The sequence below is a fragment of the Klenkia brasiliensis genome, from assembly GCF_900100695.1.
GTDB classification, from domain to species: domain Bacteria; phylum Actinomycetota; class Actinomycetes; order Mycobacteriales; family Geodermatophilaceae; genus Klenkia; species Klenkia brasiliensis.
Genome location: NZ_FNCF01000001.1, coordinates 280,050 through 392,639 on the forward strand (window position 1 = coordinate 280,050; position 112,590 = coordinate 392,639).

General features: G+C 75.4%; 112 protein-coding genes, 1 tRNA gene and 1 riboswitch (1 of these 114 cut by a window edge). Of the genes, 35 read left to right on the forward strand and 78 right to left on the reverse strand.

Translation table 11 applies throughout. The features are described from left to right. Positions 1-37, forward strand: partial view of a septation protein SepH gene (gene sepH / locus BLT39_RS01455; RefSeq protein ID WP_091057472.1) — the 3' portion only. Its footprint begins 854 nt before the window's first position; 37 of the gene's 891 nt are visible here — the last part of the coding sequence; its start codon lies off the left edge, out of view; it ends in the stop codon at positions 35-37. 89 nt (positions 38-126) lie between these two features. Further along, positions 127-603 (forward strand): YflT domain-containing protein, encoded by a 477-nt coding sequence (locus tag BLT39_RS01460; RefSeq protein WP_165640091.1) that lies wholly within the window; start codon positions 127-129, stop codon positions 601-603. Between the two features lie 81 nt (positions 604-684). Here the strand turns inward: BLT39_RS01460 and BLT39_RS01465 are convergent, their stop codons facing one another. Next, a complete protein-coding gene (locus BLT39_RS01465; protein WP_242658074.1) occupies positions 685-1,467 on the reverse strand; it encodes a TrmH family RNA methyltransferase in 783 nt (260 codons plus the stop codon). Between the two features lie 55 nt (positions 1,468-1,522). Between BLT39_RS01465 and BLT39_RS01470 the strand changes: the two genes are divergently transcribed. After that, positions 1,523-2,473, forward strand: coding sequence for an NAD(P)/FAD-dependent oxidoreductase (locus tag BLT39_RS01470; protein WP_091057480.1), 951 nt, complete (start codon positions 1,523-1,525; stop codon positions 2,471-2,473). Next, positions 2,473-3,507 carry a hypothetical protein gene (locus BLT39_RS01475; RefSeq protein ID WP_091057482.1) on the forward strand — a complete coding sequence of 345 codons (1,035 nt, stop codon included), beginning with the start codon at positions 2,473-2,475 and terminating at the stop codon, positions 3,505-3,507. Before BLT39_RS01470 ends, BLT39_RS01475 begins: the two co-directional genes overlap by 1 nt. Here the strand turns inward: BLT39_RS01475 and BLT39_RS01480 are convergent. Then, entirely contained in the window at positions 3,504-4,136 is a 633-nt protein-coding gene (locus BLT39_RS01480; RefSeq protein WP_091057485.1) for a nucleoside/nucleotide kinase family protein, read from the reverse strand. The genes BLT39_RS01475 and BLT39_RS01480 overlap by 4 nt on opposite strands. Positions 4,137-4,221: 85 nt before the next feature. On the opposite strand from BLT39_RS01480, the gene BLT39_RS01485 reads away from it, so the two are divergent. The 4 genes from BLT39_RS01485 to BLT39_RS01500 are packed head-to-tail and all read left to right on the forward strand — an operon-like array spanning position 4,222 to position 9,642. Then, the gene (locus BLT39_RS01485) at positions 4,222-5,661 is read left to right on the forward strand and encodes an MFS transporter (protein ID WP_091057489.1); all 1,440 of its coding nucleotides are present in this window, start codon (positions 4,222-4,224) and stop codon (positions 5,659-5,661) included. Positions 5,662-5,672: 11 nt separating this feature from the next. Continuing rightward, on the forward strand, positions 5,673-6,353 hold the full coding sequence (locus tag BLT39_RS01490) for an ABC transporter ATP-binding protein (protein ID WP_091057493.1): 681 nt from the start codon (positions 5,673-5,675) through the stop codon (positions 6,351-6,353). Further along, on the forward strand, positions 6,350-7,018 hold the full coding sequence (locus tag BLT39_RS01495) for an ATP-binding cassette domain-containing protein (protein WP_091057496.1): 669 nt from the start codon (positions 6,350-6,352) through the stop codon (positions 7,016-7,018). The genes BLT39_RS01490 and BLT39_RS01495 overlap by 4 nt, the downstream gene beginning before the upstream one ends. Continuing rightward, a complete protein-coding gene (locus BLT39_RS01500) occupies positions 7,015-9,642 on the forward strand; it encodes an FtsX-like permease family protein (protein WP_091057499.1) in 2,628 nt (875 codons plus the stop codon). The genes BLT39_RS01495 and BLT39_RS01500 overlap by 4 nt, the downstream gene beginning before the upstream one ends. Before the next feature lie 7 nt (positions 9,643-9,649). Here the strand turns inward: BLT39_RS01500 and BLT39_RS01505 are convergent, their stop codons facing one another. From BLT39_RS01505 to BLT39_RS01530, 6 genes are all read right to left on the reverse strand, one after another. Next, on the reverse strand, positions 9,650-10,453 hold the full coding sequence (locus BLT39_RS01505; protein WP_091057502.1) for a thioesterase family protein: 804 nt from the start codon (positions 10,451-10,453) through the stop codon (positions 9,650-9,652). Positions 10,454-10,457: 4 nt separating this feature from the next. Continuing rightward, complete coding sequence (thpR, locus tag BLT39_RS01510) at positions 10,458-11,024, reverse strand: RNA 2',3'-cyclic phosphodiesterase (RefSeq protein WP_091057505.1); 567 nt, start codon at positions 11,022-11,024, stop codon at positions 10,458-10,460. After that, entirely contained in the window at positions 11,021-11,512 is a 492-nt protein-coding gene (locus tag BLT39_RS01515; RefSeq protein WP_131801378.1) for a hypothetical protein, read from the reverse strand. The genes thpR and BLT39_RS01515 overlap by 4 nt, the downstream gene beginning before the upstream one ends. 44 nt (positions 11,513-11,556) lie before the next feature. Continuing rightward, the gene (locus BLT39_RS01520) at positions 11,557-12,909 is read right to left on the reverse strand and encodes an MFS transporter (protein WP_091057513.1); all 1,353 of its coding nucleotides are present in this window, start codon (positions 12,907-12,909) and stop codon (positions 11,557-11,559) included. Between the two features lie 69 nt (positions 12,910-12,978). Further along, positions 12,979-13,413 carry a MarR family winged helix-turn-helix transcriptional regulator gene (locus tag BLT39_RS01525; RefSeq protein ID WP_242658076.1) on the reverse strand — a complete coding sequence of 145 codons (435 nt, stop codon included), beginning with the start codon at positions 13,411-13,413 and terminating at the stop codon, positions 12,979-12,981. A gap of 56 nt (positions 13,414-13,469) precedes the next feature. Further along, entirely contained in the window at positions 13,470-14,966 is a 1,497-nt protein-coding gene (locus BLT39_RS01530) for an NCS2 family permease (RefSeq protein WP_207507510.1), read from the reverse strand. A 58-nt stretch (positions 14,967-15,024) separates the two neighbouring features. Between BLT39_RS01530 and BLT39_RS01535 the strand changes: the two genes are divergently transcribed. Next, positions 15,025-15,234, forward strand: coding sequence for a DUF2530 domain-containing protein (locus BLT39_RS01535; RefSeq protein WP_207507511.1), 210 nt, complete (start codon positions 15,025-15,027; stop codon positions 15,232-15,234). Between the two features lie 210 nt (positions 15,235-15,444). Here the strand turns inward: BLT39_RS01535 and BLT39_RS01540 are convergent, their stop codons facing one another. Next, positions 15,445-16,245, reverse strand: a complete 801-nt coding sequence (locus BLT39_RS01540) for a DUF3027 domain-containing protein (protein ID WP_242658077.1) — start codon at positions 16,243-16,245, stop codon at positions 15,445-15,447. Positions 16,246-16,387: 142 nt separating this feature from the next. On the opposite strand from BLT39_RS01540, the gene BLT39_RS22175 reads away from it, so the two are divergent. After that, the gene (locus BLT39_RS22175) at positions 16,388-17,938 is read left to right on the forward strand and encodes an MFS transporter (protein ID WP_165640092.1); all 1,551 of its coding nucleotides are present in this window, start codon (positions 16,388-16,390) and stop codon (positions 17,936-17,938) included. Continuing rightward, positions 17,935-18,447: a DUF2771 family protein gene (locus tag BLT39_RS01550; RefSeq protein ID WP_091057523.1), complete on the forward strand. Its 513-nt coding sequence runs from the start codon at positions 17,935-17,937 to the stop codon at positions 18,445-18,447. Before BLT39_RS22175 ends, BLT39_RS01550 begins: the two co-directional genes overlap by 4 nt. Here the strand turns inward: BLT39_RS01550 and BLT39_RS23555 are convergent. Further along, on the reverse strand, positions 18,444-18,827 hold the full coding sequence (locus BLT39_RS23555; protein WP_091057527.1) for a cold-shock protein: 384 nt from the start codon (positions 18,825-18,827) through the stop codon (positions 18,444-18,446). The two genes, BLT39_RS01550 and BLT39_RS23555, sit on opposite strands and share 4 nt — an antisense overlap. A 133-nt stretch (positions 18,828-18,960) precedes the next feature. Here BLT39_RS23555 and BLT39_RS01560 point away from each other — a divergent pair, with 133 nt between their 5' ends. After that, a complete protein-coding gene (locus BLT39_RS01560; RefSeq protein ID WP_091057530.1) occupies positions 18,961-19,281 on the forward strand; it encodes a hypothetical protein in 321 nt (106 codons plus the stop codon). Between the two features lie 2 nt (positions 19,282-19,283). Here BLT39_RS01560 and BLT39_RS01565 read toward each other — a convergent pair whose 3' ends face one another. Further along, on the reverse strand, positions 19,284-20,930 hold the full coding sequence (locus tag BLT39_RS01565; protein ID WP_091057534.1) for an AMP-binding protein: 1,647 nt from the start codon (positions 20,928-20,930) through the stop codon (positions 19,284-19,286). Further along, positions 20,927-21,154 carry a hypothetical protein gene (locus BLT39_RS01570; protein WP_091057539.1) on the reverse strand — a complete coding sequence of 76 codons (228 nt, stop codon included), beginning with the start codon at positions 21,152-21,154 and terminating at the stop codon, positions 20,927-20,929. The genes BLT39_RS01565 and BLT39_RS01570 overlap by 4 nt, the downstream gene beginning before the upstream one ends. 142 nt (positions 21,155-21,296) lie before the next feature. Between BLT39_RS01570 and BLT39_RS01575 the strand changes: the two genes are divergently transcribed. Next, positions 21,297-22,520 carry an MFS transporter gene (locus tag BLT39_RS01575; RefSeq protein WP_091057542.1) on the forward strand — a complete coding sequence of 408 codons (1,224 nt, stop codon included), beginning with the start codon at positions 21,297-21,299 and terminating at the stop codon, positions 22,518-22,520. Here BLT39_RS01575 and BLT39_RS01580 read toward each other — a convergent pair. After that, positions 22,517-23,011 (reverse strand): hypothetical protein, encoded by a 495-nt coding sequence (locus BLT39_RS01580; RefSeq protein WP_091057545.1) that lies wholly within the window; start codon positions 23,009-23,011, stop codon positions 22,517-22,519. The two genes, BLT39_RS01575 and BLT39_RS01580, sit on opposite strands and share 4 nt — an antisense overlap. 43 nt (positions 23,012-23,054) lie before the next feature. Here BLT39_RS01580 and BLT39_RS01585 point away from each other — a divergent pair, with 43 nt between their 5' ends. Then, positions 23,055-25,289 (forward strand): helicase C-terminal domain-containing protein, encoded by a 2,235-nt coding sequence (locus BLT39_RS01585; protein ID WP_091057549.1) that lies wholly within the window; start codon positions 23,055-23,057, stop codon positions 25,287-25,289. 18 nt (positions 25,290-25,307) lie between these two features. Here the strand turns inward: BLT39_RS01585 and BLT39_RS01590 are convergent, their stop codons facing one another. Further along, complete coding sequence (locus BLT39_RS01590) at positions 25,308-25,613, reverse strand: hypothetical protein (protein WP_091057553.1); 306 nt, start codon at positions 25,611-25,613, stop codon at positions 25,308-25,310. 106 nt (positions 25,614-25,719) lie between these two features. Here BLT39_RS01590 and BLT39_RS01595 point away from each other — a divergent pair, with 106 nt between their 5' ends. From BLT39_RS01595 to BLT39_RS01605, 3 genes are all read left to right on the forward strand, one after another. After that, complete coding sequence (locus BLT39_RS01595) at positions 25,720-27,003, forward strand: SAM-dependent methyltransferase (RefSeq protein WP_091059187.1); 1,284 nt, start codon at positions 25,720-25,722, stop codon at positions 27,001-27,003. A gap of 67 nt (positions 27,004-27,070) precedes the next feature. Further along, positions 27,071-28,756 (forward strand): DNA repair helicase XPB, encoded by a 1,686-nt coding sequence (locus tag BLT39_RS01600; protein WP_091057556.1) that lies wholly within the window; start codon positions 27,071-27,073, stop codon positions 28,754-28,756. 253 nt (positions 28,757-29,009) lie between these two features. After that, the gene (locus tag BLT39_RS01605; protein ID WP_242658078.1) at positions 29,010-30,779 is read left to right on the forward strand and encodes a DEAD/DEAH box helicase; all 1,770 of its coding nucleotides are present in this window, start codon (positions 29,010-29,012) and stop codon (positions 30,777-30,779) included. Here the strand turns inward: BLT39_RS01605 and BLT39_RS01610 are convergent. The 5 genes from BLT39_RS01610 to BLT39_RS01630 form a co-directional block, all read right to left on the reverse strand. Next, positions 30,776-31,267, reverse strand: a complete 492-nt coding sequence (locus BLT39_RS01610; protein WP_242658079.1) for a cupin domain-containing protein — start codon at positions 31,265-31,267, stop codon at positions 30,776-30,778. The genes BLT39_RS01605 and BLT39_RS01610 overlap by 4 nt on opposite strands. 4 nt (positions 31,268-31,271) lie before the next feature. Beyond that, the gene (locus tag BLT39_RS01615; protein ID WP_091057564.1) at positions 31,272-31,850 is read right to left on the reverse strand and encodes a DapH/DapD/GlmU-related protein; all 579 of its coding nucleotides are present in this window, start codon (positions 31,848-31,850) and stop codon (positions 31,272-31,274) included. Continuing rightward, positions 31,847-34,738, reverse strand: coding sequence for a helix-turn-helix transcriptional regulator (locus tag BLT39_RS01620; RefSeq protein ID WP_091057568.1), 2,892 nt, complete (start codon positions 34,736-34,738; stop codon positions 31,847-31,849). The genes BLT39_RS01615 and BLT39_RS01620 overlap by 4 nt, the downstream gene beginning before the upstream one ends. Positions 34,739-35,001: 263 nt before the next feature. Then, on the reverse strand, positions 35,002-36,291 hold the full coding sequence (locus BLT39_RS01625) for an MFS transporter (protein WP_091057571.1): 1,290 nt from the start codon (positions 36,289-36,291) through the stop codon (positions 35,002-35,004). 45 nt (positions 36,292-36,336) lie between these two features. Then, a complete protein-coding gene (locus BLT39_RS01630; RefSeq protein WP_091057574.1) occupies positions 36,337-36,864 on the reverse strand; it encodes a DUF7282 domain-containing protein in 528 nt (175 codons plus the stop codon). A 132-nt stretch (positions 36,865-36,996) separates the two neighbouring features. On the opposite strand from BLT39_RS01630, the gene BLT39_RS01635 reads away from it, so the two are divergent. Then, positions 36,997-38,436: a glucose-6-phosphate dehydrogenase gene (locus BLT39_RS01635; RefSeq protein WP_242658080.1), complete on the forward strand. Its 1,440-nt coding sequence runs from the start codon at positions 36,997-36,999 to the stop codon at positions 38,434-38,436. Positions 38,437-38,633: 197 nt separating this feature from the next. Here the strand turns inward: BLT39_RS01635 and BLT39_RS01640 are convergent, their stop codons facing one another. Continuing rightward, complete coding sequence (locus BLT39_RS01640) at positions 38,634-39,404, reverse strand: LURP-one-related family protein (protein ID WP_091057577.1); 771 nt, start codon at positions 39,402-39,404, stop codon at positions 38,634-38,636. Positions 39,405-39,436: 32 nt separating this feature from the next. On the opposite strand from BLT39_RS01640, the gene BLT39_RS01645 reads away from it, so the two are divergent. Beyond that, positions 39,437-40,702 carry an ArgE/DapE family deacylase gene (locus BLT39_RS01645; protein ID WP_091059199.1) on the forward strand — a complete coding sequence of 422 codons (1,266 nt, stop codon included), beginning with the start codon at positions 39,437-39,439 and terminating at the stop codon, positions 40,700-40,702. After that, positions 40,699-41,322 carry an HD domain-containing protein gene (locus tag BLT39_RS01650; RefSeq protein WP_091057579.1) on the forward strand — a complete coding sequence of 208 codons (624 nt, stop codon included), beginning with the start codon at positions 40,699-40,701 and terminating at the stop codon, positions 41,320-41,322. The genes BLT39_RS01645 and BLT39_RS01650 overlap by 4 nt, the downstream gene beginning before the upstream one ends. Here BLT39_RS01650 and BLT39_RS01655 read toward each other — a convergent pair. Beyond that, positions 41,279-41,563, reverse strand: coding sequence for a DUF4031 domain-containing protein (locus BLT39_RS01655; RefSeq protein WP_091057582.1), 285 nt, complete (start codon positions 41,561-41,563; stop codon positions 41,279-41,281). The genes BLT39_RS01650 and BLT39_RS01655 overlap by 44 nt on opposite strands. A gap of 32 nt (positions 41,564-41,595) precedes the next feature. Between BLT39_RS01655 and BLT39_RS01660 the strand changes: the two genes are divergently transcribed. Continuing rightward, the gene (locus BLT39_RS01660; RefSeq protein WP_091057584.1) at positions 41,596-42,591 is read left to right on the forward strand and encodes a Gfo/Idh/MocA family protein; all 996 of its coding nucleotides are present in this window, start codon (positions 41,596-41,598) and stop codon (positions 42,589-42,591) included. Between the two features lie 72 nt (positions 42,592-42,663). On the opposite strand, the gene BLT39_RS01665 is transcribed toward BLT39_RS01660, so the two are convergent. The 9 genes from BLT39_RS01665 to thrC all read right to left on the reverse strand — a co-directional run bounded on the left by BLT39_RS01665 (position 42,664) and on the right by thrC (position 53,520). Further along, positions 42,664-43,671: an ABC transporter substrate-binding protein gene (locus BLT39_RS01665; RefSeq protein WP_091057588.1), complete on the reverse strand. Its 1,008-nt coding sequence runs from the start codon at positions 43,669-43,671 to the stop codon at positions 42,664-42,666. Between the two features lie 148 nt (positions 43,672-43,819). Continuing rightward, positions 43,820-45,445 carry a chaperonin GroEL gene (gene groL / locus BLT39_RS01670; RefSeq protein WP_091057591.1) on the reverse strand — a complete coding sequence of 542 codons (1,626 nt, stop codon included), beginning with the start codon at positions 45,443-45,445 and terminating at the stop codon, positions 43,820-43,822. A 219-nt stretch (positions 45,446-45,664) separates the two neighbouring features. Next, on the reverse strand, positions 45,665-46,786 hold the full coding sequence (gene wecB / locus BLT39_RS01675) for a non-hydrolyzing UDP-N-acetylglucosamine 2-epimerase (RefSeq protein WP_207507512.1): 1,122 nt from the start codon (positions 46,784-46,786) through the stop codon (positions 45,665-45,667). Next, entirely contained in the window at positions 46,783-47,625 is an 843-nt protein-coding gene (locus tag BLT39_RS21970; RefSeq protein ID WP_131801379.1) for a choice-of-anchor P family protein, read from the reverse strand. The genes wecB and BLT39_RS21970 overlap by 4 nt, the downstream gene beginning before the upstream one ends. After that, positions 47,622-49,430: a glycosyltransferase family 2 protein gene (locus BLT39_RS01685; protein ID WP_091057595.1), complete on the reverse strand. Its 1,809-nt coding sequence runs from the start codon at positions 49,428-49,430 to the stop codon at positions 47,622-47,624. The genes BLT39_RS21970 and BLT39_RS01685 overlap by 4 nt, the downstream gene beginning before the upstream one ends. Further along, entirely contained in the window at positions 49,427-50,026 is a 600-nt protein-coding gene (locus BLT39_RS01690) for an archaeosortase/exosortase family protein (RefSeq protein ID WP_091057597.1), read from the reverse strand. The genes BLT39_RS01685 and BLT39_RS01690 overlap by 4 nt, the downstream gene beginning before the upstream one ends. Then, positions 50,023-51,096, reverse strand: coding sequence for a GAF domain-containing protein (locus tag BLT39_RS01695; protein WP_091057600.1), 1,074 nt, complete (start codon positions 51,094-51,096; stop codon positions 50,023-50,025). The genes BLT39_RS01690 and BLT39_RS01695 overlap by 4 nt, the downstream gene beginning before the upstream one ends. Before the next feature lie 88 nt (positions 51,097-51,184). Then, positions 51,185-52,129, reverse strand: coding sequence for an aminoglycoside phosphotransferase/kinase family protein (locus BLT39_RS01700; protein WP_091057604.1), 945 nt, complete (start codon positions 52,127-52,129; stop codon positions 51,185-51,187). Positions 52,130-52,242: 113 nt separating this feature from the next. After that, positions 52,243-53,520 (reverse strand): threonine synthase, encoded by a 1,278-nt coding sequence (gene thrC, locus BLT39_RS01705; protein ID WP_091057607.1) that lies wholly within the window; start codon positions 53,518-53,520, stop codon positions 52,243-52,245. A 12-nt stretch (positions 53,521-53,532) separates the two neighbouring features. Continuing rightward, positions 53,533-53,649: riboswitch (SAM riboswitch) on the reverse strand. A 31-nt stretch (positions 53,650-53,680) separates the two neighbouring features. Between thrC and BLT39_RS01710 the strand changes: the two genes are divergently transcribed. Then, the gene (locus tag BLT39_RS01710) at positions 53,681-54,505 is read left to right on the forward strand and encodes an HAD family hydrolase (protein ID WP_091057611.1); all 825 of its coding nucleotides are present in this window, start codon (positions 53,681-53,683) and stop codon (positions 54,503-54,505) included. Here the strand turns inward: BLT39_RS01710 and BLT39_RS01715 are convergent. The 5 genes from BLT39_RS01715 to rarD form a co-directional block, all read right to left on the reverse strand. Continuing rightward, the gene (locus tag BLT39_RS01715) at positions 54,495-55,361 is read right to left on the reverse strand and encodes an ABC transporter permease (protein ID WP_091057614.1); all 867 of its coding nucleotides are present in this window, start codon (positions 55,359-55,361) and stop codon (positions 54,495-54,497) included. The two genes, BLT39_RS01710 and BLT39_RS01715, sit on opposite strands and share 11 nt — an antisense overlap. Then, the gene (locus BLT39_RS01720; protein ID WP_091057618.1) at positions 55,358-58,225 is read right to left on the reverse strand and encodes an alpha/beta fold hydrolase; all 2,868 of its coding nucleotides are present in this window, start codon (positions 58,223-58,225) and stop codon (positions 55,358-55,360) included. Before BLT39_RS01720 ends, BLT39_RS01715 begins: the two co-directional genes overlap by 4 nt. A gap of 80 nt (positions 58,226-58,305) precedes the next feature. Continuing rightward, the gene (locus tag BLT39_RS22665) at positions 58,306-60,060 is read right to left on the reverse strand and encodes a LytR C-terminal domain-containing protein (protein WP_091057622.1); all 1,755 of its coding nucleotides are present in this window, start codon (positions 60,058-60,060) and stop codon (positions 58,306-58,308) included. Between the two features lie 21 nt (positions 60,061-60,081). Further along, positions 60,082-60,420, reverse strand: coding sequence for a DUF3263 domain-containing protein (locus tag BLT39_RS01730; RefSeq protein WP_091057625.1), 339 nt, complete (start codon positions 60,418-60,420; stop codon positions 60,082-60,084). Positions 60,421-60,502: 82 nt separating this feature from the next. Beyond that, positions 60,503-61,417, reverse strand: a complete 915-nt coding sequence (gene rarD / locus BLT39_RS01735; RefSeq protein ID WP_165640093.1) for an EamA family transporter RarD — start codon at positions 61,415-61,417, stop codon at positions 60,503-60,505. Between the two features lie 83 nt (positions 61,418-61,500). Between rarD and BLT39_RS01740 the strand changes: the two genes are divergently transcribed. Beyond that, positions 61,501-63,138, forward strand: a complete 1,638-nt coding sequence (locus BLT39_RS01740) for a Na+/H+ antiporter (RefSeq protein ID WP_091057628.1) — start codon at positions 61,501-61,503, stop codon at positions 63,136-63,138. Between the two features lie 3 nt (positions 63,139-63,141). Here the strand turns inward: BLT39_RS01740 and BLT39_RS01745 are convergent, their stop codons facing one another. The 3 genes from BLT39_RS01745 to BLT39_RS01755 all read right to left on the reverse strand — a co-directional run bounded on the left by BLT39_RS01745 (position 63,142) and on the right by BLT39_RS01755 (position 64,718). Beyond that, positions 63,142-63,588: a PTS mannitol transporter subunit IIA gene (locus BLT39_RS01745; RefSeq protein ID WP_091057631.1), complete on the reverse strand. Its 447-nt coding sequence runs from the start codon at positions 63,586-63,588 to the stop codon at positions 63,142-63,144. After that, on the reverse strand, positions 63,581-63,889 hold the full coding sequence (locus tag BLT39_RS01750) for a PTS lactose transporter subunit IIB (RefSeq protein WP_091057634.1): 309 nt from the start codon (positions 63,887-63,889) through the stop codon (positions 63,581-63,583). The genes BLT39_RS01745 and BLT39_RS01750 overlap by 8 nt, the downstream gene beginning before the upstream one ends. 67 nt (positions 63,890-63,956) lie before the next feature. Further along, positions 63,957-64,718, reverse strand: a complete 762-nt coding sequence (locus tag BLT39_RS01755; RefSeq protein WP_091057636.1) for a DeoR/GlpR family DNA-binding transcription regulator — start codon at positions 64,716-64,718, stop codon at positions 63,957-63,959. A gap of 122 nt (positions 64,719-64,840) precedes the next feature. On the opposite strand from BLT39_RS01755, the gene BLT39_RS01760 reads away from it, so the two are divergent. Further along, entirely contained in the window at positions 64,841-65,242 is a 402-nt protein-coding gene (locus BLT39_RS01760) for a DUF5313 family protein (protein ID WP_091057639.1), read from the forward strand. Between the two features lie 17 nt (positions 65,243-65,259). Here BLT39_RS01760 and BLT39_RS01765 read toward each other — a convergent pair whose 3' ends face one another. After that, a complete protein-coding gene (locus BLT39_RS01765; protein ID WP_091057643.1) occupies positions 65,260-65,466 on the reverse strand; it encodes a dodecin in 207 nt (68 codons plus the stop codon). Positions 65,467-65,554: 88 nt separating this feature from the next. Continuing rightward, positions 65,555-65,629: transfer RNA gene (locus tag BLT39_RS01770), tRNA-Thr, on the reverse strand. A gap of 135 nt (positions 65,630-65,764) precedes the next feature. On the opposite strand from BLT39_RS01770, the gene BLT39_RS01775 reads away from it, so the two are divergent. After that, on the forward strand, positions 65,765-67,129 hold the full coding sequence (locus tag BLT39_RS01775; RefSeq protein ID WP_242658081.1) for a trypsin-like peptidase domain-containing protein: 1,365 nt from the start codon (positions 65,765-65,767) through the stop codon (positions 67,127-67,129). A 65-nt stretch (positions 67,130-67,194) separates the two neighbouring features. Further along, complete coding sequence (locus tag BLT39_RS01780) at positions 67,195-68,463, forward strand: DUF445 domain-containing protein (protein ID WP_242658082.1); 1,269 nt, start codon at positions 67,195-67,197, stop codon at positions 68,461-68,463. Positions 68,464-68,466: 3 nt separating this feature from the next. Here the strand turns inward: BLT39_RS01780 and BLT39_RS01785 are convergent, their stop codons facing one another. From BLT39_RS01785 to cysS, 3 genes are read right to left on the reverse strand one after another with little or no spacing between them, the layout of a single operon-like run. After that, on the reverse strand, positions 68,467-68,838 hold the full coding sequence (locus tag BLT39_RS01785) for a cupin domain-containing protein (protein WP_091057647.1): 372 nt from the start codon (positions 68,836-68,838) through the stop codon (positions 68,467-68,469). Then, positions 68,835-69,797: a 23S rRNA (guanosine(2251)-2'-O)-methyltransferase RlmB gene (gene rlmB / locus BLT39_RS01790; protein WP_091057651.1), complete on the reverse strand. Its 963-nt coding sequence runs from the start codon at positions 69,795-69,797 to the stop codon at positions 68,835-68,837. Before rlmB ends, BLT39_RS01785 begins: the two co-directional genes overlap by 4 nt. Before the next feature lie 25 nt (positions 69,798-69,822). Continuing rightward, positions 69,823-71,223 (reverse strand): cysteine--tRNA ligase, encoded by a 1,401-nt coding sequence (gene cysS / locus BLT39_RS01795; RefSeq protein WP_091057655.1) that lies wholly within the window; start codon positions 71,221-71,223, stop codon positions 69,823-69,825. Between the two features lie 73 nt (positions 71,224-71,296). On the opposite strand from cysS, the gene BLT39_RS01800 reads away from it, so the two are divergent. Continuing rightward, a complete protein-coding gene (locus BLT39_RS01800; RefSeq protein WP_091057659.1) occupies positions 71,297-71,953 on the forward strand; it encodes a 2-C-methyl-D-erythritol 4-phosphate cytidylyltransferase in 657 nt (218 codons plus the stop codon). Between the two features lie 3 nt (positions 71,954-71,956). On the opposite strand, the gene BLT39_RS01805 is transcribed toward BLT39_RS01800, so the two are convergent. The 14 genes from BLT39_RS01805 to BLT39_RS01870 form a co-directional block, all read right to left on the reverse strand. Further along, the gene (locus BLT39_RS01805) at positions 71,957-72,271 is read right to left on the reverse strand and encodes a hypothetical protein (RefSeq protein ID WP_091057662.1); all 315 of its coding nucleotides are present in this window, start codon (positions 72,269-72,271) and stop codon (positions 71,957-71,959) included. 1 nt (position 72,272) lies between these two features. Next, the gene (locus tag BLT39_RS01810) at positions 72,273-73,025 is read right to left on the reverse strand and encodes an IspD/TarI family cytidylyltransferase (RefSeq protein WP_091057665.1); all 753 of its coding nucleotides are present in this window, start codon (positions 73,023-73,025) and stop codon (positions 72,273-72,275) included. A gap of 22 nt (positions 73,026-73,047) precedes the next feature. Then, positions 73,048-74,379 carry an NAD(P)H-dependent oxidoreductase gene (locus tag BLT39_RS01815; protein WP_091057669.1) on the reverse strand — a complete coding sequence of 444 codons (1,332 nt, stop codon included), beginning with the start codon at positions 74,377-74,379 and terminating at the stop codon, positions 73,048-73,050. Next, a complete protein-coding gene (locus BLT39_RS01820; protein WP_091057672.1) occupies positions 74,376-74,804 on the reverse strand; it encodes a PTS glucitol/sorbitol transporter subunit IIA in 429 nt (142 codons plus the stop codon). Before BLT39_RS01820 ends, BLT39_RS01815 begins: the two co-directional genes overlap by 4 nt. Next, complete coding sequence (locus BLT39_RS01825) at positions 74,801-75,172, reverse strand: PTS glucitol/sorbitol transporter subunit IIB (protein WP_091057675.1); 372 nt, start codon at positions 75,170-75,172, stop codon at positions 74,801-74,803. Before BLT39_RS01825 ends, BLT39_RS01820 begins: the two co-directional genes overlap by 4 nt. Before the next feature lie 37 nt (positions 75,173-75,209). After that, a complete protein-coding gene (locus BLT39_RS01830) occupies positions 75,210-75,803 on the reverse strand; it encodes a PTS glucitol/sorbitol transporter subunit IIB (RefSeq protein WP_091057678.1) in 594 nt (197 codons plus the stop codon). Then, positions 75,800-76,405 carry a PTS glucitol/sorbitol transporter subunit IIC gene (gene srlA, locus BLT39_RS01835; protein WP_091057681.1) on the reverse strand — a complete coding sequence of 202 codons (606 nt, stop codon included), beginning with the start codon at positions 76,403-76,405 and terminating at the stop codon, positions 75,800-75,802. Before srlA ends, BLT39_RS01830 begins: the two co-directional genes overlap by 4 nt. A 140-nt stretch (positions 76,406-76,545) precedes the next feature. Continuing rightward, on the reverse strand, positions 76,546-76,989 hold the full coding sequence (locus BLT39_RS01840; RefSeq protein WP_091057685.1) for a transcriptional regulator GutM: 444 nt from the start codon (positions 76,987-76,989) through the stop codon (positions 76,546-76,548). Next, positions 76,986-77,981 (reverse strand): sugar-binding transcriptional regulator, encoded by a 996-nt coding sequence (locus BLT39_RS01845; protein WP_091057689.1) that lies wholly within the window; start codon positions 77,979-77,981, stop codon positions 76,986-76,988. The genes BLT39_RS01840 and BLT39_RS01845 overlap by 4 nt, the downstream gene beginning before the upstream one ends. 297 nt (positions 77,982-78,278) lie before the next feature. Further along, on the reverse strand, positions 78,279-79,619 hold the full coding sequence (locus tag BLT39_RS01850; protein ID WP_131801380.1) for a 2-oxo acid dehydrogenase subunit E2: 1,341 nt from the start codon (positions 79,617-79,619) through the stop codon (positions 78,279-78,281). A 3-nt stretch (positions 79,620-79,622) separates the two neighbouring features. Beyond that, positions 79,623-80,654 carry an alpha-ketoacid dehydrogenase subunit beta gene (locus BLT39_RS01855; RefSeq protein ID WP_165640096.1) on the reverse strand — a complete coding sequence of 344 codons (1,032 nt, stop codon included), beginning with the start codon at positions 80,652-80,654 and terminating at the stop codon, positions 79,623-79,625. Further along, positions 80,651-81,709, reverse strand: a complete 1,059-nt coding sequence (locus BLT39_RS01860) for a thiamine pyrophosphate-dependent dehydrogenase E1 component subunit alpha (RefSeq protein WP_207507514.1) — start codon at positions 81,707-81,709, stop codon at positions 80,651-80,653. The genes BLT39_RS01855 and BLT39_RS01860 overlap by 4 nt, the downstream gene beginning before the upstream one ends. A gap of 141 nt (positions 81,710-81,850) precedes the next feature. Beyond that, positions 81,851-82,330 carry a 2-C-methyl-D-erythritol 2,4-cyclodiphosphate synthase gene (gene ispF, locus BLT39_RS01865; RefSeq protein WP_091057695.1) on the reverse strand — a complete coding sequence of 160 codons (480 nt, stop codon included), beginning with the start codon at positions 82,328-82,330 and terminating at the stop codon, positions 81,851-81,853. Between the two features lie 75 nt (positions 82,331-82,405). After that, the gene (locus BLT39_RS01870) at positions 82,406-82,888 is read right to left on the reverse strand and encodes a CarD family transcriptional regulator (RefSeq protein ID WP_091057700.1); all 483 of its coding nucleotides are present in this window, start codon (positions 82,886-82,888) and stop codon (positions 82,406-82,408) included. 185 nt (positions 82,889-83,073) lie between these two features. Here BLT39_RS01870 and BLT39_RS01875 point away from each other — a divergent pair, with 185 nt between their 5' ends. Next, positions 83,074-83,880 carry a UbiA family prenyltransferase gene (locus BLT39_RS01875; protein WP_091059219.1) on the forward strand — a complete coding sequence of 269 codons (807 nt, stop codon included), beginning with the start codon at positions 83,074-83,076 and terminating at the stop codon, positions 83,878-83,880. On the opposite strand, the gene BLT39_RS01880 is transcribed toward BLT39_RS01875, so the two are convergent. Beyond that, on the reverse strand, positions 83,874-85,406 hold the full coding sequence (locus BLT39_RS01880) for a cryptochrome/photolyase family protein (RefSeq protein WP_242658083.1): 1,533 nt from the start codon (positions 85,404-85,406) through the stop codon (positions 83,874-83,876). The genes BLT39_RS01875 and BLT39_RS01880 overlap by 7 nt on opposite strands. A 102-nt stretch (positions 85,407-85,508) precedes the next feature. Here BLT39_RS01880 and BLT39_RS01885 point away from each other — a divergent pair, with 102 nt between their 5' ends. The 3 genes from BLT39_RS01885 (at position 85,509) to disA (ending at position 88,697) form a co-directional block, all read left to right on the forward strand. After that, the gene (locus BLT39_RS01885) at positions 85,509-86,072 is read left to right on the forward strand and encodes a copper chaperone PCu(A)C (protein ID WP_165640097.1); all 564 of its coding nucleotides are present in this window, start codon (positions 85,509-85,511) and stop codon (positions 86,070-86,072) included. A gap of 40 nt (positions 86,073-86,112) precedes the next feature. Beyond that, positions 86,113-87,480 carry a DNA repair protein RadA gene (gene radA, locus BLT39_RS01890; protein ID WP_207507517.1) on the forward strand — a complete coding sequence of 456 codons (1,368 nt, stop codon included), beginning with the start codon at positions 86,113-86,115 and terminating at the stop codon, positions 87,478-87,480. Between the two features lie 134 nt (positions 87,481-87,614). Next, positions 87,615-88,697 (forward strand): DNA integrity scanning diadenylate cyclase DisA, encoded by a 1,083-nt coding sequence (disA, locus tag BLT39_RS01895; protein ID WP_091057708.1) that lies wholly within the window; start codon positions 87,615-87,617, stop codon positions 88,695-88,697. On the opposite strand, the gene BLT39_RS01900 is transcribed toward disA, so the two are convergent. Then, entirely contained in the window at positions 88,694-89,398 is a 705-nt protein-coding gene (locus BLT39_RS01900) for a MucR family transcriptional regulator (protein WP_091057711.1), read from the reverse strand. The two genes, disA and BLT39_RS01900, sit on opposite strands and share 4 nt — an antisense overlap. A gap of 88 nt (positions 89,399-89,486) precedes the next feature. On the opposite strand from BLT39_RS01900, the gene BLT39_RS01905 reads away from it, so the two are divergent. Next, on the forward strand, positions 89,487-90,371 hold the full coding sequence (locus BLT39_RS01905; RefSeq protein WP_091057714.1) for an HhH-GPD family protein: 885 nt from the start codon (positions 89,487-89,489) through the stop codon (positions 90,369-90,371). A gap of 60 nt (positions 90,372-90,431) precedes the next feature. Here BLT39_RS01905 and BLT39_RS01910 read toward each other — a convergent pair whose 3' ends face one another. The 9 genes from BLT39_RS01910 to BLT39_RS01950 all read right to left on the reverse strand — a co-directional run bounded on the left by BLT39_RS01910 (position 90,432) and on the right by BLT39_RS01950 (position 100,885). Next, the gene (locus tag BLT39_RS01910) at positions 90,432-92,969 is read right to left on the reverse strand and encodes an ATP-dependent Clp protease ATP-binding subunit (protein WP_091057716.1); all 2,538 of its coding nucleotides are present in this window, start codon (positions 92,967-92,969) and stop codon (positions 90,432-90,434) included. Between the two features lie 278 nt (positions 92,970-93,247). Further along, a complete protein-coding gene (locus tag BLT39_RS01915; protein ID WP_091057719.1) occupies positions 93,248-93,610 on the reverse strand; it encodes a histone-like nucleoid-structuring protein Lsr2 in 363 nt (120 codons plus the stop codon). Positions 93,611-93,759: 149 nt separating this feature from the next. Continuing rightward, positions 93,760-95,265 (reverse strand): lysine--tRNA ligase, encoded by a 1,506-nt coding sequence (lysS, locus tag BLT39_RS01920; protein WP_091057722.1) that lies wholly within the window; start codon positions 95,263-95,265, stop codon positions 93,760-93,762. Between the two features lie 37 nt (positions 95,266-95,302). Further along, positions 95,303-96,079, reverse strand: a complete 777-nt coding sequence (locus BLT39_RS01925) for a type III pantothenate kinase (protein ID WP_242658084.1) — start codon at positions 96,077-96,079, stop codon at positions 95,303-95,305. Between the two features lie 13 nt (positions 96,080-96,092). After that, on the reverse strand, positions 96,093-97,013 hold the full coding sequence (nadC, locus tag BLT39_RS01930; RefSeq protein WP_242658085.1) for a carboxylating nicotinate-nucleotide diphosphorylase: 921 nt from the start codon (positions 97,011-97,013) through the stop codon (positions 96,093-96,095). Beyond that, entirely contained in the window at positions 97,010-98,695 is a 1,686-nt protein-coding gene (locus BLT39_RS01935; protein WP_242658086.1) for an L-aspartate oxidase, read from the reverse strand. Before BLT39_RS01935 ends, nadC begins: the two co-directional genes overlap by 4 nt. Then, positions 98,692-99,117 carry an aspartate 1-decarboxylase gene (gene panD / locus BLT39_RS01940; RefSeq protein WP_091057730.1) on the reverse strand — a complete coding sequence of 142 codons (426 nt, stop codon included), beginning with the start codon at positions 99,115-99,117 and terminating at the stop codon, positions 98,692-98,694. Before panD ends, BLT39_RS01935 begins: the two co-directional genes overlap by 4 nt. Continuing rightward, on the reverse strand, positions 99,114-99,968 hold the full coding sequence (gene panC / locus BLT39_RS01945) for a pantoate--beta-alanine ligase (RefSeq protein ID WP_091057735.1): 855 nt from the start codon (positions 99,966-99,968) through the stop codon (positions 99,114-99,116). Before panC ends, panD begins: the two co-directional genes overlap by 4 nt. Then, positions 99,965-100,885, reverse strand: coding sequence for a Rossmann-like and DUF2520 domain-containing protein (locus tag BLT39_RS01950; protein WP_091057738.1), 921 nt, complete (start codon positions 100,883-100,885; stop codon positions 99,965-99,967). The genes panC and BLT39_RS01950 overlap by 4 nt, the downstream gene beginning before the upstream one ends. Positions 100,886-101,129: 244 nt before the next feature. On the opposite strand from BLT39_RS01950, the gene BLT39_RS01955 reads away from it, so the two are divergent. After that, complete coding sequence (locus BLT39_RS01955) at positions 101,130-101,909, forward strand: SDR family oxidoreductase (protein WP_242658087.1); 780 nt, start codon at positions 101,130-101,132, stop codon at positions 101,907-101,909. Here the strand turns inward: BLT39_RS01955 and BLT39_RS01960 are convergent. Then, positions 101,906-103,135, reverse strand: coding sequence for a DUF6779 domain-containing protein (locus BLT39_RS01960; RefSeq protein WP_131801381.1), 1,230 nt, complete (start codon positions 103,133-103,135; stop codon positions 101,906-101,908). The two genes, BLT39_RS01955 and BLT39_RS01960, sit on opposite strands and share 4 nt — an antisense overlap. 80 nt (positions 103,136-103,215) lie before the next feature. Between BLT39_RS01960 and BLT39_RS01965 the strand changes: the two genes are divergently transcribed. Beyond that, a complete protein-coding gene (locus BLT39_RS01965) occupies positions 103,216-103,821 on the forward strand; it encodes a DUF1684 domain-containing protein (RefSeq protein WP_091057743.1) in 606 nt (201 codons plus the stop codon). Positions 103,822-103,873: 52 nt separating this feature from the next. On the opposite strand, the gene BLT39_RS01970 is transcribed toward BLT39_RS01965, so the two are convergent. The 3 genes from BLT39_RS01970 to BLT39_RS01980 all read right to left on the reverse strand — a co-directional run bounded on the left by BLT39_RS01970 (position 103,874) and on the right by BLT39_RS01980 (position 106,392). After that, positions 103,874-104,884, reverse strand: coding sequence for a glycine betaine ABC transporter substrate-binding protein (locus BLT39_RS01970; RefSeq protein ID WP_091057746.1), 1,011 nt, complete (start codon positions 104,882-104,884; stop codon positions 103,874-103,876). Between the two features lie 120 nt (positions 104,885-105,004). Further along, on the reverse strand, positions 105,005-105,703 hold the full coding sequence (locus BLT39_RS01975) for an ABC transporter permease (protein ID WP_165640098.1): 699 nt from the start codon (positions 105,701-105,703) through the stop codon (positions 105,005-105,007). Then, a complete protein-coding gene (locus BLT39_RS01980; RefSeq protein WP_091057749.1) occupies positions 105,700-106,392 on the reverse strand; it encodes an ABC transporter permease in 693 nt (230 codons plus the stop codon). Before BLT39_RS01980 ends, BLT39_RS01975 begins: the two co-directional genes overlap by 4 nt. A 3-nt stretch (positions 106,393-106,395) precedes the next feature. On the opposite strand from BLT39_RS01980, the gene BLT39_RS01985 reads away from it, so the two are divergent. Further along, on the forward strand, positions 106,396-107,604 hold the full coding sequence (locus BLT39_RS01985) for an ABC transporter ATP-binding protein (protein WP_207507519.1): 1,209 nt from the start codon (positions 106,396-106,398) through the stop codon (positions 107,602-107,604). Positions 107,605-107,607: 3 nt separating this feature from the next. Here BLT39_RS01985 and BLT39_RS01990 read toward each other — a convergent pair whose 3' ends face one another. Genes BLT39_RS01990 through ftsH form a run of 6 tightly spaced genes read right to left on the reverse strand, consistent with a single transcriptional unit; the run spans position 107,608 to position 112,433 of the window. Continuing rightward, positions 107,608-108,105: a DUF3180 domain-containing protein gene (locus BLT39_RS01990; protein ID WP_091057752.1), complete on the reverse strand. Its 498-nt coding sequence runs from the start codon at positions 108,103-108,105 to the stop codon at positions 107,608-107,610. 10 nt (positions 108,106-108,115) lie between these two features. Beyond that, on the reverse strand, positions 108,116-108,619 hold the full coding sequence (gene folK, locus BLT39_RS01995; RefSeq protein WP_091057756.1) for a 2-amino-4-hydroxy-6-hydroxymethyldihydropteridine diphosphokinase: 504 nt from the start codon (positions 108,617-108,619) through the stop codon (positions 108,116-108,118). Continuing rightward, entirely contained in the window at positions 108,616-108,978 is a 363-nt protein-coding gene (folB, locus tag BLT39_RS02000) for a dihydroneopterin aldolase (protein ID WP_091057760.1), read from the reverse strand. The genes folK and folB overlap by 4 nt, the downstream gene beginning before the upstream one ends. Next, entirely contained in the window at positions 108,971-109,813 is an 843-nt protein-coding gene (folP, locus tag BLT39_RS02005; protein ID WP_242658088.1) for a dihydropteroate synthase, read from the reverse strand. The genes folB and folP overlap by 8 nt, the downstream gene beginning before the upstream one ends. Further along, on the reverse strand, positions 109,810-110,424 hold the full coding sequence (folE, locus tag BLT39_RS02010) for a GTP cyclohydrolase I FolE (protein WP_479723788.1): 615 nt from the start codon (positions 110,422-110,424) through the stop codon (positions 109,810-109,812). The genes folP and folE overlap by 4 nt, the downstream gene beginning before the upstream one ends. Beyond that, positions 110,421-112,433 (reverse strand): ATP-dependent zinc metalloprotease FtsH, encoded by a 2,013-nt coding sequence (gene ftsH / locus BLT39_RS02015; RefSeq protein WP_091057764.1) that lies wholly within the window; start codon positions 112,431-112,433, stop codon positions 110,421-110,423. The genes folE and ftsH overlap by 4 nt, the downstream gene beginning before the upstream one ends. Between the last annotated feature and the right edge of the window lie 157 nt (positions 112,434-112,590).

Consider the following 112,590-nt stretch of genomic DNA (forward strand, 5'->3'; position numbering starts at 1 on the left):
GGAGGACATCGTCTTCGGGGTCCGCCGCCACCGCTGAGCTGCTGTGACCGGGCACCCCGTGTCCGGCCTGCGCGTCCTGGGTAGCGCAGCGTGCGGCAACATCGCCGCAGCAGTGAGGAGTGCGTCATGAGCGCATCGGTGTCCATGCCCGCCGGAGGCGTCCAGGTCGGGACCTACCCCGACTACGCCCAGGCTCAGCGCGCCGTCGACTACCTGTCCGACGAGCACTTCCCGGTCGAGAACGTGCAGATCGTCGGCACTGACCTGCGCTCCGTCGAGCAGGTCGTGGGCCGGCTGACCTACGGCCGGGCCGCCGGCGCGGGTGCCGCCTCGGGCGCCTGGTTCGGCCTGTTCGTCGGCCTGCTGCTGGGCATCTTCGCCCCGGACGGCTCCAGCTGGTTCAGCTCCGTCCTCACCGGCCTGGTCATCGGTGTGGTGTTCGGTGCGCTGTTCGGCCTGGCCGGCTACGCCGCCACCCGCGGTCGCCGCGACTTCGCCTCCACCGGCCAGAAGATCGTCGCCGGCCGCTACGACGTGCTGTGCAACCCGCAGTTCGCCGAGGACGCCCGGGCCCACCTGGCCCGCCTCAGCCTGCGGAACTAGGGAAGGACCTCGTCCCTCCCCACGACGTGCTCCGCCCGCCGTGGGCCCCTGGGACGACGCCGGAAGCACGGGCCGGAACGGCTACCTCAACTGGGCGAAGGCGACCGCGGCGGCGGCCGCCACGCCGAGGGAGTCCACACCCGGGCGCATCGGGATCCGTGCCCGGACATCGACCGCGGCCAGCGCGGCGTCGGACAGCCCCGGGCCCTCCGCGCCCAGCAGCAGCGCCGTCCGGGGGTGCTCGGCCGGGTCCAGCGACCGCAGGTCGACGTCGGCCCCGGGGGTCAGGGCAACCGTGGTGAACCCCGCGGCCCGCACCTGGTCCAGCTCCCCCGGCCAGTCGGTGAGCACCCGCAGCGGGGTGGTGAGCAGGTGGCCCATCGAGACCCGCACCGAGCGCCGGTAGTACGGGTCGGCGCAGGTGGGGTCCAGCAGCAGCGCGTCGATGCCCAGCGCCCAGGCCGACCGGCCGATCGAGCCGATGTTCTCGTGGTCGTTGAGCCCCTCCAGCACCGCGATCCGGTTGGCGCCGACCAGCACGTGGGCCAGCGGCGGCGGCACCGGCCGCTCGCAGGAGGCCAGCACGCCGCGGGTCAGCCGGAAGCCGATGGTCTCCGACAGCACCCACTTGTCGGCCTCGTACACCGGCACGCCCGCGGGGACGTCGAGCGCGCCGACCCGGCCGGGGATGCCGTAGACGCAGCGCACCCGCAGGCCCGAGCCCAGCAGCCGCTCCACGGCGGTCACGCCCTCGACCACCACCGGCCCGGTCCCCCGCTCCGTGCCCGGCCGGCGGTCGCCGGCGTGCAGGTCGTGGAAGTCGGCGACGCGGGGGTCGCGCGGGTCGGTGATCGTCTCCGGCACGCGCCCATCCTCGCCTGACGAGCGGGACGGCCGCGCAGCCCGCAGGGTGGGACGGGTGAGCACCACCGTGATCGGCGCCGGCATCTCCGGGATCGCTGCCGCCCGCGCCCTGCACGACGCCGGCGCCCCGGTGACGGTCCTGGACCGCGGCCGCCGGCCGGGTGGGCGGATGTCGGGCCGCGAGCTGCACGGCCGGGTGGTCGACCTCGGGGCGTCCTACCTGACGGCGGCGCCGGACGGCCCGTTCGCCGGCGTGGTCGCCGACTGGGTCGACCGTGGGCTCGCCTTCCCCTGGACCGACACCTTCGCCGTCGCCGGACCCGACGGGATCACCGACTCGAAGACCGGCCCCGTGCGCTACGGCGCGGCCGGCGGCCTGCGCTCGCTCGTCGCGGACCTCGCGCAGGGCCTGGACCTGGTGACCGGCCACATCGTCGGGGAGGTCGGCCCGGGCCCGACGGTGGACGGCCGGCCCGCCGACGCCGTCGTGGTCGCGCTGCCCGACCCGCAGGCCCGCCGGGTGCTCCCGCCCGGGTCGCCGGCGGAGCAGGCCCTCGACCCGCGCGGCTGGCAGGCCACCCTCGCCGTCGCGATGGGCTGGGCCGACCGGCACTGGGACGCCGACCTGCACGGCGTCTTCGTCAACGACCACCCGGTCGTGGAGTGGCTGGCCGACGACGGCACCCGGCGCGGGGACGGCGCGCCGGTGCTCGTCGCGCACACCACCGGGCCCTTCGCCGCCGGCCACCTGGGCGCCCCGCCGGCGGCCGGCCCCGACGTGGTGGCCGCGGTCCGCCGGCTGCTGGACCTGCCCGAGCCCGAGTGGGTGCACGTGCACAGGTGGACCTTCGCCAAGCCCGCCGACCCGCGCAGCGAGCCGTTCCACCTGGCCGAGGGGGTCGGGCTCTGCGGCGACGGGTGGTCCGCGCCGTCGAAGGTCGAGTCGGCGTGGACCTCGGGCACGCTGCTCGCGCAGGCGCTGCTGGCCGGTCAGCGGGACGGGTAGTGGGCGGGCTGTCCGGGCCTCCGCCCCCGGCCGAGCCCGGTGCCGAGACCGCCCGCTCCGACGGGCACACCGGCCGCGCCCTGGCCCGCGGGATCCTGCTGCCCGCGCTGATCGCCACCCTCAACGGGGTCGTGTTCGTCGCGGTGTACCTGGGGGCGCTGCACGACCCGGTCCCCCACGACCTGGCCGTCGGCGTGGTCGGGTCCGCGCAGCAGGTCACCGCCGTCCAGCAGGCCCTGGACTCGGCGCAGCCCGGTGGCTTCGCCGTCCGCGGTCTCCCCGACGCCGGAGCCGCGGACGCGGCGGTGCGCTCCGACGACGTCTACGGCGCCCTCGTGCTCGGCGGTGGCGCCCCGCAGCTGCTCACCGCCGGGGCGCACGGCCAGGGCGTCACCCAGACGCTCACCGAGGCGCTGACCCCGGTCGCCCAGCAGCTGACGGGGACGGCCCCGGCCACCCAGGACCTGGTGCCGCTGGTCGCCGGTGACACCCGCGGCCTGTCGGTCTTCTACGCCGCCTTCGGCGTGGTGCTGGGCGGGTTCCTGTTCGGCATCGCCACCTTCCAGGCCGCCCCGCAGCTCCTGCTGCGCTGGCGGGTGGTCAGCATCGCGCTGTTCGCGGTCGTCGCCGGCGCCCTGGTGGCCCTGCTGGCCGACGTGGTCTACGCGGCCGTGCCCGCCGGGCCCCTGGTGGTCGGCGGGGTGGTCGCGCTGCTGGCCGCGGCCTGCGGCGCCACGGCCGCCCTGGCGTTCCGGCTGTTCGGGTCCGCCGGCCAGGTGGTCACCTCGATCGGGCTGGTGATCCTGGGGAACGCGACCAGCACCGGCAACGCCCCCGCCGAGTTCCTGCCCGGCTGGATGCGCCCGCTGGCCGACGTGCTGCCCTCCGGCGTCGCGGTGCAGGCGCTGCGCGGGGCGGCCTACTTCTCCGACGCCGACCTGGTGCGGGGCCTGGTGGTGCTCGGGCTGTGGGCGGTGCTGCCGCTGCTGGCCATCGCCGGTGCCGACCTGGTCGCGCGGCGCCGGGCGGACTAGAGCTCGACGACGAGGTCCGCGCGGTCCTGCGCGGCCACCACCCGGCGGGCGTTGGGCTCGTCCACGGCGGTCACCCAGGCCTGCGCGGCGGCCGGGTCCTTGCCGAACTGCACGTGCCGGGCGACCAGCCGCGCGGTGCGCACCTGCTCGTCCAGCCGCAGCGACCACACCTCGTCCAGGGCCGCCCGCACCTCGGGCCACGGGTCGTCGGGCAGCAACAGGTAGTTCCCCTCGGTGACCACCACGCGGGTGCCGGGGGGCACCGGCACCGCACCGGCCAGCGGCTGCTCGAGCACCCGCTCGAAGGCCGGCGCCCACACCGTGCGGTCGGTCTCGGAGCGGAGCCGGTGCAGCAGGGCGCGGTAGCCGTCGGCGTCGAAGGTGTCGGGGGCGCCCTTGCGGTCGCGGCGGCCCAGGGCGTCCAGGGCGACGTCGGCGAGGTGGTAGCCGTCCATCGGCACGCCCGTCGCCGGCAGCCCGGCCGCGGTGAGCGCCGGCACGAGCGCGGCGGCCAGCGTCGACTTGCCCACCCCGGGCGGGCCGGCGAGCCCGACCAGCACCCGCGGCCGGTCGGCGGCCAGCGCCCGGACCCGCTCGACGAGGAATTCGGGTGCGCCCGGGAGGTCCATCCCGGGATTGTCGTACCCCGCACCGATGAGCCCGCGCACCGGCGACCGTCCTACCCGTGACCGCCCGAACCCGGAGGAGCACGCCATGACCGCCAGCCCCGCCCTGGACCTGCGCTCGGGCACCCAGCGGGTCCTCGCCCACCTGCTGGCCAACAACCTGCTCGTCGGGGTCGTCAACTACACCGTCTGGTTCGCGCTCACCTTCTGGGTGTTCCTGGAGACCGGGTCGGTGTTCGGCACCGGCCTGGTCGCCGGCATCTTCCTGGTCGCCACGGCCGCCACCGGCATCTGGTTCGGCAGCCTGGTCGACCACCACCGCAAGCAGGCCGTCATGCAGGCCTCGGCGGTCGCGTCGGGCGTGCTGTACGCGGTGGCCTTCGCCGTCCTGCTGCTCGCACCGGCGTCGTCGTTCACCACGGTGGCCAGCGTCCCGCTGTGGGTCTTCGTCGTGCTGCTCATGCTGGGCGTCATCGCCGGCAACCCGCGGTCGATCGCGCTGCCCACCTGCGTGACGCTGCTGGTGCCCGCCGACCGGCGGGACCGGGCCAACGGCCTGGTCGGCACGGTGACCGGGGTGTCCATGCTGGTCACCTCGGTGATCAGCGGGCTGCTGGTCGCCTACGGCGGCATGACGGCGGTGCTGGTGGTCGCCCTGGCCGTGCTCGCCCTGGCGGTGGCGCACCTGGCCCGGGTGCACGTCCCCGAGCCCGAGCCGGTCGCCACCGGGTCCGACGACGACGGCGGCGCCGGGCGCGGCGTCGACCTGCGCGGCACCGTCACGCTGGTCCGCGGGGTGCCGGGCCTGCTGCCGCTGATCCTGTTCTCCTGCTTCAACAACTTCCTCGGCGGCGGCTTCATGGCGCTGATGGACCCCTACGGCCTGTCGCTGATGAGCGTGCAGGCGTGGGGCCTGCTGTGGGGCGGGCTCTCGGCGCTGCTGGTCGTGGGCGGGCTGCTGGTCGCCCGGGTCGGGCTGGGCAGCCGGCCGATCCGGTTGCTGCTGCTGGCCAACGTGGTGATGTGGGCGGGCACCGTGCTCTTCCCGCTGGTCTCCTCGATCCTCACCCTCACCGTGGCGATGGCCGCGTTCATGCTGGTCATGCCGTTCGCCGAGGCGGCCGAGCAGACCGTGCTGCAGCGCGTGGTGCCCTACGAGCGGCAGGGCCGGGTGTTCGGCTTCGCGCAGAGCGTCGAGCAGGCCGCCTCCCCGCTCACCGCCTTCCTGGTCGCACCGGTCGCCCAGTTCCTGGTCATCCCGTGGATGACCGACGGCGCCGGCGCGGCCGCGATCGGCAGCTGGTTCGGCACCGGCACCGCCCGCGGGATCGCGCTGGTCTTCGTGGTCACCGGCGCGATCGGGCTGCTGGTCGTCGGGCTGGCGTTCCTCAGCCCGGCCTACCGGCGGCTCTCGGCGGCGTACGCGACGTCGCAGGCACCCGCCCCGGTGGTCGGCGACCCGGCCCCCGTCGCGCCCCCGGCACCCGGGGTCGAGGAGGTCGTCGGCGGAACCGGGCGGGGTCGCTAGGGTCGCGTGCGATGACCGACGTCCCGGGGCCTGCTGCCTCCTGCCGGGAGGTGGTCAAGACCTACCGGACGTCGACCGAGTCGGTGACCGCGCTGGTCGACGTCACCGTGGACATCCCCCGGGCCCGGGTGACCTGTGTGGTGGGCCCCTCCGGCTCGGGCAAGAGCTCGCTGCTGCGACTGCTGGCCTGCGTGGACTCCCCCGACGCCGGCACGGTGCACGTCGGCGGCCACCGGGTGGACGACCTCGGCGCGCGGGGCCGGCGGCGGCTGCGCCGCCGACACGTCTCCTACCTCTTCCAGCGCCCCGGCCACAACCTGCTGCCCTACCTGACCGCCACCGAGCAGGTGCGGCTGGCCGCCGACCTGCGCGGGGCGCACGTGGCCGACGACGAGGTGGCGGCGCTGCTCGGGCGCCTGGGTCTCGGCGACCGCGGTGGCCACCGGCCCGCGCAGCTGTCCGGCGGGGAGCAGCAGCGGCTCGCGGTGGCCTGCGGGGTGGTCGGCGGCCCGGCGCTGGTGGTCGCCGACGAGCCCACCGCCGAGCTCGACACGGCCGCCGCCGTCCGGGTGCTGGAGGCCATGGAGGCCCTCGCCGCCGACGGCGTGGCGTTCGTGGTGTCCAGCCACGACCCGCGGGTGATGGCGGTCGCCGACGGCTTCGTCCGGCTCGAGCAGGGCCGGCTGGCGTGAGCGGGTTCGCCGCGCGCGGGGTGGTCAAGCGGTTCTCCCGCGGTGCGGAGACGGTGACCGCGCTGGCCGGGGTCGACCTCGCGGTCGGGGCCGGGGAGTTCGTGGCGCTCGTCGGCCCGTCGGGGTCGGGGAAGTCGACGCTGCTGGCGGTGCTGTGCGGCTGGGAGACCCCCGACGAGGGCACCCTGGAGCCGGCCGGGGCGCTGGACCGGGGCTGGTCGGACCTCGCGCTGGTGCCGCAGGCCCTCGGCCTGCTCGCCGACCTCTCCCTGCTGGACAACGTGCTGCTGCCCGCGCGGCTGCGCAGCCGGCGCCCCACCCCCACCGACGCCGCCGGCGACCCGGTGCCGCTGGCGCACGGCCTGATGGCCGACTTCGGGCTGGCGCACCTGGCCGACCGCTACCCGCACCAGGCCTCCCTCGGCGAGCAGCAGCGGGTGGCCGTCGCCCGGGCCCTGGTGCTGCGGCCGGCCCTGCTGCTGGCCGACGAGCCCACCGCGCACCAGGACCGGGAGCACGCCGACGCCCTCCTCGACGCGCTGCGCGACGCCACCCTCGACGGCAGCGCCGTGCTGCTGGCCACCCACGACGAGGTCGCCTGGTCCCGGGCCGACCGGGTGGTGTCGATGCGCGACGGCCGGCTCACCGCGGGCGCGCCGTCGTGAGGCTGCTGCCGCCGTGGTCGCGGGCGCCGCTGCTCGGCCTGCGCCAGCCCGCCGCCGTCCTCGCCGTCCTGGTGACGACGGCGATCCTGGCGTGCGCGGTGGCCAGCGCGCCGCTGTTCCTGTCCTCCGCCCGCTCGGCCGCCCTCCAGCAGCAGCTGGCCCCGCAGTGCGCCGAGGCGTCCTGGCCGGAGGTGGGCGTCGGGGTCGGCGCTCCGGTCGGCGACCGGGCGGCCGCGCTGGCCGCCGCCCCGCAGGACGCCTGGGCCGCCGAGGGCAGGGAGTCCGTCCCCGCCCTGCTCGTCGGGTCGGCCCTGGGCGCGGGGGGCAACCGGCAGCAGGGCGTCCCGGTGGCCGGGGCCGACGGTGCGGCGCTGAGCCAGCCGGCGACGCTGTTCTGGCGTCCGGGGGCGCTGGACCACGTCGAGGCGCTCGGCGCCGCCGGCGGCGACGGCGTCTGGGTGCCGGCCAGCTACGCACAGGCGGCCGGGGTCGTCGCGGGCGGCACCCTCGACGTCGGTGGCGTCCCGACCCCGGTGGCCGGCACCTACACCGACCTCTTCGACACCGTCCCCGACGACTACTGGTGCGACCTCGAGGACCTGTTCACCAACGCCACCAGCGCCGACACCCCGCCGCCGGCGCTCCTGCTGGCCACCGACGAGCAGACCCTGGTCGACCTGGCCGTCGCGGCGCGCGGCTCGCTGCAGTCGTCGGCCCAGGTCGAGGTGGACGGCGGCACGCTGACCAGCAGCCGGGCCGCGGCCCTCGGCGCCGAGACCGACCGGGCGGTCGCCCGGCTGCCGGACATCCCGCCCGACGACGGCGGCAAGGGCGCCGACCCGCGGCTGGCCGACGCCGCGGGCCGGGCCGAGGTCCTGGAGAGCGGGCTGCGCGGGCCCGTCGTCCCGGTCGCGGTGGCCGGCGGGCTGCTGGCGCTGGTGCTCGTCGCCGCCGCGGGCAGCTTCTGGGCCGACCGCCGGGCCACCGAGGTGCGCCTGCTGGCCGCCCGCGGGGTGGGTCCGGTGCCGCTGGCCGGCAAGGCCGCCCTGGAGCTGGGCCTGCCCGCGCTGGCCGGCGCCGCCGTCGGCTGGGCGGCGTCCCGGCTGCTGGTCGGCGGGTTGGGCCCCGCGCCCGAGCTGGACCCGTCGGCGACCACCGCCGCGGTGTGGGCCGGGGTGGCCGCGTTCGCGGTGGGGCTCGTCTCGGCCGCCGCGGTCGCCGGGCTGCGTGCCCGCGGCACCGCCGAGCGCCCCCTGGGCGCGGCACCCCGGTGGCCGGCCCGGGTCCCGTGGGAGCTGGCGCTGCTGGTCGCGGCGGGCTGGTGCTGGGTGCTGCTGGAGGGCCGCGACGCGGTGGTCTCCCAGGCCGGTGTCGCGCAGGTCAACGGGCTCCTGGTGGCGTTCCCGCTGCTGGCCGTCGCCGGTGCGGCGGTGCTGCTGGCCCGGCTGCTCACCGCGGCGCTCCCCCGGCTGCGCCGCTGGGCCGACCGGCGCCGGCCACCGGTGTTCCTCGCCGTCAACCGGCTGGCCGCCGCCCGCGCCGCCACCGCCACGCTGCTGGTCGCGATCGCGCTGCCGGTCGCGGTGCTGGGTTACACCGCCACGCTGACCGCCAGCTCGCGGGCCACCCTCGACGCCAAGGTCGGCGTCCAGCTGGGCGCCGGGGCCTTCGCCGCCACGGCCACCCGGGTCGACCCCGCCGCCGTCACCGGGGGCGAGGGCACCACCGTGCTCCGCTTCGGCGACTCCACGCTGACCCCCGCCGGCGGGGAGCGCACCGACGTGCAGACCCTCGCGGTCGACCCCGCGACGTTCGCCGGCACGGCGTTCTGGGCCGGCTCCTTCGCCGACCGGTCGCTGACGGACCTGGTCGCCGACCTGACCCGGGAGACCGCGACCGTGCCGGTGGTGGCCGCCGGGCTGCCGACCGGGCCCTACGAGCTGCGGCTGGGCAACGTCCCGGTCGACGTCGAGGTGGTGGCCACCGCCGACGTGCTGCCCGGCCGGCGCACCGCCGACCCCGTCGTCCTCGTCGACCGCAGCCGGCTGCCCGACGTGCCGCCGTCGGCCGGCTCGGACCAGGCCGTGGAGCGGTGGACGAACGGCGACGTCGGTGCCGCGGTCGCCGCGCTGCAGGACGCCGGCGCCGTGCGCGTCGTCGAGACGGTGCCCGCCGACGTGCAGCGGACGGCCAACTTCCTGGGGATCACCTGGACGTTCGGCTACCTCTCCGCGCTGGCGGTGTTCGCCGGCGTGATCGGCGCCGCCGGGCTGCTGCTCTACCTGGAGGCGCGGTCCCGGTCCCGGGTGAGCGGCTACGTGATGGCCCGCCGGCTGGGGTTGAGCCGGGCGGCCCACCTGCGGTCGCTGCTGGTGGAGCTCGGCGGGGTGGCGGCCACCGGGGTGCTGGTCGGCGGTGTGCTGGCCGTCGGCGCGGTGGCCGCGGTGTACCGGCGGCTGGACGTCGACCTGCTCCGCCCGCCCACCCCCCTGCTGCACGTCCCGTGGCCCGCCGTCGCGCTCACCGTCGTCGTCGCCCTGGCGGTGGCCGGCGGGGCGGCGCTGTACGCCCAGCGGTCGGCCGACCGCGCCGACCCGTCGTCGGTGCTGCGGGAGGACGCCTGACCGGGGGTCAGCGCGGGGTGCGGGCGAGCTGGCGGGACTGCGCGACCAGCCGGCCGGCGGAGTCCCACACCCGGTAGTCCTCGTCGACCCAACCGTCGGAGACCTCGTTGCCGCGGGCCTCGACCAGGCACCAGCCCGGCGCCGGCAGCGCGCGCACGAGCGTCTGCAGCTGGACCGTCGGCGCCCAGCCCGTGCGACCGGTGGCCCACGAGGTGGGCGGCAGCACGTCGGTGAAGGCGATCAGGCCCAGCGGGTCGGGCTCGCGGTCGTCGGCGAAGCGCACCCAGGCACGCACCACCGGCTCGGTCGAGGGCTGGCCGAGCACCCAGCCCGCGGTCAGCGGGTCCAGCCGGGTCTCCACCTGACGCGAGATGCCGGGCACGGTCATCCCGGACGGGGCGAGGTGGGCGTTCTCGGCGATGGAGAAGCAGTCCTCGACCGGGGTCGCCGCCGGCGGCGGGACGGCGTGCTCGGCGGCCACGTCGTGCAGCGTCGCGGTCGTCCACTGCACCGGGACGGCGGGGCCGCCGGCGTCGCCGAGCACCGCCGACCCGTGCTGCAGCGTCCGCCCGGCCGGGCCCGCGGTGACCGACACCGTGGCCGGCCCCGGCGCCGGGGAGCGCAGGTAGGACGCCGACAGCGCCACCGGGTGGGCGTGCGGGGACACCTCCACCGCGGCCCGGGCCACCACCGCGAGCAGGTAGCCGCCGTTGAGCACGCCGCCCCCGACGTCCCAGCCGGCGTCGAGGTCGGCGGTGAACCCGCCCTCGGCGGCGGTCAGCGCGGTGGCGGCGTCGAAGCTCTGCGGCACGGCCTCAGCGTGCCACCGGGCCCGTCGCGCCCAGCGGCCACCCGGCCAGGCGCTCGTACCGGCTGCCGGGGCGGCTGCGCCACAGCACCAGCTCGGTGGGCCGCCAGGGCGGGCCGTGCGCGCCCTGCAGCCGGTCCGGCAGCGCCGTGGCCGCCGTCCCTGCCCCGGGCCAGCGGCCGAGCGTGAGGTGGGGGACGAAGGGCCGGTCCTCGACCGGGACGCCGGCGTGCCGGGCCGCGGCGGCGACCCGCGCGGCCAGCTCCCCGAGCGCGTCGACGTCGCCGTCCACCCCGGCCCACAGCACCCGCGGACGGCGGCCGAAGGTGCCCGCGCCGGTCAGCTGCACGGTGGCGGGCGGGGCACCGGCGGCCACCGGTCCGAGCGCGCCGAGCAGGCCGGCCACCCGGGCCCCGGGCACCTCGCCGAGGAAGGCCAGCGTGATGTGCAGGTCCGCGGGGTCGGACCAGCGGGGTGCGCCCGGGTCCTCGCGGACGCCGTCCACCGCCGCGGTCAGTGCCCGCACGGCCGCCGGGGGCGGCGCGATGCCGGTGAACAGCCGCCCTGCGCTCAGCCGCGGTCCCGGGGGTCGCTGACCACGAGGCCGGCGTCGGACAGCGCGGCCGCCAGCCGCAGCCGCTCGACCTCGCGGTCCTCACCGGGCACCGCCTCCCGCAGCCGGTGCGGCACCTCGAGCGCACCGGCCGCCTCGACCAGCACGTCGTCGTAGGCGGCGAGCACGCCCGCCCGGTGGGCGGCCGAGCCGGTGGCGACCAGGGACAGCTCGCGGCGCAGCCGGCGCAGGTCGGCGGCGATGGCCTGCACCGCGCGCCGCTGGGGCACTCCGGCCGTCCGCACCGGTGCCCGGCCCGGGGCCGGGCGCCGGGCCGTCAGCCGGGCCGCCGGGCGGGGGCGCCGGCGGTCGGTGCGGCGGCGGCGCGGGAGCCGGGCCTGGCCGGTGAACAGCCGCATCGAGAGGTCCATCAGCCAGACCGACCCGATGACCATGGCGAGGACGAACGCCAGCTGCAGCGGCCAGGGGACCGCGGGATCCGGCGACATGACCGCACGGTAGGTCACCGGTGACCGCGCCCACAATCGCGGTCTCAGCGGCGCGGCCCCACCGCCGTCCCCGGGGCCTCGGCGCCGGCCTCCTCGACGGCCCCGGCCGCCTGGGGCGCGGCGGGGACGGCGGGGACGGCGACCGGCGGGTCGACGTGCAGCCGCACGCTCGGCGGGGCGACGTGGGCCTCCAGCCGCACGTGCCGGCCGCGGGAGAGCACCGCGCCGACCACGACGGCGACCACCAGCACCACCAGGCCGCTGGCGACCAGGCCCCACCGCGCGCCCAGGTGGGCCGACACCCAGCCGACCAGCGGCGCCCCCACGGGCGTGCCGCCCATGAAGCACATGAAGTACAGCGCCAGGACCCGGCCGCGCAGCTGCGGCTCGACGCCCAGCTGCACGAAGCTGTTGCAGGCGACGCTGAACACCAGCCCGGCCGCCCCGCAGGGCACCAGCAGCAGCCCGTAGGCCCACACGGTCGGCATCAGCCCGCTGACCGCGGTGATCGCGCCGAAGACGCCGGCGGCCACGATGAGGAAGCGCTGCAGCGGGCGGGAGTCCCGGCGGGTCGACACCAGCGCCCCGGTCAGCGAGCCGACCGCGAAGGCGGTGGACAGGAGGCCGAAGGACCCCGCGCCCAGCCCGAAGACCTCGGTGGCCATCAGCGCGACGGTGATCTGGGAGTTGAACCCGAAGGTCCCCACGACGAAGGCCAGCAGCATCGCCAACTGCAGGTCGGGGTGGGCCCGGGTGTAGGTCAGCGCGGCCCGCAGCTGCCCCCGGGCGCGGGCGACGGGGGCGCTGCGCTGCAGCTCGTCGTCGCGCATCAGGGCCAGGGCGGCGATGGTCGCGGCGAAGCTGGCCGCGTTGACGAAGAAGGCCGGGGCCGTGTTGCCGCCGGAGACCGCGATCAGCCCGCCGGCCACGGCCGGGCCGACCAGCCGGGCGCCGTTGAACACGGTGGAGTTCAGGCTGACCGCGTTGCCCAGGTAGGTGGGGCCGACCATCTCCGACACGAAGGACTGCCGGGCCGGGGTGTCCAGCGAGCTGACCGCGCCGAGGGCCAGGGCGAGGGCGAACACCTGCCACAGCGCGATGGCCCCGGTGGCGACCAGGACGGCGAGCGCGAGGGCCAGCACCCCGAGGACGGTCTGGGTGACCATGAGCATGCGGCGCTTGTCGTACCGGTCGGCCAGCAGGCCGCCGTAGAAGCTGAGCACCAGGGTCGGGGCGAACTGCAGGGCGGTCACCACGCCGAGCGCGGTGCCGGAGCCCCCGGACAGCTGGAGCACCAGCCAGTCCTGGCCGATGCGCTGCATCCAGGTGCCGGTCAGCGAGACCAGGTTGGCGCTGACGTAGATCCGGAAGTTGTGCACCGCGAGGGCACGGAACATGCCCGCGCGTCGTGGGGCGTGGGTCCCGCTGGTGCTCGTGCGCTCAGGCGTGTGCGGTCGCCTCCTGGCTCACCCTCCGGCGAGCTCATCCATGATGCGGGCAGCCTCCCGCAGGGTCGCCCGGTCCTCGGGCGTGAGGGCGTGCAGCTTGCCCGACAGCCACGCCTCGCGGGCGCGGGCCTCCTCGGTCAGCAGGGCCTCCGCGGCCGGGGTGAGCTCGATGATCACCTGGCGGCGGTCGGTGGGGTGCGGCGTGCGGGTGACCAGGCCCTTGCCCTCCAGCGCCACCACGACCCGGGTCATGGACGGCGGCTGCACCCGCTCGTGGCCGGCCAGCTCGCCCGGGCTCATCGCGCCGTGCCGCTTGAGCGTGGACAGCGCTGCGAGGTGGGTCAGCGTCACCGAGGTGTCGACCCGCTGGTTGCGCAGCCGACGCGAGAACCGCATGACCGCGAGCCGCAGGTCGTGCGCGAGGGCGGCGGTGTCCAGCGTCGTCCGCGCCACGTGTCACCTCACCGAGATAGTTAGCCGGGCTCAATGTACCAGCCCGGCCGACCAGCTCAGAGCAGCTGCTGCACGGGCTCGATCGCGAAGTAGACCACGAACAGCACGGCGACGACCCACATGAGCGGGTGCACCCGGCGCGCCCGGCCGGTGGCGGCCATCAGCACGACGTAGCTGATCGTGCCGGCACCGATGCCGTTGGTGATGGAGTAGGTGAACGGCATCAGCGCGATGGTGAGGAACGCGGGGATCGCGAGGGTGAGGTCGTCCCACTGCAGGTTGCGCACCTGGGCGATGAGCAGCGCGCCGACGATCACCAGGATCGGCGAGGCGGCCTCGGAGGGGACGACGTCCACCAGCGGGGAGAACAGCGTGGCGACGAGGAAGAGCACGCCGGTCACCACGCTGGCCAGGCCCGTGCGGGCGCCGTCGGCGACGCCGGCGGTGGACTCCACGTAGGTCGTGTTGGAGGAGATGCTGGCCGCACCGCCGGCCGCGGCGGCCAGCGAGTCGACCAGCAGCACGGGCTGGGAGCGGGGCAGGTTGTTGTGCTCGTCGAGCAGGCCGGCCTCGGCGCCGACGGCGGTGACCGAGCCGACGGTGTCGAAGAAGTCGGCCAGCATGAGCGCGAAGACGATGAGCAGCGCAGCGACGACGCCGATCCGGGAGAAGCCGCCGAACAGCGAGAACTGGCCGATCTGGGAGAAGTCGGGCAGCCCGACGACCTGGTCGGGCAGCGTGGGCACCTGCAGCGCCCAGCCCTTGGGGTTGACCGACCCGTCGGCCCCGAACGTCGGCCCGACCTTCGCGACCGCCTCGACCACGATGGCCACGACGGTGGTGACGACCAGGCCGATGAGCAACGCGCCGCGGGTCCTGCGGACCACCAGCACCGAGGTGAGCAGCAGGCCCACGACGAAGACCAGCTGCGGCCAGCTGGCCAGGCTGCCGTCGATGCCGAACGTGATGGGCACCGTGCCGCTCTGCGCACGGCGGACGAAGCCGGAGTCGACCAGGCCGATGAGGGCGATGAAGAAGCCGATCCCGACGGCGATGGCGGTCTTGAGCTGGTCGGGGATGGCCGCGAAGACGGCCTTGCGGAACCCGGTGAGCACCAGGACGGTGATGAGCAGGCCCTCGAGGACGACCAGGCCCATGATCTCGGGCCAGGACATCTGCGTCGCCGCGTAGGCGGCGACGACGGCGTTGATGCCGAGGCCGGCGGCGAGGGCGAACGGGTACCGGCCGACGACCCCCATGACCACGGTCAGCAGGCCCGCCACCAGCGCGGTCACGGCCGCGACGGAGCCGAAGTCCAGGGTGTTCCCGTCGACGTCCGCGCCGGACAGGATGATCGGGTTGAGCACCACGATGTAGGCCATCGTGAAGAACGTGACCACCCCGCCGCGCACCTCGCGGCCGACGGTGGACCGCCGGGCGCTGATGGAGAAGTAGCGGTCCAGCCCGTTGCGGGGCTTGACCTGCGGCCCGGCGCTGCGGCGCCTGGACGCGGTGGCCCCGGGGGCGTCGGTGGTCTCGATGTCGTCCGGCACGGCGACAGGGTGCCATGCACAACCGGTTCGGAGGTCGCGCTCTGGTTACAGTCGCGCCGTGCCCGCCCCGACCCGCCCCTCCCCTCCCCCGCTGCGGGTCGAGACCCGGCGGGTGGTCCTGGTCGGCATGGTGCTGTGGGCGGTCGCGCTCGTGGTCGTGCTGCTGCTCGGCGACCGCCTGGACCGCGTCTGGACCTGGACCTGCGTCTGCGGCCTCGTCCTCGCCGCCGGCGGCCTCGGCATCATGCGCTGGCAGAAGCAGGGGTAGCGGGCCAGCGCAGCCCGTCCGCGACGAGGAGGCGGGGTCCGAGGCACGAGGCCCCCTCCCCGAGGAGCGGACGCCCCCACGGATGGCATCCCGAGCGCAGCGAGCGGGCGGGACCGACGGTGGCCCGGAGGGTCACCCGAGGCCCCGCAGGAGGGCTCAGCGCACCGCGCCCAGCCCCGGTGGCCGCGGTGGGAGCGCGCAGCGCGACGATCAGATCGAGTCGTAGGTGTCGGTGTTGTACAGCGGGGTCAGCTGGATCTCGCTGGTGTCCGCGGTGACCAGGTTGGCCTCGCTGTGCGCGCCGCAGCCGTGGTCGGTGGTGACGACGTGGCCGTCGGCGGGGGCGTACTCGTTGGCGCAGACGCCGAGCTCGAGCCGCACGGACCCGGCCAGCGGCATGAGGAACGCGCAGTCACCGCACGTGCCGGGGGCGTGCCGGGCCATCGCGGAGCCGGGCCCGAACTCACCGCCGCGGAAGCGGGCGAGGGCGCCGCGGCGGCCCTCGACGGAGAGCACGCGCTCCCGGCCGATGCCGATCTCCTGGGCCACGACCATGCCCGCGGGGTCGGACGCGGCGTCGTCGTCGGCGAGGTAGGCGGGGACCAGGCGCGGGTCGTCCTCGGTGACGGGGAGGACGTCGCCGACGGAGAGGTCGCCGGGGCGGATGCGCTCGTGCCAGGGCACCCAGGCCGGGGCCAGCAGCGCGGTGTCGCCGGGCAGCAGCACGACCTCGTCGACGGTGACGTGCTCGTCGCCGGGGACGTGGGCGAGGGTGACGGCCCAGTGCCAGCCGGTGTAGCCGGGCAGCGCGGCGGCGAAGGTGTGGGTGAGGACCTCGCCGAGGACACCCTGGTCGGGCACGGCCTCGCGGGCGGTGCCCAGGTGCTCACCGACCTCGTCCGCAGCGCCGGCGACCTCGACCGCCGCGGCCCGGGCGGTCTCCACGGCAGCGGTCAGCACGTCGGACGGGGACGGCACGGGGCTGGGCGCGGTGGGCGGGTGCTCGGACACGCCCTCCATGGTGCCCCACGACGGTCCGGGCCGGTGGGGGCCGTGACCCCGCCCGGGTGAGGTCCGCGGTGGGCAGCACCGGGTGCGGCACCATGGGGCGCGTGAGCGGACGCGTGGGCAGGCCCGTCCGCAGGGGGCGGTGGTGATCCGGCCGCGCCGCCGCTGGGGCCGGCCCCCGCGGGTGGACCGGCCCGGCGCCGGGCCGCTGCGCACCCCCACCCGGCCGGTGCAGGTGCCCGGCGACGACTCCCCCACCGTGGTCGACCCGGTCGCGCCGACCGGACCGCAGACGTGGCGCCCGCCGACCCCGGGACCGGCCGCGCCGCCGTCCCCGGGTCTGGGCGCGCGCCCGCCGAGGGTGACCGTCACCCGGGTCGCGGCCCGCCGGTCCCGGGAGCTGACGGTCGCCGCGGTGCGGCGGGTCAACGCGGCCAGCCGGGCCGACGGCGCCGGGGACAGCGGCCTGGCGCACGTGCTGTGGGTCAACGCCCTGCACACCGCCGGCGACGCGATGATCGCTGTGTCCCTGGCCGGCACCCTGTTCTTCGCCGCCTCGACCGACGCGCAGCGCGGCAACGTGGCGCTCTACCTGCTGGTGACGATGGCGCCCTTCGCCGTCGTCGCCCCGCTGCTGGGTCCCCTGCTGGACCGGCTGCAGCGCGGCCGGCGCTGGGCGATGGCCGCGAGCCTGGTCGGCCGGGCGGTGCTGGCCCTGGTCATGGCGGCCAACTTCGACGGGTTCTGGCTCTACCCCGCGGCGCTGGGCGCCCTGGTGCTGTCCAAGGCGCACAACGTGCTGCGGGCGGCGGTGATCCCCCGCGTGGTGCCCCCGGCGATGTCGCTGACCAGCGCGAACGCCCGGACGTCGGTGTTCGGGCTGGTCACCGCGGGGGTGTTCGGCGGCATCGGGGCCGGCATCGCGGCCTCGGCCGGCTTCCCGCCGCTGCTGTGGGCCACCGCCGCGGTGTTCACCGCCGCCGGCGCGCTGGCCCTGCGGCTGCCGCAGCACGTCGACGTCCCGGCCGGCGAGGAGGCCAGCGACCTGCTGACCACCACGATGGAGATCCCGGTGCCCGGGCGCCGGGGGCGGCCGCGGGTCGCCGGTCCGGTCGTCGACGCACTGCGCAGCGCCGCGCTCATGCGGGTGCTCGGCGGGTTCCTGACCATCTACGCGGCGTTCCTGGTCCAGGCCCAGGTGCCCGGCGGCTGGGAGCGCACCCTGGCGCTGGGTGCGGTCGCGGGCGCGGCCGGGGTGGGCAGCTTCGTGGGGACGGCGATCGGCTCCCGCCTGCACCGGGCGACGCCGGACACCCTGGTGCTGTGGTCCACGGTGGTCGCGGTGGTGACCGCGGTGGCGGCGGCGGTGTTCTTCTCGGTGGCGCTGCTGGCGGTGACCGCCGGGGTGGCGGCGCTGGCCGCGGGGCTGGGCAAGGTGTCGCTGGACGCGATCATCCAGCGCGACGTGCCCGGCGCGCAGCACGCCTCGGCGTTCGCCCGCTCGGAGACCCTGCTGCAGCTGGCCTGGGTGCTCGGCGGCGGGCTGGGGATCGCGCTGCCGGCGACCCTCCCGGTGCTGGCGTTCGGGGTGACGGCGGGGCTGCTGGTGGTGGCCACAGGTCTGGTTGCTTGGCTGGGGCACCACCGCCGCCCCAGCCGGGGCCGGGGGCGGACGACGGGGTGGGAGCGGGCATGACCAGGGTGGGCACGACGGCGTCCGGTGGGGTCGCCGTCCTGGCGCTGGTGGCCGGGTGCGGCGCCGGCGGGAGCAGCGGCGCCGCCGAGCAGGGCGGCCCGCCACCCACGGTGCGCGTGCAGAGCGGCGGGCAGGACGTCACGGTGCAGCCCTCCCAGTACTGCCTGGACGGCACCGGGGAGCGCTACGCCGGCACCCCGCCGGTGATCGAGGTGCAGCCGGACTCCACCATCTCGCTCACCGTGCCCGACGCGGTCGCCCGGCAGGGCTGGAGCGTGCAGGTCTACGACGACCAGCTGCAGGACCTGCTCGGCGAGGTCGACGTCCCCGAGGACACCCCGACCTTCACCGGGATCAACAGCTCCGACGCGGTGCCGCCGGCCTACTACCTGGTGGTCGTCGAGGACTCGCAGGACAGCTCGTGCAGCGGGCTGTCGGGGGCCTGGCCGGTCGGGTTCATCCGCTCCGGCGAGGACGCCGGCACCGACCCCGCGGCCCCGACGGGCTAGCCCTCGAGGTCGGTGGCGACGGCGCGCAGCACCGCGGCGATCTTCGCGGCGGCCTGCCGGTCGGGGTGCCGGCCGTGCCGCAGGCCGTTGCCGACGCCGTCGAGCAGCCGGATGAGGTCCTCGATGATCGGGACCAGGTCGTCGGGCTTCGTGCGGGTGCCCGCGACGGCCGAGGGCAGCGGGTCCAGGACGGTCACCTGCAGGGCCTGGTCGCCGCGGCGGCCGGCGACGATGCCGTACTCGACCCGCTGGCCGGGCTTGAGCTCGGGGATGCCGGCGGGCAACGCGTCCTTGTGCACGAACACGTCGGGTCCACCCTCCTGGGAGAGGAAGCCGAAGCCCTTCTCCGGGTTGAACCACTTCACCTTGCCGCTGGGCACGTCGATCCCTCGCTCCGCGTCGGACGCGGACCGGCCGGACCGCGCCGTCCCAGGCTAGCCGCTGGGGGCGGGTCGGGCCGCTGGGTTACCGGCGAGTAGTCCGGACTCGGCGGGGGATGCGACGATGCCCGCCATGGCTGCCCGCAACGCTGCGTCCCGCGTCGTCACCTCGATCGCCGCCGCCGTCCGGCTGGTGTCCTCGGTCGTGGGCGGGCTGATCGTGCTGTACGCGGTGTTCGTGCTCTTCGAGGCCAACCCGGCCAACCCGATCGTGGAGTTCACCGCCGGCGTGCGCGACGACCTGGGCGCCTTCACCCGCGACCTGTTCACCCCCGAGGACCCCAAGATCGCCGAGACGGTGAACGCGCTGATCGCCGCCATCGTCTGGGTGGTGGTGGGCAACCTGCTGTCCAAGGTCATCACCCGGCTGGCCCCCCGCACGAAGGCTGGCTGAGGTCAGGCGGTGACGACCTCGGCCAGGCCGAGCTCCTCGGTGGACACCTGCCGCATCTCGACCTTGCGCACCTTGCCGGTGACCGTCATCGGGAACCCGTCGACGACCTTGACGTAGCGGGGCACCTTGAAGTGCGCCAGCTTCCCGGCGCAGAACTCCCGCAGCGCCTCGGCGGTGAGCTCGGGGGCACCGGCGCGCAGCTGCACCCAGGCCATCAGCTCCTCGCCGTACCTGGCGTCGGGCACCCCGATGACCTGCACGTCGGCGATGTCGGGGTGGGAGTAGAGGAACTCCTCGATCTCGCGGGGGTACACGTTCTCCCCGCCGCGGATGACCATGTCCTTGATCCGGCCGACGATGTTGAGGTAGCCCTCGGCGTCCATCACCGCGAGGTCGCCGGTGTGCATCCAGCGGGCGGCGTCGATGACCTCGGCGGTCTTCTCGGGGGCGTCCCAGTAGCCGAGCATCACCGAGTAGCCGCGGGTGCACAGCTCGCCGGGGGTGCCGCGGGGCACGGTCAGCCCGGTCTCGGGGTCGACGACCTTGCTCTCCAGGTGCGGGTGGGTGCGCCCGACGGTGGAGGTGCGGCGGTCCAGGTCGTCGTCGGCGCCGGTCTGGGTGGAGACCGGGGAGGTCTCGGTCATGCCGTAGGCGATGGTCACCTCGGCCATGCCCATCTCGTCGACGACCCGCTTCATCACCTCCACCGGGCAGGGTGAGCCGGCCATGATCCCGGTGCGCAGGCTGGACAGGTCGTAGGAGGCGAAGTCGGTCAGCGCGAGCTCGGCGATGAACATGGTGGGGACGCCGTACAGCGAGGTGCACCTCTCGTCCTGCACCGCCTGCAGGGTGAGCGCGGGGTCGAAGCCCGGCGCCGGGATGACCATCGTGGACCCGTGGGAGGTGGCCCCGATGTTGCCCATGCCCATGCCGAAGCAGTGGTAGTAGGGCACCGGGATGCACACCCGGTCGGCCTCGGTGTAGCCGCAGCCCTCGCCGACGAAGAACCCGTTGTTGAGCAGGTTGTGGTGGGTGAGCGTGGCGCCCTTCGGGAAGCCCGTCGTCCCCGAGGTGTACTGGATGTTGATCGGGTCGTCGGCGCTGAGCTCGGCCTCGCGCTCGGCGAGGAACCCGCGGTCGGCGGCCCGGCCGGCGGCCATCAGCCGGTCCCACTCGGGGTCCCCCAGGAAGAGCACCTCGCGCAGGGCCGGGCACTCGTCCCGGACCTCGGCCACCATCGCGCGGTAGTCGCTGGTCTTGAACTCCGGCGCGGCGACCAGCACGGAGATGCCGGCCTGCTGCAGCACGTAGGACAGCTCGTGCGTGCGGTAGGCCGGGTTGATGTTGACCAGGACGACGCCGAGCTTGGCGGTGCCGTACTGCACGAACACCCACTCGGCGCAGTTGGGCGCCCAGATGCCGACCCGCTCGCCCCGGGCGACGCCGAGGGCGTGCAGGCCGAGGGCGAAGGCGTCGACGTCGGCCACCAGCTGCGGGTAGGTCCAGCGGCGGCCGGTGGCGCACTCGACGAGCGCCTCGTGCTCGCCGACCCGCGCTGCCGTCCGGTCCAGGTTGGCCCCGATGGTGTCGCCCAGCAGGGGGACCGTCCCGGTCCCGCTGGTGTAGGACGGCAGCGCGGGGGCGGTCATGCCCGCTCTTCGGGGCGCAGCTGGACCCCGGCCCGGTTGGGCTTGTCGGTCGGGTGGGCGTAGCGCAGCCGCTCGACCGGCAGCGGGAAGGAGTGGTCCTCGCCGAAGGGCGACAGCGACCCGGTCATCTCGCTGATCAGCTCGGTCAGCGGCGGGCCGCCGTCCACGGACTGGCCCCAGGTGGGCTCGACGAGGTGGGCGGTCTTGGGGTTCTTCTTGGCCATGGCGCACTCCTGCCGTCGTGGCCGGCGTCCCGCCGGCGCTCGGGCCCATCGTCCCGCATCCAACCGCGCCGCCCGGCACCCACGCCAGCCCGGCCGCAACCTGCGTGCGACCTGGCCCGCGCCCGCCTAGGGTCTGCTCCCCGTGGGCCGCATCGTGGAGACCGTGGTGCCGGCCCGGCTGGGCACCGGCTTCCGCTGGCTGCTGGCCTCCTCGTGGACGTCGAACCTCGGCGACGGCATCGCGCTGGCGGCGGGCCCCCTGCTGGTCGCCTCGCTGACCCGGGACCCGTTCCTGGTGTCGCTGGCCGCCGGCGTGCAGTGGCTGCCGCCGCTGCTGTTCGGCCTGGTCGCCGGGGCGGTGACCGACCGGGTGGACCGGCGCCTGCTCGTGGTGGTGGTCGACCTGCTGCGCGCCGGGGTGCTCGCCGTCCTCACCCTGGCCGTGGCCACCGACCTGGTCACGATCGGGGCGCTGCTGGCCGCGCTGTTCGTGCTCGGCACCGCGGAGGTGTTCGCCGACAACGGGGCGCAGACCCTGCTGCCCACGCTGGTGCACCGCGACGACCTGGCGGTCGGCAACGCCCGGATGACGACCGGCTTCGTCACGGTCAACCAGCTGGCCGGGCCGCCGCTGGGGGCGGCGCTGTTCACCGTCGGCGCGGCGTGGGCGTTCGGCGCGGTGGCCGTGCTGGTGGCCCTGGGCGCGGTGCTGGTGTCGCGGATCGTGCTGCCCCCGGCCGAGCCGGCGGAGCGCCGGCCGGTGCACCACGAGATCGCCGAGGGGTTCCGGTGGGTGGTGCACCACGCCGCCGTCCGCACCCTGGTGCTCACCATCTTCGTGTTCAACGTGACGTTCGGGGCCGCGTGGTCGGTGCTGGTGCTCTACGCCACCGAGCGGCTCGGGCTCGGCGAGGTCGGCTTCGGGCTGGTGACCACGGCGCAGGCCGTCGGCGGCATCGCCGGCGTCGCGGCCTACGGCTGGATCACCCGGCGGGTCAGCCTGGGCAACCTGATGCGGGTCGGGCTGGTCGTGGAGACCCTGACCCACCTGGCCCTGGCGCTGACCACCAGCCCCTGGGTGGCGATGCCGGTGTTCGTCGTCTTCGGCGCGCACGCCTTCGTCTGGGGGACGACGTCGGTCACCGTGCGGCAGCGCGCCGTGCCGCGGCACCTGCAGGGCCGGGTGGGCAGCGTGAACCTCGTCGGCACGTTCGGCGGGCTGGTCATCGGCTCGGGCGTGGGCGGGGTCGTCGCCCAGCAGACCTCGGTGACCGGGCCGTTCTGGTTCGCCTTCGCCGGGTCGGCGGTGTTCGTGGTGCTCATCTGGGGCCAGCTGCGGCACGTGGCCCACACCGACGCCGACTAGGGCCGGCGGGCCCCGTAGAGGGTGCCGGCGCCGTCGGCGGTGAGCACCCAGCGGTCGCGGCCGACCTCGGCGACCTGCACCTCGCGCTCGTCCAGGGCCTGCACGGCCCGGGTGCGCCAGATGGTCGTCGACTGCAGCCGCAGGTCGACGTCGCCGTCCGGTGTGGCGACCCGCAGCGTGGCCGGGCCGGCGATGCGCAGCGTGCCGGCCCGCCAGGGCGTGCCGGCCAGCGCGCGGGTCCAGGTGGTCACCCGCAGCAGCGACCCCGCCCCGGCGACGAGGGCGGCGACGCCGCCGAGCACCAGCGCCACGACGACGAGGCCGGCGAAGGGCAGCCGGGTGCCGCCGCCGGACGCCGCCTGCACGGTGGCGACGGCGAGCAGCACGGCCAGCACCAGCGCGACCGCTCCCCCGGCCAGCCAGCGCAGCGCACCGGCGCGGGTGGCGGCCAGGGCGGCGCGGGTCTGCGGGTCGTCGAGGGCGCCGGGCACGCACGCGATGCTGTCATCCCGCCCGCGTCGTAGCGTGGAGCGGATGTCCACGACCGAGGGCGCCCCGGCCCCCGCCACGCTCGGCGCCTGGCTGCGCACCCGCACCGACGAGCAGCTGGGCACCCTCCTGGCGCTGCGCCCCGACACCGCCCGGCCCGCGCCCTCCGACGTGGTGGGCCTGGCCACCCGCCTGGCCGTCCCGGTGTCGGTGGACCGCGCGCTGGACGAGCTGGACGCCGGCACCCTGCAGGTGCTCGACGCGGTGCTGCTGGCCCCCGGCGACGGCCTCACCCGGGGCGAGCTGGCCGCCGCCCTGCCCGGCGCCCCCGTCGAGGAGGCGGTGGCGCTGCTCACCGACCGCGCGCTGCTGTGGGGCGACGACGTGCTGCACGCACCCGAGCCGGTCCGCCGTGCGGTGCGCTACCCGGCCGGGCTGGGCCGGCCGCGCACGCCCCCGCCGTCGGACGTCGCCGGCGACCTGGCCGGGGTGGACGACGACGAGCGCGCCGTGCTGGTGGCCCTGGCCGGGGAGAACCCGCTGGGCCGGCTGCCGGTGGACCACTCGGGCAGCTCGCCGGACAGCCCCGCCCGCCGGCTGCTCCGCCGCGGTCTGCTGACCCGGGTGGACGCCGCGAACGTCGAGCTGCCGCGGCAGTACGGGCTGGCGCTGCGCGGGGACCAGCCCCTCGGCCCGGTGCGCAGCCGGCCGGAGCCCCCCACCGCCCAGCGCGACCCGGACGTCGTCGACCGGCGGGGGGCCGGTGCGGCCCTGGAGACGGTGGGCCGGGTGGGCGAGCTGCTGTCCGCGCTGGAGGAGGACCCGGCCGGGCTGCTGCGCAGCGGCGGCATGGCCATCCGGGACCAGAAGCGGCTGGCGAAGGCGCTGGGGGTCGACGAGCGGGCGGTCGCCTTCCACATCGAGGTCGCCCACGCCGCCGGCCTGCTGGACCTGGGCGGACCGCACCGCGACGAGTGGCTGCCCAGCCGGGAGTTCGACACGTGGCGCGAGCAGCCGCTGCCCGAGCGGTGGGCGCTGCTGGCGGCCGGGTGGCTGGACACCCTGCGGGTCATCTCGCTGGTCGGGCAGCGCGACCTGGCCGGCAAGGCGGTCAACGTGCTCTCCCCCGACGTCGTGCGGCACACCGTCCCGGCGATCCGGCGCACCCTGCTGGCCACCCTCGGCGAGCTGGGCCCGGGCCGGGGCCTGGCCACCGACGACCTGCTGGAGCTGCTGCGCTGGCAGAGCCCGCGGCGGGCCGACCGGTTCGTGCTGGTGCCGGCGCTGGTCGAGGAGGCCGAGCGGCTGGGGGTCGTGGTCGGGGGTGGGCTCACGTCGGGGGGCCGCGGGCTGCTGGCCGGTGGCGAGGAGGGCGCGGCCGAGGGCATGCGCGGGCTGCTGCCCGACCCGGTCGACCACGTGCTCGCCCAGCCCGACCTGTCCCTGGTCGCGCCCGGGCCGCTGGTCGCCGAGCTGGCCCGCACCCTGGCCGTCGTCGCCGACGTGGAGTCCTCCGGCGGCGCGACCGTGTTCCGGGTGACCGACGGCAGCGTGCGGCGGGCCCTGGACTCGGGCTGGTCGGCCGCCGAGCTGCACGACTTCTTCGCCCGGGCCTCGCGCACCCCGGTGCCCCAGGCGCTGGACTACCTCGTCGACGACGTCGCGCGCCAGCACGGCCGGCTGCGGGTCGGGGCGATCGAGGCCTACGTGCGCAGCGACGACCACGGCCTGCTGTCCCAGGTGCTGTCGGACAAGCGCACCGCGCGGGCGGAGCTGCGCCGGCTGGCCCCCGGGGTGCTGGTCAGCGGGCTGCCCGCCGACGAGGTGCTCGAGGTGCTGCGGTCGGCCGGCTACGCACCCGCCGGGGAGTCCGCGGGCGGCGCCGTCCTCACCCGGCCGGCCGGGCGGCCCCGGGCGACCGCGCGGCCGGGCAGCCGGCCCGCCACGGGGCCGCGTCCGCTCGGGCCCGAGGAGGTCGAGGCGACCGTGCGGGAGATCCGGGCCGGGGACGCCGCGCTGGCCGCCCGCCGCACCGACCCGGCCCGCCAGGTCCCGGGCGTGACGACGGCGAGCACGCTGGAGCTGCTGTCGCGGGCGGTGCGCGAGCAGCTGCCGGTGTGGCTGGGCTACGTCGACGCCCAGGGCTCGGGCAGCCGGCGCACCGTGCAGCCGCTGACCCTCGGCGGGGGCTTCCTGTCCGGCTTCGACGAGGGCAGGGGTGAGCAGCGCACCTTCGCCGTGCACCGGATCACCTCGGTCGACCTGGTCGACGAGGCCTGACCCGCGGCCCCGCCCGGCTCAGGCAGCGGCGCCGCCGCTGCCGGCCAGCGGGTGCAGGACCGCGACGAGCAGGAGGCACGCGAGACCCAGTGCGGCCAGCGCGGCGTCGGTGCGCCTGCCCGCCCGGAGCAGCCGGACCAGCGTGGCGACCCCGAGCACCGCGCCCCAGGCCAGCAGCACCCAGCCGGCCAGCCACAGCAGCGCCGAGAGGCGCTCCCCGGTGGTCGGGAAGGCGCCGACGGCCTCGGCCACGGCGAGGGCGGTGGCGGCCAGCACGGCGAGGACGAGCACGGCGAGGGCGGCGCGGAACCGGGTCCGGAGCACGTCCGGACGGTAGCCAGCGCCGACCCCCGGGTCCACCCTGGAACACGCGGCGCCCCGGCACGCTTGAGCCAGTAGTTGGTCGAGGCAACGAATGTGGCGGTGGGTCATGGCGCAGGGACGAACGGTCGCGGACCGGTTGGCGACGGTGCTGGGGACGGTGCTCGGGAGCGACCGGCTCCCCGTGCGGCTGCGGGGCTGGGACGGCTCCCTGTCCGGCCCGGCCGGTGCACCGGTGGTCGCCGTCCGGGACCGGCGGGCGCTGCGCCGACTGCTGTGGTCCCCCGGCCAGCTCGGCCTGGGCCGGGCCTACGTCTCCGGGGACATCGACATCGAGGACGACGTCTTCGACACCTTCGCCGCGCTGAGCTCCGCCGGCCGGCTGGCCGAGACCGGCCCGATGCGGCCGCTGTCGGGAGCCGAGCGGCTGGCCCTGCTGCGCACGGTGGCGGGCCTGGGCGGCCTGGGCCGCGACCCCGAGCCGCCCGCGGAGGAGGCCGACCTCGGCGGCCACGGGCTGCGGCACAGCCGACGGCGGGACGCCGCCGCGATCGCCCACCACTACGACGTGGGCAACGACTTCTACGAGCTCGTGCTGGGCCCCTCGATGGTCTACAGCTGCGCGGTCTGGGACTCCCCCGACACCGGCCTGGACGCGGCGCAGGAGGCCAAGCTCGACCTGGTCTGCCGCAAGCTGGGGCTCACCAAGGGTGCGCGGCTGCTGGACGTCGGCTGCGGCTGGGGCTCGATGGCCATCCACGCCGCCGGGCGGTACGGCGCGACCGTCGTCGGCATCACCATCTCCGAGGAGCAGGCCACGCTGGCCCGCAAGCGGGTCGCCGAGGCCGGGCTGACCGACAAGGTCGAGATCCGGGTGCAGGACTACCGGGAGGTCGCCGACGGCCCGTTCGACGCGATCAGCTCGATCGGGATGGCCGAGCACGTCGGCCGGGCGCGGCTGGGCGACTACGTCGACCAGCTGGTCGCGCTGCTGCGCCCGGGTGGGCGGCTGCTCAACCACGCCATCGCCTGGAACGCCGGGGAGACCGGCTGGGACGAGGACACCTTCATCGCCCGCTACGTCTTCCCCGACGGCGAGCTGCTGCCGCTGGGCACCATGGTCGGCGCGATCGAGGCCGGTGGTCTGGAGGTCGTCGACGTCGAGGCGCTGCGCCGGCACTACGCGCTCACCCTCCGCGCCTGGGTGCGCAACCTCGAGGAGCACTGGGACGACGCCGTGGCCGCCAGCACCGAGGGCCGGGCGCGGGTGTGGCGGCTGTACATGGCCGCCTGCGCGCTGGCCTTCGAGTCCGGCGCGATGGGGGTGGACCAGGTGCTGGCGGTCAAGCCCGGCGGCGAGCAGCCCCCGCTGCGCCGCACCGGTTGGGTCTGACCTGCGGCGGGAAGGTCCTGTCGGCGCCCGCGGTTACCTTCGTGACGGCCGAACGCGGAGGAGAGACGTGAGCGACGGACCCCTGATCGTGCAGTCCGACAAGACCCTGCTGCTGGAGGTCGACCACCCGCAGAGCAAGGAGTGCCGGGCCGCGATCGCCCCGTTCGCGGAGCTGGAGCGCAGCCCCGAGCACGTGCACACCTACCGGGTGACGCCGCTCGCGCTGTGGAACGCCCGCGCCGCCGGCCACGACGCCGAGCAGGTCGTCGACGCCCTGGTGCGCTACAGCCGCTACCCGGTGCCGCACGCGCTGCTGGTCGACGTCGCCGACACGATGGACCGCTTCGGCCGGCTGACCCTGTCGAACAACCCGGTGCACGGGCTGGTGCTCACCACCACCGACCGGGCCGTGCTCACCGAGGTCTCCCGCAGCAAGAAGGTCGCCCCCATGCTGGGCGCCCGCATCGACGACGACACGATCGCCGTGCACCCCTCCGAGCGCGGCCGGCTCAAGCAGGCGCTGCTCAAGGTCGGCTGGCCCGCCGAGGACCTCGCGGGCTACGTCGACGGCCAGGCGCACCCGATCGAGCTCGACCAGGCCGACTGGCACCTGCGCGACTACCAGCAGGCCGCCGTCGACGGGTTCTGGGCCGGCGGGTCCGGCGTCGTCGTGCTGCCCTGCGGGGCCGGCAAGACCCTGGTCGGTGCCGCGGCGATGGCCGAGGCGAAGGCGACCACGCTGATCCTGGTCACCAACACCGTCGCCGGCCGGCAGTGGAAGCGCGAGCTCATCGCCCGCACGTCGCTGACCGAGGACGAGATCGGCGAGTACTCCGGCGAGCGCAAGGAGATCCGTCCGGTCACCATCGCGACCTACCAGGTGATCACCACCCGCCGGAAGGGCGAGTACCGGCACCTGGACCTCTTCGACGCGCAGGACTGGGGCCTGATCGTCTACGACGAGGTGCACCTGCTGCCGGCGCCGATCTTCCGGCTCACCGCGGACCTGCAGTCCCGCCGGCGGCTGGGGCTGACCGCCACCCTGGTGCGCGAGGACGGCCGGGAGGACGACGTGTTCTCCCTCATCGGCCCCAAGCGGTACGACGCACCGTGGCGCGACATCGAGGCGCAGGGCTACATCGCCCCGGCCGAGTGCATCGAGGTGCGGGTGTCCCTCGACGACGAGGAGCGGATGACCTACGCGGTCGCGGAGCCCGAGGAGCGCTACCGCATCGCGGCCACGGCGTCGTCGAAGCTGCCGGTGATCCGCCGGGTGCTGGACCGACACCCCGACGAGCAGAAGCTGGTCATCGGTGCCTACCTCGACCAGCTCGAGGACCTCGGCCAGGCGCTGGACGCCCCGGTCATCCAGGGGTCGACCACCAACCGGGAGCGGGAGAAGCTCTTCGACGCCTTCCGCGCCGGGGAGATCAAGACGCTGGTCGTCTCCAAGGTCGCGAACTTCTCCATCGACCTGCCCGAGGCAGCCGTCGCCGTCCAGGTGTCGGGGACGTTCGGGTCGCGTCAGGAGGAGGCGCAGCGGCTGGGCCGGGTGCTCCGCCCGAAGGCCGACGGCCGGCAGGCGCACTTCTACACCGTGGTCAGCCGCGACACCCTCGACAGCGAGTACGCCGCCCACCGGCAGCGCTTCCTCGCCGAGCAGGGCTACGCCTACACCATCGTCGACGCCGCCGACCTGGCCGGCCGCGGCGAGGTCAACGGCCCCGACTGGGTGGACGAGCCCTCCGACTGACGTCGAGGGCACGACTGCGGTGGTCACCGGGGCCGGGTGACCACCGCAGTCGTGCGCTCGGTGACGGCTCGCGGGACGGATGGGACGGAACGGTCCGGCGCGGCCGAGACGTGGGCCACACCCGGACGGAGATCATCCGCGAACCCGCAGCTCAGCGGCCCGCCGACCGGGCCTCTACACGACGGCGGCCGGCACGCGAAGGGCAACCCGGCCTGGGCGTGTCGCCTCCGCGTGGGTCACGATGGACGACGCCATGGCCTCCCCCGCACCGATGTACGCAGCCGGCGCACGCCCCCTCCGCGCGTGGCAGCAGGAGGCCCTCGAGCGCTACGAGGAGACCTTCCCCAAGGACTTCCTGGTCACCGCGACCCCCGGCGCCGGCAAGACCACCTTCGCCCTCACCCTGGCCGCCCGGCTGCTGCAGCGCCGCGAGGTCGCCCGCGTCGTCGTCGTCGCCCCGACCGACCACCTGCGCCTGCAGTGGGCCGACGCCGCCGACCGCGCCGGCATCGTCCTGGACCCCGGTCTGACCAACGCCGTCGGCCCGGTCCGCGCGGGCACCCAGGGCTACGTGACCACCTACGCCCAGGTCGCCGGCAAGCCGATGCTGCACGCCGCCCGGGCCACCGCGGTCAAGACGCTGGTCATCCTCGACGAGATCCACCACGCCGGCGACGGCCTGTCCTGGGGCGAGGCCGTGGCCGACGCCTTCGGCATGGTGGCCCGCCGGCTGTGCCTGACCGGGACCCCCTTCCGCACCAAGGTCGACGAGCGCATCCCCTTCGTCCGGTACGAGGAGGACACCTTCGAGGCCGACGACGGCGAGCGCGGCGTGGGCCTGGCCTCCCGCGCCGACTACACCTACGGCTACAAGGAGGCGCTGGCCGACAGCGTCGTCCGGCCCGTCGTGTTCGCCGCCTACACCGGCACCGCGCGCTGGCGGAACTCCGCCGGCGAGGTGGTCGCCGCCTCGCTCACCGAGGCCGGCACCAAGAGCGTCGAGATGGCCGCCTGGCGCACCGTGCTGGACCCCAAGGGCCAGTGGGTGCCGCACGTCATCGCCGCCATGGACGAGCGCATCACCCACCTGCGCGAGCACGGCATGCCCGACGCCGCCGGCCTCGTGCTCGCCTCCGACCAGGACGACGCCCGCGCCTACGCCCGCATCGTCCGGCGGATCACCGGCAAGGCCCCCGAGCTGATCCTCTCCGACGACCCCAAGGCGTCGAAGAAGATCGAGCGGTTCGCCACCGGCTCGGCCCGGATCGCGGTCTGCGTGCGCATGGTCTCCGAGGGCGTCGACATCCCCCGCGCCGCCGTGCTGGCCTGGATGACCTCCTACCGCACGCCGCTGTTCTTCGCCCAGGCCGTCGGCCGCGTCGTGCGCGCCCGCGACCCGCAGGAGTCCGCGACGGTCTTCCTGCCCGCCGTCCGGCCGCTGCTCGCGCTGGCCGCGTCGATGGAGGAGCAGCGCAACCACGTCATGCCGCCGCCGCGGAAGACCGAGGAGGCCGAGCTCGAGGAGCTCGACCTGCCGCCGCGGGAGCCCCGCGAGGGTGCGCTGACCCAGCACGAGATGCTCGAGGCCGACGCCCGCTTCGCCCACGTCCTGCACGGCGGCACCGCGCACACCGGCGCCGGCAACCGGCCCACCGCGCTGGCCGCCGAGGACGAGGAGTTCGTGGGCATCCCCGGCCTGCTCACCCCCGAGCAGACCGCCGAGCTGCTGGCCAAGCGGGACGACGAGCTGCGGCTGCGGATCGCGGCCAGCCACAAGCACGACGACGGCGACTTCATGCTGGTCGAGGACCACCCCGACGAGCTCGAGACCAGCGGCTGGCGCGACGCCGCGGAGCTGCGCCGCGAGATCAACCGGCTGGTGTCCCGGGTGTCGGCCAAGACCTCGACGCCGCACGCGGTGGTGCACACGCAACTGCGCCAGTCCGTGCCCGGGCCGCCCTCGGCGAGCGCGTCGGTCGACGTCCTGCGCATGCGCCGGGAGCGCCTCCGCACGATGCTCTAGCCCGGGATGCGGACCTCCGACCAGTCCAGGCCGGCCAGGTTGACCACGACCGCCTCCTGGGTGGTCCGGGCGATCACCACGACCGCCTCGGTGTCGGGGTCGGGGTTCTCCTCCCGGTGCGGCACCCACGGCGGCACGAAGACGTAGTCACCGGGCGCGGTCTGCACCACCCGCTCCACCGGCTGGTCGCCCTCGACGTCCAGGAACACGAACCGCGGGGTGCCCGAGACGACGTAGATCGCGGTCTCGGACGCGCCGTGGTGGTGGTTGCCGGAGTTCGTCGCGCCCGGCACGTGGGTCTGGCCCATCCAGAGGTGGCGCGCCCCGACCGTGGCGCCGCTGATGGCCTCCCGGCGGCGCATCCCGGACGTCTGCGCGGTGTCGCCCACCAGCCCGGACGGCGCCACGTGGTGCAGCACGCGGTGGAACGGGTCGATCGAGGCGGGCACGAGCACCCCGCTCGGGCTGGGGACGACGTCGTCGGTCACGTCCTCACCCTGCTCCCTGCCGACCCGGGTCGCCAGGGAGGCGGACCGCCTCCGGGGGCACCACCACCGCACCGGCGGGGACGTCGGAGCGCACCACGGCACCGGCGCCGACCACCGCGCCGTCGCCGATGCGCACCGGGCCGACCACCACCGCGCCGGCACCCAGCCGCACCCGGTCACCGATCACCGGCTGGCCGCGGCCGGTGTGCCCCACCGTGACGCCCTGGTTGACCCAGCAGTCCTCCCCCACCGAGGCGGCGGTGAGCACCGTCGACCAGCCGTGCTCGACGAACAGCCCGGGCCCGACGTGCGGCGCACCGATGTGCAGCGAGGCCAGCGGCGGGTAGGCGCGGCGCAGCAGCCAGCGCGCCGCCCGCGGCAGCGGGGTGAGCCGGTAGTGCACCACCGAGCGGAACTCCGGGTGGTGCACCACCAGCCGGCCGAACCGGGCCCGCGGCGACAGCTGCACCCAGGCGGGGCGGGGCAGGCACTCGGTGAACCGCTGCGCGTCCCGGCGCAGGTAGGGCCCGGCCTCGGCCCGCTCGACCACCCACCACAGGGGCGCGGTGAGCAGCCGGCTCACGGCAGCAGCCCGCGCTCGGCGGCCACCGCGACGGCCTCGGTGCGCCCGGAGACATCGAGCTTGGCCAGCACCCGCGACAGGTGCACCGACACCGTCTTCTCGCTGATGAACAGCTCGGCGCCGATCTGCCGGTTGGTCAACCCGGCGGCCACCCGGCCGAGCACCTCGGCCTCGCGCGGGGTGAACACCGCCGCCGGGTCGGCCGGGCGGGCACCGGCCGGGCCCAGGTCGAGCCGGCCGCGCCGGGCCAGGGCCTCGAGCCGGGCGCGCAGCGGGCCGGCACCGAGGGCGACGGCGACCTCGTGCGCGGCGCGGAGCCGCCCGGCAGCACCGTCCCGGTCACCCGCGGCCAGCAGCGCCGCCCCCTCGCGCCAGCGGCAGCGCGCCCGTTCCCACACCTGCTGCGGCCCGAACGCCGCGCCCACCCGCGCCCACGACGCGGCGTCGTCGGCGCCGTGCAGCCGGGCCACCTCGGCGTCCAGCCGCAGCGCCCAGGCCCGGCCCTCGACGTCGACCTCGCCGACGTGCTCGGCGAACAGCGCCTGCGCTTCCCGGGCCGGCCCGAGCACCCGCTCCCCCGCCGCCGTCCACCGCCGGGCGGTCTCCTCGTCACCGGCCACCCGGGCCGCGACGGCCGCGTCGGCGACCGGGCCCAGGGCGACCGCGACCAGCCGCACCGCGACCAGGAAGTCCAGCGGCCAGATCTCGCGCAGCCGCCGGACCGTCCGCTCGACGGCGGCCACCGACGCGGTGGGGTCCGCGCGCCAGCCGGCCAGCTCGACGGCCGCGCTGCCCGCGGTCAGCACCAGCGCCGCGTGGCCCAGCCGGTCCCCCACCGCCCAGGCCTGGTCGACCTGCTCGCGCACGTCGGCCCCCCGCCCGATGGCGACGTGCAGCCCGGCGACGCGCACGTGCGCGGCGGTGTCGGGCACCCGCGCCAGCTCGTCGGCGGTGGCCAGCGCCGCGTCCCAGTGACCGGCGTGCAGCTGGGCCAGCACCTGCAGGTAGCGCAGCTCGGCGGCGTAGAAGCTCCAGCCGGCGCCCAGCGCGGCGGCCCGGGCCAGGGCGGGGCCGGCGTGCGCCACGGTCGCCGCGAGGTCGCCCGACTCGTAGGCGATGGTGGCCAGGTTGAACGCCGCCCGCAGCTCGACGTCGAGGTCACCGGCCCGCCGGGCACGCTGCAGCGCCTCGACCAGGTCGGCGGTGCGCGCGGCCGGGTCGCCCTCGTCGGTCATCCGGGCCAGCGAGATCATCGTGTCCGACCAGGCGCTCTCCAGGCCCAGCTGCTCGGCGCCGGCCAGGGCCTCCAGCGCCGCCGCCCGGGCCACCTCGGGGTCGCCGTCGACCGACCACGCCGTGCGGGCCCGGGTGGCCGTGGCCCACACCCGGTCGGCGGTGAGCGGCTGCGCCGGCACCAGCTCCAGCGCCGCGGCGCTGGCCGCCTCGGCACCGGCGAGGTCGTCGACCCGGACCAGGGCCTGGGCCAGCGTGTACTGCACCCGCCCCGCCAGGTACGGGTCGGCGGGGGCCAGGTCGCGGGCCGAGCGCAGCAGGGCGATGCCCCGGTGCAGCTCCCCCGCCGCCCGGGCGGCGGTCGCGGCGCGCAGCAGCAGGCCGACCTCGCCGTCGGGCACCCCGGCGTGCCGGTCGGGCACCGCGGGCCACAGCGTGAGCGCCGCCTCCAGCTGCTGCAGCGCCTCGGCCGGGGCCCCGACGGCGGTGGCCTCGCCGGCGGCGGTGAGCGCGGCGGTGAAGGCGCCGGGCAGGTCGTTGCTCTCCCGGGCGTGGTGGGCGAGCTCGGCGGCCGTGCCGGTGCCGTCGGCGCGCAGCCGGGCGGCGACCGCGGCGTGCACCCGGGTGCGCTCGCCGGGGAGCAGGTCGGCCAGCACCGCCTCGCGCAGCAGGGCATGCCGGAACCGCAGCCGGCCGTCGGGGTCGACGACCAGCACGTGCCGGTGCACGGCCTCGGCGAGCGCGGCGTCCAGGTCGGCGTCGGGCAGGCCCGCCACCGCGGCGAGCAGGTCGTGCCGCACCCGCCGGCCGACGACCGCGGCCACCCGGAGCACCTGCTGCGCGGCCGGGCCCAGCTCCTCGACCCGGGCCAGCAGCACCTCCGACAGCGCCCACGGCAGCTCGCCGCCCCGGCTGCCGGCGGCCAGCAGCTCCTCGGCGTAGAACGCGTTGCCCTCGGCCCGGGCCACGACGTCGTCGACCAGCCGCTCGGGCACCCCGCCCGCGCCGGCGGCGACCGCGCGGACCAGCGCGGCCAGGTCGGGGTCGGGCAGGGGCGGCAGGTCGAGCCGCTCGACGCCGGGCAGCCGGACGAGCTCGGCCAGCAGCGGGCGCAGCGGGTGCCGGCGGTGCAGGTCGTCGCTGCGGTAGCTGGCCAGCACCAGCACGGGCTCGGCGACCAGCCGGGTGAGGAGGTAGCGCAGCAGGTCGCGGCTGGACCGGTCGGCCCAGTGCAGGTCCTCCAGCACCACCAGCAGCGGCTGCCGGGCCGCGAGCTCACCGAGCAGCGCGGCGACCGCCTCGAACAGCGGCAGCCGGCCGCCCTCGGCCGGTGCGTCGCCGGGCGCGCCGAGCAGCGGCACCAGGGCCGGGTGCCCGGCCGGCAGCTCTTCGCGCAGCGGGCGGAGCAGGTCGACGAAGGGCAGGTAGGGCAGCCCCACGTCGCCGAGGTCCAGGCAGTGGCCGGTGAGCACCCGCATGCCCCGGTCGCGGGCCACGTCTTCGACGGCGGCCAGCAGCCGGCTCTTGCCCACCCCGGCGTCCCCCGCCACCAGCACGGCCGACGGCCGGCCCGCGCGGGCGCGCTCGACGTGCTCGGTCAGCCGGGCGAGCTCGTCGGCCCGGCCGACGAGGGGGACCTCCACCCACTGCGGCACGTCCGGGATCGTGGCACGCCCCTCCGACACGCCTCAGCGGCGCCCGAACGGCCAGCGGCCCCGCGCGGGGCGCTGCCGGCGGGCGGTGCGCGCCAGCTGCTCGCGGCGGTAGGCCAGCTCGGCCTCGGTCCCCGGTCCCCAGAGTGCGTCCACGGTGTCCTCCTCGTCATCGGTGTGCGACGACGACGACGCTCGGCCTGAGGGGGGCCGCCGGGCATCGGGAGGTCACGTCGACCCGCCGGGCGCACCGGCCCTGAGGGGCCTCAGGTGAGCTCGGTGCCCTTGGTCTCCTTCAACGTCAGGATGACGCCGAACGCGACGGCCGCGGCGACCGCGACGTAGGCGAAGAAGAAGACCGGGTGCCCGGCGTCGGACAGCGCAGTGATGACCAGCGGCGCGGTGCCGCCGAAGAGGGCGACCGTGAGGTTGTACCAGGAGCCGATGCCGGTGGCCCGCAGCTCGGTCGGGAACAGCTCGCTCATCACCGCCGGCGCCAGCGACGCCATCATCGCGTAGAGGCCCAGGCCCACGCAGAACACCACGACCAGCGAGAACAGGTCGTCCTGCACCAGGAACGACAGCGGCACGGTGAGCACCGCCATCGCCCCCGACCAGACCAGCATCTGCGGCTTGCGGCCGATCCGGTCCGACAGCGCGCCGAGGGGGTAGCAGAGCGCGACGAACAGCGCCGTGCCGACCGACAGCGCGATGAACACGTCGTTGCCGTCGGCGCCGCGGAAGTTGATCGCGAACGGGGTCAGCGCGCTGAAGAACGTGTAGTAGGACAGCGTCGACAGCAGCGTGAACGCGCACAGCTGCAGCACCGCCCGCGGGTGGTGCCGGATGGTCTGCAGGAGCGGGTTCTTCGTCGCCCGCGCCTTGGCCGCGTTCTCCTCGAACTGGTCGGTCTCGGCCAGCGACCGGCGGAGCCACATGCCGACCAGACCCAGCAGCCCGCCCACGCCGAAGGCGATCCGCCAGCCGTAGGACTCCAGCTGGGCCTGGTCGAGCACGCTGGTGAGCAGCACCCCCATCAGCGAGGCCGCCAGCAGCGCGGTCCCGGTGGAGATGTAGAAGAACGCCGAGTAACGGCCGCGCCGCGACGGCGGAGCGATCTCGGCCAGGTACGCCGAGGCGTTGGAGACCTCACCGCCGAGGCTCATCCCCTGCGCGATGCGGGCCAGCAGCAGCAGGACCGGGGCCAGCCAGCCCACGGCGTCGTAGGTCGGCAGCACCGCGATGACCAGCGAGCCGCCGGCCATCAGCAGGATCGTGACCAGCATGCCGGCCTTGCGGCCCCGGAGGTCGGCGAACCGGCCCAGCACGTAGCCGCCCAGCGGCCGGAAGAAGAAGGCCAGGGCGTAGGTCGACGTCGCCCCGATCAGCGACAGCGCGGCGTTCTCGCTGGGGAAGAACTGCCCGGCGAAGTAGACGACGAAGGTGGCGTAGACCGTCCAGTCGAACCACTCGACGGCGTTGCCGATGCTGGCCGAGACCAGCGTCCTGACGGGCAGCCTGTGCTGGACCTGGGTCTGCGCTGTGCCGGTCGTCATGCGGGTCGACCGTAGTGACGCACCTCGCAGGGCGCCTCCCGGGGCTCAGGCCACCCGGTACTCGGCGTCGTCGTCGACCACGTCGTCGCCGTCGTCGTCGTCGCCGTCCTGGGGCTCGGCGACCGCGGCGTCCCCGGCGGAGAAGCTGCCGTCGCCGTCGGTGTCGGCGTGCAGGGTGGCGGTGATCCCGGTGTCGTCGTCACCGGCGGTGGCCGGCACCGGGGTGCCCAGGTCGACCGGCACGCCCGTGGCGGGCCCGGCCGGGACGGCGGCCCACCCCAGCACCTGGCCCCCGTCGTCCTCGTCCAGGGTGATGACCACGAACCCGTCCTCCAGAGCGGTGACCGAGGCGACCTGCACCGTCGTCCCGTCGCCGGACTGGTCCTCGAGCTCCACGTCGGCGGCGGCCGTCGTCCCCCCGCCGACCGCGGCCGGGGCGGACGACGACGCCCCGCCGGTGGTCGGCCCCGGGGTCGCCGCGGTCCCCGGGGCGTCGTCGTCGGAGCCGCAGGCGGGCAGGACGGCGAGGGCGGTGGCGGCGGGCAGGGCGAGGAGCAGGCGGCGAGCGGTCATGGGAGCACCGTGCCCGCGGCGGGTGGCACCCGGAGGAGGCGGGGATGAGAGCCGTCTCATCCCGATTCACAGGCATGTCCGCAGGTCCACGGGGCATGCAGGCGCCGAGACCCGCGCGACGAGAGGACCACCGTGCCCGACAACGGGACCACCGACACCGACCTGCCCCCCACGATCTTCGTGCTCTACGGGGCCACCGGTGACCTCGCCCGGCGGATGGTGCTGCCGGCCTTCTACCAGCTCGCCCAGTACGGACTCCTGCCCAAGGAATGGCGGCTGGTGGGCAACGGCCGCGGCGACGTGTCGCACGAGGACTTCCAGGGCCGGGTGCACGACGCCCTCACCGAGTTCGGCCCCAAGCCCGAGGACGGGCCGTGGGACGACTTCGTGGGGAACCTGCGCTTCGCCGGCGGCGGGTTCGACGAGACCGACCCCGGCAGCCTGCTGGACGTGCTGGAGGAGACCAAGCAGGAGATGGGCGGGGACCCGCAGCACGTGCACTACCTCGCCGTCCCGCCCTCGGCGTTCGAGAAGCTGACCAAGGGCCTGCAGGAGCACGGCCTGACCGATGGCTCCCGGGTGGTCTACGAGAAGCCCTACGGCACCAGCCCCGACTCCTTCCGCGAGCTCGACGAGCTGGTGCTCTCGGTGCTCGACGAGGAGCAGGTCTTCCGGATCGACCACTTCCTGGGCAAGGAGGGCACCCAGGACCTGCACGTCCTGCGGTTCGCCAACGGCCTGTTCGAGCACGTCTGGGACCGCGAGCACGTGCAGCAGGTGCAGATCGACGTCCCCGAGACCCTGGACGTCGCCCAGCGCGCCGAGTTCTACGACGCCACCGGCGCCACCCTGGACATGCTGGTCACGCACCTGTTCCAGGTCGCCGCCGAGGTCGCCATGGAGCCCCCGGTGGACCTGTCGCCGGAGTCGCTGCAGGAGGCCCGCGAGTCGGTGCTGGCCGCCTTCCGGCCGCTGGCCAAGGAGGACGTCGTCCTGGGCCAGTTCGAGGGCTACACCGACATCGAGGGCGTCCCGGAGGACTCCACCACCGACACCTTCGTCGCCGCGCGGCTGTGGGTGGACACCGACCGCTGGCACGGCGTCCCGTTCCTGCTGCGCACCGGCAAGAAGCTGGCGGCGTCGGAGCAGAAGGTGTCGCTGGTGCTGCGCAAGCCCGACGGCCCGGTGACCCACGTGCCCGAGCACGGCAACGTGATCACGCTGTCGCTGTCCGGGGCCGGCGCGCTCGACCTGGACTTCGTGGCCAAGAAGCCCGGGCCCGTGCTGGAGCTCACCCAGACGCGCACCACGCTGGACCTGGCCGACATCGACGGCGGCACCCCGCTGCCGCCCTACGTGTCGCTCATCCACGACGTCGTCACCGGTGACCGCTCGCTGTTCACCACCAGCGCCGGGCTGGCCAAGGCCTGGGCGACCGTGGAACCGCTGCTCGACGACCGGCCCGAGGTGCAGCCCTACGCCGAGGGCTCGTGGGGTCCCTCCGCGGCGAACGAGCTGGCCGCGCCCTGCGGCTGGCTGCTGGGCCAGACCGAGGAGGGCGACGAGCAGTAGCCCGTGACGACGAAGGCCCCCTCCCGGACGGGAGGGGGCCTTCGTCGTGCGTGGGGTCCGAGCCGGACGCTGGTCGCCTCGCGGCGAGTTGCGCATCCGGGGCTCCAGCCTCGAAAGAGCGGTATTCCCCGGCGGCAGTTATCCAGTGGAGCCCGGGGACACAGGTCGCCCGGCCCGGACACGTCCCACCGTACGCCTCACCCGAAGCCGCGGTCGTCCTGCTTCAGCGCCGTGTCGACGGTCAGCGCGCTGGCCAGCACCAACGACGCGAGCGGGTCCTCCAGCCGCCGGTGCACCTGCACGGCGTAGTTGTCCGCGGTGGTGAACATCGTCCGCGCCAGGCCCTCCCAGGTCTTGGTGATCCGGGCGACCTCGGTGCCGGTGTGGTCGGTGATCGCGAAGTTCCACGCCCGCCAGTTCTCCGCCTGGATGGCCCCGGCCAGCTGTCCCCCGACGACCAGGTCGAAGCGGATCTTGCCGAACGCGTTGGCCTGCACGATCTCCCCGACCGGCTCGCCGGAGGCCCGCGACACCTGCACCCGCGACTTGACCAGCTTGGCCGGCCGGACGAGCACCAGCACCACGCCGGTGGCGTCGCGGACCTCGAGCCGGTGGGTCAGGAACTGGTCGACCGAGGACACGAACCGCAGCGCCTTCCGCGCCGCCGACTGGCCGACCTCGACCACGGCACCGATCTGCTGGCCGTTGCCGTCGGAGACCGTGTACTCGTTGGTCAGCTCGATCAGCTTGGTCCGCTGCGACACCACCAGCACCGGCTGCTCGAGCAGGATCGACCGGCCCTGCTGGTACTGGGGCTGCTGGTACTGCGGCTGCTGGTACTGCGGCTGCTGCGGCGGCGGGCCCGGCTGCTGCAGGTGCTCGGTCCAGGCCTGGCCGTCCCACCAGCGGGTGGCCGGGCTGCCGGCGGGGTCGGGGTACCAGCCCGGGGGCGGCGGTGGAGCGGTCATGGCCGGTGAACCTAGTGCGCGACACTGTGCCCGTGGCCGACCTGACCGCTGCCGAGGCCCGCGTCCTGGACGCCGTCGACGAGGCCTGGGCGGTCGACCGGCTGCGCGAGCTGGTCGCCGTCCCGTCGGTGGGCGGCACCGCGGCGGAGTCCGAGGCCCAGCACCTGGTCGCGGGCTGGCTCGCCGACCTCGGTGCCGACACCGACGTGTGGCCGATCGACCTGGTCGCCGCCGCCACCGCGCCCGACGCCCCCGGCCAGGAGGTCGTGCGCGAGGAGGCGTGGGGCGTCGTCGGCACCCTGGGCGGGGACGGCGAGCCCGGCCTGGTGCTCTGCGGGCACAGCGACGTGGTCCCGCCGGGCGACCCCGAGCTGTGGCCCGGCGACCCGTTCGCCCCCCGGCTGGAGGGCGACGTGCTGCACGGGCGCGGCACGTGCGACATGAAGGGCGGCCTGGTGGCCGCGCTGGCCGCCGCCCGCGCCGTCGCCGCGTCCGGGGTGGCGCTGGCCCGGCCGCTGGCGGTGCACAGCGTCGTCGGCGAGGAGGACGGCGGCCTGGGCGCCTGGGCCACCCTGCAGCGCGGCCACCGCGGCGCGGCCTGCGTCGTCCCCGAGCCCACCGCCGGGGCGGTCATGACCGCCAACGCGGGCGCGCTGACCTTCCGGCTCACCGTCACCGGCCTCGCCGCGCACGGGGCGATGCGCGACCAGGGGGTCAGCGCGGTCGAGCTGTTCGGCGAGCTGCACTCCGCGCTGCGCCGCTTCGAGGCGACCCGGCAGACCGACGTCGAGCGGTTCGCCGGCACGGCCCTCCCCTACGGCCTGTCCATCGGCACCGTGCAGGCCGGCGACTGGTCCTCCTCGGTGCCCGACCGGCTGGTCGCCGAGGGCCGCTACGGCGTGCAGGTCGACGAGCCGGTGGAGACCGCCCGCGAGGTGCTCGAGGCCGCCGTCGCCGGGTTCTGCGCCGGCCACCCCTGGCTGGCCGACCACCCGGTGCGCGTGGAGTGGGTGGGCGGCAGCTTCGCCAGCGGCCGGCTGCCGCAGGGCTCGCCGCTGCTGCCCGCCGTCGCTCAGGCCGTCGTGGACACCGGCCGGACCCGACCCGTCGAGCGCTACGTCCCGGCCGGCACCGACCTGCGGCTCTACGCCGCCGCCGGGGTGCCCACGCTGCACTACGGCCCCGGCGACCTGGCGCTGGCGCACGGCCCCCGGGAGCAGGTGCCGCTGGCCGACGTCGTGCACGTGGCCCGGGTGCTCGCGCTGACCGCCCTGCGGCAGTGCACGGTGGAGGCATGACCGTCCGGTTCGAGGACTTCGCCGCGCTCACCGAGGACTCCCCCACCGCCCGCACCGAGTGGGCCGCCGTCGTCGACGCCTGGGGCGAGGAGCACCGCCGCTACCACGACCTGGCGCACCTGGCCGCCGTCCTCGGGGTGGCCGGGCAGCTCGCCGGGCACGCCACCGACCCCGTCGCCGTCGCGCTGGCCGCCTGGTACCACGACGTCGTCTACGACCCCACCGCCGGCGACAACGAGGAGGTCAGCGCGCAGCGGGCGCAGGCCGGCCTGCGCGGGATGGTGCCCGACGACCGGCTGGCCCAGGTGGTCCGGCTGGTGCGGCTGACCGCCGGCCACGACCCGGCCGGGGACGACGCCGACGGCGCGGTGCTGTGCGACGCCGACCTCGCCGTGCTCGCCTCCCCCGCGCAGGCCTACGCGGCCTACGCCTCCGCCGTCCGGGAGGAGTACGGGCACCTGGACGACGCCACCTTCACGGCGGGGCGGATCGGCGTCCTGGAGTCGCTCTTGGCGCTGCCCGCGCTGTTCCGGACGCCCACGGCGCAGTCCTGGGAGGCCCCGGCGCGGGCCAACCTCACCGCGGAGCTGCAGCTGCTCCGCGCCCGTGCGGCTTCCTGAGCCCCGCTCCCCGCAGCCGCGCCAGCAGCTCCCGGCAGCCGACCGACTCCGCACCCGCGGCCACGGCGACGGCGTGCAGCTCCTCGGGGACGTCGTAGTGGTCGCCCTGGAACGCCCGCCGCGGGATGCCCAGCTCGGCGGCGACGAAAGCGTGCAGCTCGTCGTAGGACACGTCGCTGACCAGGTGCGACCACAGCCGCCCCCGCCAGGGCCAGACGGGGGTGTCGATCAGCACGGCCACGGTCGACAGTGTCCCCCGCTACCGTCGCGGGCGTGACCACAACGACCCGCTGGGGCATCGTCGGACCGGGCCGCATCGCGGAGAACGTGGTGCGCGACTTCGTGCACGTGCCCGGCGCCGAGGTCACCGCCGTCGGCTCGCGGTCCCTGGACCGGGCGCAGGACTTCGCCGCCCGGCACGGCATCGGCACCGCGCACGGCTCCTACGCCGACCTGGTCGCCGACCCCGACGTCGACGTGCTCTACCTGGCCACCCCGCACCCGCAGCACCACGCCGTGGCGCTGGACGCGATCGCGGCGGGCAAGCACCTGCTGGTCGAGAAGTCCTTCACCGCCACCGTCGCCGGCGCGGAGGAGGTCGTGGACGCCGCCCGCGCCGCCGGGGTGTTCGTGATGGAGGCGATGTGGACCCGCTTCCAGCCCGCCGTCGTCCGGCTGCGCGAGCTGGTCGCCGACGGCGCCGTCGGCGAGGTGCGCAGCGTGCAGGCCGACCTCGGCGTGGCCCGGGAGTTCGACCCGCAGGACCGGCTGTTCGCCCACGAGCTCGGCGGCGGTGCGCTGCTGGACCTCGGGGTCTACGTGGTGTCCTTCGCGCAGATGCTGCTCGGCGACCCGGACACCGTGACCGCGACCGGCTCGACGTTCCCGACCGGCGTGGACGCCGAGGCCGCGCTGCTCCTCGGGTACGCCGACGGCCGGGCCGCGGCGCTGCTGACCTCGCTGCGCAACGCGCTGCCCGGCCAGGCGCGGGTGTACGGGACGCGGGGCTGGGTCGACGTCCTGCCCCGGTTCCACCACCCGGCCACGATCGTGCTGCACCGCGCCGGCGCCGAGCCCGAGACCATCACGCTGCCGCCGGACGGCACCGGGTACAGCCACGAGCTGGCCGAGGTGCACGAGGGCGTGCTGGCCGGCCGCACGGAGTCCGCGGTGATGCCGCTGGCCGACACCCTCGCGGTCATGCGGGTGCTGGAGGAGGCCGCCGGCCAGCTCGGCGTCACCTTCGCCGAGGCCCCGCGCACCCCGTAGGCAGGGGAAGCCCCGCACCCGCCGACGGACGCCGGAGCCGGGTGCAGGGCTTCCCCTGCCGGGTGGCGCGGGTCAGGACTGCGGCTGCTCCACCGTGGTGGCCGGGTCGCCGTCGGCCGCGGCGGCCAGCGGGTCGACCAGCTGGTCGAGCAGGTAGGGCAGCGACAGCGGGCTGCCGAAGCCGAGCGCGGCGGACACCGCGCTGGAGTACTGGCCCAGCAGCACGGTGCGGTCCTCGGTGACCACGGCGAGCTGGGAGACCACGGTGTCGGCGTCCAGGGCCGCCTGGTCGTAGCCGTTCTCCACCAGCACGTCGGCGTCGAGCAGGTCCAGCCGCTCGGCCGAGAGCTCGGTGGAGGTCTCGGGGACGGCGAAGCCCAGGTCGGAGAAGAACTGGGTGCGCAGGTCGTCCTGGCCGAGCAGGTAGTGGCCCGAACCGCCCAGGCCGGTCAGGTCCACCGCGACCGAGGCACCGGCGAAGTCCGGGTTCGCCTCGACGGCGTCGGCGAAGCGGCCCTCGACGTCGTCGACGAGCTGCTGGGCCTCGTCCTCGACGCCCAGCGCGCGGCCGGTGAGGAGGGTCTGCTCCTGCCAGGGGGTGGCGCCGTCGGCGTACTCGTCGGTCTGCGCCAGGGTGGGCGCGATGGCCGACAGCTGGTCGTAGGTGGCCTGGTCGATGAAGGAGTAGACGCCGACGATGAGGTCGGGCTGCAGGGCCGCGATCTCCTCGAGGTTCAGCTCGTCGCTGCCCACGGTCGGGATGGCCTCGTCGGGCAGCTGGTCGGCGGCCCAGGGGCGCTGCGTGGCGTCGTAGTCACCGAGCAGCTCGCGCTCGCCGACCAGGGTGCCGCCCAGGGCCAGCACGAAGTCGGCGTCGTTGAAGCCGACGGTGACGACCCGCTCCGGCCGCTCGGGGATCTCGGTGGTGCCGAAGGCGTTCTCGATGCTCACGGGGAAGGCACCCGACGAGTCCGACGACGACGCGGAGGAGGAGCCGGTGGCGTCCCCGTCGGACCCGCCGCAGGCGGCCAGGGTCAGGGCGAGGGCGGTGGTGGCCAGGGCGGCCAGGGGGCGGCGCATGCAGGGGCTCCTGTACTGGGACGGTCGGGTTCCAGTGAGGTTAGCCTTGCCTGTGCATGGGCTGATCACCCGGGTACGCGGACGGGGCCGCCCTCCGAGAGGAGGACGGCCCCGCCGTGGTGCGTGGTGGTGCTGGGAGGTGCTGGACTCAGAAGTCCATGCCGCCCATGCCGCCGTCGCCACCGGGCATGGCCGGGGCGGCCTTCTCCGGCTTGTCGGCGATGACGGCCTCGGTGGTGAGGAACAGCGCCGCGATCGAGGCAGCGTTCTGCAGCGCCGACCGGGTCACCTTGGCCGGGTCGATGATGCCCGCGCCGACCAGGTCGACGTACTCGCCGGAGGCGGCGTTGAGGCCCCACCCGGTCTCGGAGTTGCGCACCTTCTCCGCCACGACGCCGCCCTCGAGGCCGGCGTTGACCGCGATCTGCTTGAGCGGGGCCTCGAGGGCCACGCGCACGATGTTCGCGCCGGTGGCCTCGTCGCCGGTGAGCTCGAGCTTCTCGAAGACCGAGGTGGCCTGGGCCAGGGCGACGCCACCGCCGGCGACGATGCCCTCCTCGACGGCAGCCTTCGCGTTGCGGACGGCGTCCTCGATGCGGTGCTTGCGCTCCTTGAGCTCGACCTCGGTGGCGGCACCGGCCTTGATGACGGCGACGCCGCCGGCCAGCTTGGCCAGCCGCTCCTGCAGCTTCTCGCGGTCGTAGTCGGAGTCGGACTTCTCGATCTCGGCGCGGATCTGGTTGACCCGGCCGGCGATCTGGTCCTGGTCCCCGGAGCCCTCGACGATGGTGGTCTCGTCCTTGGTCACGACGACCTTGCGGGCGCGGCCGAGCAGGTCCAGGCCCGCGTTCTCGAGCTTGAGGCCGACCTCCTCGGAGATGACCTGGCCACCGGTGAGGATGGCGATGTCGCCCAGCATGGCCTTGCGGCGGTCGCCGAAGCCCGGGGCCTTGACGGCGACGGACTTGAAGGTGCCGCGGATCTTGTTGACCACCAGGGTCGCCAGGGCCTCGCCCTCGACGTCCTCGGAGATGATCAGCAGCGGCTTGCCGCTCTGCATGACCTTCTCCAGCAGCGGCAGCAGGTCCTTGACCGAGCTGATCTTGGAGTTGACGACGAGCACGTACGGGTCGTCGAGGACGGCCTCCATGCGCTCGGTGTCGGTGACGAAGTAGGGCGAGGTGTAGCCCTTGTCGAAGCGCATGCCCTCGGTGAGCTCGAGCTCGAGGCCGAAGGTGTTGCTCTCCTCGACGGTGATCACGCCCTCCTTGCCGACCTTGTCCATCGCCTCGGCGATGAGCTCGCCGATGGCGGGGTCAGCGGCGGAGATCGACGCGGTGGCGGAGATCTGCTCCTTGGTCTCGACGTCCTTGGCGGTCGAGAGGAGGTACTCCGAGACCGACGCGACGGCCTTCTCGATGCCCTTCTTCAGGGCCATCGGGTTGGCGCCGGCGGCGACGTTGCGCAGCCCCTCGCGGACGAGGGCCTGGGCCAGCACGGTGGCGGTGGTGGTGCCGTCACCCGCGACGTCGTCGGTCTTCTTGGCGACCTCCTTGACGAGCTCGGCCCCGATCTTCTCCCACGGGTCCTCGAGCTCGATCTCCTTGGCGATGCTCACACCGTCGTTGGTGATCGTGGGGGCGCCCCACTTCTTCTCCAGCACGACGTTGCGGCCCTTGGGGCCGAGGGTGACCTTGACGGCGTCGGCGAGGGTGTTCATGCCCCGCTCGAGACCGCGGCGGGCCTCTTCGTCGAAGGCGATCATCTTGGCCATGTGGTGGTGTCCTCCATGCGTGGCTCGCTGCTGGCCGGGCGGTGCCCGCGACGGACGACACCCGCGCCGTGGACGCTCCTGCGGCCCACGGGCCGGTGCCTCACCGGTCCGACCTGGTTGGCACTCAGGTGCTCCGAGTGCCAACGACGAGTCTGGCACTCACCCCCGGCGAGTGCAAGGACGGGGGGTTCCCCCCGGCGGACGGGCAGCGCGGTGACGTCAGCCGACCGCGAGCGCCCCGGCGGCGAGGGCGGGCTCGTCGTGGCCGGCCGCGGCGAGGGTCAGCGCGGCGACCCGCTCGGCGGCGTGGCCGTCGCCGAAGGGGCTGGGCCGGCGCGCCAGCTCCTCGGGCCAGCCCGGCCGCAGCAGCCGCCGGGCCGCGGGCAGCACGCCCTCGGGCCCGGTGAGCTCGGCGAAGCCCGCGTCCACGGCCTCGGGCCGCTCGGTGCTGTTGCGCACCACGACCAGCGGCTTGCCCAGCACGGTCACCTCCTCCTGCACGCCACCGGAGTCCGAGACGAGCAGCCGGGCCCCGGCGGCCAGCGCCAGGAAGGTGGCGTGGTCGACCGGTCCGGTCCCGCGCACCGAGGGCGGGAGCACGGCCCCGGCGGCGGCCAGGGCGGCCCGGGTGCGGGGGTGCAGCGGCAGCAGCACGGGCAGGCCGAGCAGGTCCAGGGCCTGCAGCAGGGCACGCAGCCGGACCGGGTCGTCGGTGTTCTCCGGGCGGTGCACGGTGGCCAGCACGTACTGCCCGGCGACCACGCCGTGCGCGGCCTGCACCGCCGCGCGGACGGCGGGGACCGGCAGCGCGCGGCGGGTGGCCTCCACGATCGTGTTGCCGGTGACGTGCACGGCCGACGCCGGCGTCCCACCGCGCAGCAGGTGCTCGGCGTTGCCGGGGGTGGCCGCGCAGTGCACGTCGGCGACCGCGCCGATCACCAGCCGGTTGATCTCCTCGGGCATGGCCCGGTCGAAGGAGCGCAGCCCGGCCTCGACGTGCACCACCGGGATGCCCAGGTGGTGGGCGGCCTGGGCACCGGCGTTGGCCGAGTTGGTGTCGCCCTGCACGACGACGGCGTCGGGCCGGTCGGCGCGGAACAGGTCGGTCAGGCCGGCGAGCATGGCCGCGACCTGCCCGGCGCGGTCGCGGCCGCCGATGCCGCGCAGCGGCTGCGCCGGGCTCGGCATGCCCACCCCGGCGAAGAAGACGTCGGTGAGGTCGGCGTCCCAGTGCTGGCCGGTGGCCAGCGGCTGCGCGGCGGGGCCGAGGGCGGCCACCACCGGGGCCAGCTTGATGATCTCGGGCCGGGTGCCCATGACCACCGCGACGCGCGGCGTCACGCGACCAGCACCGTGCCGGCGCGGCGGCGGACGAACCGGGCGGCGAGCACGGCCCAGCCGGCCACGACCGCGCCCGCGGCCACCGTCCAGCCCGACAGCGGGAGCGCCGGCACCGGGAGGGTGGCCACGTTGAGCCCGCAGACGGAGTCGGCGACGTCGACCCGGGCGGTGCTGCCCGCCAGGGTGACGTAGAGCGCACTGACCCGGATGCTGCCGGCCCCCGAGGGCTGGGTCTGGCCGTTGAGCAGCAGCGTCGCGACGCCGGAGACCGACACGCTGGTGCCGTTGGCGGGGGTGGCCGGCAGGGCGACCGCCACGGCCGTGCTCACCCGGGCGTTGGTCAGGGTCGCCCCGCCGGTGGTGGCGCCGGCCGAGGTCGCGGTGCAGCGGGAGGTGATCGCGTCGGCCAGGACGTCGACCGGCGTGGCTCCGCCGACCAGCCGGATTGAGACCCCGCCGGTGCCCGGGGTGACGGTGCAGCTGCCGTCGCTGCCGATGCTGATGCCGCCGCCGGAGCCGACCAGGCCGGCGCAGGCCGCGGAGCTGCCGTCGGTGCGGGCGACCGCCTTCTGCACCAGCACGCCCGAGGTGATGAGCGTCTGCGAGCCCAGCACGGTCAGCGCCGGCTGGGCGTTGCCCGACGTGCTCGACGTCGCGCCGTCGCTGGTCGCGGAGAACGAGCCCGAGGACGCCGTCGAGCCGCCGGCCAGGGTCAGGGTCGCTGCGGTGGCCGAGGCCGTGGACGTGTCGGCGGCGGCCGGGCCGGCCCACAGCGCCATGAGGGCTGCGGTCGCCGCGGCGACGACGCCCGCGCGGCGGCGGAGACGGGGTGCGGTCACGGTCGGGGCCTCCGGTCGGGGTCGGTGGGGGCGGGGGGCGCGGGGCGGCGGCGCTCGGGCTGGTCGCCGAGCAGCAGCGCGGGGATCCGCTCGGTGCCCGGGCCGTCGGCCGGGGCAGCGGGCGCCGCGGGGGTCGGCGGGGCGGCGGCCCGGGACCGGGTCGGGCGGACGGCGGGCCGGGAGGCGCCGCCCCTCACCCGCGGCTGGGCGGCGGTCGGCGGCTCCTCCGCCAGGACGGCGGGGGCCGCGGCGGGGACGACGGCGACGGGCACCTCGGCGGTGGTCGACCCCACCCGCCGCTGCGGGGACCGGGTCCGGGCACCCGCCGCGCGGACCTCGGCGGCCAGCGCGTCGGCGAGGGACTCGTCGCTGAGCCAGTCGGGGTCACCGGGCAGCGCGGCGAACCGGGCCGGCTCGACCGGCCGGGCGGCCCGGGCGGTGACCGGGTGGCCGGGGCCGTCGTGGGCGGTCTTCTTCCAGTCGCGGCGCCCGCGCAGCAGCCGGAGGAAGGCCCACCAGACGGCGGCCTGCAGCAGGTAGGCGTAGAGCACGTTGACCACGCCGAGCACGAAGGCGCGGCGGCGGGTGACCGCTCCCCCGCTGCGGGACCGGTAGACCGGCCCCCACACGACGTGCGGCAGGACGCCGAACAGCGCGGCGAGCGGGACCAGGCCCCAGGCGCCCTCGGTCCACCAGTCGGCGACGCCGTCGCCGGTGTGCGTCATGAAGTACACCTGCACGGCCACCGCGGCCGGGAAGACGATCGAGCCCAGCAGCTGGGACCACGGCACCCACAGGTAGTAGGCGATCTCCAGGGCGCCGGGCAGGCTCACCTGCGGGGAGCAGATGATGGCCCACAGGTAGCGCAGGCACTGCATGCCGCCCTGGGCCCACCGGCTGCGCTGGCGCAGCAGCGGCCCGATGCGCGGCAGCCCGGTCTGGGCCACGAAGGTCTCGTCGCAGTACTCGGTGCGGCCGCCGGTGAGCAGCACGTGCAGGCCGAGCTCGAAGTCCTCCAGCAGCGCGCCGTGCCACGGCGTGCCGAACTCGTCGGCGATGCGGTCGAGGGCGGCCAGCCGGGTGAACTGGCCGTTGCCGCCCATGCCGACGCTGCCGGTGCGGCGGCGCAGGGTCTGCATGGCGGCGATCGGGCCGGTGAACTCCATGTCCTGCAGCTGGACCAGCAGGGAGTCCCGGCGGGCCGGGAGCCGGTCGTCGGCGTGGACCAGGGAGTCCAGGTCGGCGGCGGCCAGGCCGTCGATGTCGTCGGTGACGCGCACCTGGACCTGCACGGCGGCCACGCGGGGGTCGACCAGGTAGCCGCAGATCACGTCGGGGGCCAGCCGCTCCAGGCGGGCGTCGGCGTCCAGCACACCGACGACGACCCGGTGCCGGTCGGCGTCGTCCGGCAGGGACGCCGCGATCGCGCGCCAGGCGTGGTTGAGCGCCGCACCCTTGCCGCGGCGCGCCTCGGGCAGGGCCCGGGTGAGCACCTGCAGCTGGGGGAACTGCAGCTGCAGGTCGGCCAGGATGTCCGGCGTCAGGTCGGTGGAGCCGTCGTCGACCACCCAGACGGTGGCCTCGGGGAAGGTGCCCACCAGGTGGCGCACCGTGCCGCCGATGACCTGCTCCTCGTCCAGGCACGGCACGACGAAGTGGAAGTCGTGGCCCTCGCGGCTGCCCGGGACCCCGTCGGTGCGGCGCAGGAACGGCCGCATGATGAACACGACGTAGAGCAGGAAGCCGACGCAGAGCAGGAACGCCGTGGTGTTCAGCGTGGCCAGCGCCAGGTTGTCGGCGTTCACCGGTGCGCCGCCTCGACGTCCCAGGGGTCCAGCGCCGGGGTCTGGTAGGTGCCGCGCAGCAGCACCAGCAGGTAGCAGGTGCCGGCCAGCACGACGCCGAGGGTGCTGACCGCGGTGCCCACCAGGACGTGGGTGCGGGCGTAGCCCACCTCGGGTCCCCACTCCGCCATGCCGGCGGTGATGGCCAGCATGCGGGCCTGGTTGACCGCCAGGATCAGCAGCACGGCGGTGGCCAGCGAGGTGAAGGCGCGCACCGCGGGGATGCGGCGCACGGCCAGGAGCACGGTGGTGGCCGCCACGAAGGGCAGCAGCAGGAAGGCCGCGGTGCAGCCGACGGTGATGTCGATGCCGGTGGCCTGGCCGTCGACGGTGAACAGCACCGACCGGCCGACCTGGTGGGCATCGGTGAGGCCGATCAGCCGGGCGGTCCAGGCGGTGACGGCGGCCTCGAGCGCCTGCAGCAGGTCCGCTTCCCACAGCATCAGGGCGATGGTCGCGACGCCGCCGGCGACCATGCCGGGCCGGACGAGGCCGACGTCGGCGGTGCGGTCGGTGTCGCCCCGCATCGCCCAGGGCTCGACCGCCCCGGCGGTCACCGGCGCCGGTCCAGCGCCTGCTCGCGCCGTGCCTGGACCAGCGCGTTCTCCGCGCGGGCCCAGGTGGTGGCCAGCGGCTCCACCCCCGCGCGCATCGTGTGCGCGGTGGCGGTCCGGTAGCCGGCGCCCTCGAGGCGGGCCTGCACGAGGTTCGCCGTCCGGGAGACCTGCGAGGTCTGGTGCCCGCCGCCGAGGATGCCGAGCTGGCGGGGGCCGACGCGGGCCAGCTGGACGTCGCCGGCCGCCTCGCGCACGACGGAGACGGCGCGGCGCAGCGAGCGCACGGTGCGGATGACGCCCAGGTCGACCAGCACCATGCCCACCGGGTCGCCGACCGGGGTGGCCAGCTGCTCCTCGGTGGCCAGCAGCGAGGCCCAGCCGCGCCGGTTGGGCAGCCGGGTGACGTCGTCGTGGCTGTCCATGCTGCGCTCGAAGGCCTCCTGCCGCTGGCCGTGCAGTGCGGCGATGTCCGCGCTGAGGGAGGCCTGCAGGGCACCGGCCTGGACGGCGAGCAGCTCGGTCCAGTTGCGGTCGGCGACCTGCAGCGGCGAGGCGCTGAGCCCGGCGAGGGAGCCGAGCTGGCGGCCGTCGGGGGACATCAGCGCGATGCCCAGGTAGCCGTGCAGGCCCCAGCCCTCGGAGATCCGGCGCAGGTCGGGGGCGGCGCTGCGGGCCAGGTCGGTGACCACGGTGGGCTGCGGGCCGGTGAGCAGGTGGTGGCACAGCGACCGGTCGCGGGAGACCGGGGTGCCGGCCTCGTACCGCGCCGCCCGGCTGCGCTGCCACGGCGAGTCCGGGTCCTGGGTCTGCGCGGTGGTCTGGACCGCCAGCCCGGTCCAGGTGTCCTCGGTGATGCGGGTGACCGTCCAGGCGTCGACACCGCCCAGGCTGCCCAGCAGGGTCAGCGCGGCCTGGGCACCCGGCAGGGTGCCCCGCGACCACACCGACGCCGGGGCCGGGGCGGCCGGGGCCACCGCGCGGGTGTCCAGCACCTGCACCGACGGGGCCACGGCCATCTCGTCGTCCCAGGTCCCCGGCGCCGGGGAGAGCGACTGCACCTGCCTCGCCACGGTGGCTCCTCACAAAATGATCTAGTCTTGTTCCGGATCTCTGTGTCCGTTATCGGCAGCCGCGGGGGCGGGCGGGACCCCGTCACGGTCAACCCGGTGGTGCCGCGCGGACCTGCACGAGGGCGTCCTCGGCCCGCCACCAGGTCCGGTCCAGGCCCTCCCGCGGCTCGCGCACCGCCCAGCCGGCCGTCGCGCCGTAGCCGGCGGCGATCAGCGCCGACCGGACGTCCCACGCGAGGGCGAGCGGGTCCTCGACGTCACCGGCCAGGACGCCGAAGCGGCGCCCCGAGACGCGGGCCACGGCCGCGCCGCCGGCCGCCCCGGCCAGCACCTCGCCGGCCCGGCGCAGGCCGCGGGCGGTGCGCACCGTGCCGACGTCGACCAGCACGAGCGACACGGGGCCGGCCAGCTGCCGGGCCCGGTCCTCCTCGTCCTGCAGCAGCTGGCCCCACCCGCGCCGGTCGGGCAGCCCGGTCACGGGGTCGGCGGTGCGCAGCGCGCGCTCGCGGTCGGCCAGCCGGTCGTCGGCGACGGCGTCCAGGGCGGCGGAGAAGCGGGCCGCGAGGTGGTCGGCGGCGGACCCCAGCCGGCGCAGCAGCCCGTCGGGGTCCGGGACGGCGGCCGCGCGGGCCGTCCAGCCGCAGACGCTGCCGAGCAGCCGGCCGTCGGGTCGGCGCAGCGGCGCGGTCAGGAACTCCCTCACGGCGTACCGGCGCCCCAGGGCGCGCACGGCCGGGTGGGGGTGCCGCCGGACGTCCGGGGCGTGGGCCGCGCGGTCGTCGACGAGCAGGTGGTGGCAGACCGACAGCGCGACCGGCAGCGGCCGGTCGAGCACGGCGACCCGGTTGGCCCGGTCGGTCGCCACACCCGTCCACCAGCGGTCGGTCATCCGCGAGACGGCGAACCCGTCCAGGCCCTCGGTGGCGGCGAAGGCGTCCACCACGGAGGCGGCCGAGGCCGCGAAGACCGACGCCAGGTGCCCGCGGGCCGCGGTGGGCCCGGGCAGGTCCGGCTGCGCGGACGTCGTCGCCATGGTCGCCTCCCCGCCACTTCCGAACGGAACGGTTCCGGACGGTTGCGTTCTCTATCGGCGGGTGCCGGGCGACCTGTACCTCCCCCACCCCGCGGGGTGGGGGAGGTACGGGATCAGGCGATGAGGCCGGCCTGCCGCAGCGACCGCAGCGACGGCTCGACCCGGTGCGTGGGGCCGACGACGGGGGCCAGCGGGTCGAGGGTCTTCAGGCCCTCACCCGTGTTCAGCACGACGGTCTCCTGCGCGGGGTCCAGCAGACCCTTCTCCACCAACTGGCGCAGCACGGCGGTGGTCACGCCGCCCGCGGTCTCGGCGAAGACGCCGGTGGTGCGGGCCAGGTCGCGGATGCCGGCCACGATCTCCTCGTCGCCCACCCGGCCGACCGAGCCGCCGGTGCGGCGGATCGCGTCCAGGGCGTAGGGCCCGTCGGCGGGGTTGCCGATGTTCAGCGACTTGGCGATCCCGGTGGGCTTGACCGGCTTGACGACGTCCCAGCCGTTGTCGAACGCCGTGGCGATCGGGTCGCAGCCGGCCGACTGCGCGCCGAACACCTTCCACGGCGTGTCGGCGACGATGCCGGCGACCACCAGCTCCTTCCAGGCCTTGTCGACCTTGGTCAGCAGCGAGCCCGACGCCATCGGGATGACCACCTGCGCCGGGATGCGCCAGCCCAGCTGCTCGGCGATCTCGTAGCCGACGGTCTTGGACCCCTCGGCGTAGTAGGGCCGCACGTTCTGGTTGACGAAGGCGGCGTCCTCGAACTCGTCGGTCTCGGCGAGTTCGCTGGTCAGCCGGTTGACCTCGTCGTAGGACCCGTCGACGGCGATGAGCGCCTGCCCGTACACCGCCGACTGCACGATCTTGCCCGGCTCGAGGTCGCTGGGGACGAAGACGAACGAGGGCAGGCCGTTGCGCGCGGCGTGCGCGGCGACGGAGTTGGCCAGGTTGCCGGTCGAGGCGCAGGCGATCTTGGTGTAGCCGAAGCCCTTGGCCGCGGTGGCGGCGAGGCTGACCACGCGGTCCTTGAAGGAGTGCGTGGGGTTGGCGGAGTCGTCCTTGACCCACAGCGGGGCGTTGAAGCCCAGCTCGTCGCCCAGCCGCTGCGCGCGGACCAGCGGGGTCATGCCCGGGTCGAGGCTGACCCGCTGCTCGGGGTCCTGGCCGGTGGGCAGCAGCGGGGCGTACCGCCAGATGTTCTGCGGGCCGGCCTCGATCTGCTCGCGGGTGACCGCGCGCATCAGCTCGGGGTCGTAGTCGACCTCCAGCGGGCCGAAGCACTCGGCGCAGGCGTGCTCGGCGATCAGGCCGAAGGTGGCACCGCAGTTGCGGCAGACCAGGCCACGCGCGGGGTTCACCGCGACGGCCTCGGGGGCGGGTGCGGTCAGGGTCATGCGACGACTACCTCCTCATCTTCCCTGCGACGGGTCGTCGACCGCGCAGGACGGATGGGGCACCTGCTGCTCGCGCAGTGGTTGCCGGGGCTTCGTCGGGCCGTGTCCCTCTGCCCCTCTGGATGAGTGGAACGCGTCGAGACTACTGCAGGATGGGCCCGTGCCCGCCTCCGTCGTCTACACCGACCTCGACGGCACGATGGTCGGCCCGCGCGGGTCCTTCGTGCACACCGCCGACGGCGAGCTCACCGCCGAGCCCTTCGCCGCCCTGCTCGAGCTGCAGCGGGCCGGTGTCCCGCTGGTCCTGGTGTCGGGCCGCACGGCCGCCCAGCTGCAGGAGGCGGGTCGGGTGTTCGCCGTGGACGGCTGGGTCGCCGAGCTGGGGTCGACGGTCAGCTGGGCCGGTGGCCGGGAGAGCCACCTGCTCACCGGCGAGCTGCCCGCGGAGTTCGCCGGCCGCGCCCCGGTGGAGGTCATGGCCGAGCTCGGCGTGGTCGACGCCCTCGTCGCCACGTGGCCGGGCCGGGTGGAGTGGCACGCGCCCTGGTCGGCCACGCACACCGGCGACGCCATGCTGCGCGGGCGGCTCGACACCGCCGAGGTCGACGCCTGGCTGGCCGACCGCGGCTGGGGCTGGCTGACGCTCAAGGACAACGGCCGGGTGCCGCGCACCTCGCGGGTCACCCTCGCCGTCGAGGGCGACCCGCACGTCTACCACCTCATGCCGCGCGGCATCGGCAAGGGCTTGGCCATCGCCTGGGACCTGCAGCGCCGCGGCCTCGACCCCGCCGACGCGGTCGCGGTCGGGGACTCCGTCAGCGACCTGGAGATGGCCGCCGCCGTCGGCCGGCTGTTCATCACCGCCAACGGCGCCGCCGTCCCGGGGATGGCCGAGGCCGTCGACGCCCTGCCCAACGTCACCGCCACCGCCGGCGCGATGGGCCTCGGCTGGGCCGAGGCCGTGCGCGCGGCGCTCAGCTCGTGACGTCGCGCCGGGAGAAGTGCCGGAAGGACAGCGCGGTGAACACCGCCGCGTAGACCAGCGACTGGATGACCCCGCGGTAGAGGTCCGCGCTGTCGACCGGTGTCTGCAGCAGGTCGGTCCAGGCGAACTCCTCCGCGGTCGGGAAGAAGTCCCGGATGCTGCCGAGCTGCTCGACCTGGTCGAGGATCGCGAAGACGAACATGGTGAACACCGCACCGCCGACCGCGGCCAGCGGCGCATCGGTGACCGTGGACAGCCAGAACGCCAGCGTGCCGACGACGAGCAGGTGGACGGCGAGGTACCCGACCATCCCGGCCAGCCGCAGCAGCCCGTCGCCCTGCCCGATGCTGATCCCGATCGGCGTGGTGATGTCGGCGAACCCGAAGGCGATCCCGCCGGCCACCAGCGCGACCACGGTGACGGTGACCAGGGCGGCCACGCTGAGCACCAGCGCGGCCGCCCACTTCTGCCGCAGCAACCGCATCCGGGGCACCGGGGTGGCCAGCGCGTAGCGCAGCGACCCCCACTGCGCCTCGCTGGCCACCGTGTCGCCGAAGAACAGCGCGTAGACCACGACCAGGAAGAACGACGTCGTGGCGAACAGCACGAACAGCGTGAAGTTCAACCCCGACGCGGTGGCCACGTCGACCAGGTTGAGCCGGCTGTTGCTCTGCGCGTCCTCCGAGGCGCCCAGCTGCAGCGCCGCGATGAGCACCAGCGGCAGCGCGACCATCAGCGCGAACACCCCGACGGTGCGCCGCCGCTTGAACTGCCGGCGCAGCTCCACCGACAGCCGCAGCGTCCGCTCCGGCCGGTAGCCGGCCACCCCCCCGGTCGACTGCACGGAACTGCTCATGACTCCCCCACCAGCGACAGGAACGCGTCCTCCAGGCGGCGACGCGGAGTGACCTGGTCCACGCCGACGCGGGCCTCGACCAGCGCCGACACGGCCTGCGCGCGGGTCAGGTCGCCGAGCTCGACGACCAGCCCCTCGTCCGAGCGCTCGACGGCGGCGCCCAGGCCGGTGAGCACCTGCTCGGCGCGGGCCGGGTCGCCCTGCACGACCAGCAGCACCGCTCCCCCGGTGCCGATGATCTCCTCGACCGTGCCCTCGGCGACCTTCTGGCCCTTGGCCATCACGACGACGTGCGAGCAGGTCTGCTCGATCTCGGCCAGCAGGTGGCTGGAGACGATGACCGTGCGGCCGGTGGCCGCGTAGTCCTGCAGCACCTGCCGCATCGCGTGGATCTGCGGCGGGTCCAGCCCGTTGGTCGGCTCGTCGAGCACCAGCAGGTCGGGCAGGCCGAGCATCGCCTGGGCGATCGCCACCCGCTGCCGCATGCCCTGCGAGTAGGACCGCACCCGCTTGTCCAGTGCCGTCCCCAGGCCGGCGATCTCCACCGCCTCGTCCAGGTGGGCGTCGGCCAGCGGGCGACCCGTGGCGGCCCAGTACAGCTCGAGGTTGTCCCGGCCGGACAGGTGCGGCTGCAGGCCGGTGCCCTCGACGAAGGAGCCCAGCCGCGACAGCACCGGGGCGCCGGGGGTGGCCGGGTGGCCGAAGACGGAGATGGTGCCCTCGGTCGGCCGGATGAGGCCCATGAGCATCCGCAGCGACGTCGTCTTGCCGGCGCCGTTGGGCCCGAGCAGGCCGAGCACCTGGCCGCGGCGCACCTCGAAGGACAGATCGCGGACGGCGGTGAACCCGTCCTTGTAGCTCTTGGTGACGCCGCTGAACCGCAGCGGCACGTCCTCGCCGTCGGGCTCGACCTCCGACAGCTGCCGCCGCCGGCGGGCGCCCCACAGCTTGGCGACGACGACGCCGGCCACCCCGAGCGCGACCAGCACCGCCAGCAGCACCCACCAGCGGGTGGCACCGGACTCGCCCTGCACGGTGCCGCTCACCGACGGCGCGGCCAGCGACGCACCGTCGGCCAGCCCGACCGCGTACACCCCGGCCTCGGCGGGGGCGGCGAAGGCCTGGTCGGTGGAGGACACCAGCACCTGCATGGTGTGCCCGGCCTCGAACCGGTGCACGATCCCCGGCAGGGTCACCTCGACCTCGGTGGGCGCGGTGGGGTCGGTGGACAGCCCGGTCAGCGACAGCGGCGCGACCAGGCCCGAGGGCAGGGTCCGGGCGCCGTCGGCGGAGACGTCGTAGAGCTTGGCGAACAGCGTCGCCGTCCCCGTGGGCGAGGACACCGTCAGCGTCACGGTCGAGGCGCCGACGACGTCGACCGCGGTGTCCAGGGGCTCGGAGCCGAAGACGGCGAACTGGCCGGGGATCTCCACCGTGGTCCCGCCGAGCGCCGCGGTGACCGCGCCCAGGCCGGGGACGGTGGTGATCGCGGCCGGGTTGCCGCCGGGCGGGGTGACGACCGGGAAGGTGGTGCCCGACAGCGGGACCTCGGTGCGCTGCACCGCGTCGCCGCTCAGCCCCGGGTAGTCGGCGGCCGTCTCGCTCTGGTTGCCGCCCTGCACGCTGCCGACCGCGGCGCCGACGCCGGTGGGAACCGGGAAGGTGAACCCGGTGCCCGGGTCCTCGCCCTGGCCGCGCAGGTGGAAGTCGAACCAGCCCGCGACCAGCCCGCGCAGGTCCTCGGTGTCGGACTCCGACGCGCTGGCGTCGTGCCCGCCGTCGTACCAGACCACCTTCACCGGCGTGCCGTTCGCGGCGATGCCGCGGGCGTTGGCGTCGGCCTGGCCGAGCCCGAAGAGGGAGTCCTGGGTGCCCTGCAGCAGCAGGGTGGGCGCGGTGATGCGGTCCAGCACACCGGCCGGGGAGGACCGGTCGAGCACGGCGGCGATCTCCGGGGTGAGCGTGCCGGTGCTGGCCGCCTGCTGGTAGGCCGCGCAGACGTCGGCGCGGAACCGGCCGCAGGTCAGTGCCTGCTCGACGTCGGCGGATTCCAGCGACCCGGGGTCGATCTGCGGCAGGCCGTCGCCGGCCGCGGTGGACCCGCCGGTCAGGGAGGCGAGCAGCCCGTCGCCGGTGGGCACCGAGCCGGCCCCGAAGAACAGGCCCGACCACAACCGCTTGAACACCCCGCTGTCGCCGGTGTCGGGCGTGGCCGCGGGGGTGGCCTCGTCGACCGGCCCGGCCTGGGAGGGGAACAGCGCGGTGGTCAGGGAGTTCCAGGTGATCTGCGGGGCGATGGCGTCGACCCGGTCGTCGTAGGCCGCGCCCAGCAGCGCCAGCGCGCCGCCGTAGCTGGCCCCGGCCACCCCGACCCGGGGGTCACCGGGGGCGTCGAGCTGCACGTCGTCGCGCTCGGCGAGCACGTCCAGCAGCGTGGACAGGTCGGCGACCTCGTAGCGCGGGTCGTCCAGACCGATCTGGCCGGTGCTGGCCCCGAACCCACGGGCGGAGTAGGTGAGCACCACGTAGCCGCGGCCGGCGAGGTCGCGGGCGTCGTCGGCCACCGACTGCTTGCTGCCACCGAAGCCGTGGGCCAGCACGACGGCCGGCGCGGGGTCCTCGGCGGTGGCCGAGGCGGGCACGTAGGTGGTGGTGTCCAGCTCGACGGCGTCGGCGCCGCTGCCCGAGGGCACGGTGGCGTCCTCGGTGCCGACGTCCTCGGCGGCCTGCGCCCGGGCGGTGGGGCTGCCCAGGACCGGGACGGCCAGCAGGACGGCGGCGGTCAGGGCGGTGGTGAGGGCGGCGAGACCACGGCGTGCGCCGGAGCGCGGGCGGTGGTGCACGAGCCCGGCGGGGGGACGCACGTCGGCAGAACGGACGGCGGCGTACCGGTGTTCCGGCCGTGACCTCCCGGTGACCTGCGGCCCGGGACATCCGGGCCGGGTCAGGGCTGCCAGCTGCCGGTGGCCACGACGACGATGCCGGGGTCGGTCTCGCCGGGGACGTCGAAGAACCGCTCCGAGGGCCCGCCCTCGATGTCGGGGAACTGCTCCTGCAGGGTGGCCGCCGCGGCCTGCTGGGTGGCGTCGCCGGCGGTGTAGAAGACCGTGGTGACGGCGATGTCCTGCTCCGGGTAGGCGCCCTCGCCGCGCACGTCCCAGCCGCCGGCGGTCAGGGCGGAACCGATGGCGCCGGCCAGGCCGTTCACGTCGGTGGCGTTGAGCACGGTCACCGGCGCGAAGACCGGCCCGGTCGGCGCGGCCGACGTCGGGGCCGCGGTGGTGGGTCCGGTCGGAGCGCTGGTCGCCGCGGCGCTGCTGGAGCCGGGCGCCGGGGTGCTGGCGGCCGGCTCCTCGGCGCCGGGCCGCTGGAAGGACCAGAACCCGAGCAGCACCAGCGCGACGACGACGACCGCGACGAGCGCCGCGACCAGGCCGCGCGACCCGCGGCGCCCCTCCTGGGGCAGCGGCGGGATGGGCGTGATGCCCTGCCTGCGCTCCTCGCGGCGGCGGACCGCGTCGACGGCCTGGCGCTCGGCCCGGCTGGCGGCCCGGCCCCCGATGACACCGGTCTCCCCGCTGCCGGGCTCGGCGCGGCGGCCCTGCGGACCGGTGCCCGGGCCGCCGGTGGCCGGCGGGGCGGTGCCCGGACCGCCGGTGGCCGGCGGCGCATCGGCGGAGCGGGTGGACCCGGCCAGCGGCGGGCGCTCGGGGATGGAGTGCGTGCGGGCACCGCGCCGGTCACCCGCGGCGGGGATGTCCCCGGGCCGGTCGGCGACGCGGCGGTCGGGCCCGTCGTACACCGGCAGCGGCGGTGCGGCGCGCCGGTCGCCCCCGGGCGGGACGGACCCGGGTCGCCCGGCGACCCGCCGCTCGGGACCGTCGTAGGTCGGCAGCGGCGGCGGGGGCGTCCCGCGCCCGGACCTCGCCGACCCCGGGCCCGGGTCGGAGGTCGGCCCCGGGGTCGGGGTGGGCGGACCGAGGGTGGTGGCCCAGGACGGCAGGCCGGTGGTGTCCGGTGCACGGCCGCCGGACCCGGGCGGCGGGGTGGGGGCCTCGGGCGCGCGACCGGCCGGGGGCCGGTTCCCGGGGAGCGGGTCCACGGTGGTGCTCGGCCCGCCGGCCGCCGGGCCGCCGGTGCGTGGGCCGCCGTCGGTGCCGGGGCCGACCGGCGGGGGCGACGTGGGCAGGCCGCGGGTGGCCGGGGGCGGTGCGACCTGCTCCCGGGCCGCCGGGGGCGGGGTGGGCAGGCCTCGGGTCACGGGCGCGCGGTCGACCGGGGGCGGGGTGCCGGGTCCACCGGCCGGGGACGGACCGCCCGACGGCGGCAGGGGCTGGCGGGCCGGCTGCGGCGGGGACGACGGGCCGCGGCTGACCGGCGGCGTGGTGTCGCGCGGACCGACCGCGGGCACGCCGCTGACGTAGGTGCGGGGGCCGGCCTGGGCGGGCGGGCGGGCGCCGGCGTCGGGCTGGCCGGGCGAGGGGGCGCCGGGGCCCCGGCCGGCGGTGGGGTCCTCGCTGCGCGGCAGCAGGCCGTCGCGGCGCCGCTCGGCGCGGGTGCGGCGCCCGAGGGTGGTCAGCTCGTCGTCGTCCGGCCAGGGCGACGGGTCGGCGGGCGTCTCGGGCTCGTCCCGGCGACCGGCGGGCGGGAGGTCGGGGACGGGACCCGGCTCACCGTCCGGTACTCCATGCCTCCCCACGGTGATCGAGACTAGTAGGCCTCATCCCTCGGTGCCCAGGGTGCGGGCCGCACGCTGCCGCTGGCGGGTCGCGCGCATCCGGCGCAGCCGGCGGACCAGCAGCGGGTCGACCTCGAGGGCCTCGGGCCGGTCGATGACGGCGTTGAGCACCTGGTAGTAGCGGGTGGCCGACAGCCCGAAGCGTTCCTTGATGGCGGCCTCCTTGGCGCCGGCGTGCCGCCACCACTGCCGCTCGAAGACCAGCACCTCGCGGTCGCGGCGAGGCAGCTCGGCGCCGCGGGCCGGCGCTGCGGGGGCGGCGGGGGCCACGGGGGCGACATCGGCGGGGCGGTCGGGACGGGGGGCGGGCAGCGCGCTCACGAGGACCTCTCGGTACGGGCAGGACGGGGACGGCGGGGGGTCGCGGGCCGGCCGGTGGCCCGCGGCGGGGGCCCGGCGGGGGTCACAGCCCCGCCGGTGCGGGTTCGCGCACCAGGCGGCGGGCCGCCCGGCCGGCCCGGAGGCTGTCGACGGTGAACAGCACCAGGGCCGCCCAGACGACGGCGAACCCGACCACCCGGGCCGGCGGCATCGGCTCGCCGTTGACGAAGACGCCGATGGCCAGGTGCATGAGCGGGGTGACGTACTGCAGCAGCCCCACCGTGGTCAGGGGGATGCGCCGGGTGGAGGCGGCGAACAGCAGCAGCGGCACCGCGGTGGCGATCCCGGAGGTGGCCAGCAGCAGCACGTGCCCGGCGCCGGCCTCGCCCAGCGAGCCGGCGCCGCGGACCTGCAGCACGACCAGCACCACCAGCGCGGGGACCACCAGCAGCAGCGTCTCGACGAACAGGCCCGGGGCGGCCTCGACCCGCACCAGCTTCTTCAGCAGGCCGTAGGCCCCGAAGGTGCCGGCCAGCAGCAGGGCGATCCACGGCGGCCGGCCGGTGTCGACGGTGAGCACGAGGACCGCGACCGCGGCGGTGGCCACCGCCGCCCACTGCAGACCGCGCAGCCGCTCGCCGAGCACCAGCACGCCCAGCAGCACGCTGACCAGTGGGTTGATGAAGTAGCCCAGCGAGGTGTCGACCACGTGGTCGGAGTTGACCGCGATGACGAAGGTCAGCCAGTTGCCGGTGATGAGCACCGCGGCCCCGGCCAGCACCAGCAGGGTGCGGCGGTCGGCCAGCGCCCGGCGCACCTGCGGCCACCCGCGCAGCACGCTGAGCAGCAGCGCGATGAACAGCAGCGACCAGACGATGCGGTGGGCCACGATCTCGACCCCGCCGGCCGGCTCGAGCAGCGGGAAGTACAGCGGGAACAGGCCCCAGAGGACGTACGCGGCCAGGCCCGCCAGGACCCCGGTCCGCCGCTCGCTCATGAGGGGCACAGTAGGTGCGGGGTACGACAGTCCCCGGCCCGGGCATGGTGGGCCGGTACAACCACCGCTCGAGGGGACCGCCCGTGGACGTCGCACCGCTGCTCGCCCTGGCCGCCGGGGCGGTGGCGGTGGCCGCGGCGGCCCGTCGGCTGGGCTGGCAGGCCCCGCTGCTGCTGGTGCTCGTCGGCTTCGGGGTCAGCTTCGTGCCCGGGGTGCCGCAGTTCGCCATCGACGGGGACCTGCTGCTGGCCGTCGTGCTGCCACCGCTGCTCTACTCGGCCGCGCTGGAGGTCTCCTACGCCGACTTCCGCGCCCTGCTGCGCCCGATCGTGCAGCTCGGCGTGGGGCTCGTGGTGGTCACCGCGGTCGTCGTCGCGCTCGTGGCGCACGCCGTCGTCCCGGGGTTGAGCCTGCCCGCGGCCCTGGTCCTGGGTGCGGTGGTCGCCCCGCCGGACGCGGTGTCCGCCGCGGCGATCGGCCGGCAGCTGGGCCTGCCCCGCCCCGTGATGGCGGTGCTGTCCGGGGAGAGCCTGATCAACGACGCCGCGTCGCTGACCTTCTACAAGGTGGCGCTGGCCGCGGTCTTCGGGGCCGGCGGCGCCCTGCTCGGCCTGGACGCCACCGACGCGGCGAGCACCTTCGCCCTGGCGGTCACGGTCGGCGTCGCCCTCGGGTTGGCCATCGGGTTCGTCGTGCACCTGGTCCGGGTGCGGCTGGACGACCCGGTGGTCACCTCGGTCATCGGCGTCGTCGTGCCGTTCGCGGCCTACCTGCTGGCCGAGGAGCTGTCCGGCTCCGGCGTGCTGGCGGTGGTGGCCGCCGGGCTGTACCTGGGTCACCGCTCCCCCGAGGCCGGCTACGCCAGCCGGCTGCAGGAGCGCCCGCTGTGGAGCTCGCTGGACCTGCTGCTGCAGGCCGTGGTGTTCGCCCTCATCGGGCTGCAGCTGCGCTACGTCGCCGAGGCGGCCGAGGCCTCCGCGCGGTCCAACTGGTCCCTGGCCGGGGCCGCGCTGCTCGTGCTGGGCACCGCGGTCGCCGTCCGGCCGGTGTTCGTCTACGCGGTGGAGGGCCTGCGCGGGGTGCCGCGCCCCTGGCGCCGCCGGCGCTCCCGCTCGCACCGGCCCAGCTGGCGGCAGCAGACGGTGATCTCCTGGACCGGCATGCGCGGGGTGGTCACGCTGGCCGCGGCGGCCGCGGTGCCGGCGGACTTCCCCGACCGCGACGTGCTGCAGCTGCTGGCGTACGCCGTCACGATCGGCACCCTGCTGCTGCAGGGGCTGTCCCTGCCGTGGCTGATCCGCACGTTGGGGGTCACCGACCCCGACCAGGCCCGCCGCGACGCCGAGGCCGAGGTGCACCTGGCCGAGCGGGCCACCGCCGCGGCGCTGGAGCGGGTCGCGGAGGTCGAGCAGGAGCTGGTCGAGCGGGTCGGGCCCGAGCGGGCGCACGCCGTGGCCGACCGCATCCGCGGCCCGCTGCTGGCCCGGGCCCGGTCGATGTCGGCCGCGGTGCGCGCCGAGGAGAGCGAGGACGCCGACCGCAGCCGCCGCCGCGCCCGCACCTTCCACCGCGTGCGGCAGGAGATCATCCAGGTGCAGCGGCGGGTGCTCATGGAGGAACGGGACAAGGGCCACCTCGACGAGGAGGTGATGCGCGCGGTGCTCCAGGAGCTGGACTACGAGGAGGCCGCGACCGCGAACTCCTGGGTCGGCCGGCTGTGAGCCTCAGTCATCCGGGACCGCGGTGAGGAGCTCCAGGACGTCCTCCACCCTGGTCGCCCCGCGCAGCCGGGCGGCGCGGTCGGGGTCGACGAGCACGTCGGCCAGCGCCGCCAGCACCGGCAGGTGCCCCTCCCCCAGCGCGGCGATGCCGATGACCACGTGGGCGGTGCCGTTGCCCCAGTCGACGCCGTCGGGGTAGCGGACGACGGTCAGCGCGTCGGCCAGCACCTCGTCGCGCCCGGCGGCCGTGCCGTGCGGGATGGCCACGCCCTCGCCCATGTAGGTGGACACGGACCCCTCGCGCTCGAGCATGCTGTCCGTGTAGGCCGGCCGGACGGCGCCGGCGGCGACGAGCAGCTCCCCGGCCTGGCGGACGGCGGCGGTGCGGTCGGCGGCGCGGCCGTCCAGCCGGATGCGGGACGGGTCGAGCAACCCGCCCAGCTCAGCCATCGATGGTGGTGCCCTCGTGGATGGCGGTGACCACGCCGTCGACGGCCGGGTCGCCGACGAAGGCGGTGAAGGCCACCACCGGCCGGTCCCCGGCGTGCGGCCGGACACGGTCGGCGAGCTTGCTGTGGGTGAGGACCAGGTCGGCGTCGGCCGGGATGGCGTCCAGCGGGCTGTGCTCGATCACCACGCCGTTGCCCTTCAGGCGCTTCTTCAGCTGGTTGGCCATGAGCACGCTGCTGCCCATCCCCGCGTCGCACGCGATCACGAGCTTGCGGACCTGGGTGCCTTCGATGCTCGGCATGGGGAGCTCCTGCGACTAGGGGGGACGACGGCGCCCAGCTTCCCACCCGGCGCGGGGGCCCGGCAGGTCAGACCCGGTGCACCCGCGGGCCGGCCTCGGCCAGCTCGGCCGCGGTGCGCTCGTCCAGGCCGGTGTCGGTGATGAGCAGGTCCACCGCGTCGAGCTCGGCGAAGCGCGCGAAGTGGTCCCGGCCGACCTTGGTGTGGTCGGCCAGCAGGACCACCCGGCGGGCGGCCGCGACCATCGCGGTCTTCACCGCCGCCTCGGCGGGGTCGGGGGTGGTCAGGCCCCGCTCGACCGAGACCCCGTTGGTGGCCACGAACGCCAGGTCGACGTAGATGCCCGCCAGCGCCGACAGCGCCCACGGGTCGACCGAGGCCAGCGTCCGGCCGCGCACCCGCCCGCCGAGCAGCAGCACGGTCAGGTTGGGGAACGCGGCCAGCCGCCCGGCCAGCGACAGGGCGTTGGTGACGACGGTGAGCTCGCGGTCGGTGGGCATGAGGTCGCCCAGCCGCGCGGTGGTGGTGCCGGCGTCGATGAGCACCGCACCCTCGTCGGGCAGCTCGGCGACCGCGGCCTTGGCGATCCGCTCCTTCTCCGCGGTGAGGACGACGTCGCGGGCGGCCACCGGCGGCTCGAAGCCCAGCCGCTCCACCGGGATGGCCCCGCCGTGCACCCGGCGCAGCACACCCACGCGCTCCAGCGCGGTGAGGTCCTTGCGGATGGTCTCGGGGGCCACGTCGAGCTCGACGGCCAGCTCGCTGACGTCGACCCGCCCGATGGCCCGGGCCGCCCGCAGGATGTGCTCCTGGCGTTCCTCCGCGTACACGTACCCTCCCGGTCGACCCGTCGGTGCTGTGCTTACGGGCCCGGACGGGCGTCGTCAAGCCTGAACGGGTGCCCCGCCCAGCGGGCGGACAGCGGGCGCCCAGCGGCCTATCGTCGGAGGACGTGGCCACCCGCAGCCGACCGACCCCGGTGCAGTGGCTCTGGTACGCCCTCGGCGGCGGGCTGCCCCCGGCCTGCCGGGACTGGGTGCTGGCCGACACCACCGGCCCCGGCTGGGTGCGCCGGCACCTGACCCGGGCGCTGGTGCAGCTGAGCCCGGTGCTGCTGGTCTGCCTGCTGGCCGTGCCGGTGCCCCTGGTCTACCGGCTCTCGGCGTGCCTGGGCGGGGTGCTGCTCGGGCTCATGTTCTCCGCCGCCTACATGACCGAGACCAGCGAGCACCGGGCGGTCAAGGCCGGGTGGCCGCCGGGCACCACCCGCCGGGTCCGCGAGCAGCGGGCCGAGCGCGAGGCGCTGGAGCGCGGCGCCCGGTACCGCCAGGACGGCGCCGGCTCCTTCGACTGAGGCGGCGCCGGGCGGGGTCAGTCGACCCGGAAGCCGATCTTCATCGTCACCTGGAAGTGCTGCACAGCGCCGTCCTCGACGTGGCCGCGGATCTCCTGGGTCTGGAACCACTCGATGTTGCGGATCGTCTGCGCGGCCTTGGCCACCGCGGTCCGGATGGCGTCGTCGACGCTGGTCTCGCTGCTGCCGACGACCTCGGTCAGCCGGTACACGTGGTCGCTCACTCGGGTCTCCCGGGGTTCCGGGCCCGGGCTGGTCCCGGGCCGTGCCCGGGACCCTCGCACGGCCGGCGCGGTCGCGCAGGGCGACCGGTGGAGCCCCGTGTCCGGGTTGAACGGACGACCTTCCGCTTACAAGGCGGGTGCTCTACCACTGAGCTAACGGGGCGGGTGCCTCCGGCAGGCTACCCGGGCCGGCCCGTCCAGGGACCTCACAGCCCACGTGCAGCGTGGTGATGGTCGGCGAGCCGATGGTGGTCCCCGAGCGAGCGGAGAAGCCCTCGCGTCGTGGGGAGGAACCACCGTGACCGAGCAGCAGCGCCCCGGCGACCAGACCGGGCAGGACATGAACCGGTACCCGGGTGCGCCGGCGGGTCAGCAGCACCCCCAGGCAGGGCCGCAGGTGCCCCCGCACCAGGGCTGGACCGGTCAGCAGCAGCCGTACGCGGCCCAGCAGCACCCCTACGCCGGCCAGCAGCAGGCCTACCCGGGCCAGCAGCCCACCGGCCAGCACTGGACCGGCACCCAGCAGGCGCCGCCGGTGTTCACCCCGGCCGGCGGCCCGGTCAAGGAGCGGCGCTCCCGGGGCTGGCGGATCGCGGTGGCCGGCCTCGCCGCCGGCGCGCTGATCGGCGGCGGCACCGGTGCGGGCGTGGCCACCCTGGTCGCCGACCACGGCGGCTCGACGACCACGGCGGCCGCGCAGAACGTCGTCATCACCGACCCGCAGAACGCCACCTCGGCCACCGCCGCGGCGGCCAAGGCCGCGCCCAGCGTGGTCACCGTCTACGTGACCAGCGGGCAGAGCGCCGGGTCCGGGTCGGGCGTGGTGATGTCGGCCGACGGCTACGTGGTCACCAACAACCACGTGGTCACCCTGGACAGCAGCACGAACTCGGCCACGGTGCAGGTGACGACGTCGGACGGCACGCTCTACGACGCCACCGTGGTGGGCACCGACCCGACCTCGGACCTCGCGGTGATCAAGCTGGAGGACGCCTCCGGGCTGACCCCGGCCACCTTCGCCGACTCCGGCAAGGTGCAGGTCGGCGACCAGGCCATCGCCATCGGCGCCCCGCTGGGCCTGTCCAACACGGTCACCACCGGCATCGTCAGCGCGCTGGACCGCGCGGTCTCCACCGGCTCGGACCAGAACACCACGGTCATCGACGCGATCCAGACCGACGCCGCGATCAACCCGGGCAACTCCGGCGGCGCGCTGGTCAACGCCGCCGGCGAGGTCATCGGGATCAACTCGGCGATCGCCTCGGTGGCCAACCAGAGCTCCCAGGAGCAGCAGAGCGGCAACATCGGGGTGGGCTTCGCCATCCCGTCCGACACCGCCCAGCGGGTCGCCCAGCAGATCATCCAGACCGGCAGCGCCACCCACGCGCTGCTGGGCGTGAGCGCGCAGACCGCCGCGGAGCAGGGCTCCGAGGTCGGCGAGGGCGCGAAGGTGGCCCAGGTGGCCGACGGCGGCCCGGCCGCGCAGGCGGGCATCCAGGTCGGCGACGTGATCACCGCGGTCGGCAGCCGCGAGGTCACCACCTCCACCGACCTGACCGCCGCGGTGCGCAGCGCGACGCCGGGCGAGAAGGTCACCCTGACCGTCCGCCGCGGCAGCAGCACCGAGCAGGTCGACGTCACCCTCGGCACCGCCTCCAGCTGACCCGCACGCCCCCGGGGGCCGGTACCGCGACCGCGGTGCCGGCCCCCGCTGCATAGCCTGGGCCGGTGGCTTCCCCCGTCCCGCTGACCGGCGCGCTCGACGACCCGGCCCGCGCGCGGGACCTGCGGCGGATGAAGCTGCTGGCCACGGGCCTGTTCGTCGCCGCGGCGCTGGTCTACCTGGCCTGCGTCGTGTGGGGCGGGGAGCGCACCTGGGTCGGCTACGTGGAGGCCACCGCCGAGGCGTCGATGGTCGGTGCGCTGGCCGACTGGTTCGCCGTGACCGCACTGTTCCGCCACCCCCTGCGGCTGCCGATCCCGCACACCGCGGTCATCCCGCGCAAGAAGGACCAGATCGGCACCAGCCTGGGCGCCTTCGTGCAGGAGAACTTCCTGACCGCCGCGGTGGTCGAGGAGCGGCTGGCGACCGTCGACGTCCCGGGGCGGATCGGGGAGCTCCTGGCCGCACCGGGCCGGGCGCAGCGGCTGGCCGGGGACGCCGGGGTCGCCGTCCGCGCGCTGTTCGACCTGCTCGACGACGAGGTGGTGCAGGACGCGCTCGGGTCGCTGGTGGACCGCAAGGCGCGCGAGACCCCGGCCGCGCCCGTGCTGGCCCGGGTGATCGAGGCGGTGGTCGACGGCGACAAGCACCAGGACGTGCTGTCGGCCGGGCTGACCGGGCTGGCCGCGTTCTTGCGGGACAACCGGGCGCTGTTCCGGGCGCAGCTGTCCGACGCCTCCCCGGTGTGGGTGCCCGACTGGGTCGACGACCGCGTCTTCGTACGGGCCTTCGACGGCGTGCAGCGGTTCCTGGCCGAGGTGGGCGCCGACCCGCAGCACGAGCTGCGCCGCTCCTACGACGCCCGGCTGCGCGCCTACGTGCAGGCGCTGCGGACCGACCCCGCCACGGCGGCCAAGGTCGAGGAGTTCAAGGCCGACCTGCTCGACCACCCCGCGGTGCGCACCTGGTCGGCCGGCCTGTGGGGCACGGCGAAGGCCGCGCTGCTGACCGCCGCCGACGACCCGGGTTCCGCGCTGCGGGCGCGGGTGGGCGACCTGCTGCTGCGGGCCGCCCACGTGCTGCGCGAGGACGAGCAGGTGCGCGCGACCGTGCAGGAGCAGACCGTGCGCGCGGCCCGCTGGGCGGTCACCCGGTTCAGCGGGGACGCCGCCGAGCTGGTCAGCACCACGGTCGCCCGCTGGGACACCGAGGAGACCAGCCGGCGCATCGAGCTGCAGGTGGGCCGGGACCTGCAGTGGATCCGGGTGAACGGCACCGTCGTCGGTGGCCTGGCCGGCCTGGCGATCCACACCGTCGGCCAGCTGGTCGGCTGACCCTCAGCCCAGCGCGAAGCCCGACCACTCGAAGCCGGGCGAGACCACGCAGCTGACCAGGACCTCCCCGGCCGCGGGCGCGGTGGCCTGCCGCACGCCGGCGGGCACCAGCGCCTGCGGGTGCGCGGTGTCGAGCACCACCCGGTCCTCCCCCACGTGCAGCTCGAGGACGCCCGGGCCGTGCCACAGCCACAGCTCGTCGGCGTCCACGGTGTGCGGGGCCGAGGACTCCCCCGGTGCCAGCAGGAACAGGATGGCGGTGGCCTGCGGGCGCCCGCCGTCCCCGGCCGGCCCGGTCCAGGTCCGGCGGAACCACCCGCCCTCCGGGTGCGGCGCGAGGTCCAGCCGGACGGCGGTCGCCGGCCGGACCCTCACCGCCGGGCGGAGGCGGCGGCGTAGAGGGCGATGGAGGCCGCGACGCTGACGTTGAGCGACTCGGTGTCCTTGGTCATGGGGATGCGGACGACGACGTCGCACCGCTCCCGCACCAGGCGGGACAGCCCCGCGCCCTCGGCCCCGACCACCAGCGCGACCGGGTCGGCGAACCCGTCGTAGGAGTGCAGGTCGACGTCCCCGTCACCGGCCAGGCCGACGGTCTGCAGGCCGGCGTCCTGGTAGGCGGCCAGCGTGCGGGCCAGGTTGACCGCGCGGGCCACCCGCACCCGCGCCGCGGCGCCGGCCGAGGTGCGCCAGGCCGAGGCGGTCATGCCGACCGAACGGCGCTGGGGCACCACGACGCCGTGCGCGTCGAACGCCGCGGCCGAGCGCACCACCGCGCCCAGGTTGCGGGGGTCGGTGACGCCGTCGAGGGCCACCACCAGCGGGGGCCGCCCGGCGTTGCGCGCGACGTCGAGCAGGTCGTCGGGGTGTGCGTAGTCGTAGGGCGGGACCATCAGGCCGATGCCCTGGTGCAGGGCGCCGTCGCTCATCCGGTCGAACTCGGCGCGGCCGACCTCCAACAGCGGCAGACCGCGGTCGCCGGCCAGCTGCACGGCCTCGGCGATGCGCTCGTCGGTGCCGCCCCGGCTGCCGTCGCCGGTGACCACGTACAGCGCCTGGGCCGGGATGGCGGCGCGCAGCGCCTCCACGACCGGGTTGCGGCCCAGCAGCAGCTCGGGCTGCTCCTCGTTGCGCTTCTGCACCCGGGCCCGGTTGTCGCGGCGGGCCGCGGCGGCCTTGGCCTTCTTGAACGCCGGGTGGTAGGGCCGGTCCTCGGCCTTGGGGGTGTTGCCGCGCCCGGCCAGACCGCGGCGCTTGTGCCCGCCGGTGCCGGTGGTGGCGCCCTTCTTGCCCGCCCCGGTCGTGCGGCCGCGTCGCTGGCTGTTGCCTGCCATCAGTCTTCTCTCCGTGCTGTCCGGGTCACCGGGAGAGCTCCCAGCGGGGGCCGGACGGGGTGTCCTCGACGACGACGCCGAGGGTGGTCAGCTGGTCGCGGATCGCGTCCGCGGCCGCGTAGTCCTTGCGGGCCCGGGCGGCGGCGCGCTGGTCCAGCGCCAGCCGCACCAGCCCGTCGGTGACCTCGGACAGCCGGTCGTCGGCGCCACCGGCGGCCCACTGCGGGTCCAGCGGGTCCAGGCCGAGCACGCCGAGCATCGCCCGCACCGCGCCCAGCTCGGCGGCCACCGCCGCCTCGTCGCCGGCGGCCAGGGCGGTGTTGCCGGCGCGGGCGTGCTCGTGCGCGACGGCGACCGCGGCCGGCGTCCCCAGGTCGTCGTCCAGCGCGGCGACGAAGGCGTCGGGCAGCCGGCCGCCCTCGACCGCGCCGACCCGCTCGACGGCGCGGCGGACGAAGGACTCCAGCCGCCGGTAGGCCGCCCCGGCCTCCTCGAGCGCCGCGTCGGTGAACTCGACGGTCGACCGGTAGTGCGGGGCGACCAGGTAGTAGCGCAGCTCGACCGGGCGGACCCGGGTGACGACGTCGTCGACCAGGGCGGTGTTGCCCATCGACTTGCTCATCTTCTCCCCGCCCAGGGTGACCCAGCCGTTGTGCAGCCAGTACCGGGTGAACGGGTCGCCGGCCGCGCGGGACTGCGCCTGCTCGTTCTCGTGGTGCGGGAACCTCAGGTCCAGGCCGCCGCCGTGGATGTCGAACTCCTCGCCCAGGTACTTGTGCGCCATCGCCGAGCACTCCAGGTGCCAGCCCGGCCGGCCGCGGCCCCACGGGGTGTCCCAGGACGCCGTCGCCGGGTCGGTGGGCTTGTGCGCCTTCCACAGCGCGAAGTCGCGGGGGTCGCGCTTGAGGTCGTCGGTGTCGGCGTCGCCGGCGGGCTGCAGGTCCTCGACCCGCTGCCCGGTGAGCTCGCCGTAGGCCGGCCACGACCGGACGTCGAAGTACACGTCGCCGCCGGCGGCGTAGGCGTGCCCGCGCTCGACCAGCCGGCCGATCATCTCCACCATCTCGGGCACGTGGCCGGTGGCGCGGGGCTCGTAGGTGGGCGGCAGCGTGCCCAGCACCTCGTAGGCGCGGGTGCAGGCCAGCTCGTTGCGGTAGGCCCAGTCCCACCACTCGACGCCGTGCGCCGCGGCCTTGGCGAGGATCTTGTCGTCGACGTCGGTGACGTTGCGGACGAAGGTGACGTCCAGGCCCTGCGCGGTCAGCCAGCGGCGCAGCACGTCGAAGGCCAGCGCGGCGCGCACGTGCCCGATGTGCGGGGGCCCCTGCACGGTCAGCCCGCAGACGTACATCGACACCCGGCCGGCCCGCAGGGGCACGAAGTCGCGCACGGCGTGCGCGGCGGAGTCGTACAGCCGGAGGTCCACCGCCGGGATTCTACGGATGCCCTGCTCGACGCCGGTTCCGGTGCGGGCGCGCGGGCTCAGTAACGTGAAGGGGATGCCCACGACCGGCGCCCCGGCGCCCTCCCGCGGCCCCGCCCGGGCCACCGGCCTGCTCGGCCTGGTCGTGGAGAACCCCGCGGGCATCCCGGGGCTGCGGCTGCAGGGCCGCCCGCTGCTGGCGCACGGCACCGAGACCCTCGGCGCGGTCGCCACCGTGCAGGTGCGGGTCCTGGGCCGCGGGCAGGGCGGTGTGCTGGGCCTGCACCCCGGGGAGCACTGGCGGTCGCTGGCTGCCGACGGCCTGGTGCTGCACGACGCGCTGTGCCCGCTGCTGCCCGCGTCGGCGGTGCGTGAGGCGGTGCAGCTGCTGTCCGCGGCCGGGCCCCGGGGCGTGGTGGTCGGCGTCCGGCCGGTCACCGACACGGTCAAGGAGGTCGTCGACGGCGCCGTGGTGGGCACCGTCGACCGCGACGCGCTCAGCGCCCTGGCCTCGCCGCTCGCGGTCGGCGCCGGGCTGCTGGACGCCCTCGCGGCCCGGCTGCCCACGGCCGGTCAGCTGGCCGACCTGACCGTGGTGCTCGACGCGCTGGAGGGGCTGGGCACGGTGGTCCCGTTCGAGGTGCCCTCGGCGGGGCGGCGGCTCACCGACGCCGACGACGTCGTCCTCATGGAGTGCCTGCACGGCCTGCGCGGCCGGCTCCGCGAACGCTGACCCTCAGCGGCCGCGGATGAGGGTGCCCAGCTCGTCCAGCAGCTTGCCGGGCTGGCGGAGCAGCGCCCCGGGCAGCTCGCGGACGAAGCGGAGCGGGTCGCGGCGGGCCCGGCGCGCCATCCGCACCGGCTTGCTGGTCACCCGGTGCTCGAGGTCGTGCAGGTAGCCGGTCAGCATCGAGCGGGGCACGACCTCGACGACGTGGCCGCAGGCGGTGCAGGTGGTGGTGGCCAGCAGCCGCCCCACGTGCCGCAGCTCGTGCTCGGCCGTGCGACCGCAGGCGGTGCAGGTCAGGTCGGCGTACTCCGGCTCCTCCACGTCAGCTCCCCCCTGCCGCCCCGGGCCCCAGCCGGCGCACGTCGAACGAGGACCGGGCGAGCAGCGCCTCGGCGAGGAACAGGTCCTCGGCGTAGGTGATCTTGATGTTGGTCGAGCTGCCCGGCACGTTGCAGATGCGCACCTGCGGGGCGAAGCGCTCGATGCTGGCGGCGGTGTCCGACCCCTCGAACCCGGCGTCGGCCGCGGCCCGGTAGGCGGCCACCAGCTCGCGGGCGGTGAACCCCTGCGGGGTCTGCACGCCGACGGCCTCGCCGGCGCGGACGGCCAGCCCGTCGCGGTGCAGCAGGCCGGGCTGCCGGCGGCCGGGCACCGCGCCGCCGTGCTGGCGCGCGGCGGCGGCGACGTCGCGGAACAGGCCGGGGCCCGACAGCGGGCGCGCGGCGTCGTGGATCAGCACCACGTCCACCTCCCCCTGCTCGATCGACGGCAGCAGCTCCTGCACCGCGGCCCACTCCGAGGCGTGCCGGCTGGCTCCCCCGACGACCACGCGGACGTCGCGGCGGGGTGCCTCGCGGGCGAGCACGGCCCGTGCGGCCTCGACCTCGTCGGCCCGCACGACCAGCACCACCGGGCCGATGGCGGGGTCGGCCGCGGTGGCGTCCAGCGTCCAGACGAAGACCCGCCGACCGGCCAGCGGCAGGAACACCTTGTTGGTGCGGTGCCCGGTGCGCGACCCGGTCCCCGCCGCGAGCAGCACGAGCGCTGCCCGCGGCGGGGCCTGCTGACCGGTCACCCGGTCAGCGTAGGTGCAGGCCTCAGGCCGGGACGCCGCCGAGAGCGGCGACCAGGTCGGCCTCGGACGGCGCGGTGCCGGCCGGGGTCGCGTCCTGCAGCTTGCGCAGCGCCACGATGACCGAGTCCGACGCCAGCTCGACGTCGTCGTAGGTCAGGTACTCCCCCGCCGGCACGTCCCGGACCAGGCGCGCGTTGGCGATGACGCCCAGCGGCACGCGGTTGCCGGCGGCGAAGTCCGCGGCGTCCTCGATGAGGCCGTGCACGTGCGCGCCGCCGACGCCCTCGAGCACGGTGCCCGCGGCCAGGTCGGACTTGGCGACCGCACCGACCTCTGCGGTCCAGAACTCCGACGTCAGGCTGGCCCGGCGGTCCACGACCATCTCGGCGACGGTGAGCGGCGCCTCCACGCTGGCCAGGTGGTACGGGCGGTACAGCGCGAAGTAGGGGCCCTTGCCCATCTGCAGGTAGGACAGCTCGTGGTTGACGTAGGGGTCGTCGGTGCGGACGACGACGAACACGCCGGGCGCCACCGGGCCGGTGCAGTAGTCCACGACACCGGCCTTCTCGAGCACGCCGCCGTCCTCGACCAGGGCGAAGGTGTCCTGCAGGGTCGGGACGGTCGACGCCGGGCCGTGCATGCCGCGGGTGGAGACGCCCAGGCCCGTGGTGTTGGCCAGCGCGGCCATCTCGATCATGGCCTTGGAGCCGTCCACGAAGCTGCACAGCATCTTCGGGTTCATGCCCTTGCGCTGCGCCTCCTCGGTGAGGGAGGCCGGGGTGGCCGACGGGTCGAGCGGGTTGTTCTTGCCCTTGCCCGCCATCACGACCTCCATGGAGAGGTCGCGGGCGTAGTCGACGAGGATCTTGCACTCGACGGGCTCGTCGCCGCGGCAGATGGAGTAGATCGCCCCGGTGGACCCGGCCAGGTCGTGCAGCAGCCGGCCGATGGTCACGTCGGACTCGACGTTGAGGGTGGCGATGTCCTTGCCGGCCAGCAGGCAGCGGACGGCGACCTGGGCGCCGATCTCGGGCACGCCGGTGGCCTCGACGACGACGTCGACGGGCAGGTCGGTGAGCATGGACAGGTCGTCGAGGGCGACGGCGCCCCCGCTCTCGACCACGCGGACGACCTCGTCGAGGTCGTGGCTGATGACGGGCTGCTGGCCGGTGCCGACCAGGGCCTCCGACGCGCGCTCGGCGACGACGTCGACGACGGCGGAGACGTGCACGCCGGTCATCCGGTGGGCCTGGGCGGCGAAGCCGCGGCCCATCTGGCCGGCGCCGACCAGGGCGATGCGGACCGGACGGCCGCGCTCGGCCTCCAGGGCAGCGAGCCGGGAGCTGTAGCTCATGGGGCGTCCTCGGGGGTGGCGACCGGACCGGCCGGTCGCAGGATGCGGAAGGTGTCGCCCGGCTGCGGGAGCACGAGCGTGCCGACGGGGAGGTTGCAGTCACCGGGCATGTCGGCCTCGGTGGCGCCGTTGGCCTTGAAGTCGATGTGGCCGAGGTTCACCAGGTTGGCCTCGACCACCGCGCCGACGGCGAGCACGGGGATGCGGGTGCCCCCCAGCTCGACGACGTCGCCGGGGCGGGGGCCGGCGCTGGCCACCGTCGGTTCGTGCAGGGCGGAGAAGTCGTGCAGCTCGGCCGGGGAGTCGGCGCCGAAGAGGACCAGGATGCCGTGGTCCCCGACGAACATGCCGACCTGCTCCCCGACCTTGGTGACGGTGGAGGAGTAGAGGACCTGCTCCTCCACCGTCACCTCGGGGGCGGTCACTTCTCGACCACGTCCGAGACGCCGACACCCGAGACGAAGATGTCCTCCTTGATGAAGGAGGCCAGCGGGCCCGACGGCGACGTGGCGTGCACGTCGACGGTCATGACCTTCTTCATCGGGTAGACGCCGACGCGGGCGGTGCCGCCGCAGTCGATGACGGCCACGGCGATCTTGTCGAACGGGGCGGAGCTCTTGAAGCCGTCGAAGGCCTCGCCGCCGGTCAGCTCGGCGATCTTGGCAGCCACGGGGTGGATGCCCCCGCCGGTGACGCTGTAGATCAGCGGCCTGTCGGCGGTCGGCGTGATGGTCAGGGGGCCTCCCCAGCCACCACGGCCCTTGCTGATGGTGACGGACTTGTAGTCGGGCATCTCGTGCTCCTCCTCGGTGCGGGTGGTGCGGGGTGGGTCAGTTGGACGAGTACAGGCCGAAGCTGGCGAAGTACGCGATCACGACCGCGATGGGCCCGGTGACCAGGCGGCTGAACAGCACCGCCGGGACGCCGGCCTCGACCGTCTCGGGCTCGGCCTCGCCGAGGGCCAGGCCGACGGGGATGAAGTCGCAGCCGACCTGGGGGTTGATGGCGAACAGGGCGGGCAGCGCGTACTGCGGCGGGATGTCCCCGGCGCCGATGCGGGTGCCGAGCAGCACGCCGACGACCTGCGCGATGACCGCACCGGGGCCGAGCACCGGCGACAGCACCGGGATGGCGCAGAAGATGCAGATCGCGAGCAGACCGATCAGGCTCGACGCCAGGGGGGCGACGACGTTGGCCAGGGCGTTGCCCAGACCGGTGTAGTTCACGATCCCGACGATGACCGAGACGAAGGCCATGAACGGGATGATGTTGCGGATGACGGTGTCGATGGTGTCGCGGCCGGCCTGGTAGAGGACGCCGACGACGCCGCCGACGGCCTTGCCGACCCGGACCAGGACGCTGCTGGCCTTGCCGGCGACGCCGGCCCCGGCGCTCTTGGGCTTCTCGGTGGTGCTGGTGCTCACGCCAGGGCTCCCTCGGTGCGGGTGTTGCGGGCCAGGAGACGCGCGGTGATCAGCTCGGTGACCACACCGCGGATGAGGATGACGACCAGGCCGACCAGCAGGAAGCGGACCGCGAGGTCACCCAGGCCGAAGCCCAGGGTCGTGATGCCGGCAGCGATGCCGTAGTAGACGAACAGCTCACCGGGGTTGGCGTGCGGGAACAGGCCCAGGATGGGGTGCACGAAGCTCACCGAGGAGTCGTAGAAGGCGGGCTTGTACTTCTCGGGGAGGAAGCGGCCCATCGTGTAGCACATGGGGTTGGTCAGGAAGAAGACCGAGAGCACCGGGAGCACCAGGTAGCGGACCGGGTACCACTGGATGCCGGGGCGGGCGGCCATCTCGCCGAACCGCTCGATCCGCTCCACGCCGATGGCCCGGACGAGGGCGTTGACGGCGGTGAGCAGGACGATCAGCAGCGGGATGATGCCGGTGAGCAGGCCGACGAAGTTCGTCGCCCCTGCCTGGAAGAGGCCGATGAACCACTCGGCGGCGTGGGCCAGGACACCGAAGAAACCGGTGGGGTCCTGGGCCTGCGAGGTGTCCGTGGCTGCCAGAACTGACATGCGGGCGTCCCTCCTGGGAGGCGTGGCGGGGGTGGGGTTGGAGGTCGTGCGGGCACGGCGGGGAGACCGTTCCCGTGGTGCGGTGGGTCGGTCGAGCGGTGGAGCGGTGGAGCGGTGGAGCGGGGTGGGACCCCGGCGGGTCACGCCGGGCTGGGCGCCCCCGCGGGGGTGGTGGCCGTGGTCCCGGTGGTGCTGGTGGCGCCGGGACGGGCGGCCAGGGCGGCGCGGAGCATCTCCGCGGCCTGTCGAGCGGCTGCGCGCTCGGGCTGGGTGAGGCCCTCGATGGGCCGGTCGCCGGCGACCACCGACAGCCGGACGCCGACCAGGGCGTCCAGGGCGGCGGGCCGGGCGAAGGTGGTGACGCCGCGGAGGGTGAAGGCGCCGGTGATGCGCTTGTCGGCGACGGCGATGGCCACGAAGGCGACGCCGCCGCGGTAGCGCTTGCCGCCGCGGCCGACCGCGGTGGCGCCCAGCGGGCGCAGCCGGCGCAGCTCCTGCGCCCAGGCGGTGGTCTGCTTGCTGGTCAGCCACAGCTGCAGCACCGATCCCAGGACCACGGGGATCAGCAGGAAGGCCCAGCTCATCGCAGGTCCTCGCTCTCGTCGGTGTCGGGCTTGCGGTCGGTGTCGCGGGCCAGCGCCAGGACGGCGCGGGCCAGGCTCTCGTCGCACACCAGGACGTCGACCAGGCGGCCGCGCAGGGCGCCGAGGACGCCGGCGGCCTTGACCCGGCCGCAGGCGACGCCGACGACGGTGGGGATGGCGGCGAGGTCGGAGAGGGTCACGGCCAGCACGCGCTCGTGCACCGCACCGAGCACCGGGTTGCCCTCGGCGTCGAAGTAGCGGGCCGCGATGTCGCCGACGGGGCCGGCCTTGCGCAGCTGCGAGGCCTCCTCGTCGTCGAGGGCCAGCGCGGTGAGGATGGCCGCGGAGGAGCCGTGGGCCGGGGTGCCGATGCCGACGAAGGCGATGTCGGCACGGCGGGCCTCGGCGAGGGCCTGCTCGACGCTGGCCTCCTCGGCGAGGGCGTCGCGGGCGGCGGCGGTGGTCAGCGTGGCCGGGGCGTGCAGGTAGCGGTAGGTGGCGCCCAGCCGCGAGGCGAGCTCGCGGACCAGCTCGTGGCCGGACACCTCGTTCTCCACCGCGGACAGGCCGCCGACGAGCTGGACCAGCTTGACCGCGTAGTCGTGCTCGACGGTGGTGTGCCAGACCATCGACTGCAGGGCGCTGCCCCAGGACAGCGCGACGGTCATGCCGTCGCGCAGCTCGCTGAGCAGCAGCCGGCCGGCCTGGGTGCCGACCTGCTGCTCGGCGTCGCCGTTGGCGGTGCGCTGGGCCACGCGGACGGCGCGGAGGCCGAAGCGGGTGCGCAGCGCCTCCTCCAGCTCGCGGTCCCGGCCGGCGGGGTCGTTGACCCGGATCTCGACGACGCCCTGCTCGACGGCGGATGCGAGCATGCGGGAGACGTTGCTGCGGCTGGTGCCCAGCCGCTGCGCGACCTCGGCCTGGGAGAGGTTCTCCAGGTAGTAGAGGCGGGCGGCCGCCACCAGCGACTCGAGTTCCCGAGGAGCAGGCATCGTCACCTCCGTTCACGTCGTCTGCACCGTTGTGCACGTTGTTGCGCGACGCACAGTGGCATGTGACAGGGACCACCCGCAAGTACCTGGCGCACCTATTTCCAACTTTCCTGCACATCTGTGCACACGGACCCCGCGGTCCGGTCCCGGGCACGGCGGAGGCCCCGGTCGCAGCGGCGCTGCCGCGACCGGGGTGGACCCTCCCGGGACGTCGTCGGCCCGGGAGGGGGCAGGGGGGCACCGCCGGCCGGTGCGGGACCGGCCGGCGGTGCGGAGGGGCGCAGGGCGCCCCGTGGGTCAGGCCAGGTCGTCGGCCATGAGGGCGAGCAACCGGGCGCCGTCGGCGCCGTCGCCGACCCGGTGGTCGACGGTCAGGCCGGCGGTGACCACCAGCGCGGTGCCGATGCCGCCGGGGACGGCGACCGGGCGGCGGCTGATCGACCCCAGGGCGAGCACGCTGCCCTGCGGCGGGGTGATGAGCGCCTGGAACCGGTCCACGCCGAACCCGCCCAAGTTGGACAGGCTGGCGTTGGCCACCCCCTGGTGCGCGCCGTCGACCTTGCCGGTGCGGGCGGCCTTGGCCACCGCGCGCAGGTCCTCGTCGAGCCTGCGCGGGTTCTGGCTCTCCGGGGCGGTGAAGGTGGGCACCATGAGCCCCTCCGGGGTGTCCACGGCCAGCGCGACCACCGGGCCGCCGGTCGGCACCGCGTTCTCGCCGTCCCAGCGGTCGAGCAGCCGAGGCACCTGCAGCAGCGCGCGGGCGTAGCTCTGCAGCAGGACCGTCGTCCAGGACAGCCCGTCGCGGTGCTCGTCGGCGGTGTCGAGCACCAGGTCGCGCCACACCGTGAACTGCGGGATCGCGGCGCTCTCGGTCATCTTGCGGGCCACCGCGCGGCGGACGGCGGCCACCTTGGCGCTGACCTGCCCGGCCGCCAGGGCCGCCGCGGCCACGGGGGCCGGGGCGGGCGGCTGCGCCACGCCGGGTGCCGCAGCGGGTGCCGCAGCGGGCGCCGGGGTGGGCTCGGCGGGTGCCGCGGCGGACTGCGCCTGCGCCGCGGCGCGCTTGCGCTGCGGCGGGGTGAGCGCCCTGGCCGGCGCCGGGGGCGCCGCCGCCGGCTGCGCGGCCGCCTCGACCGCGCCCTGCACGTCGGCGATGGACACCACGCCGCCGGGGCCGGTCGGGGTGATCGACCGCAGGTCCAGCCCGGCCTCCGCCGCCAGCGCGCGGGCCCTGGGCACCGCGGCGACCGGACCGGAGGACGCCGTCCCCGCGGGAGCCGGTGCGGGCGCGGGCTCCGGCTCGGGGGTCGGGGCGTCGGCCCCGTCCGAGCCCAGCTCGTCGCCGGCGGCGGCCGGTTCGGTGGTGTCGCCGAAGTCGAGCAGGTCGGTGAAGGAGTCGCCGTCGGCCTCGATCCAGCCGATCGGCTCGCCGACCGGGACGATGCCCGAGTCGTGCACGATCTCCACCAGGGTGCCGGTGGCCGGGCTCTCGACCTCCATGTCCACCTTGTCGGTGAGCACCTCGCAGATCACGTCGCCGGAGGCGATCTCGTCGCCGACGCCGATGGCCCAGTGCGACAGCTCGCCCTCGGTCATCGTCATCGACATCTTGGGCATGCGGACGGGCACACGCGCCACGGCTCAGGCCTCCTGGGTGGCGAGGGTGCGGGCGGCGGACACGATGTCGGCCAGCTGCGGGACCATGGCCGACTCCAGGGCCGGGGCGTAGGGCATCGGGGCGTCCAGCCCGCACAGCCGCTTGATCGGCGCCTCGAGGCTGTAGAGGGCCGACGAGCCGGCGATGCGCGCGGCGATCTCGCCCATGTAGCCGACGTGCCCGGGGGCCTCCTGCACCAGCAGCACGCGGCCGGTGCGGCGGACGGCGTCCAGGATCGGGCCCTCGTCCAGCGGGGTCAGGGTGACCGGGTCGACCACGGTGGCCTCGATGCCCTCGGCGGCCAGCTGCTCGGCGGCCTCCAGGCTCCGGTTCACCATCACACCGGTGGCCACGATGGTCAGGTCGGCGCCCTCGCGGCGGACGACCGTCTTCCCCAGCGGCACCCGGTCGGCACCGGCGGGGACGACGCCCTTGGTGCGGTAGAGCAGCTTGTGCTCGAGGAACACGACCGGGTTGGGGTCGTCGATGGCCGCCAGCAGCAGGCCCTTGACCTCCGACACGGTGCTGGGCATGACCACCTTGAGGCCGGGCACGTGGGCGAACCACGCCTCCAGGCTCTGCGAGTGCTGCGCCGCGGCGCCGGTGCCCGAGCCCAGCGGGGTGCGCAGCACCATCGGCACCGACACCGCCCCGCCGAGCATGAAGTGGATCTTGGCGGCCTGGTTGACGATCTGGTCCATCGCCTGGCAGGTGAAGTCGGAGAACTGGATCTCCACGATCGGCCGCATGCCGGCCAGCGCGGCGCCGACGGCCGCGCCGACGATGCCGAGCTCGGAGATGGGGGTGTCGCGGACCCGGTCCTTGCCGAACCGGTGCACCAGGTCACCGCTGACGCCGAACGCGCCGCCGTAGACCCCGACGTCCTCGCCCAGCATGAAGACGCGGTCGTCGGCGGCCATCGCCTCGGCGAGGCCCTCGCGGATGGCCTCGGAGTAGGTCATCTCACCGCGCTCGGTGGCGGTGTCCGCGGCGGTGTTCTCGGCGACGGCGGTCATCGGGTCACGTCCTGGGTGTCGAGGGGGGCGAAGACGGCGTCGAGCAGGTCACCGGGGTCGGCGTCCACCCCGGCGTTGGCCTCGCGCACGGCGTTCTTGATGGCCTCGGTGGCCTCGTCGCGGGCGGCCGCGACGTCCTGCGCGGTGAGCAGGCCGGACTCCGTCACCTTCGTCTCGAAGGCCAGGATCGGGTCGCGCTCCCGCCACTCCGCGATCTCCTCGCGGGTGCGGTAGAGGTTCTTGTCGCTCTTGCTGTGGCCCTTCCACCGGTAGGTCTCGGCCTCGATGAGGGTCGGGCCACCACCGTTGCGGGCGCGGTCGACGGCCTCGGCGGCCGCGGCGTGCACCGCGTCCAGGTCGTTGCCGTCCACGGTCACGCCGGGCATGCCGTAGGCGGCCGCGCGCTCGGCCACGTGCGGCACGGCCATCGAGAACTCGGTGGAGAAGCTCATGCCGTACTTGTTGTTCTCGCAGACGAAGACCACCGGCAGGTCCCAGATCGCGGCCAGGTTCAGGCCCTCGTGGAAGGCGCCCTCGTTCGTCGCGCCGTCGCCGAAGAAGCTGGCGACCACGCGGTCCTCGCCCCGCATCTTGTAGGCCAGCGCCGCGCCGGCGGCGATCGGGATGCCGCCGCCGACGATGCCGTTGGCACCGAGGTTGCCGGTGGCGACGTCGGCGATGTGCATCGAGCCGCCACGGCCGCGGCAGTAGCCGCTCTCCTTGGCCAGCAGCTCGGCCATCATCCGGGTCAGGTCGGCGCCCTGGGCGATGCAGTGGCCGTGCCCGCGGTGGGTGCTGGTGATGGCGTCGCGCTCGCGCAGGGCCAGGCACACACCGGTCGCGCTGGCCTCCTGGCCGATCGACAGGTGCATGGTGCCGTGCATCAGGCCCCGGGCGAACAGGTCGTCCACGGCCTCCTCGAAGCGGCGGATCTTCCACATGGTGGCCAGCGAGGTGCGGGCGGTCGTGGGGTCGCTGGACGGCGCGACGGGACGGCCGTCCTGGACGGGCGGCTGGTGCGCGATGGCAGTGATGACGAACTCCCTGGTCTGCACATTTGTGACAACGGTTTGCACGTCTGCTCAGGGAATGTATGGGGTGGGACACACCGATGCAAGAGGCACCGCCACGGCGGCCTCCCGCGGGCACGCCGAGGGCCCCGGGCGCGGCAGCGCACGGGGTGGGAGGAGGGCGGCTCAGGCCTGCGGGACCACCAGGGCGGTGGCCACGGCGGCCAGGCCCTCGCCGCGGCCGGTGAGGCCGAGCCCGTCGGTGGTGGTCGCGGTCAGCCGGACGACGGCGCCCAGCGCGCCGGACAACGCAGCGACCGCCTCCTCGCGGCGGGCGCTCATCCGCGGGGTGTTCCCCACCAGCTGGACGGCGACGTTGCCGATGTCGAAACCGGCCGCGCGCACCAGCCGGGCGGTCTCGGCCAGCAGGGTCAGGCCGGACGCGCCGGCGTACTCCGGGCGCGACGTGCCGAAGACCCCGCCCAGGTCACCCACGCCCGAGGCCGACAGCAGTGCGTCGCAGGCGGCGTGGGCCACGACGTCGCCGTCGGAGTGCCCGGCCAGCCCGGCCTCGGCGTCGGGCCAGTGCAGCCCGGCCACCCACAGCGGGCGGCCCGCCTCCAGGGCGTGCACGTCGACCCCGACCCCGACCAGCGACAGCTGCATGCCCGCAGTCTCCCGGATGCACGAGGGGCCCCCGACCTGGTGGTCGGGGGCCCCTCGGACGAGCGGTGCGGGAGGTCAGCTGGCGAGGACCTCGTCGAGCAGCACCTCGGCCTTGTCCTCGTTGGTGCCCTCGGCGAGCGCGAGCTCGCTGACCAGGATCTGGCGGGCCTTGGACAGCATCCGCTTCTCCCCGGCCGACAGGCCGCGGTCCTTGTCGCGGCGCCAGAGGTCGCGGACGACCTCGGCCACCTTGTTCACGTCACCGGAGGCCAGCTTCTCGAGGTTGGCCTTGTAGCGGCGCGACCAGTTGGTCGGCTCCTCGGTGTGCGGGGCCCGCAGCACCTCGAAGACCTTGTTCAGGCCCTCCTGGCCGACGACGTCGCGGACACCCACGATCTCCGCGTTGTCGGCCGGCACCCGTACGGTCAGGTCGCCCTGGGCGACCTTGAGCACGAGGTAGGCCTTCTCCTCACCCTTGATGGTCCGCTTCTCGATCGCCTCGATGAGCGCTGCGCCGTGGTGCGGGTAGACGACGGTCTCGCCGACAGTGAAGCCCATGTGTGTGTGACCCCTTTCGCTGTCACCCAGAATACCACGGGACGGGTGCGGAAGAACTGGTTGGTCCTGCCAAACGTGCAGGTCAGGGGCTTGTCGCTGGTCAGGGAGGGGTTGACAGAGGGGTGGTTGGTGTGCGTGTGCCGGGCGATCGCCCGCGGTCGGGGGCTGTGCGCACCGTCACCGCGATGGCCCTGGCGACCCATCTCGGACCCACCGTGGCGGTCACCGCGGTGGCCACCCTGCTCGCCGTCGCGGCCGGGGTCGGCCCCGGCCGGACGGCGCTGGTGGGGCTGGCCGTGCTGGCCGGGCAGGCCTCGATCGGGTGGAGCAACGACTGGCTGGACGCCGGCCGCGACGCCGCGGTCGCCCGGGCGGACAAGCCGACGGTGCAGGGCCTGGTCAGCCCCGCCCGGCTGCGCGCCGCGGCGCTGGCCGCCGTCGTCCTGGCCGTCGTCGGCTCCCTCGCGCTCGGGCCCGCCCCCGGGGTGCTGCTGCTGGGCGTGGTCGCCGGCGGCTGGGCCTACAACGCCGGGCTGAAGCGGACGGCGGCCTCGATGCTGCCCTACCTGGTGGCCTTCGGGCTGCTGCCCGCCGGCGTCGTGGCCGCGGCCCCGGGCACCCCGGTGGCCCCGTGGTGGCTGGTCGCCGCCGGGGCGCTGCTGGGCGGGGCGGCGCACCTGGCCAACGTCGCCCCCGACCTGGAGGACGACGCGGCCACCGGGGTGCGCGGCCTGCCGCACCGGCTCGGCGCGGCGGTCTCCGCGTTGGTGGCGGCCGGGCTGCTCGGTGCGGCCTCGCTGGTGCTGGTGCTCGGCCCGGCCGGCCCGCCCTCGGCGGTCGGCTGGGTCGCGCTGGTGGTCGCCGTCCCCGCGCTGGTGGTCGCCGCCCTGGCGGGCACCGCCCGGTTCCGGGCCGCGGCGTTCCCGGCGGTGATGCTGCTGACCGTGGTCGACGTCGTCCTGCTGCTGGTGGGCGGCGGGGCGGTTCAGTAGGGGTCGGTCCCCCGCTGCTGCTCCTGCTCGACGACCGCCTCGCGGTCCTTGAGCCGGCGCAGCCCGGCCAGCGGCTGCGCCATCCGCCGGTTGCCCGCCAGGGTGTCCTCGACCCGGTCCAGGAAGCCCCAGTAGCCGGCGGTGAAGGGGCAGGCGTCCTCGCCGAGCCGCTTCTTCGGGTCGTACCGGCAGCCGCCGCAGTAGTCGCTCATCCGGTCGATGTAGGCCCCGCCCGCGGCGTAGGGCTTGGTGGCCAGCACCCCGCCGTCGGCGTGCTGGCTCATGCCGACCACGTTGGGCACCATCACCCAGTCGTAGGCGTCGACGAAGGTGCGGTGCATCCAGTCGGTCATCGCCAGCGGCTCGATGCCGCGCTGCAGCGCGTAGTTGCCCAGCACCATCAGCCGCGGGATGTGGTGCACCCAGCCGCGGGAGCGCAGGTCGCCGACCACGCCGGACAGGCAGGCCGCGTCGAGGTCGGCGGTGTCGAGCTCGGCCATCCAGGCGGGCACCTCGGCGTGCGCGTCCAGGGCGTTGCCGTGCCGGTACTCCCGGCCCAGGTGCCAGTAGAGGTGCCAGATGTAGTCGCGCCACCCCATCACCTGCCGGACGAACCCCTCGACGGAGTTCAGCGGCAGGCCCTCGTCGCGGTAGGCCTGCTCGGCCCGCTGCACCACCTCGGCCGGGTCGACCAGGCCCAGGTTCATCGGCGCCGACAGCAACGAGTGCGCCAGCCAGGGCTCGTCGGCCAGCATCGCGTCCTCGTGCGGGCCGAAGGCGGCCAGGCGGTGGGCCAGGAAGTCGCGCAGCCGGTGCAGGGTCTCCCGGCGGGTGACCGGGAACAGCCGCGGGCCGTCGTCCCCGACGAAGGAGACGTCGCCGTCGGCCTCCCAGCGGTCGAGGTCGGCGCGCACCTGCTCGTCGATCTCGTCCTCGGCCGGGATCCACGGCTCGGGCGCCGGCGACGCGCCGTCCTTCGGCGGGGGCTCCCGGTTGTCGTGGTCGAAGTTGTACTTCCCGCCGGTGGGCTCGCTGCCCTCCATGAGGACGTCGTGGTGCTGCCGGGCGGCGCGGTAGAAGTCGTCCATGAGCAGCCGCTTGCCGCCGTCGGTGCCGCGGCCGGTGGCCCAGCGCCGGAAGGTCTGCTCGTCGGTGACGAACCCGCGCGAGGCGAGCACCTGCACGCCGTCGCGGGCCAGCACGAAGTCCCGCGCCGGCCAGGTCGTCGGTGCGCACACGCTCACCGGCTCGTCGACGGCGTCCAGCGCCTCGGCGTAGGTGGTGGTCTGCAGGAATCGGGCCTGGTCGCCGAGCTCGGCCGCCCGGTGCCGCAGCGCCGACAGCAGCAGGTGGGCCTTCTGCCGGTGGAAGCGGCGCCGCCGGAACACCGCCCGGGACTCCACGAGCAGCACCTCCTGGTGCGGGTCGTCCAGGAAGTGCGGACCCAGCTGGTCGGCGAAGCACCACCGCCGGGTGCCCGGCGCCCGCTCCGGGAAATCGGCCAGTGCCGGGTCGTCCGCAGCCACACCGCTCACCTCCACGCGCGCATCGTGGGCAGACCGATAGGCTCAGCGCGACTCGAGTCGACGATGCCCGGGTGTCCCCGGTGCCGTAGGAGGTCCCCCGCCGTGAACCGCGTTGTGCGCGCCGCCACGATCGGTGTGCTGGTGCTGTCCCCGGTGGTCCTGTCTGCCTGCAGCGCCGGCCAGATCGCCCAGACCGCGACCCAGGACCGCGACATCCGCGGCGGCCAGGCCGACCTGGGCAGCATCCACCTGCGCACCGCCACCACGGCCTACCCGCAGAGCGGCTCCTACGAGGAGGGCGGCGACGCCCGGCTGCTGGTGGCCATCGCCAACTCCGGCCCGGCCGACGACGAGCTGACCGACATCTCCGGCCCCGGCTTCGAGGCCTACGAGGTCGTCGACCCCGGCAACGCCACCGAGGCGGCCCCCACCGGCTTCACCATCCCGGCCGGCGGCAACGTGTTCGTCGGCGAGGGCGGCCCGCAGGTCACGCTGACCGGGCTCACCGAGGCGCTCACCCCGGCGCAGTCGCTCGAGGTCACCTTCACCTTCCGCGACGCCGGCGAGGTGACCCTGCCGGTGCTGGTCGGCACCCCGTCGCTGGACCTGCCGCGCGGCGAGGAGTTCGACTTCCACGAGGGGGAGGGCGGCGCCGCCGAGGGGTGACCTCCGCGGTTCTGTCGTACCCCCGCGCCACCATGGGCCCGTGCCGCCCACCGTCGTGAAGTCCCGCCCCGCCCACCGCTGCAGCGAGTGCGGGGCCACCTCCCCGCGCTGGGTCGGCCGCTGCCCCGAGTGCCAGGCCTGGGGCACCCTCGCCGAGGTCGGCGGCGGCGCCTCCGGCGGGCTGCGCACGGTCGCCCCCGGCCCGGTCACCGGCCGGGCCCGCCCCATCGCGCAGGTCGAGCTCGAGGGCTCGCGCGCCGTCCCGACCGGGATCGGCGAGTTCGACCGCGTGCTCGGCGGCGGCCTCGTCCCCGGCGCGGTCCTGCTGGTGGCCGGCGAGCCCGGGGTGGGCAAGTCCACGCTGCTGCTCGAGGTCGCCCACCGGGTGGCCGAGTCCAACGGGCCCACGCTGGTCGTCTCGGGCGAGGAGTCCGCGGCCCAGGTCCGGCTGCGGGCCGAGCGCATCGGCGCCCTGCACCCCCACCTGTTCCTGGCCGCGGAGACCGAGCTGTCCGCGGTGCTCTCGCACGTCGAGGAGGTCAACCCCTCCCTGCTCGTGCTCGACAGCGTGCAGACCGTGCGCTCCCCCGCCGTCGACGGCACCGACGGCGGCGCCACCCAGGTGCGCGCGGTGGCCAGCGCGCTCACCGGCGTGGCCAAGGCCCGCGGCATGACCGTGATCCTGGTCGGCCACGTGACCAAGGACGGCGCGATCGCCGGCCCCCGGGCGCTGGAGCACCTGGTCGACGTGGTCATCAGCTTCGACGGCGAGCGGCACTCCACCCTGCGGCTGGTGCGGGCGACCAAGAACCGGTTCGGCCCGGCCGACGAGATCGGCTGCTTCGAGATCGGCGACGGCGGCGTGGTCGGCGTCCCCGACCCCTCGCACCTGTTCGTCTCCAAGCGCGCCGCCCCGGTGGCCGGCAGCAGCGTCACGGTGACCATGGAGGGCAGCCGCCCGCTGCTGGCCGAGGTGCAGGCGCTGGTGGCGACCAACAACGGCGGCGGGTCCCCGCGGCGGGCGGTCAGCGGCCTCGACCCGCAGCGGCTGGCGATGATCAACGCCGTGGTCGAGCGGCGGGGCGGGGTGCCGCTGGGCGGCTCCGACGTCTTCGCCGCCTCGGTGGGCGGGGTGCGCATCCTCGAGCCCGCGGCCGACATGGCCGTCGCCCTGGCCATCGCGTCCTCGGCCAAGGACAAGGCGCTCCCGGTGGGCATGGTGGCCTTCGGCGAGGTGGGCCTGTCCGGCGAGGTCCGCCGGGTCGGGGGCATCGGGCGCCGGCTGGCCGAGGCGGCGCGGCAGGGCTACACCCTCGCCGTCGTCCCGCCCGACCCCGGGCCGGTGCCGCGCGGGCTGCGGGTGGTGGAGGTCCCCGACCTCGGCGCCCTGCTCAACCGGCTGTTCTGAGCCCGGCCCCCGGGGGCGGCGCCGCGCGCCCGCGCAGGTCACCGCCCGGTCACGGGGCGGCCGCAGCCCCGGACACCCCCGGGACCGTCACCTAGACTCGGCCGAGCCCTCCCCGCCCACGTCAGGAGCAACCCGTGCCCGCCCTGGACCCCGACGTCGCACTGCGCGAACTGCTCGGGCGCATCGCCCCGGGCACCGCCCTGCGCGACGGCCTGGAGCGGATCCTGGCCGGGCGCACCGGGGCGCTCATCGTCCTGGGCTACGACGGCGTGGTCGAGTCGCTGTGCACCGGCGGGTTCGCCCTGGACGTGGCGCTGTCGGCGACCCGGCTGCGCGAGCTGGCCAAGATGGACGGCGCGGTGATCGTCTCCGCCGACGGCCTCCGCATCGTGCGGGCCGGCGTGCACCTCATGCCCGACCCCACCATCCCCACCGAGGAGTCGGGCACCCGGCACCGCACCGCCGAGCGGGTCGCCCTGCAGACCGGCTTCCCGGTCATCTCGGTCAGCCAGTCGATGCACATCATCTCGGTCTACGTCGCCGGGCGCCGCTACACCCTCGAGCACCCCACCACCATCCTGGCCCGCGCGAACCAGGCGCTCGCCGCCCTGGAGCGGTACAAGCTCCGCCTCGACGAGGTGGCCAGCACGCTGTCGGCGCTGGAGATCGAGGACCTGGTCACCGTCCGCGACGCGATGAGCGTGAGCCAGCGGCTGGAGATGGTCCGTCGGATCGCCGACGAGATCGAGGGCTTCGTCGTCGAGCTCGGCACCGACGGCCGCCTGCTCGCGCTGCAGCTGGACGAGATGCTGGCCGGCGTCGAGGAGGACCGCGGCCTGCTCGTCCGCGACTACCTGCCCTCCGACGGCCGTCGCACCCCGGCCGGCGAGGAGGTGCTCACCGACCTGCGCGCGCTGAGCGCCACCGAGCTGCTCGACCTGTCCGCGGTGGCCCGCTGCTACGGCCTGCCCACCTCGCCCGACGCACTCGACTCCCCCGTCAGCCCCCGCGGCTACCGGCTGCTGGCCCGGGTGCCCCGGCTGCCGGCCGGCATCATCGACCGGCTGGTCACCCACTTCGGCGGCCTGCAGAAGCTCCTCGCCGCCACCATCGAGGACCTGCTCAGCGTCGACGGCGTCGGCGAGGCACGGGCCCGCGGCATCCGCGAGGGCCTGTCCCGGCTGGCCGAGACCTCGATCCTCGACCGCTACAGCTAGACCAGCACGAACGGTGCCGGCGTCCCGGCCTTGGTGTCCAGCCGGCCCTGCAGGGTGTAGCTGCCCGGCGCCGGGTCCGTGCGCGGCGTGGTGCACCCCGGGGTGCTGGTCCGCCCGCCCCACTGCACCGGGAAGCTGACCGCCTCCCCGACCGCGAGCGTGCGGGGGTCACTGCTCACCTCGGGGAAGCAGTCGTTGCTGCCCCACACCCGGGTGCCGGCGGCGTCGAGCAGGACCACCTCCCGCAGGCCGGCGTCCAGGCTGCGGGTGCACGGCACCGGCGAGGTGTTGGTGACCACCAGCGTGAAGACCGGCTTGCTGCCGACGGCGGCCTGCGGGGCGTCGGGCACCACGTCGACGGCGAGCATGTCGTCGGTGCAGGCCTGGCCGGGGGTGTAGACGGGGCCGGCGGGTGCGGATGCCGCGGCGGGTTCCTGGGTGGGCTCCGCGGCTGCGGGGTCGGGCACCGGGGCCGCCGAGGGCACCGCGACGGCGGCCAGCGAGGGCACCACCTGGTCCAGGGACGGGACACCCGGCGCGGTCGCCGTGGCGTCCGCGGCGACCTGCGTGCCCTGGGGGGCGGCGGTGGCCGACACCGCGAGCCAGCTGCCGCCGCCGACGACGGACAGGACCGCACCCAGCACGAGGGCCCGCCGACGCCAGTAGACGCCCGCGGGCAGCTCGCCGACCGGGTGCAGCACGTCGGTGACGGTATCGGCGACGGGCCCCGGTGCCCGGACGGCTCGCCGGGCGCGGGAGTGGCTGCGACGGCTGGGACACTGGTGCCCCGTGACCACCCCCGTGCGCGGCGACCTCCCCGGTGAGCTGGTCGTCGACTGGTACGCCTCCGCCGCCCGCGACCTGCCGTGGCGGCAACCGGGGGTCGACGCCTGGGCGGTGCTGGTCAGCGAGGTCATGCTGCAGCAGACACCGGTGGCCCGGGTGGAGCCGGTCTGGCGGCAGTGGCTGGCGCGCTGGCCCCGGCCCTCGGCCCTGGCGGCCGAGCCCACCGGCGAGGTGATCCGCGCGTGGGGCAAGCTCGGCTACCCGCGGCGGGCGCTGCGCCTGCAGGCCGCCGCGGCGGTCATCGCCGCCGAGCACGGCGACGTGGTGCCCGACGACGTCGCGGTGCTGGAGTCGTTGCCCGGCATCGGCAGCTACACCGCGCGGGCGGTGGCCTGCTTCGGCTACGGCCAGCGGCAGCCGGTGGTCGACACCAACGTGCGCCGCGTGGTGGCCCGGCTGGTGCACGGCCGGGCCGAGGCCGCGCCGGCCCGGACCAGCGACCTCGCCGACGTCGCCGCGCTCGCCCCGACCGACCACGACCGGGCGGTGCGGTTCTCCGTCGCCGTCATGGAGCTCGGCGCCCTGGTCTGCGTGGCCGGCACCCCGCGCTGCGGGGTCTGCCCGGTGCGCGAGGTCTGCGCGTGGCGGCTGGCCGGCTCCCCCGCCCACGACGGGCCGCCGAGGAAGGTGCAGAAGTTCGCCGGCACCGACCGGCAGGTGCGCGGCCGGCTGCTGGACGTGCTGCGCGCGGCCACCGGCCCGGTCGAGCAGCCCGAGCTCGACGCGGTGTGGGAGGACCCGGTGCAGCGCGGCCGCTGCCTGGACTCCCTGCTGGTCGACCGCCTGGTCGTGCAGACCGACGACGGGCGCTTCGCGCTGCCGGGCTGACCCCGACACGGCGGAGGCCGCCACCCCGGCTGGGGTGGCGGCCTCCTGTGACGCAGGGCCTCAGTTGGTGGACTCGGCCTGGCCGTCCTCGTCGTCGGCGCCCGAGAGGGCCACCGGCGGGGTGTCGGGGACGTCGATCGGCTTCGCCTCACCGCGGAAGGTGAACGTCGCCTTGGTCGGGTCGGCGTCCTCGTCGACGTCCACCACGATGATCTGACCGGGGGCCAGCTCGCCGTAGAGGATCTTCTCCGAGAGCGCGTCCTCGATCTCGCGCTGGATGGTGCGGCGCAGCGGCCGCGCACCCAGCACGGGGTCGAACCCGCGAGCACCGAGCAGCTTCTTCGCCGCCGGGGTGACCTCGAGCGCCATGTCCTTGTTCGCCAGCTGGCCCTCCACGCGGGAGAGCATGAGGTCGACGATGTGGACGATCTCGTCCTCGGTCAGCTGGTGGAACACGACGATGTCGTCGATGCGGTTGAGGAACTCCGGCCGGAAGTGCTGCTTGAGCTCCTCGTTGACCTTGAGCTTCATCCGGTCGTAGTTGCTCTGGTCGTCGTTGCCGACCTGGAAGCCCAGACCCACGGCCTTGGAGATGTCCCGGGTGCCGAGGTTGGTGGTCAGGATCAGGATCGTGTTCTTGAAGTCCACGATCCGGCCCTGGCCGTCGGTCAGCCGGCCGTCCTCGAGCACCTGCAGCAGCGTGTTGAACACGTCCGCGTGCGCCTTCTCGATCTCGTCGAAGAGGACCACCGAGAACGGCTTGCGCCGGACCTTCTCGGTCAGCTGGCCACCCTCGTCGTAGCCGACGTAGCCGGGAGGGGCACCGACGAGGCGGGACACGGTGAACCGGTCGTGGTACTCACCCATGTCGATCTGGATGAGTGCGTCGTCGTCGCCGAACAGGAAGTTCGCCAGGGACTTGGCCAGCTCGGTCTTCCCGACGCCCGAGGGGCCGGCGAAGATGAACGACCCACCGGGACGGCGGGGGTCCTTGAGCCCGGCACGGGTGCGCCGGATGGCCTGGCTGACGCTCTTGATGGCCTCTTCCTGGCCGATGATCCGCTTGTGGAGCTCGTCCTCCATGCGGAGCAGACGCGAGGTCTCCTCCTCGGTGAGCTTGAAGACGGGGATGCCGGTCCAGTTGGCCAGGACCTCGGCGATCTGCTCCTCGTCGACCTCGGCCACGACGTCCATGTCGCCGGCCTTCCACTGCTTCTCGCGCTCGGACTTCTCGCCCAGCAGCTGCTTCTCCTTGTCGCGGAGGCTCGCCGCCTTCTCGAAGTCCTGGGCGTCGATCGCCGACTCCTTCTCCCGGCGGACGGCCGCGATGCGGTCGTCGAACTCGCGCAGGTCCGGCGGGGCGGTCATCCGCTTGATGCGCATCCGGGCGCCGGCCTCGTCGATCAGGTCGATCGCCTTGTCCGGCAGGAAGCGGTCGGAGATGTACCGGTCGGCCAGCGTGGCCGCCGCGACGAGCGCCGCGTCGGTGATGCTGATCCGGTGGTGCGCCTCGTACCGGTCGCGCAGGCCCTTGAGGATCTCGACCGTGTGCGCCAGCGTCGGCTCCGACACCTGGATGGGCTGGAAGCGGCGCTCGAGCGCGGCGTCCTTCTCCAGGTGCTTGCGGTACTCGTCCAGCGTGGTGGCGCCGATGGTCTGCAGCTCGCCGCGGGCCAGCATCGGCTTGAGGATGCTGGCGGCGTCGATGGCGCCCTCGGCGGCACCGGCCCCGACGAGGGTGTGGATCTCGTCGATGAACAGGATGATGTCGCCGCGGGTGCGGATCTCCTTGAGGACCTTCTTCAGCCGCTCCTCGAAGTCACCGCGGTAGCGGGAACCGGCGACCAGCGCGCCGAGGTCGAGGGTGTAGAGCTGCTTGTCCTTCAGCGTCTCGGGCACCTCGCCCTTGACGATGGCCTGCGCCAGGCCCTCGACGGCGGCGGTCTTGCCGACGCCGGGCTCGCCGATCAGCACCGGGTTGTTCTTGGTGCGGCGGGAGAGGACCTGCATGACCCGCTCGATCTCCTTGGCCCGCCCGATGACCGGGTCGAGCTTGGAGTCGCGGGCGGCCTGGGTGAGGTTGCGGCCGAACTGGTCGAGGACCAGCGAGGTCGACGGGGTGCCCTCGGCGGGCCCGCCGGCGGCGGCGGGCTCCTTGCCCTGGTAGCCGCTCAGCAGCTGGATGACCTGCTGGCGGACGCGGTTGAGGTCGGCACCCAGCTTGACCAGGACCTGGGCGGCGACGCCCTCGCCCTCGCGGATCAGGCCGAGCAGGATGTGCTCGGTGCCGATGTAGTTGTGGCCGAGCTGGAGCGCCTCGCGCAGCGACAGCTCGAGGACCTTCTTGGCCCGCGGGGTGAAGGGGATGTGGCCGGACGGGGCCTGCTGGCCCTGGCCGATGATCTCCTCGACCTGCTGGCGGACGCCCTCGAGCGAGATGCCCAGGGACTCCAGCGCCTTGGCCGCGACACCCTCACCCTCGTGGATCAGGCCCAGGAGGATGTGCTCGGTGCCGATGTAGTTGTGGTTGAGCATCCTGGCTTCTTCCTGCGCCAGGACGACGACCCGTCGGGCTCGGTCGGTGAACCGTTCGAACATCTGCTGCTTCCCCTCTGACCGGCTCGGACGTGCGGTGCTGCTCCCCCTGCGGGGTCCTGCTGACCGACGTCGTCGGTGTCTTCTCCGATGAACGGGGCACCGGTCGTTCCACTGTAGTCGCGGACGACGGGCGCCGGAGCGCCCTGCACACCCGGAGGTGCTGTCGTCCACCCTGCTCAACCCCTGGTCCGGGACCGGTGTTCCGGGCCCGTTACGCCCTCAGCGGACGACGGAGGCCCGGCCACCGCGTGGGTGACCGGGCCTCCGGGGGTCCTTCGTCAGTGGGCGGACTCGTAGGCCTCGACCACGCTGGCAGGGATGCGGCCGCGGTCGCTGACCTCGTGGCCGTTCTTGCGGGCCCAGTCACGGATCGCACCGGCCTGCTCGCGGTCCATCCGGCCCGCGCCCGAGCCGCTGCCCCCGGTGGCCTTGCTGCGGCCACCACCGGAGGCGCGCCCGCGACCGGCGACCTTGCGGGCGGCGCCGACGTACTTGGCGAACACCTCGCGCATCTCGGTCGCGTTCTTGTCCGAGAGGTCGATCTCGTAGGTGGTGCCGTCGAGGGCGAAGGTCACCGTCTCGTCGGCGGGGACGTCGTCGTCGAAGTCGTCACTGAGGATGACCTGGACCTTGCGTGCCATTTTCTGCTCCTGCGTCGTTCGGCCCCCGTGGTGGCCACGTGCATTCCGCCGCGGAATCGGCGGCGGCAGAATTCATTGCACCACACCGGCCCGCAGAATGCGCAATTGCGGCACAGAACTGCTCGCAGGGGTGAGGGGAACCGAATTGTTCAGGAAGTGAGCGGACGCACCAACGGGAACAGGATCGTCTCGCGGATGCCGAGACCCGTGAGCGTCATCATCAGGCGGTCCATGCCCATGCCGACGCCACCGGTGGGCGGCATGCCGTACTCCAGCGCCTCGAGGAAGTCCTCGTCGAGCACCATCGCCTCGGGGTCGCCGGCCGCGGCCAGCAGCGCCTGCTGGGTGAACCGCTCGCGCTGCACGGTGGGGTCGACCAGCTCGGAGTAGCCGGTGCCCCGCTCGATCCCGCCGATGTAGAGGTCCCACTTCTCGGCCACCCCCGGCGTGCTGCGGTGCGCACGGGTCAGCGGAGAGGTGTCGGTCGGGTAGTCCACGACGAACGTCGGCGCCTGGAGCGAGTGCTGCACCAGCGCCTCGAACAGCTCCTCGACGAGCTTGCCGTGCCCCCAGGCCGGGTCGACGCCGAGCTCCACCCGCTCGGCGTGCGCGCGCAGCTCCTCGACGGTGCTGCCGGGGGTGATCTCCTCGCCCAGCGCCTCGGAGGTGATGCCGTAGAGCGACACCTGCGGCCATTCCCCGGACAGGTCCACCTCGGTGCCGTCGTGGTGGCGCGCGGTGTGGTCGCCGAACAGCGCCGCGCACGATTCCTGCACCAGTTCCCGGGTGGTGCGCGCCATGTCCTGGTAGTCGGCGTGGGCCTCGTAGAACTCCAGCATCGCGAACTCCGGGGAATGCGAGGAGTCGGCCCCCTCGTTCCGGAAGTTCCGGTTGATCTCGAACACCCGGTCCAGGCCGCCGACGATGCAGCGCTTGAGGAACAATTCCGGCGCGATGCGCAGGTAGAGGTCCAGGTCGAACGCATTCATGTGCGTGCGGAATGGACGAGCCGTGGCCCCGCCGTGCACCACCTGGAGCATCGGGGTCTCGACCTCCAGGTAGCCGCGGGAGGTCAGCCCGGCCCGGACGGCGGCGTTCACCGCGGCCCGCTGGTGCACGGTGCGGCGGGCCTCGTCGCGCACGATGAGGTCGACGTAGCGGCGGCGGACCCGCAGCTCCTCGCTCATCGGCTTGTGCGCCACCGGCAGCGGGCGCAGCGCCTTGGCGGCCAGCTGCCACGAGTCGGCGAACACCGACAGCTCGCCGCGGCGGGAGGTGCCGACCTCGCCGGTGACCAGCACGTGGTCGCCGAGGTCCACGTCGGCCTTCCACGCCGCCAGGGCCTCCTCGCCGACGCGGTCGCGGGAGAGCATCACCTGCAGCTCGGTGCCGCCCTCGCGGAGCGTGGCGAAGCACAGCTTGCCGGTGTTGCGGCTGAAGATGACCCGGCCGGTGACGCCCACGACCTCGCCGGTCATGGTGTCGGCGTCCAGCTCCGGGTGCGCCTCGCGGACGGCGGCCAGCGACGTCGTCCGCGGCACCGAGACCGGGTAGGGCTCCACGCCTGCCTCGCGCAGCCGGTCGAGCTTGCCGCGGCGGACCCGCAGCTGCTCGGGGAGCTCGTCGTCGGGGGTGTCGGGAGGGCCGTCGGTCACCCGGCAAGCCTACGGAGCCGCGCCCGGCGGCTCGCCCTCACCTGGACGACTGGTGCCGCTCGTGCGCCAACCGCAGGCCCTGCACGGTGAGGTCGGGGTCGCGCTCCCCCACCGACCGGCAGCTGTCCACCACCAGCGGGTGCAGCCCGCCGGTGGCCACCACGACCGGGCCGACGCCGAAGGTGGTCATCAGCTCGGCGGCGACCCGGTCGACCAGGCCGTCGACCAGGCCGGCGAACCCGAGGACGACGCCGGACTGCAGCGCGGCGACGGTGTTCTTGCCGATGGCCTTCTCCGGCACGGTCAGCTCCACCGACCGCAGCTGGGCGGCCCGGGACGCCAGCGCGTCCAGCGACACCTCGACGCCGGGCGCCAGCGCGCCGCCCAGGAACGCGCCGGTCGGGCCCACGGCGTCCACCGTGGTGGAGGTGCCGAAGTCCACGACGACCACCGGCCGGCCGGTGCCGTCGGGGCGCTTGCCGTACAGCTCGTGGGCGGCCAGGGCGGTGACCACCCGGTCGGCGCCGACCTCGCGGGGGTTGTCCACGTGCAGCGGGACGCCGGTGCGCACACCCGGCCCCACCAGGGTGACCGGGACGTCGAGGCGGTCCAGCAGCTGGCGCAGCACCGGGAGCAGCTGGGGCACCGTGGAGCAGGCGGCCACCCCGGTGACCTCGGTGTCGCGCAGCAGGCCGCGCCAGACCAGCTGGATCTCGTCGGCCGTGGCTCGGGGCTGGGTGCGCACCCGCCAGCAGCCGGTCACCCGGGCACCGTCGAAGGTGGCCAGCACGGTGTGGCTGTTGCCGACGTCCACGCAGAGCAGCACGTCAGGCCGTCCGCAGGTCCAGGGCGAGGTCCAGGATCGGCGAGCTGTGCGTCAGCGCGCCGACCGACAGGTAGTCCACGCCGGTCTCGGCGACCGCACGGGCGCCGGGCAGGGTCAGCCCACCGGTGGCCTCGGTGTGCGCTCGGCCACCCACCGCGGCGACGGCCTCGCGGAGCACCTCGGGCGGCATGTTGTCCAGCAGCAGGAAGTCCGCGCCGGCCTCCACGGCCTCCACGGCCTGCGCGACGGTGTCGGCCTCCACCTGCACGGGCACCCGCGGTGCGCGCTCCCGGACGGCGGCGACCGCGGCGGCCACCGACCCCGCGGCGGCGACGTGGTTGTCCTTGACCATGGCGACGTCGTAGAGGCCCATCCGCTTGTTCGACCCGCCGCCGCAGCGCACCGCGTACTTCTCCAGCGGCCGCAGCAGGGGCGTGGTCTTGCGGGTGTCCAGCACGACCGCGCCGGTGCCCTCGACGGCGTCCACCCAGGCGCGGGTGGCCGTGGCGATGCCCGAGGCCCGGCTGGCGATGTTCAGCGCCGACCGCTCGGCGGCCAGCAGCGCCCGCACGTAGCCGGTGACGGTGAGCAGCACGTCGCCCCGGCGCACCCGGTCGCCGTCGGCCGCGCCGGCCACCAGGGTGGCCGAGGGCGCCAGCCGGGTGAACACCCGCGCGGCGACCGGGAGGCCCGCGACGACGCCGTCGGCCCGGGCGACCAGGTCGGCGGTGCCGCGCTGGGTGGCCGGCACGGTGGCGGCGCTGGTGACGTCGTGGGCCACCGCCTGGTCGGGGGCGTGCGGCAGCGGGCTGCCGCCGGTGAGGTCCTCGGCCAGGGTGCGCTCGACCAGGTCGGTCACCCAGGCCTCGTCCAGGCCGGTGCCGGTGAGGTCCCGCGGGTCGGCGGGCAGGGCACCGCTCACCAGTGCACCTCCGGCGGCGTGCCGACCGGGCGCGGGGTGAGCTGCAGGGTGCCGTCGGGATGCAGCGCGACGTCGACGTGCACCCGCCAGGCGTCGTCGTCGGCGGGGTGGTCCTCCCGCCAGTGGCAGCCGCGGGTCTCCTCGCGGGCACCGGCGGCGGCGGTGAGCGCGGTGGCGACGGTGAGCAGGTCGGTGGCCTCCCAGCCGGCCACCCCGGGCTCGGCGGTGCCCAGCAGGCCGGCGAGCGCGGCCAGCTCGCCGGCGGCCACGGTCAGCCCGGCGCCGCTGCGCAGCGCGCCGACCCGGCTGGACATGGTGGCGGTCAGCCGGCCGCGGGCGGCCGGGTCGAGCAGGCCGTCCAGGTGGGCGAGCTGGGGCGGCGCGGGCTGGGGGTCGGGCAGGCCGGCGGCCAGCTCGGCACCGATCCGGCCGGCGAACACCAGGCCCTCCAGCAGCGAGTTCGACGCCAGCCGGTTGGCCCCGTGCACCCCGGTGCAGGCCACCTCGCCGCAGGCGTAGAGCCCGGGCACGGTGGTGCGGCCGGCCAGGTCGGTGACCAGCCCGCCGGAGGCGTAGTGCGCGGCGGGGGTGACCGGCACGAGCTCGGTGACCGGGTCGATGCCGGCCTCCCGGCAGCGGGCCACGATCGTGGGGAACCGCTGCTCCAGGCCCTCGACGTGCCGGGCGTCGAGGAACACGTGGTCGGTGCCGTCGCGCAGCTGCACCCGGGTGATGGCCTTGGCGACCACGTCGCGGGGGGCGAGCTCGGCCAGCGGGTGCACCCCGACCATGAACCGCTCGCCGGCGCCGTCGCGCAGCAGTGCGCCCTCGCCGCGCAGCGCCTCGCTGACCAGCGGCTGCTGGCCGCGGGAGTCCGGGCCGAGGTAGAGCGCGGTCGGGTGGAACTGCACGAACTCCAGGTCGGTGGCCACCGCCCCGGCCCGCAGCCCCAGCGCCACGCCGTCGCCGGTGGAGACCGACGGGTTGGTGGTCGAGGCGTAGACCTGGCCCATGCCGCCGGTGGCCAGCACCACCGCGCGGGAGCGCACCGCGCCGACGCCGTCGGAGCTGCCCTCGCCCAGCACGTGCAGGGTCACCCCGGCCGCGCGCCCGGCGGCGTCGGTGACCAGGTCGAGCACCATCGCGTGCTCGACGAGGGTGATGCCGGGGTCGGCGGTGACGGCGGCGTGCAGCGCGCGCTGCACCTCGGCCCCGGTCGCGTCGCCGCCGGCGTGCACGATCCGGTCGGCGTGGTGCCCGCCCTCGCGGGTGAGCAGCAGATCGCCGTCCGGCCCGCGGTCGAAGGCCGCCCCCCAGGCCATGAGCTCGCGCAGCCGGTCGGGGCCCTCGGTGACCAGGGCGTGCACGGCGTCGGGCTCGCACAGGCCGACGCCGGCGGTCTCGGTGTCGGCGGCGTGCGCGGCCGGGGAGTCGGTGGCGGCGAGCACCGCGGCGATGCCGCCCTGCGCCCACCGCGTCGAGCCGTCGTCCACCTCGACCTTGGTGACGACGGCGACCGACAGGCCGGCCGCCCGGGCGTGCAGCGCGACGCAGAGACCGGCGACGCCGGACCCCACCACGCAGACGTCGGCGGTCAGCTCCCACCCGGGCACGGGCGCGGCCAGCCGCGACGGCAGCCGGGTGGCCAGCGGGGGCCCCACGACCGGGCCGGCGAGTGTCACCCGCGGACCGTATCCCCCCGGACCAGGCCGTTGCCCGCCACACCGGGCGGCGGGGTCGCCGGGTCGACGCCCAGCTCGACGACGCGGTTGTCGCCGTCGACGTGCACGACCCTGGGCAGGAAGGACTTGGCCTCGGTCTCGTCCATCAGGCCGTAGCTGATCAGGATGACCAGGTCGCCGGGGTGCACCAGGTGCGCGGCGGCGCCGTTGATCCCGATGACGCCCGAGCCGCGCTGCCCCGGGATCACGTAGGTCTCCAGCCGGGCGCCGTTGGTCACGTCGACGATCGCGACCTGCTCGCCGGGCAGCAGGTCCGCGGCGTCCAGCAGGTCCTCGTCGATCGTCACCGAGCCGACGTAGTGCAGGTCGGCCTGGGTGACCGTGGCCCGGTGGATCTTGGACTTGAGCATCGTGCGCATCATCGGGGCTCCCCCAGGGTCACGGCGGTGTTGTCGATCAGGCGGGTGCTGCCGGCGCGGGCGGCGACCAGCAGGCGGGCCGGGCCGGCCGACGGCGCCGGGCCCAGGTCGGGGTCGGTGAGGGCCAGGTAGTCCGGGACCAGCGACGGCTCGCCGTCCAGCACCTGCTGCGCTGCCGCGAGGACGACGCCCGGGCCCTGCGGCCCGGCGGCGGCACCGGCGCGCAGCGCCGCCGAGATCGCCGCCGCGGCTCGGCGCTGGGCCGGGTCGAGGTAGCGGTTGCGCGAGGACAGCGCCATGCCGTCCTCCTCGCGGACGGTGGGGACGCCGACCACGTCGACGCCGAGGGCCAGCTCCCGGGCCATGGCCCGGATCAGGGTCAGCTGCTGGTAGTCCTTCTCGCCGAAGACGGCGACGTCGGGGCGCACCAGCCCGAACAGCGTCGCGACGACGGTGAGCACGCCGGCGAAGTGCCCGGGCCGGACGGCGCCCTCCAGCACGTCGCCGAGCGGACCGGGGTGCACCCCCACGCCGACCGCGCCGTCGGGGTAGACCTCGGCGACCCCGGGGTGGAACACCACGTCGGCGCCCTCCTCCGCCAGGGCGGCGAGGTCGGCGTCCCAGGTGCGGGGGTAGCGGTCGAAGTCCTCGCCGGGGCCGAACTGGGTCGGGTTGACGAAGACCGAGACCACGACGCCGCCGCCGAGGGTGCGGGCGTGCCGGACCAGCGTGCGGTGGCCCTCGTGCAGCGCGCCCATGGTGGGCACCAGCACGACCGGGCCCGGCAGGTCGGCGACCAGCTCGCGCAGCTCGGCGGCGGTCTCCGCGACGGCGGTCGGGGTGACCGCGGTCACCGCGGCACCTCGACGCCGTCGAGCAGGTCGGTCAGCGGCTGCGCCTCGTGCGGCTTGAGCCGGCCGGCGGCCGCGGCGCGCTCGGTGGTGCGGCGGGCCATGGCCACGTAGCCGGCGACGGCGTCGGGGGCGCGCTCGGCCAGCGCGGCCACGTGCCCGGCGACGGTGCCGACGTCACCGCGGCTGACCGGGCCGGTGAGGCCGGCGTCGCCGCGGCGCAGACCGTTGTCCAGCGCGGCGCCCAGCAGCGGGCCGAGGACCCGGGCGGGCTGCTCCACGCCGGCGGTGCGGAGCAGGTCGGCGGCCTCGGCGACCAGGGTGACCAGGTGGTTGGCGCCGGTGACCAGGGCCGCGTGGTAGAGCACCCGGTCGGCCTCGGCGACCCAGAAGGGCTCGCCGCCCATCTCCAGGACCACGGTCTCGGCGACCGCGCGGTGCTCGGGCCGGCTGGTGACGCCGAACGGGGTGCCGAGCAGGCGGGGCAGGTCCTCGGGCCCCCCGGAGAAGGTCATCGCGGGGTGCAGCGCCAGGCCCAGCACGCCGGCCTCCTCGGCGGGGGCCAGCACCGCCAGCCCGTGCGCGCCGGAGGTGTGGAGGGCCAGCTGGCCGCGGCGCCAGCCGCCGGTGCCGGCCAGGCCCGCGACCAGGCCGGGGAGGGCGTCGTCGGGGACGGCGAGGACGACGAGGTCGCTGGCGGCGACCACCTCGTCGGTGGGCAGCAGCGGTGTGCCGGGCAGCAGCCGGGCGGCGCGGGCGCGCGAGGCGTCGGACAGGCCCGCGGCGGCGACCACGTCGTGGCCGGCGGCGGCGAGCGCGGCGCCCAGGACGGCGCCGACGCGGCCGGCGCCGACGATGCCGACGCGCAGGCGGGCGGGGCTGTGCCGGTCCGCGGGCAGGGCTGCGCTGAACTGGTCCATCGGTGTGCACCTCTCGTTCCGGGCCCTCGCGGGTACCGGACATCTCGGCGACGACGGGCCCTCCTCGTCGAGGACCCGGGTGGTGCTGGTTCGTGCTGGGTGGTGCGGTGCCCGGCCGGGCCGCTGCAACGGGTTGTCACGCGGAGGACGGGCGCCGACGAGTGTGCGCCCCGCGCGCGTGCCCGGCCACGGCTGCGAGGTGTGGGGTCACTCACCCCGGGGGGCGGTGGATACGGTGCCGCCTGTGACCGAAGCCGCTCGCACCGACCTGTTCTCCTTCGCCGGCCGCACCGCCCTGGTGACCGGCGCCAGCCGAGGCATCGGCCTGGCCATCGCGCGCTCGCTCGTCGACCGCGGCGCGCGGGTGGTGCTCACCGCCCGCAAGCCCGAGGCGCTCGCCGAGGCGGTGGAGTCCCTCGGCGGCCCGGAGGTGGCCGTGGCCGTGGCCGGCAACGCCGGGGACGCCGAGCACCGCGCCGAGGCGGTGCGCACCGCGGTCGAGACCTTCGGCAGCCTGGACCACCTGGTCGGCAACGTCGGCATCAACCCCGTCTACGGGCCGCTGGTGGACGCGCCGCTGGACGCCTTCCGCAAGATCCTGGACACCAACGTGGTGAGCACGCTGGGCCTGGTGCAGGAGGCGCACCGGGCCTGGCTGGGCGAGCACGGCGGGTCGGTGCTCATCGTGGCGTCGGTCGCGGGGCTGAAGTCCAGCCAGGGCATCGCGGCCTACGGCGTCAGCAAGGCCGCCCTGGTCAACCTGACCACGCAGCTGGCCGTGGAGCTGGGCCCGCAGCGGATCCGGGTGAACGCCGTCGCCCCGGCCGTGGTCAAGACGAAGTTCGCCGAGGCGCTGTTCGAGGGCCGCGAGGACGCGGTGTCCCGGCAGTACCCGGTGGGCCGGCTCGGGGTGCCCGAGGACATCGGCGAGGCCGGGGCCTACCTGCTGTCCGACGCGGCCGGCTGGGTCACCGGGCAGACCCTGGTGCTCGACGGCGGCGCGCTGTCCCAGGGCCCGATCTAGCGCTGGTCGAGCACCCGGGCGAGGACGTCGTCGTCGCCGTCGTCGTCCTCGCGGCGGCGGCGCCGGCGGCGACCGCCCAGGGTCGCGCCGGACTCGGCCAGGATCTCGGTGAGCCGCTGGTGGCCGGCGGTCTCGTAGACGTCCGGCTCGTGCTCGGGCTGCGCGGGCGGCGGCGGGGGCTCCTCGGGGGCGGCCCGCCGGTGCGGGCGCTCCCCCACCTGCCCGGCCGGCGGGGTCTCGGCGGGCACGTCCCAGAGGCTGCCCGGCGGGCCGGCCACCGGCGCGGGCGCCGCCCCGGGTGCCGGGGGCCGGTCCTGCCGGGGCGCCGGTGGGGCGGCCGGGGGCAGCACCACCCGGGGCTGCTCCGCGGTGCCGTGCCGGGCCGCGGTCGGACCGTTGGCCACCCGGTCGTCGCGGCCGGGGCTGGCGTGCCGCGACGGCCCCGCCGCCGGCGGCTCGACCGGCGGCAGCTCCACCGGCGGCGGCTCGACCGGCGGGGGCTCGACCCGGGCGCGCTCGACCGGCGGCGGCACCGGCGCGGGCTCGTCGGCCCGGACGGCGGGGCCGGGCACCGGCGGCGGCTGCACGCGGGAGACCTCCTCCGCCGGGCTCGACGGGGCCTCCCAGTCACCCAGCGCGTCGATCGTCCGCGACCCCAGCTCGGGCCGCTCGGCCGGCATCCGGATGGACTGGGTGCGCATCACGATGCGCTCGACCAGCATCTCGCCGTCCAGCTGCTCGGTCAGCTCCCGGCGCAGCCGGCCCATGTCCGACCGCAGCTCGCCCAGCTCCAGCAGGCTCTCCCGCAGCCCGGCCAGCGACGCCAGGTCGGCGCGCAGGCCGTCGAGCTCGGCCCGCATCGACTCCTGGGCCTCGCGGCGCAGCTGGTTCTCCAGCTTCAGCTCGTACTCCCGGCGGGCGGCGACCTCGCGCTCGAGCTCCAGCGCGTAGGCCTGCTTCAGCTCGGCCTCGCGGCCGGCGGCCAGGGCCTGGTCGGTCCGCCGCCGGCCGGCCGAGAAGGCGGCGATGACGAACGCCCACGCGACGGCGATCACCGCCAGCCGCAGGTACAGCGCGTTCTCGGTGAGGAACACCGCCAGCGTCGCGGCGATGGCCAGCGCGAAGCCCAGCACCAGCCCGGTGATGCGCACCACCGGCGACACCCGTGCGGACGTCGTCCGGGCGCGCGGCGCGGCCCCGCCCTGCTCAGCAGCCCCGTCCGTCACGGGGGGAAGGGTAGTGGGCGTCCGGTCGCGGGCGGACCGGTCGTCGCGCCGCGCACCGCGACCGCTGGCAGGCTGCCCCGGTGACCCTCTCCCTGCTGGACTGGCGCCGCCGCGTGCACGCCCTCTACGCCGACGCCCGCGCCGCCCAGGACCCCGAGGCCGGGTGGGCCGCCTGGCGGGCCGGCCGCGACGAGCTGTTCGCCGGGCACCCGGACTCCCCCCTCGCCGAGGCCGCCCGGGCCTCGTTCACCGGTCTCCCGGTCGCGCCCTACGACCCGGAGCTGCGCTTCCGCGCCCGCGTCGAGGACGCCCCGCCGCAGCGGCTGGAGCTGCCCACCGCCGACGACGGCGTGGTCGCGCTGGACCGCATCGGCCGGGTGACCCTGGGCGAGGTCGGCCGGCTGGACGTCTGGTGGCTGGGCGGCTACGGCGGTGGGGTGTTCCTGCCGCTGCGGGACGGGTCGGCCGGCCGCGGCACCTACGGCGGCGGCCGCTACCTGCTGGACACCGTCAAGGGCGCCGACCTGGGCTCCGGCGACGGGCACCTGGTGGTCGACCTGAACTTCGCCTACCACCCCAGCTGCACCTACGACCCGCGCTGGTCGTGCCCGCTGCCGCAGGAGGGCAACCGGGTCGAGGCCGTCGTGGCCGCGGGCGAGCAGCTGCCCGGGGGCGGCTGGTACTGAGACGACGACGGCCCTCCCCGGGCATCCCGGGGAGGGCCGTCGAGCGGGCGGGTCAGCCCTGGGCGAGCGACCCGTCGGAGCTGAACACCAGGCCGATGGAGACGTCGCCGTTGAGGATGGCCTGCTTGGTGAGCGGGCCACCGGCGTCGTACTCGGAGAAGCCGGCGAACTTCAGCCCGTAGGTGTCCTCGAGGCCCAGCTGGCAGGCCGGGCGGGTCGGGCACTCGGTCGGGCCGCCGAGGGTCAGCGAGCCGTCGCCGCAGGCCTCGGCCAGCTCGGACAGCGTGGTGACGCCGAGCTGGTCGGCGAAGGCGGTGGTCACCGCGAACGCGTTCTGGTCCTGGGCGTCGGAGGGGTCGCCGTAGGTCACGCCGAACTGCGCGGCCAGCGGCTCGACGGCGGTGAGCGTCTCCTGCACGTCGCCGGTGGCGACCAGGCTGCCCGAGCCGTTGATGTTCTCGCTGATGAAGTTGGCCGAGGTGGCCAGGTACTCCGGGAACACCTGGATCTGGCCCTGGGCCAGCGCCGGCAGGTAGACCTCGCGGTTGCCGGTCTCCTGGACCGTGGCCTGGAAGCCCGCCGCGGTGAGCGCGTCGGCGTAGACGTTGGCCAGGATGGTCGACTCGCTGAAGTTGCCGGCCCCGACGACGACGGCGCCGCTGCCCCCGGTGACGTCGCCACCGAGCCCGTTGTCGTCGACGTAGGTCTGCGCCACCTCGGTGGCGTCCTGGCGCTGCACGTCGACCTGGTTGTTCAGCTCGATGAGGTCCTCGGTGGTGAGCACCGCGGAGACCGAGTTCAGCGCCTCGAGGGCGGCCGGGTTCGCCGAGGCGTAGGCGGCGTTGAGCACCGGCACCACGTTGTCGGCGTTCTGCAGCTCCTTGTCGTCCTCGAGGACGACGAGCTGGTCGCCGGCGACCGGGGCGCAGGCATCGCCGGAGGCCGCCTCGCCGCCGCCGGCGGACGAGCCGCCGGTGCCGGAGGAGCCGGACTCACCGCACGCGGCGGTGGCCAGCAGCGTGGCCAGGGCCACGGTGGTGAGCAGGGGTGTGCGCAGGCGCATGACGACCCGCCTTCTGTGTCCCGGACGGTTGATCCGCCCGCGTGTCTGGCGGGAGGAGTTCCCGCGACGGGCAACTCAACAGTGCTGCACGGTCGCGCGCCAGCCGGCGTTGCCCGTTCGTTATGCGACGGCGGGACGGCGGCGCACCCGGGGCAGCGTGCGCTGACCCGGGGTGAGCAGCCAGGACAGCGCGACGAACACGAGCTCGGTGAGGACGGCGAGCGCGGCGACGACGATCGCGCCGGCCACGACCTGGCCGTAGTTCTGCTGGCCGAAGCCGAGGTTGATGATCCGGCCGAGCCCGCCGCCGGCGACCAGCGCGGCGAGGGTGGCGGTGGCCACGACCTGGACGGCGGCCGTCCGGACCCCGGTCATCAGCAGCGGCATCGCCAGCGGCAGCTCGGCGCGGAAGGTGACCTGGCGGCCGGTCATGCCCATCGCACCCGCGGCCTCGACGACGTCGCGGTCGACCTGCCGGAAGCCGACGTAGGTGTTGGTGAGCACCGGCGGGATCGCGAAGAGGGCCAGCGCAAGGGTGGTCGCCTGCGGCCCGAACCCGATGGGGGTGACCGCGAAGATCGTCAGGATGGCCAGCGTGGGGACGGCGCGGCCGATGTTGGACAGCGCGACGGTGAACGCCCCGCCGCGGCCGGTGTGGCCCAGCCAGATGCCCAGCGGCAGCGCCACCAGCAGTGCGAGGGCGACCGCGGCGCCGGAGATCTGCAGGTGCTGGACCAGCAGGTCCAGGATGCCGCTGCCCGGCCGGGTCCAGTTGAACGGGTCGTTGAGGAAGCGGACGGCGTCGCCGAAGACGTTCACGCGCGCACCGTCCGGGTCCAGGGGGTGACCCACCGCCCGGCGAGGGCGATCAGGGCGTCGGCCAGCAGGGCCAGCAGCACGCAGCCCACGGCACCGGTGACGATGGGCGCGCGGTAGAAGTTGGCGTTGAACCCGCCGGTGATCAGCTGCCCCAACCCGCCCTGGCCGACGATGACGCCGACCGTGACCAGGGCGACGGTGGACACCGTGGCGATCCGGATGCCGGCGATGAACGAGGGCAGCGCCAGCGGCAGCTCCACCCGCAGCAGCAGCCGGCCGGCGCCGTACCCCATCCCCCGCGCGGCCTCCACCACGTCGGCCGGCACCGACTGCAGGCCGGCCAGGAAGTTGCGCACCAGGACCACCAGCGAGTAGAGCACCAGGCCGATGAGCACCGTGGTCTCCGACAGCCCGGTGAACGGGGCCACGAAGGCGAACATGGCCAGCGACGGGATCGTGTAGACCAGCGTGGACAGGCCCAGGACCGGGCCCGCGAGCCACCGGCTGCGCCGCGCCACCAGGGCCATCGGCAGCGCGATCACCGACCCGATGACCACCGCCAGGACCGTCAGCCTGACGTGCTGGGCGGCGTAGGCGAGGATGGTGTCCCAGTTGTCGACCACGTACGACGGGTCGATCCAGGGGTTCGGCGCCGCATCGGCTGCCGACACCGACCACGAGGAGTCCACCCGGTGGAAGCTACTGCCGCGGAGCCGATCCGGCTGCAAGGGGTCAGCAAGGTCTACCCCGACGGCACGGTGGGGGTGGCCGAGCTCGACCTCACCTTCGCCGCCGGCGAGCTCACCGTGCTCGTCGGGCCGTCGGGCTGCGGCAAGACGACCACGATGAAGATGATCAACCGGATCATCGAGCCCAGCACCGGGCGGATCCTCATCGGCGACGACGACGTGACCAAGCTGCGCCCGCAGAAGCTGCGCCGCCGCATCGGCTACGTCATCCAGAACGTGGGCCTGTTCCCCCACCAGTCCATCCGCACCAACGTGGGCACCGTGCCGCGGCTGCTGGGCTGGGACAAGCAGCGCACGAGCGACCGGGTCGAGGAGCTGCTGACCCTCGTCGGGCTGGACCCGGCGGCCTACGGCGACCGCTACCCCCACCAGCTCTCCGGCGGTCAGCGGCAGCGTGCCGGGGTGGCCCGGGCGCTGGCCGCCGACCCGCCGGTCCTGCTCATGGACGAGCCGTTCTCCGCCGTCGACCCGGTGGTCCGCGGCCGGCTGCAGGACGAGTTCCTCCGGCTGCAGGAGACCGTCCGCAAGACCATCGTCTTCGTCACCCACGACATCGAGGAGGCCGTCCGCCTCGGTGACCGGATCGCGGTGATGAGCGAGGGCGGGAAGGTCGAGCAGTTCGCCACCCCGGCGGACCTGCTGGGCGCCCCGGCGAACGACTTCGTGGCCGACTTCGTCGGCTCCGACCGCGGCCTCAAGCGCCTGGCGGTCACCGGCATCTCGGTCGAGGACCTCGAGCACCCCCCGGTCGTCGCCCTCGACGACGGCCTGGGCACCGCCCGCGCGGTCATCGCCCGCTCCGGCGCCAGCTGGGCGGTCGTGGTGGACGCCGCGGGGGTGACCGGGGGCGCCGGCACCGGCCGGCACCAGGGCACCGGGCTGCCGCTGGGCTGGGTCTCGGCCGACCACGCCGCCGACGCGGCCGCGGGCGGCGCCCGGGTGGTCGGTGACGTGTGGCGGCCGATGGACGCCTGGGTGCCGCTGGGCTCCTCGCTGCGGGCGGCCTACGCCCGGCTGCTGCAGGTCGACGCCGGCTGGGTGGGCGTGATGGACGGCGACAAGCTGGTCGGCGTGCTCACCCCGGCCTCGGTGCACGCGGCGCTGCGGCGCAGCGTGGCCGGTGCCGCCCCGGAGACCGCCGGCGCGCTCTGAGCCCTACTCGTCGGGCTCGACGCGGCAGGCCTGCTCCAGCCGCAGGGCGCCGGCGACCAGGGCCAGCGAGCAGGCCACCCCGACCCCGGCGGCGACCGCGTCGCCGGTGGCCGCCGTCAGCCGGCCGAGCTGGCCCAGCGCGTGCACCAGCGCGCCGGCCCACAGACCGGCGAACGCCGCCCCCGCCCAGGCGCTGGCCTGGGCGAGCACGGCGAGCCGGGCCCCCAGCATCGGCTCGACGGGGTCGACCGACCGCTGACCGGGGGCCAGCGCCGCCGTCTCGCCGGACCGGGCCGCGCGGCGCCGGTCGCGGTCGGTGGTGAGCCGGCCGCGCAGGGACCGGGCGCCCAGCGCCTCGGCGACGGCGAGCAGGGCCAGCGGCACCGGCTGCCACCAGTGGAAGGCCGGCAGGGAGCCGTAGAACGCGCGCACCACCAGCCACCCGACCACGGCCAGGCCGACCGCGACCACCGCCAGGTCGCGGCGGGGCACCGGCCTCATGCGCCGGCCCTCACGCCTGGTGCTCCCACCGCTGCACGGCGGCGACGTCCTCGGCGGGCAGCGCGGCCAGCAGGTCGCGGACCGCGCCGTGGCCGGGCAGCTGCGCGGCCGGGTCCAGGTCGGCCCACGGCACCAGCACGAAGGCGCGCTCGTGCGCGCGCGGGTGCGGCAGCGTCAGCACCGGGTCGTCGGAGACCACGGGGGTGCCGTCGTCGGCGGTCACGGTGACCACGTCGACGTCCAGGCTGCGCGGGCCCCAGCGCACCTCGCGGGTGCGCCCGGCGGCCTGCTCCAGCTCGTGCGCCAGTGCCAGCCAGCCGGCCGCGTCGCGGTCGCCGCGCACGACGGCGACCGCGTTGAGGAACGGCGGCTGCTCGACCGGACCCCACGGCGGGGTCTGGTAGAGCACCGACCGGGCGACGAGGCCCTCGCCGGACAGGGCGCGCAGCGCGGTGCGCAGGGTGCCGGCCCGGTCGCCCAGGTTGCCCCCCAGCGAGAGGACGGCGCGGCTCACGACCGGGTGCGGCGGATCGAGACGGTGACGTCGTCGAAGGGGACGCCGAGGTCGGCCTCGGGCTTGTGCACGACGATCTGCACGGCGTCGACCAGCGGGTCGGCCAGGCACACGTCGGCCAGCCGCTGCGCGAGGGTCTCCAGCAGGTCGACCGGCTCGCCGGTCAGCACCGCGTGCAGCCGCTGGGCCAGCTCGGCGTAGTTGACGGTCTTCGCGAGGTCGTCGCCGGCCGCGGCGGGCGCGGTGTCGACGTCGAGGACGGCGTCGACGGAGAAGGTCTGGCCCTTCTCGCGCTCGAAGGCGTACACGCCGTGGTGGGCGTGGGCGGTGAGCCCGCGGACGGCGATCTGGTCAGGCACGGGACCTCCTGGCTCGGGCGGCGCGCACGGCGGCCACGGTACGGACCGCGTCGGCCGACGCCGCGGCGTCGTGCACGCGCACCCCCCACGCACCGGCCTCCGCGGCCAGCACGGTGGTGGCCAGCGTGGCGGCGTCGCGCCGGTCCGCGGCCCGCGGGGTGCCGTCGTCGTCGGCGAGCAGCCGGCCCAGGAAGGTCTTGCGGGAGGCGCCGACCAGCAACGGCAGGCCCAGCCCGACCAGCCGGTCCAGGCCGGCCAGCAGCGCCCAGTTGTGCTCGGCGTTCTTGGCGAACCCCAGACCGGGGTCCAGCACCAGCTGAGCGGGGTCCACGCCGGCGGCGACGACGTCCTCGACCCGGGCGGTGAGCTCGGCGCACACCTCGGTGACCACGTCGCCGTAGCGGGCGGCGGCCTGCATCTCACGGCTGTGCCCGCGCCAGTGCATGAGCACCCACGGCACGCCGCGCTCGGCCACCAGCGGCGCCATGCCGGCGTCGGCCAGCCCGCCGCTGACGTCGTTGACCAGGCCGGCCCCGGCGTCCAGGGCGGCGGCGGCGACCTCGGCGCGGGTGGTGTCGATGCTGACCCGCACCCCGGCCGCGGCCAGCTCGGCGACCACCGGCCGGACCCGGGCCAGCTCCTGCTCGGCGTCGACCCGGTCGGCGCCGGGGCGGGTGGACTCCCCGCCGACGTCCACCCAGTCGGCGCCGGCCGCGTGCATCGCCAGCCCGTGCGCGACCGCCGACGGGGTGTCGGCGAAGCACCCGCCGTCGGAGAACGAGTCGGGGGTGACGTTCAGGACGCCCATGACCAGGCAGCGCCCGGCGTCGGTCACCGCCCGAGGACCAGGCTCAACGCCTCGGCGCGGGTGGCCGCGGACTGCTTGAAGACCCCGCGCACCGCCGACGTCATGGTGCGGCTGCCGGGCTTGCGCACCCCGCGCATGGCCATGCACAGGTGCTCGGCCTCCACGACCACGATGACCCCGCGCGGGTGCAGCGACTCCACCATCGCGTCGGCGATCTGCTTGGTCATCCGCTCCTGCACCTGCGGACGGCGGGCGTACACCTCGACCAGCCGCGCCAGCTTGGACAGCCCGGTGACCCGCCCGTCCTGACCCGGGATGTAGCCGATGTGCGCCACGCCGTGGAAGGGCACCAGGTGGTGCTCGCAGGTCGAGTACATCGGGATGTCCTTGACCAGCACCAGCTCGTCGTGGTCCTCGTCGAACGTGGTCGACAGGATCGTCGCCGGGTCCTGCCGGAGGCCGGCGAAGGTCTCGGCGTAGGCCCGGGCGACCCGCGCGGGGGTCTCCCGCAGGCCGGGGCGGTCGGGGTCCTCCCCCACCGCGAGGAGCAGCTCCCGGACCGCCGCCTCGGCGCGGGCGTGGTCCACGCCGTCCTGGTCGTGCGGCACCGGGTGCGGGTCCACCGTGTGGTCGATCACCGGGACTGCGGGGCGCCTGCGTCCCCGACCGGCAGCGGCTTCTCGGCGTCGTACCCGTCGTGGGCCCCGTTGCCGCGGGCCCGCTCGGCCGGGGTGAGCACCGGCGGCTGGTCCGACGGCGTGCGCTTGCCGAACCCGTTGTAGGGCGCCAGCGAGGGCCGCTTGGTGACCCCGGCGCAGATGCGCGCCATGTCCTCCTTGGACAGGGTCTCCTTCTCGATGAGCTCCAGCACCAGGCGGTCGAGCACGTCGCGGTGCTCCACCAGGATCTCCCAGGCCTCGTCGTGCGCGGCCTCGATGAGGGCGCGCACCTCGCCGTCGATGTCGGCGGCGACGGCCTCGGAGTAGTCGGGCCGGGAGCCCATGTCGCGGCCCATGAACGGCTCGGAGTCACCGCTGCCGTACTTCACCGCACCGAGCTTGGCGCTCATGCCGTACTGGGTGACCATCGCCTTGGCCATGCTGGTGGCCTTCTCGATGTCGTTGCCGGCACCGGTGGTCGGCTCGTGGAAGACCAGCTCCTCGGCCGCCCGCCCGCCGAGGGCGTAGGCCAGGGTGTCGATCATCTCCGACCGGGTCTGGGTGTACTTGTCCTCGGTCGGCAGCACCAGGGTGTGCCCCAGCGAGCGGCCGCGCGGCAGGATCGTCACCTTGTGCACGGGGTCCAGGTTGGGCAGCGCGTGCGCCACCAGGGCGTGGCCGCCCTCGTGGTAGGCGGTGACCTTCTTCTCCTTCTCGCTCATCGCCCGGGTCTTGCGCTCGGGGCCGGCGAGCACGCGGTCGATGGCCTCCTCGAGCGCGGCGTCGGTGATGACGGTGCCGCCGTGCCGGGCAGTGAGCAGGGCGGCCTCGTTGAGCACGTTGGCCAGGTCGGCGCCGGTGAAGCCGGGGGTGCGGCGGGCCAGGGTCTCCAGGTCGACGTCGTCGGCCAGCGGCTTGCCCGTGGCGTGCACCTTGAGGACGGCGACGCGGCCCTGCAGGTCGGGGCGGTCGACGGCGATCTGCCGGTCGAAGCGGCCCGGGCGCAGCAGCGCGGGGTCCAGGATGTCCGGCCGGTTGGTGGCGGCGATCATGATGACCCCGCCCTTGACGTCGAAGCCGTCCATCTCGACCAGCATCTGGTTGAGGGTCTGCTCGCGCTCGTCGTGCCCGCCGCCCATGCCGGCGCCGCGGTGGCGGCCGACGGCGTCGATCTCGTCGATGAAGATGATCGCCGGGGCGTTGGTCTTGGCCTGCTCGAACAGGTCGCGCACGCGGCTGGCGCCGACGCCGACGAACATCTCGACGAAGTCCGAGCCGGAGATCGAGTAGAACGGCACGCCGGCCTCGCCGGCGACCGCGCGGGCCAGCAGCGTCTTGCCGGTCCCGGGCGGGCCGAACAGCAGCACGCCCTTGGGGATCTTGGCGCCGATGGCCTGGTACTTGACCGGGTTCTGCAGGAAGTCCTTGATCTCGTGCAGCTCCTCGATCGCCTCGTCGGCACCGGCGACGTCGGCGAACGTGGTCTTCGGGGTGTCCTTGCTGACCGCCTTGGCTTTGCTCTTGCCGAAGGCCATCACGCCGCGGCCGCCGCCCTGCATCGAGCTGAACAGCCAGAACAGCAGGCCGAGGATGATCAGGAAGGGCAGGAAGCTGATCAGGATCGACGTCAGGACGTTGTCCTGGGTGACGTTGGTGTCGAAGTCGACCGCGGCGTCGGAGCTCCCCGAGCCGTTCGCGTCGGCACCGGTGACCAGGTCGTAGACCTGCGAGGCGGCCCCCGACGGGTAGGAGGCGGTGATCTTGCGCTCGCCGTCGACCGCGTTCCGCAGGTCGAGGTCGATCGTCTGCTCGCGGTCGTTGATGGTCACGTTCTCGACGTTGTCGTCGGCGAACTGCGCGAGCGCGGTGGAGGTGGGGACCTCCTTGTACTCGCTGCCGCCGCTGAAGGACTGCACGCCGACCGCGACCACCAGCACGACGACCGCGACCCAGAACCAGACCGACCGGAAGATCTTCTTGCGCTCCATACCGATGCCGGGCGACCGGGTGACCCCGGGGTGCCCGTCGACCCTCCTGCTCGTCCGGGGACGCCGCGCGGCGTGAGTCCTCCTGCGCCGCGACGGGCGACGTCGTCGGATCGACGGTACACCGGGGACGCTGTGCGCCCCCTGGTCAACGGCTGGT

Bases quoted from the DNA above. Each gene is read 5' to 3' on its own strand.
- BLT39_RS01460 (WP_165640091.1), top strand. From the start codon at position 127: ATGAGCGCATCGGTGTCCATGCCCGCCGGAGGCGTCCAGGTCGGGACC.
- BLT39_RS01480 (WP_091057485.1), bottom strand. From the start codon at position 4,136: ATGGACCTCCCGGGCGCACCCGAATTCCTCGTCGAGCGGGTCCGGGCG.
- BLT39_RS01485 (WP_091057489.1), top strand. From the start codon at position 4,222: ATGACCGCCAGCCCCGCCCTGGACCTGCGCTCGGGCACCCAGCGGGTC.
- BLT39_RS01490 (WP_091057493.1), top strand. From the start codon at position 5,673: ATGACCGACGTCCCGGGGCCTGCTGCCTCCTGCCGGGAGGTGGTCAAG.
- BLT39_RS01515 (WP_131801378.1), bottom strand. From the start codon at position 11,512: ATGTCGCCGGATCCCGCGGTCCCCTGGCCGCTGCAGCTGGCGTTCGTC.
- BLT39_RS01520 (WP_091057513.1), bottom strand. From the start codon at position 12,909: ATGTTCCGTGCCCTCGCGGTGCACAACTTCCGGATCTACGTCAGCGCC.
- BLT39_RS01550 (WP_091057523.1), top strand. From the start codon at position 17,935: ATGACCAGGGTGGGCACGACGGCGTCCGGTGGGGTCGCCGTCCTGGCG.
- BLT39_RS01560 (WP_091057530.1), top strand. From the start codon at position 18,961: ATGGCTGCCCGCAACGCTGCGTCCCGCGTCGTCACCTCGATCGCCGCC.
- BLT39_RS01565 (WP_091057534.1), bottom strand. From the start codon at position 20,930: ATGACCGCCCCCGCGCTGCCGTCCTACACCAGCGGGACCGGGACGGTC.
- BLT39_RS01570 (WP_091057539.1), bottom strand. From the start codon at position 21,154: ATGGCCAAGAAGAACCCCAAGACCGCCCACCTCGTCGAGCCCACCTGG.
- BLT39_RS01585 (WP_091057549.1), top strand. From the start codon at position 23,055: ATGTCCACGACCGAGGGCGCCCCGGCCCCCGCCACGCTCGGCGCCTGG.
- BLT39_RS01595 (WP_091059187.1), top strand. From the start codon at position 25,720: ATGGCGCAGGGACGAACGGTCGCGGACCGGTTGGCGACGGTGCTGGGG.
- BLT39_RS01605 (WP_242658078.1), top strand. From the start codon at position 29,010: ATGGCCTCCCCCGCACCGATGTACGCAGCCGGCGCACGCCCCCTCCGC.
- BLT39_RS01625 (WP_091057571.1), bottom strand. From the start codon at position 36,291: ATGACGACCGGCACAGCGCAGACCCAGGTCCAGCACAGGCTGCCCGTC.
- BLT39_RS01630 (WP_091057574.1), bottom strand. From the start codon at position 36,864: ATGACCGCTCGCCGCCTGCTCCTCGCCCTGCCCGCCGCCACCGCCCTC.
- BLT39_RS01640 (WP_091057577.1), bottom strand. From the start codon at position 39,404: ATGACCGCTCCACCGCCGCCCCCGGGCTGGTACCCCGACCCCGCCGGC.
- BLT39_RS01650 (WP_091057579.1), top strand. From the start codon at position 40,699: ATGACCGTCCGGTTCGAGGACTTCGCCGCGCTCACCGAGGACTCCCCC.
- BLT39_RS01665 (WP_091057588.1), bottom strand. From the start codon at position 43,671: ATGCGCCGCCCCCTGGCCGCCCTGGCCACCACCGCCCTCGCCCTGACC.
- groL (WP_091057591.1), bottom strand. From the start codon at position 45,445: ATGGCCAAGATGATCGCCTTCGACGAAGAGGCCCGCCGCGGTCTCGAG.
- BLT39_RS01700 (WP_091057604.1), bottom strand. From the start codon at position 52,129: ATGGCGACGACGTCCGCGCAGCCGGACCTGCCCGGGCCCACCGCGGCC.
- thrC (WP_091057607.1), bottom strand. From the start codon at position 53,520: ATGACCCTGACCGCACCCGCCCCCGAGGCCGTCGCGGTGAACCCCGCG.
- BLT39_RS01715 (WP_091057614.1), bottom strand. From the start codon at position 55,361: ATGAGCAGTTCCGTGCAGTCGACCGGGGGGGTGGCCGGCTACCGGCCG.
- rarD (WP_165640093.1), bottom strand. From the start codon at position 61,417: ATGAGCGAGCGGCGGACCGGGGTCCTGGCGGGCCTGGCCGCGTACGTC.
- BLT39_RS01745 (WP_091057631.1), bottom strand. From the start codon at position 63,588: ATGGCTGAGCTGGGCGGGTTGCTCGACCCGTCCCGCATCCGGCTGGAC.
- BLT39_RS01750 (WP_091057634.1), bottom strand. From the start codon at position 63,889: ATGCCGAGCATCGAAGGCACCCAGGTCCGCAAGCTCGTGATCGCGTGC.
- rlmB (WP_091057651.1), bottom strand. From the start codon at position 69,797: ATGGCAGGCAACAGCCAGCGACGCGGCCGCACGACCGGGGCGGGCAAG.
- BLT39_RS01800 (WP_091057659.1), top strand. From the start codon at position 71,297: ATGCCCACGACCGGCGCCCCGGCGCCCTCCCGCGGCCCCGCCCGGGCC.
- BLT39_RS01815 (WP_091057669.1), bottom strand. From the start codon at position 74,379: ATGAGCTACAGCTCCCGGCTCGCTGCCCTGGAGGCCGAGCGCGGCCGT.
- BLT39_RS01825 (WP_091057675.1), bottom strand. From the start codon at position 75,172: ATGCCCGACTACAAGTCCGTCACCATCAGCAAGGGCCGTGGTGGCTGG.
- srlA (WP_091057681.1), bottom strand. From the start codon at position 76,405: ATGTCAGTTCTGGCAGCCACGGACACCTCGCAGGCCCAGGACCCCACC.
- BLT39_RS01840 (WP_091057685.1), bottom strand. From the start codon at position 76,989: ATGAGCTGGGCCTTCCTGCTGATCCCCGTGGTCCTGGGATCGGTGCTG.
- BLT39_RS01845 (WP_091057689.1), bottom strand. From the start codon at position 77,981: ATGCCTGCTCCTCGGGAACTCGAGTCGCTGGTGGCGGCCGCCCGCCTC.
- BLT39_RS01855 (WP_165640096.1), bottom strand. From the start codon at position 80,654: ATGACCGCCGTCGCCGAGAACACCGCCGCGGACACCGCCACCGAGCGC.
- ispF (WP_091057695.1), bottom strand. From the start codon at position 82,330: ATGCAGCTGTCGCTGGTCGGGGTCGGGGTCGACGTGCACGCCCTGGAG.
- BLT39_RS01870 (WP_091057700.1), bottom strand. From the start codon at position 82,888: ATGGGCTTCACTGTCGGCGAGACCGTCGTCTACCCGCACCACGGCGCA.
- BLT39_RS01875 (WP_091059219.1), top strand. From the start codon at position 83,074: ATGGCCCTGGCGACCCATCTCGGACCCACCGTGGCGGTCACCGCGGTG.
- BLT39_RS01910 (WP_091057716.1), bottom strand. From the start codon at position 92,969: ATGTTCGAACGGTTCACCGACCGAGCCCGACGGGTCGTCGTCCTGGCG.
- BLT39_RS01915 (WP_091057719.1), bottom strand. From the start codon at position 93,610: ATGGCACGCAAGGTCCAGGTCATCCTCAGTGACGACTTCGACGACGAC.
- panD (WP_091057730.1), bottom strand. From the start codon at position 99,117: ATGATGCGCACGATGCTCAAGTCCAAGATCCACCGGGCCACGGTCACC.
- BLT39_RS01950 (WP_091057738.1), bottom strand. From the start codon at position 100,885: ATGGACCAGTTCAGCGCAGCCCTGCCCGCGGACCGGCACAGCCCCGCC.
- BLT39_RS01970 (WP_091057746.1), bottom strand. From the start codon at position 104,884: ATGCGCCTGCGCACACCCCTGCTCACCACCGTGGCCCTGGCCACGCTG.
- BLT39_RS01990 (WP_091057752.1), bottom strand. From the start codon at position 108,105: ATGAGGCCGGTGCCCCGCCGCGACCTGGCGGTGGTCGCGGTCGGCCTG.
- ftsH (WP_091057764.1), bottom strand. From the start codon at position 112,433: ATGGAGCGCAAGAAGATCTTCCGGTCGGTCTGGTTCTGGGTCGCGGTC.